The following is a 95,182-nucleotide window of genomic DNA, read 5'->3' as shown; positions in this document are numbered from 1 at the left end:
CCAGTGGCATTGCCGGGTAGCTAAGTTCGGGACTGATAAACGCTGAAAGCATCTAAGCGTGAAGCAGGCCTCAAGATAAATTCTCACTGAGACTTAGAGTCTCCTGAAGGGCCGTCCGAGACGAGGACGTAGATAGGCAGGGTGTGTAAGTGCTGTGAGGCATTGAGCTAACCTGTACTAATGACCCGAGAGGCTTAACCATACAACGCCTAAGTGGGGTTGTGCTTTAAAGATTAAGAGCGCTTGTTGCTTGTGGGATTGAGATAAGAGAATTTAGTTTTTTCTGGGAAGTTAGAGCACCAGTTTATGCCTGGTAGCCATAGCGTTGTGGAACCACCTGAACCCATGCCGAACTCAGACGTGAAACGCAACTGCGCCGATGATAGTGTGGGGTTTCCCCATGTGAGAGTAGGTCACTGCCAGGCACCCATTAAGAGCCCTGTCCATCTGGACGGGGCTTTTTTTATGGCTGTCATTTATCGCCATCCCCGAGTATCCCAAATCATCCCATGCCGTCTGTCCCGGATTACGCTCCGCTGCATCCGGGCTACGGATGCGGGTATGGCATGCTATCGTGACAATAATCCCGGATTGCGTATCGCAGGAGCCGGGGAAGAGGCTGTATTCATTGGGCTACATCATCATTGGAATTTTACGAAGCTCTCTGTAGCCCGGATGCAGCAACGCGCAATCCGGGGATAGGCTGGGAAAATCCCCACATCGTTAAACCCCATTGTGAGCAAATTTTAAAATTGTAATAACATGGCCTCATCCACTGGATCAATTTGTTGGGGTTTTAGAAATTGATGGGCGTAATCGAGATAGATGTGTTGAGTAACAAAATGCTGAAATAGGTCTCGATCCAGCGCATTGGAGCGGACCATTTTTGCCATAATAGACAGCGCTTCACTTAATGATTTGTTGGTATGATAAGGGCGATCTGAAGCGGTCAGCGCTTCGAAGATATCGGCTAGTGCTATAATCCGCTCAGGAACGGTCAGCTGAGATGCGTTAAGTTTTCTAGGGTAGCCACTTCCATTTAATTTCTCATGATGATTTCCTGCTAAATCAGGGATGCGCTGCATGCTTTGTGGTAATGGCAAGGAGCTAAGCATTCGGATGGTTTGGACAATATGATTATTGATGATAAAGCGATCCTCTCTAGTTAAAGTGCCATATCTGATGGATAAATTATAAAGCTCGCCCAAATTATAATTATATTGAGGAAGTTCCATATCAAACCCCCACCGATTTTTAGGATCGTTTTTTCTAACGGGTGGTTCTGATGCAGGCCAAGGGATCAAGTGTTCGATCCGATCCGATATTAGAAATTCTGATGCGGGCAGTGTCGGCTCCGGAGTAGAGAGTCGTTTGAGCTCGGTAGGTGAAAGCCCTAATCGGCGATCAAAATGACGCTCCCAAGTTTGTTTGGCGATATGATGAAGTTGCTTGATTTGCTCCGGATTGCTCTTTTCTGCACTTAGGTTGAGTTGTGCGACCAGCGCAAATTGTCGTTGAAGTTGTTGATGTCTTTTTTTTAGTTGTGTTGTGAGTTGTGTTTTTCGGGCGGGGTTTTTACTGAGCTGCTGCCAGTACTTGATCTCTTCATCACGCCAGAGAATTTCAAATCGGGCTCTGATTTCATGAATGCGATTATAAATGGTTTCTAATTTAGTAGCTTTGTCGATGATGTGCTCCGGCATGATAATTTTGCCACAGTCATGCAACCAGGCTGCAATCATGAACTCTTGCCGTTCCGGTTGAGAGAGTTTGAAATCAGCATATTTCCCGGCGTGATCCATTTCTATCGCATTGAGGATCATTTCAGAGAGAATTGGAACTCGTCGGCAGTGGCCTCCAGTATAAGGTGATTTAGTATCAATGGCATCGGCTAGCAGTTGCATGATGGCATTGATTAATTGTGCCTGGCTCTCGATCTGTTGCTGTGTTTCAATGGCCAGAGCGGCTGAACCTGACGTCATGGCTACGAATTTTTTAAATATGTGTCCTCGGTTTAAATTCGTATCTTTCATCTGTAGTACGAAGACTCCTAATAGTTGCTGTTGTCGACCCAGCAGTGGCGTGATAAATAATTGTTGCTGAATGTCTGTAAAAAATGTGGATAGATACCGGGGAATATCATCTGGAACTACAGCATTGAGAGGAATCTCTTTAGGGACAGGAAGTTGGGTTTGTTGCGTTAGTAATAGCACATTTCGCTGAGCCTCATATCGATAGACTAATCCTTCTTGGGCGTGGGTAATTTGGGTTAAATGGTAACTGACCCGCGTTAACATTTGTTGAGGCTTGTTTTCACTGGCCAGTATTTGTGAAATCGATTGGAAATGTAGTATCGATGAGGCCATTTTGTTGATTAGTGACGCTAGTTGCTGGAATTCCTTGATAGAAGATTTACTAGATAGATGGTGATTAAAATCGAAGGCACTCATTTGCATGATTTTTTGGTTCAGCTGCTCCAGCGGCGCTGCGATACGATGACCGAATTGCCAACCGATGAGGATTAGAATGAGTGTTAAAAATATGGAAGTCACCAATTGAGTTTTTAACCCCGCAAGTGCTGAAGCCATGATTTGGTATTCGGGAATGGCAATGAGTAAATTCCAGTGGTGAAAATAGAGCGGGGTACTGGTCATCTTCAGTCCATACCAGTTTTGCTGTTGGGTTTGATAGATATTAAATTGCTTGGTCTGATCATTTTCGGCAATTTGTACCAGTTCGGGTCGATTAAGTTGGGCTAATTGGATGAGGCTATTTGTTGGAGTGTGTTGTAAATGGAGGGCTGTTATATCACTACTACCAATCAATTGATGTGTTTGGTTGACTAGTGCTAATTCTGTTTCCGGACTGGGACGTAGTTGGGCAAGCATTCTGGACACATCGGCTAGTGAGGCATCGGTGCCTAAGATAGCGCCACTAGGAGCCTTTAAAGCAAAACTAATTCCTATTTCTTGAGTCGTAAAAAAGCGATAGGGAGGGGTAATGATAAATCCCTGACTTTTTTCGGCTAACTGAAACCAGTTCCGCGTGCGAGGGTCAAACCGATAGTGGGGTTGTAAAATGGCTTTTGATGGGGATTTATTTGGATCATAATCCTGCCAACTAGCGTGAGTAATTGTGCCATCGGGGGCCCGCGTAATGATTTGAAGTTGGTATGGAGCCGTATGTGTAGCGGATTGAGGATGATGGCGTAATAGTAAAAAATCGCCATTGGGATAGCCAATATAGACCGCACTCGTGATTGGATTCAGCGCTAGTAGCGTAGAGAGTACCGGGAGTCTGGAGTAGCGTTGGGAAGGCTGGGTGATTGAAAAAATCGGATCGGAAATGAGCAGCTGCATGGAATTCATGAGCATTTGATTATCCTGATCGATTTTGGTGGTGATTCTTTGAGCTAACTGTCGAGACTGGTCCTGAGTTTGTTGGATAGAAGTGGCCCGACGACTAAGGTAAGATTGAGTGATCAATATGGTGGCGATGATAAGCATCGAGCTTGAAATGATCAGACTGATGAGTATCTGTAATCGGATTGAGCGGTGTTTAAACATAGTTAGCATCCCGGCCAGAAAGAAAAAACACATGGTTAAGAATAGAAATATATGAGTAAGTTAAACAAGTGACAGATTTTTATATCTGAGCTCTTGATGTTTGCTCTTTTATCTTTGGTAATTTACATCAGTCATATGAGAATGATATGGACGATTATATTGAACAGATTCGAGCTGCGCAGCTACCGACCGCTTATTCTGGTGAACTTCCTGATGAAGACCAGATTATTCGTATTGAAGAGCAGGTCTTAATGCCATTGCCCGATGATCTGCGAGCCTTTTTATTAACGGTGAGTGATGTGATCTGCGGTTCTTTAACGCCGGTAACGGCCGCTGATCCCAATGAAATTACCTACCTTCCTGAAATGGCTGCTGTGGCTTGGGATCAAGGACTTCCTCGTTTTTTACTCCCTATTTGTGAGTACGCGGATGGTTATTATTATATTGATCCAGATGGCGGAGTGGGGTGTTGGTTACATGGGAATGAAGAAGAAGGTGAGGTGCAATGGCCTAGCATTTGGGATTGGGCTGTTGATATCTGGTTAATGAGCTAGATGGGGTATGGATGTGAGTGACGATAGGATGAATACGTAATAAATGATCTATTTTAATAAAGGTTGATTATGCATACTAAGCGCTTGTTTGGGTTGTTATTTGTGGTGTTAGCGCTCTTAACGTTGTCCGGTCATGCGGATGCCCGTAAATTTGGAGGAGGCCGTTCTTGGGGCCGTAGTTATCATACCAATGTCCATCCTTCATACTCTTCCGGATATGGGCATTCATCAACTTCCGGAAGTCGGTTGGGGTTCGGTCATGGCCTGTTTGGCGGACTGTTAGCCGGTGGATTGCTTGGAAGTTTGTTTGGGCATGGGGGATATGGCTATGGGGGAGGCGGTTTTGGATTCGGAAATTTAATTTTAGTGGCCGTGATAGGCTGGATCGCCTGGCGATTATTTAAGAGCCGCTCTTCATCCGGGGGACAAAATTTTTCTCGAAGAGGTTTTTTTGAGCAAGATGAATCCCGATCTCCTTCAGGATATGACGATGTTCCCTTTGATTTACCGGCAGGCTTTGATACACATGCTTTTTTAGAAGAAGCCAAGCGGCATTATCATGCACTGCAAACAGCGTGGAATCATAATGATTTTGCCATGATTCGGACTTATTTGGCTCCAGAGTTATATCAGCAAATTGTAGCGGAACGTGAATCATTAGGGCCGCAACCGCAAACGGATCAAATCCTGTATGTTGAAGCGAGTCTTGCCAGAGCTGCACAATTGCCGGGTCAGCAACAAATAAGTGTTCACTTTACCGGAAAGTATCGGACCGATGAGGCTCGGGAAGCTCAGATTGATGAGATTTGGCATTTGCGTCGGGAAAATGGTCGGGATTGGGTCATTGAAGGGATCGAAGAGAACAGTGAACAATAAGACGTTGGATCCTATTGCAGCATGGGCTGGATGCTATTTCTTGTATCGAATGATCCATCGTGAGCTTGGATGGTAATGGTCCCGGCTGACGATTATCGCCGCTGCTTTTATCTGGTGATTGCGAATATCCCTTCGGGACAGGTAGCCACTTATGGTCAGGTGGCCGAGATGGCCGGCTTTCCCCGGATGGCCAGAGCGGTGGGGCGAGCACTTAAAGAACTTCCTTCGGAGAGTAAATTGCCTTGGTTTCGTGTCGTAAATGCGAAAGGAGAGCTTTCGTTTCCCAGAGGGAGTGATCCTTATCAACGCCAGCGAACATTGCTTGAAACGGAAGGCATAGAATTTATTGGGGAACGGATCCCTCTACGTGAATACCGATGGAATGGCTCATAACCCTATTCCATCGAGGCTTTTGGATGAATGCTTCGGAATAACCGATGTTTATCTCAGAAACGTCCGAATTGTAGTTTGCTGATTCCCATCTAGACTGAGAGGGTTAATTGAGTCAGATTGGAATGATTATGACACTTAAACGTGTAACAACGCTTTTGATTGTAGCGATCGCGGTGATGACGCTGTCATTGGATGCGAGCGCCCGTAAATTTGGCGGGGGTAAGTCTTGGGGAAAAAGTTATAAAACGGCCCCTCAACAATCCCTTGCGCAGCGTCCTACAACCAATACTCCGCAAGGTTCTGCGGCGGCTAACAGTGTGCGTCGTCCTGGGATTATGGGGGGATTGTTGGGTGGATTATTAGCCGGCGGTTTATTTGCCTGGTTACTGGGTAGTGGCGCATTTAGTGGCCTGCAGTTTATGGATATCGCAATCATGGCGGTGATTGCGTTTATACTGTTCCGGATTTTCCGGTCGATGATGCAGGCGAAAGCTGTGAATCAAGAAGCGACCAGTCACGGGCAGTCGGCTTGGCAGTCACGCCAACAAGTTTCTGAGCCTGTGGCTTCTTCGGGAACTGATATCCCGAAAAGTGCTCACGATGATGTGCCGTATGATTTGCCGGCCGGTTTCGATGTCAGCCAATTTTTGGAAGGGGCTCGAGGTCATTACAATATTATTCAGACGGCTTGGAACCAGAATGATCTGGCGACGATTCGGGAATACCTTGCTCCTGAGTTGTACCAGCAAATGGTGGAAGAGCGGCACCGATATGGTGATGCGCCACTGAATAACCACGTTCTGTATGTGGATGCGAGTTTAGTGCGGGCCTCCCGTCAGGGGGATGCTCAGCAGATCAGTGTGCAGTTTATCGGGAAATATCGGGACGAAACGGATCAGGAATCGGCTATCAATGAGATTTGGCATTTACGTCGTGATAGCTTGAATTCGGATTGGTTGATTGAGGGGATTGAAGAGCATAGTGAAGTCTGATGAACGGTCATTATCGTGGTCTCTTTATTTAATAAGGACGCGTTCGAGCCAGTTGTATACGGGGATTACCACTGATGTACAACGACGGTTTAACGAGCATCAGCAGGGCGGTCGCAAGGCCGCCAAATTTTTAAAAGGTAAAACTCCGCTCACTTTAGTTTATAGTTGTCAGATCGGTTCTCGATCCGAAGCCTTACGTTGGGAATATCAGGTAAAACAATGGCCTAAATCTCGCAAAGAGGCTTTGGTGGTGGCTCAACTTCCCCTCCAGCAATTTTAGAAACCAGACTCGTCCTTGATGCTGGATCGCTCTATACTTACATCAATGTTTGTTAATAAATGAGTGGCTAGGATGCTAAAGCACTGGGAAGAGTTGTTTAAGAATTTCGTATTATCTCAGGTGGCGGGGGATCCTGCGCATGATATTTTGCATCTGCAGCGCGTGGTTGCCACCGCAAAGCAATTAGCCAGTCAGGCTAATGCCTGTTTGGATGTGATTATTCCTGCCGCCTGGTTACATGATTGTGTTGTGATGCGAAAGTCTGAATCTTTGCGATCACAGGCGTCCCGGCTATCAGCTCAGCGAGCTCGTGCGCAGCTGATTCTCTGGAAATATCCCAATCAATATATTGATGGCATTTGTCATGCCATTGAAGCGCATAGTTTTGCTGCCGGAATCGTGCCGACAACTCTGGAAGCTCAGATTATTCAGGATGCGGATCGTTTAGATGCGTTGGGCGCGATTGGTATTGCTCGCTGCTTTTCGATTGGGGGCGCATTACATCATCCTATCTATATGGAAAACGATCCGTTTTGTAAACATCGACCATGTGATGACAAACAGGCTACCTTGGATCATTTTTATCAAAAATTACTGTGTTTACCATCGCTGATGTGTAGTGATGTCGGGCGACAGGAAGCGATGCGACGCGTTCAGTTTATGCAGTTGTTTTTAGATGAACTGCAAGTTGAACTTTATGCTGATGAAGGCGCATTATCTGCCACAGTGGCTGATTTTTTAGAACGAACTGAACATCATTAATGATGTCCATTAAAGTGGGATAAGAGTGCGCTTCAATGTCTATTAGATTGTCATTAGCCTTATTTGAGGGCTGAGTTCGAGAAATATCGATATGTGGTTACAAAAAACAATTCGTCTTCAGGCCCGTCATCGGGGATTTCATTTAATTACCCATGAAATATTGCAGCAGTTTCCGGAATTAGCCTCGGTGCAAACCGGGCTTTTGCATATTTTCATTCAACACACATCGGCGGCTTTAACGATCAACGAAAATGCAGATCCGACGGTTCGAGAAGATTTTGAGCAGTTTTTTAATCATGCCGTTCCTGAAAATGAAGTGTATTATCAGCACACTTTTGAAGGCAGTGACGATATGCCAAGTCACCTGAAAAGTAGCCTGCTGGGAAGTAGTGTGATGGTTCCCGTCACCCATGGCCGGTTAAATTTAGGCACCTGGCAGGGAATTTATCTATGCGAAGCCCGTAATCATGGCGGGAATCGACATATTGTATTGACTTTACAGGGCGAATAAGTCGCGGTTGACCTGTTAAAATAGATAGAATCGGCTAACTTATTGATAATATGTGAATCAGGTAGAATAGGTATTGTGAAAAATGCGCAGTATTTTTACTATGTATTCTATTATTAATCACAAATGGTTTTCCGTTTCTTTATTTGTGAGTAAAGGGCTTCACTATGAATAAACCGCGCGTTTTATTAACAGAGGATTCACCATCGCTAGCGGCGATGTATCGCGCGTACTTAAAAGATGAACAGATCGTTCTGGATCAAGCTATCTCCGGCGGTGATACGTTTGCTTATTTGGAAGAGCAATTACCAGACGTTATTTTGCTGGACCTGATGTTGCCTGATATGGATGGTATGGATATTTTGCGCCATATTTATGAAAAAGGGCTTGATTGCTCTGTGATTATTATCACGGCACATGGCTCGGTTGATAAAGCCGTGGATGCGATGCGTTATGGGGCCAGTGATTTTCTTTCTAAACCGTTCGATGCCAAACGATTACGGGTCACGTTAGCCAATACGCTTAAAATGCGACGATTGAATCAGCTGGTGACCCATAAGGGCGGTGATCCGAAACGCGAAAATTATTTTGATTTTATTGGCCAGAGTGCGCCAATGCAACGTGTGTATCGGATCATTGAAAGTGCGGCGAATAGTAAAGCAACGATTTTTATTACCGGGGAAAGTGGTACGGGAAAAGAGTTGTGTGCTTCGGCGGTTCATCAGGCCAGTGGGCGTAAAGATGCTCCGTTTATTGCAATTAACTGTGCGGCTATTCCTAAAGAGTTAATGGAAAGTGAGATTTTTGGTCACATTAAAGGCGCGTTTACTGGCGCGGTTGCGGACCGCAAAGGCGCAGCCAGACAGGCGGATGGAGGAACACTGTTTCTGGATGAAGTCTGTGAAATGGATTTGGAATTGCAAAGTAAGTTGCTTCGGTTTATCCAAACCGGCTCGTTTCAACCTGTGGGAAGTAGCCAGACGGAACGGGTGGATGTCCGGTTCATTTGTGCGACCAATCGTGATCCGTTAGAAGAAGTGCGTCAGGGGCGTTTTCGGGAAGATTTATACTATCGGTTGCATGTGATCCCTATTATGCTCCCTCCATTGCGTGATCGCAGTGATGATGTCATTCTTATTGCCGACTATCTGTTAGAACGAATTAGCGCTGAAGAGCAGCGCAGTTTTAAAGGATTTGATGCGAGTGCCCGACAGGTCTTACTCGAATACGATTGGCCGGGAAATGTCCGACAACTGGAGAATGTCATTCGTAATACCGTGGTGTTAAATAATGACGAATGGATTAAGGCTAATATGTTGCCAGCACCTCTTTCGGATCAAACATATTCACCGTTGTTGGAACATGAATCGACGGTTCAGCCGTTGTCCCATGTTCGGAATATCGTGATTGAACCGTTATGGAAACAGGAAAAAAGAGCGATTGAGCAGGCGATAGAATATTGTGATGGGAATATTCCTAAAGCGGCGAATTTACTCGAAGTCAGCCCATCCACGTTGTATCGTAAGTTGCAAAACTGGGATCATTAGTACTAGGTGTGAATTTTGCTTATAAAAGTACTAATTCATGCTTAGCCGAGTAGCCATATGAATCCAATATTATGTGAAAAAACATTGCAGCAATTAGCTGAAGATATCGGGAGCGATATTTTACCGGAGTTGTTTGCGGTGTTTATTGAAGAAAATGAACCTAAATTAGAACGATTACCCCAGTTAAATGTCAGGCAGGATCTGGCCGAATTGCAGAGTCTATTTCATACTTTAAAAAGTAGTGCTGCAAGTTATGGCGGACTCCGTCTAGCGGCATTCGCAACGGACCTTGATTTTGCTTGTAAAAATGAAGATTACTTAAAAATAGAACAAATGCTGCCAGAATTTACACAGATTTATGTGCAAACATTGCAAGTGATGAGGCAGCGTTACTAACCGACAGAATGAAAATATGAAGATTGCGACAGCCTATTCGGTTTCACCGTCCACTCCTATTGCCTGTGAACAGGTTATCGAACAGTTGTTACAGCAATCTGAAACCCTCCCTCAATTGATCGTTTGTTACTATTCTGCAAATCATCAATATTTGCAAATTGCAAAAAATTTGCAAATTGCATTTAATTCCAGCTCAATAATCGGTTGTAGCAGTTGCCAGGGGATTATGACGGCCAGTGGTTTTCATAGTCAATCCGGGTATGGCTTGGGTTTGTGGGCACTTTGGGATGAAGTTGGAAATTATGGCACGGCTCTTGAATCCTTCTCTGATACATCGGATGAAAGCATTGTTGCCGCCACGCAAAAAGCGTTAATTACGGCACTGGATAATGCACAACGTCCCGGTGAACTTCCGGATTTAATCTGGCTTCATGCCTCCCCAGGCTATGAAGAGCGGATGATCGAAGCGATTGAGAATTTGGTTGGAAAACAGGTTCCGATTGCGGGAGGAAGCGCCGCAGATCAAAAGATTCAGGGTCATTGGAGCTTGTTTGCTCAAGCTGCAGTGGCCACACAGGGTGTAGCAGTGGCGGCACTATTTCCAGGGGGGGAGATCGGTTATTCGTTTCATAGTGGTTATGTTGCGAACCGAGCCCTGGGGGTAGTGACCGCCAGCCATGGCCGCACCGTTTATGAGATTGACCATCATCCCGCTGCAGATATCTATCGCAAAGCCATTGGATTGGTTGCCACAAGTCATCCCCGACATATCTCGATTCTAAAGCATAGTTCATTTTGTCCTCTGGGTTTATTGTCTGGGAAAGTCGATCAATTACCTTTTTTTAAATTGGCTCATCCGAGCGCGTTAACGGCTGATGGGGGGATTGAGTTATTTTCTGAAATTAAAGTGGGTGACACGCTATATTTGATGAAAGGTTCTAAAGAGAGCCTGATCCATCGCGGCGGGCGTGTAACCGAACTGAGTTTGACTGAACCGTTTTCATGTGAACAGCCTATTGGTGCACTCGTGATTTACTGTGCCGGATGCATGTTAGCGATTCAACGTGATATCAATGAGGTGGTTCATAGTATCCGGCAATCTCTCGGGGATGAACTTCCGTTTTTAGGCGCATTTACTTTTGGTGAACAGGGGCATTTTATTACCGGTGAAAATGGACATGGTAATTTAATGAGTTCAGCGATTGTCTTTTATCAGAGAATGTCGCAATGAAGGAAGCATCACTGTTTTCTCAGGAACAACTCAGGGAATCTGTCGAGTCGCTTACCCAAAAAAACTATCGTGAACGGCGTCGCCGGATTAACACGGAGTTGATCCTGGAAGGAAATCATAAATTATCTCTGGCTTCGACTCCGGAAGATGTTTATCGAATTTTTTTGAAGCTATTAGGTCAGTTTTTTGATTATCAGCATGTGCTGGTCCTCACTCGATTGAAGGGAAAATCGAGATGGGAACTGGTGTATGGGGATTCGTATCAGAAAGTTGTGCTTTGGCAGGATGGTGCATTAACGCCGCGGCTGCTTAAAGGCAATGTCAGTGTTATTTTTGATTCCAGTAAAATTTCTGAATTTTCCCCACTCCCCGAAGACTATCGAAAGCAGCATTATTCCAGTGTAATTGCCTGTGGTTTAAGTTGTGAAATGAGTGAGTGGTTGTTGTTACTCGGTCATTGCGAAGAAGGCCATTTTGGTCAGGATCATCGACATCTATGTTTACGCTTGCTTCCTCTATTGCGACAACGCTTGCTGAATCTGGAATATCAGGATCAGTTAAAAATGATGGTCGCCCAACGAACCGATGAACTTCGCCATAGTGAACAGCGGTTTATGAGCTTTGCTCAAACTGCCTCGGACTGGTTTTGGGAAACCGACGTCAATTATCGGTTTACTTTTATTTCTTCTGGATTAGGGGAACGGGGAAAACCGGTTTATGGAAATTTGATCGGACGTTCGCTGCTGACTTTAAATGCCCGCTCATCATCGGGAATGAGTTTACAATCACTTCTGGCTGAGCAATGTTCACTCCGGAATATTTTATTTACGCTGGAAGAATCAGAACCCCCGGTCTTTTGGGGGGCCTTGAGTGGTGAGCCTTTTTATGATGCTCAGGAGCAATTCGCGGGTTATCGGGGCAGTGTTCGGGATATGACTCAGGAACGAGCGGATCGCCGAGCGCTTCGTAAAGCGAAAGAAGAAGCAGAACGAGCCAATCATGCTAAGTCTGATTTTCTGGCGATGATGAGTCATGAGATCCGTACGCCAATGAATGCTATTGTGGGAATGGTCGAATTGCTCAAAGAAGAAATTTTAAATGATACGGCGCAAGAGTTATTAACCAATGCCGCAAGAGCTTCGGGACTATTACTGAATATTATTAATGACGTGCTGGATATTTCCAAGTTGGAAGCGGGCGTGTTGCAACTGGAAAAACAGCGTTTCTGTGTCCGGGATATTGTGGAACAGGTCTTAGGTCAGTTACAGGAAAGTGCCCGAGTCAAAGGATTAAATTTAACTTCTGAGCTGGATGATTGTTGTGGGGATTTTGTTTTAGGTGATGCGTATCGGTTGGCACAAATATTACTTAATTTGGTCAGTAATGGGATTAAGTTTACTCAGTCGGGGAGTGTTTCGGTGACTGTTCGGGGACAGGTTCAGGACAATGTGAGCCACCTGATTTTCACGATCCAAGATACCGGAATAGGGATCCATCCCGATGATTTTCACCGATTGTTTGAACCGTTTCATCAACTGAGTCAGAGTCATGCGCGATTGTATGGTGGAACTGGACTAGGGCTGTCGATTGTGAAAAAACTAGTCGATGCTATGTCTGGAGAATTGCATGTACAAAGTCAGCCTGATCAGGGAGCACTGTTTACGGTTTGCTTGCAGTTTCCCATCGTTGCGCCCGATATTTCAGCCCCTGAAACTCTGTTAGAACATCCGGAAATTGAGCCATTAGAAATCTTGGTGGTTGAAGACAGTCCATCGAATCAGCTGGTGATTCGGTTAATGCTAGAAAAATTAGGTCACCGAGTTGTGATTGCTGAAGATGGCGATCAGGCCTTACGTTGTGAACGACTCTCGCAGTTTGATTTGATCTTAATGGACTTGCAAATGCCCGGTATTGACGGATTCCAAACGATGTATCGGATGCGTGATCAGGGAATTCGGTGCCCGATTGTTGCACTCACCGCAAATATTCAGGAACGGGAGCGTTGTACCCAAGCGGGCATGGACGATTTTTTAAGTAAACCCCTCACCCGAGAAGCGTTACTTGCACTCTTTAAGCGGATTATGCAACATAAGCAGGATCACAGCGCATAAGAGGCTTTGCGTTTGGATAAGCATGCATTTACGCGATGCGAGTTGAATCATCCTTAGCCCTATCATCACTCTAAAATATATTGAAAATAAAGAGGTCTAATTTGAAGACGATCGCAGATATTGCAATGGCTGCCGGTGTTTCTAAATCGACAGTTTCCCGGGTTTTAAATAATCGTCCGGGCGTCAATCCGATTGCGCGTCAAAAAATTCAGGCGATCATCGATGAAAGCCATTTTACGGCTAATATTTCGGCTAAAAATCTGAAGGCCCGGCATAGTGATACCGTTGGGATCATGGTGCCACTTATGACCTCGAAATCGGTGGCTAGTTTTATTCATGGTATGACGACCGAGTTGGAATCACAGCGGATCCAAATCTTATTGATGAATACCGGAATGGATACCGATAAAGCGATCAACTCCGTAAAAATGCTCAATTCTAAAGGGGTCGATGGCATGATTGCGTTGGTCGCCGGATATAATCAGCCTTTGATCAATACCTTCCGTGAGTCGGAATGCCCCGTGGTTGCCGTAGGACAAGATCTCTCGTTATTTAATGTCCCCAGCGTTTTTTATGACGATTACCGATGTGGCTACATGGCTGGCCAGCAGCTAGTTGAATGTGGTTGTAAGCAACTCTTGTTTGTCGGCATCTCACCGATGGATGTGGCTCTGGGACGACAACGGCGCCGGGGATTTGAAGATGCTATCAGCATTGCCGGAGTTGATTGTCGTTATATTGAGAACTGTGATTTGTTTGTTGAGTCCGGGCGGGAGAAGACTGCTGAGATTTTAGCTCAGGGATATTGTCCAGATGGTGTGTTTGGCGTGACGGATCGAATTGCCGCAGGAGCTAGTCAGGCCTTACGTCAGGCGGGTATTATTCCCGGAGAAGATGTGGCGCTTATCGGAGTTGGTGATGATGAACTCTGTTCGGTATTAACTCCGCCGTTGGCCACCGTACATTATGATCATGAGCAGGTTGGGCAACAGGCTGCTCAGGTATTAATGGATCTGGTGCGATCTAAAGACGGTGAAACACCCACTTCATATGCTTATATTCATCAGGGGCATTTTACCTGGCGTGAATCCTGTCAGTTAAAAAATACCATGCCCAGCGTATAAGCCGGGCACTGATTTAGAGTGAATGGAATGATTAGGCGAGCGCTTTAGTATTTTTGGGGGTGAGCACGAAAGAAGCTAAAAACCCGATGACGAATGCAACTGCAAAGCCGATGATGTAATGGAGCATGGATTCGGTACGAACAATCGCAAGACCTGGAATACCGGTTAGACCGACCGCAGTCATCCCAACTTTCATCCAGACGACATAAGCCCCACCGATAGCCCCACCAATTAAACCTCCGAGGAAAGGACGAACATAACGAAGGTTTACCCCGAAAATAGCGGGTTCTGTAATGCCGAGAATAGCCGAGATTGCAGAAGGTAACGCCAATGCCGTAACTTTTTTATCCCGCTTTTTGAAGATTACGGCAAAGCAAGCACCGCCCTGAGCGACGTTGGCCATTGACCAGATGGGCAGCAGGAAGTTCACCGCAATTTTAGGATCTCCCAATAGTCCCAGCTCAATGGCATGGAAGCTGTGATGAACGCCGGTAATCACAATCAGAGAATAAGTTCCGCCGAAAATTAGGCCGGCGAGTGGTCCTGCATGCTGGTAGAGGAATAATAATGCTGTTGAGATCCCATCCCCCAACAGTCGACCCAGAGGACCGATTGCAACCACCGAGAAGAAGCCGGTAACGGCTAGAATAATAAATGGGCTTAAGATGATATCCAGAGTATTTGGGACAATGCGGTGGACTATTTTTTCCACTTTACACATGAACCAGACCGCAATTAACATCGGGAAAACTGTTCCCTGATAACCCACCAGACCAATATCGAAACCAAGAAAATGAGTCGATGGAAAACCGTGGCCAATTGTCCAGGCATTGACGAGATCCGGATGGGTTAAAATTCCCCCTAAGGTGGCACCTAAGATAGGATTACCACCAAAGATTTTGGCACCGACAAAACCGATGAGAATCGGCAAAATAATAAATGCTGAGCTGGAGACCATATCCAGAATGATGTACCACAAATTGTCGGTTGCGATCATCTGATTGGATTTTAAAAATCCCAAAAGACCCATACACAGACCACTGGCCACAATTGCCGGGATAATGGGAACAAAAATGTTGGAAAGAGTGCGAGCTAAAGCCTGAAGTGGATTTTTATTAGCACCCGCACTGGCTACATCCGCAGTGGATGCCTCTTTAATATTCGCAGCTTTAATAAATTCAGCAAAGACCCGGTTTACAATGCCGGAACCAATAATAATTTGATATTGACCACTATTGGTAAAAACCCCTTTGACCAGATCCAGCGCTTCGATCGCGGCGGTCTGAGCTTTATCGGTATCATTAAGAACGAGTCGCAGACGGGTGGCACAGTGCGCCGCACTGGCTATATTTTCGGGGCCTCCGACGAGAGTGAGAATTTGCTGAGCTGTTTTTTGTTCTGACATCGTATACTCCTCTCACCGCAGCTTATGAGTTGCAGTGATTTGGTGATTATCATCTATCATCCGATTGTTAACATTTTCAATCGTTATTCGCGTTGGAAAGTGAATAACGACTGGAAACGGTTCCGGTTTTAGAGGCCGTTTTTATCATTATGAGGTAAAAACAGCCATTTTTTTAAGTTGTAAAATATATTTTTATTGAATGAATAGCCAAAAATGTGAGCTAGTTCAAATTTAAAAGGCTGTTAAACATGAAACCGTTTTCTATTAGAACCAAGTTTCCATCTGCACGCCCATGTTGACTTCACCACCCGATTTAAAGCCGGTGGCTCCTAGCGCATCTGTACTGGAGTAGTTTTCAAGCTGTTGACTCCAATTCATGTACGTTGCAAAGAAGCGGATTTCGGGACGATCAAAGAAGCCGGCAAAATTATCCGCACGAAACGTTGGGGCAAAGGTTAGCTTATAAAAGCTGCCTTTGACGGCGTTATGGCTATCGAGTCCTTTGGGATCGATGTCCATGTATTGATAGGTTGTTTCATATTGCAGAGAGAAATTTTCAGTTAACTGTTGGTTAAAGCGAATGTTCAATGTGGCCCAGTCATACTGATCATCTTTCATGTAGCGATCATGGCTGTGCTGCAGCATCAAGGCCGGGACCATATTCCAGATTGAATTCAGTTTAACCGTTCCATACGTTGCCAGGCGGTAGGTATTAGCCCGGCCGGTGAGATTGCCGTCTGAACCGATGTTTTTCACTTCAGCACCGAGACCATGACCGTAGAGTAATGCCGCTTTAAAGCTCCCTTCGGTCAGTCCATAGAAACTTTTCCCGTGGTAGGCTAAAGCCGCGTGAAATCCGGTATTGGTTGCATGAGTGGTCGAGTCTCCGGTGTTTTCTCGTTTATTATTGTCTTTACCGCGCATGGCATTGAGCATCAACTGCCAGGGGCCATAGTAGTTATTGGCGGTCACAATGTAGTTTTGCATGGTGTTGTTATCGAGATCATCGAAGTTTCTGCCGAAGATGGAGAAACTTGAATGGCCTTGCTCTGACCAGCGCACGTTGTAGATCCCGCCCCCGGTCCCCGCCAGGAAGATGACATCCGAATCGATCCAGTGGATATCAAAGTTATTGCGGTCAAAACGTTTCCCGGCCCACAAAATACTGTCTTTAAACGCGCCGGTGAAACTGGGAAGTTGGGATAGTTCGACAAAAGCTTGCCGGACGTTAAGATCACTGCTGTCGGCTGTCCAGTCATTGTAACTGGCCTGTCCATCTGCCATCATAACCTTAAAGCGGGTATGTGCACCGTTTTTGAGCTGTTGATGTTTCTCTAAATTCAATTCCAGATAAGTATCTTTTTCATTTCCTAAACGGCCGACGTGACCTCCTGTCGAGCCGGCTGGCGTAAGGTTGACCCCGCCTTGAGTTGCAGCCGCACTGTCATTCATAAGGACGCCAGAGCGGGCATAAACGTGAAATTGGAAACCGTTGTCAGCTTCGGCTTTTTGTTGAGCAACGAGTTGAGCTTGTGCTTGTTTTTGCTGTTGTTGTTCTTGCTTTGCCTGTGCGAGTTGTTGTTCTAATTTTTGTAGGCGGGCCTCAATAGCCTGAATTTCGCCATCATTGATGGCGGCATGAGCGGCGGCTGGCAGTAACAAAGAGGTCGCTAAAAAGGTACAAATAGGTTTACGCATGATCTCTATCCTTATGGGAACAAAGCGGTTGAACCCATCAATTTTTCCAAATTGATGTGAAATCGGTTCCTGTATATTTCTGTAGAATATGATTTTATACAATTCGGTTCGATTATTTTTGTGAGTTAAGAACTGCTAAAATAGCCATATAAGCTATTTTTTGTGATTTAAATCACTTGATTTTGTTTTTGAGTTGGAACCGATTTCTGTGTGATGTTATTTTGAGAACATTGTTGATATGGTTAGCTCGCTTAGTTTGCGAAATTGAATGAAGGACAGAGTCATGATGCAAGACGTCCCAAATCAGAGTCATCCGTCTGATTTCCCGGCATCGATGTGGACCCCGGTTTACCACATTGCCCCCTCGTTTGGACTATTAAATGATCCGAATGGTTTTTGTTTTTATCGGGGCCAGTATTGGTTGTTTTTTCAGTGGAATCCGAGTGGGTGTACCCATAAAAATAAACATTGGGGGTTGCTGACTAGTCCTGATTTGTGCCAGTGGCAGCAACAAATGTTCCGTTTAGCGCCTGAGCATTGGTATGACAAAGATGGATGTTATTCAGGCACCGCGCTGGTGGAAGGTGACAATCTGTCGTTATTTTATACCGGAAATGTGCGTGATGGTGAACAGCGTGAGAGTTATCAGTGTCAGGTGAGTTGGCAAAGTGATGACCAACTGCTGCATTATGGCCCGTTGTGGCATCAGCAGTTGGCCGGTTTTACCGGGCATGTACGGGATCCGAAGGTTTTTGACTGGAATGGTCAGCGTTATATGTGGCTGGCGGCACAGAGCGAAACGCTGCAAGGGGGCGTTTGTGTACTCAGACAGCAGGGGAACAGTTGGAGCCGTGTCGGACATTTTTCCCGACCCATCGACTGGGCTGACCATCAGTTGGGATATATGTGGGAATGTCCTGATCGACTCGTGATTGGTGAGCAAACAATTTTGGTTTGTTGTGTGCAAGGGATCCATGTCCCCTGGCCATACTACCAAAATCAAAACTTAAGTGGCTATTTCGCAGTGACTGTTGCGGCCGATACGGGCGCGATTGAATTTAAAAGTGATTATCAATTACTCGATTATGGCTTTGATTTTTATGCACCACAAACGTGTGTTGATCCGGATGGGCAGACGATCCTGATCGGCTGGATGGGGCTTCCCGATACTCCATTACCCCCTACGGCTATTCATCATGGTTGGAGTCAACAATTGACAATTCCACGTATTTGTCAGTGGCAAAATGGTCAATTGTATCAACGTCCAATCCCTTCGTTACTGGCTCAGGCAAAAAATGAGCAGTGTTATCAATGTGAAACACAACCGCAGTTTGCGTGTCCGGCTAGTTCTGTCTTGAGTTGGCAAGGGACTGCTGAAAAAGGTGCATTGACCTTTGGTGAAGGTGAGCCGCAATGGGAGATGAGTTGGGATGAACAGGGGCTGATCACCATTAATCGACATCAGCTTGCGGGCCCGGGGAGTGAATCCATTCGCTGTTATCAGAGCTTTCGAAAAACCATTCATAGTTGGCAGCTGTTCTTTGATCACTCATCGTTTGAGTTATTCGTCAATGGAGGCGAAGCGGTCTTGAGTGGACGGATGTATCCTGATTCGCACTGGCCGGTTGGGAATATTCAAAGTACCGGACAGTTGACCGTTCAGTCCTTAGGTCAATTCGTGCAGATGCTTAATAAGGAGGATTTCGGTGAGTAATGTTCAGGTATGGTGTTTAGGTGATGTCGTGGTGGATTTATTGCCGGATGGTCCACAGTTGTTTCGTCAATGTCCAGGTGGCGCACCGGCGAATGTAGCCGTTGCATTAGCCCGGCTCGGCGTGCGTTGTGGATTTATTGGTTGCCGAGGCCGAGATCCTTTTGGCCGTTTTATGGCCAATACTCTACATCAGGAAGCCGTTGATGTGCGCTATTTGCATGAAGATCCTGAACATTTGACATCGACTGTGTTGGTTGATCTGGATGATGCGGGGGAACGTTCTTTTACCTTTTTGGTTCAGCCCAGTGCGGATCAGTTTTTGCGTGTTGAGCAGTTGCCCATTTTTGAAGCCGATCAATGGTTACAGTTAAGTTCTATTGCGCTGGCCGGAGACGTCACGCGTGTGGCTGCGATTGAGGCCATGCAACGCATCAAGGTTGCCGGTGGGCGAGTCTTTTTTGATGTTAATATTCGCGAGTCATTATGGGCTGATACCTCGTTGATGATCCAGCAAATCTGGACAGCTTTAAGGATCAGTGATGTGATTAAAGTGAGTGAAGAAGAAGCGATGTGTCTCACTGGGGCTTCAGATTTACCGTCCGCGTTGGCACAACTAGTTGATAAAACTGGGGCGCTGGTTGTGGTTACGATGGGCGAAAAAGGGGCTCTGGTTAAAGATCCACAGCATCAGCAGTTGATTCCGGTCAATCGTGTTGCTCAGGTTGTTGATAGTACGGGAGCGGGCGATGGTTTCGTCGGTGGAATGTTAAGTACTTTGTTGACCGGCGATGATTGGAAGACGATTATCTCTGCAGTTGAGCGAGGTAATCAGGTCGGATCTTATGTGGTGACCCAAAAAGGCGCTATGAGTGCCTTACCATCCGCAGCACAGTTAAAGTTCTGATGCGTTGTTAGTCGTGGTGAACCTTTTGTGACTATTTGAGCCGCGATCACATCTCTCCAAAAATGGCGCGCTGCTTATGCAGAGTGCCATAATCTTCGCATAATCGTTAGTCTATCCATCCTTTTTTGATTGATTTTTCATCATTCAATGATATTAAAAAATAATATGATTTAGTTATCTAATTAAATAATGGGGAGCTATATATCCATTGCTGTTTTTAAATTTAAGCATAGCTGCATAGAGTACAAATCTAATAAATTTTTATGATTTAAAATCAATCGATTATATCGATAAATCCATTCTTAATGATCAATCCACATGCAATTGACTATATTTAAATCATAGTGATTAAAAACTAATCTAGTTGTATTAATTACATATCAAATATTTTCACTATTAAATTAATGAACTTTAAATATTTTAACTATAAATATTTAATTTTTTATTTTTGAAAATATAAAAATTACGCCGTGAAAATATAATAATTTTTACGTTTAAATTCATTATATTATGTATTATCAGAGTTTGTTTAGTTTAACTTAAGGCTTGAAAAGGCCTTAAATAATGGTTAGTGTACTAAATATATATTTCGTATAAGCACTTTTATTGTGTGCGATTTTGTCGCATCGAGTAGGATTTATGACCGTAAAACTAGAAGTAAAAAATCTGTTTAAAATTTTTGGTGATGACCCTGATCGAGCTTTTTCTCTCATTGAGCAAGGTAAAAGTAAGGATGAGATTTTTAATGAAACAGGATTAACCGTTGGTGTTAAAGATGCCTCATTATCGATTAACGAAGGCGAAATCTTTGTCATCATGGGGTTGTCAGGGTCTGGAAAATCGACCTTGGTTCGGCTTTTGAATCGGTTGATCCCTCCGACCCGAGGCCATGTTTTTTTAAATAATCAAGATATTTCCGCCATCAGTGATAAAGAGCTGCGTGAAGTACGACGCAAAAGCATCAGTATGGTTTTTCAGTCGTTTGCACTGATGCCACATATGAACATTATTGATAATACGGCATTTGGCTTAGAACTGGCTGGTGTGGATGTTGGATCTCGGCATGCCGTCGCCCGTAAAGCACTGGCTCGAGTGGGTCTGGAACCCTATTGCGAATCTTACCCGGATGAATTATCCGGAGGGATGAAACAGCGTGTGGGATTAGCGCGGGCGTTGGCGAACGACCCGGAGATCCTGTTGATGGATGAGGCATTTTCAGCACTGGACCCTCTAATTCGAACCGAGATGCAAGATGAACTGATCCGCTTACAAAATGATGATCAGCGAACCATTGTGTTCATTTCTCATGATCTAGACGAAGCGATGCGTATTGGTGATCGAATTGCCATTATGCAAGGGGGCGAAGTGGTTCAGGTGGGCACTCCGGATGATATTCTACATAACCCGGCGAATGATTATGTGAAGTCATTCTTTAAAGGGGTGGATGTGACCCATGTCTTTAGTGCAAAAGATATCGCCCGCTCGAACGTGCCAACGGTTATTCGTAAAAGTGCAGCAGAAGGTGCCAGAGCTGCGCTACAGCTCATTGATGATAGCGATTGGGATTTTGGTATTGTTCTCGATCGGCGGCGACAGTATCTGGGAATGGTGACTTTAGACTCATTGCAAACTGCGAACCGGCAGCGAGAGAGTTTGGTTTCAGCCATTGATGATGATATTAAAATCTTACATCCCGAAACAGCGCTGAGTGAATTGATTAGCGATGTGGCCAGTGTTCCTTATGCAGTCCCGGTTGTGGATGATGATGGCCGTTACCTCGGTGTTATTACGAAATCCCGCCTATTAAAAGCTTTAGATAAAGAGATTGATCATACCCATGAGTAATGCAACGCAAGATCCTTGGGGAGCTGCCCCAGCGAATACCAACGCTGATTGGCTGAATGCTCCGGTTCAACATGCGCCATCGTTCGACTGGCTGCATCCTTTTCAACATAAACTGATCCCGTTTGCCCATTGGGTAGAGCAGGCGCTCAATTGGCTGGTGGCTAATTTTCGGCCGGCGTTTCAAACGATTAGTTTACCGATTGACTACATCCTGACGTTATTTCAGGCATTGTTACAGTCGCTTCCAGCCCCTTTTATGATTGTCATTTTGTTTTTAATCGCCTGGCAATTAGCCGGACTACGGTTAGGGATTGCGACGGCAATTTCATTGATCGTGATCGGCGCGATTGGTGCCTGGAGTCAGGCAATGGTGACGCTAGCTTTAGTTTTAACCGCAGTATTGTTTTGTGTGGTGATTGGATTGCCGATGGGGATCTGGCTGGCGCGTAATGAACGAGCCGGGAAGATTATTCGTCCAATGCTGGATGCGATGCAGACCACACCCGCTTTCGTGTATTTGGTCCCGATCGTGATGCTTTTCGGGATTGGGAATGTGCCCGGGGTTGTCGTGACGATTATTTTTGCATTGCCTCCGGTGATTCGGTTGACCATTTTGGGGATCCGGCAGGTTCCGGAAGAGCTGATTGAGGCGGGTAATTCATTCGGTGCCAGTCCCAGACAGTTACTTTATAAAGTGCAATTGCCCTTGGCGATGCCAACCATTATGGCCGGGGTGAATCAAACGCTGATGCTATCCCTTTCAATGGTGGTGATTGCCTCAATGATTGCTGTGGGGGGCTTAGGCCAGATGGTTCTGCGTGGCATTGGCCGTTTAGATATGGGGCTGGCTGCAACCGGAGGTTTAGGCATTGTGATCATGGCGATTCTGCTGGACCGGTTAACTCAGACCATGGGGCAAGATCGTCGTTTGAAACAGGGCGGCCAGTGGTATCAAAATGGTCCTGTGGGTCTAATCTATAAGTTATTTCACAAATCGTAATTCTTTTTAGGCACCGACCTCGGTGCTCCTTCCCAACCCTTCATGCAAAGGAGAGATGACATGAAACCATTGAGTAAGCTGATTTCTTTCACGGTACTTGGACTTGCGTTAACCACCACGGTTCAGGCTGCCGATCTACCTGGGAAGGGGGTAATTGTCAGACCGGTACAAAGCACGGTTGCTGAAGAGATGTTTCAGACCGTGATCGTTGATAAAGCATTGCAGCGTCTGGGATATCAAATTGAGCCGATTAAGCAGGTGGACTATAACGTCGCTTACACTGCGGTTGCGAATGGAGATGCCACATTTATGGCTGTGAATTGGGATCCCTTGCATGCGACAAAATATAAGCGGGCGGGAGGCGATAAAGCCTTTTATCGGCGGGGGTATTACATTACCGGTGCAGCACAAGGATATATGATCGATAAAAAAACGGCAGAGAAATACCATATCACCAATATTGCTCAGCTGAAGGATCCGAAACTAGCGAAGTTGTTTGATTCCAATGGGGATGGTAAAGCTGATTTGACCGGTTGTAACCCTGGGTGGGGGTGTGAAACCGTGACCAATTATCAAATAAAGAAATTTGGCCTATCCGATATTGTTGAGCTAAACGAGGGAAATTACTCAGCGATTATCGCCGATACCATCTCCCGTTACCGTAATGGCAAACCCGTTCTGTATTACACCTGGACACCGTACTGGGTGAGTGGCGTCTTGGTTCCCGGCAAAGATGCTATTTGGTTGGAAGTGCCGTTTTCTGCGATTCCAAATGATCCTAAAGCGGATACGGCGCTGCCCAATGGTAAGAATTATGGATTTCGGATGAACAGTATGCGCATTGTGGCTAATAAAGCTTGGGCCGCTAAAAATCCAGCTGCCGCTAAATTATTTGCCATCATAAAATTGAGTGTGAATGATGTGAGTGCTGAGAATCTGATGATGCGTAAAGGTCAGAGCAGTGAAGAAGATATCCAACGTCATGCTGAGGGTTGGATTAACGCCCATCAGGCATTGTTTGATCATTGGATTGATGAAGCAGCCAAAGCGGCGACACATTAAAGAATTCGGGGCGAGGTTCGCTGGGTGACAAAGGGCGGTGGCCCCGATGGTCACCCCTATTTACTGGAGGAAGCGCGGTTTTCATGGTCTGTTTTTTTGAGAGCCGGAGGGATCTGAGGCAACCGGGATAAACTTTTCGTTAAATAATCGATAAATACTTTGAGTTTTGCCGGTAAATAACGATTAGGTGGGTAAAGTAACCAGGCTCCGCCAGTATAGCTGGTGACAAAACGCCAGTCTGGGAGCACCTGTATTAATTCGCCCCGACGAATGGCCTGATGTACTGAAAAATAAGGCAGACTAGCAATGCCAATCCCTTGGATGGCTGCATCAAGCCGCACTTGGGTATGATTGGCTGCATAGCGGCCGGATATTTCAACGGTGATGTTTTGGGTGCCTTGATGAAAGGTCCATTGTCGATCTTTGGGTTGTTCCCCTAAAAAGATGCAACTGTGCTCACGGAGCTGGCGTGGATGTGTGAGCGGTGCAAATTGTTCAAGATATTGAGGGCTGGCACAGATCACGTGCTCGATATCGATAAGTTTACGTCCCACCATATCCTGAGGGGGGTGATTCGTGATGCGGATCACCAAATCAACCCGATCATCAATTAAATCGATGTAGCGATCTTCAAGGAGCATTTGGACATCGATATCCGGATATTGGCGGAGAAATTCGGGCATAAACGGATGGACCAATAGATGTCCAATGGCTTTGGGGATGCTGATCCTCAGTTCGCCTTGGGGTTTGGGATTAATTCGTTCACTGACATCGAGTACAGCTTCTGCGGCCCCGCGCATATCTCGACAGCGTTGATAGACCGCTTGCCCAGCCTCATTCAAGCGTAGTTTTCGCGTCGTACGCTCCAATAGCCGACAAGCCAGTTGTTCTTCAAGTCGGGATACACTGCGGCTGACCGAAGATGGGGAGACTCCCAGATCTTTCGCTGCCGCCGAAAAACTACCGGTTTCAACAACGCTGACAAATACGGCCATTTCATAGAGTAAGCCGATACTCTTATTTGTGTCTGGCATACGGCGATGAGGATTGTAAAAAGAGAATTATCGCATTTTCAGGCGCTTTGATCATCCGTAGATGTTCGTATTATCAGCGCCACGCAAAAATTTTAGCGTTGATGCTATCCCAAACAGTGTTGTTTTCTTTATTCTTAATAAAAACAACGAATTATTCACGAAGAACAAAAAGATATATTATTAGGATACTAAATATAGTGTACTAAATGATGATGAGCTAAAATAGAACGTAATGACTTTTGACTAAGCGAAAGTATCGTTTAATTAAGCCTGTTTTTAGGCAGTGATACAAAATGCTCAATCATTAATACCCAATAGAATTTAGGGAATAATACTTATTTATGAATTAGTTATCTAATTAAAATAAGCTCAAGGGTTCAATGGGGTGTAACAGGCACTGAGCATGCCGTAGTTTAGCCATTTTTTGACTCGATGCCGAGTGGTTTTAGGTAGGATGACAATGGAAAGACATGAAGAAGTTCTGGTCGCGATTCGTCAGATAATCCGGGCGATTGATTTACATTCAAGTCGTTTAAGTAAAGAAGTTGGGCTAACTGGGCCACAATTGGTCCTGATGCGTGAAATTAGAGATTCCGCAGAAGAGACAATCCGCCAGATGGCCAAAAATACCAATATGAGTCAGGCGACGGCCACGACGATTTTAGATCGGTTGGAGAACCGTGGATTGGTGGTTCGTCTTCGTAGCCAATTGGATAAGCGTAAAGTGCATGCCCATTTAACAGATGCTGGGCGGGAACTGTTGAGTAAAGCGCCATTGCCGTTACAGGATAGTTTTGTATCTCGATTTCAGAATTTGGAAGATTGGGAACAATTGTTGTTGCTCTCTAGCGTCCAGCGCATTTCAGCCATGATGAATGCTGAACATTTGGATGCTTCTCCTATTTTAGTGGCTGGGAATGTGACAGATGTTGAGCAGGTTTACCACGAATAGATGAAAAACCTTCGCGTGTGTGAGAAATATCTCACGCAGTTGTCAGAAAATCAGGCTTAATTTTGTGAACTTGAAATAATAAATATATATCTATCATGTAGTTATATTATCCCGGTAAAAAATCCGGGATTTTTTTTGTCCAAAGACCGATCTCCAGAGAACCATTTTGGTTATTATGAATCTCGAAAGGACGCAATGCTCTGTGACGGATTACACAGAGGCCAAGAAGGCTTAAGGAACCCCTTAGGATAAGGGAAAGGACCCCTCCAGGAAGGAGAGAGCAGCGATTACGGATAAGTCGCTATGCCATGAAGGCTAAAGGAACACGCAACGGAGTTGTGAAGAGGAATTAAACAAGGATTGGTTGATAAAGGTCATTAAGGATTGCATGGAGCAATACAGGTTCACGGATTATGAACTATGTGACTATCGGGGTGGCACTATTTTAGTGCCACCCCAAATTTTTTGTGCTTTCGTAGCGCACTTTCTCGGTAGCTGACATTGCTATTCTCCTGAAACGTCCTGAGCGTTGTGCGATATTTCCCCTATATTTAATCAGTGTTTTTAGTGTAAAAATGCACTTCCCATTAAATTTTTTCTTTAAAAACAATAGATTATTTAGAAATCATTATTTATTGCCCCAATATTTTTGAATTTTCCGCCGTGTTTTTAAAAACCAGCTACCTATAATAAATCGTGTAGGGACAAACAAGCCGATAGGATATTGGCTCGCCAGGTAAGGCTTAGGATTTCGATCGGAGTATCGCAGGGACACCTCCCGGGAAGGAGTAGGATGGCTGTGGAGTCAGTCATTAAGCAATGGAAAGGTAGGACAGGTCAGGATTGACAAGAGGAACGAGCAGGGATTTCTCGATAGGTCAAGGATTGTGCAGGGAGCATCAGGCTCAAGGGGTGAGCATTGTGACTATCGGGGCAGCCGCTTGGCTGCCCTTCCATTTTGTACCATTAGGATTGAATGTCGATTTTAAGATCAGTATGGGGATTCTGATCTGTTTTAACTTTAGTTCCCTCACACATCAGTTTTGTAACTTTTTGATAAATAGCCATATTGTTGATGAGTTCGAAACGGGTGATTGCGTTACGTTTTAAGGCCGCCCTATCTTGCATAGAGCGGCTTTTTTTTAATCTTTGAAAGTCATTAACTATTGGTACAAAAGTTGCTGATAACCCATAAATGGTTTAGCGATGGAGATAATCCAATGACACAGGAAAAACTTAATTACTTTCAAATGATTAAAGGTATGGAAGCAGAAGTGGAACAGGGATTACTGGAAGTGATGTTGCCAGATGATTTACCTCAATTGGGCATTTATGGTGCAAATCGGATTGCTAAACGGCGCGGTTCCCGGGATTGCACGTATTCAATGGCTCCTAAACAATAATCGTGAAAGGATGATGATCATTGCCCCAGGCTTATAATAATGGGGACGTTTTTTTACTTTTTTATCAAAACCGACCATTCTTAAAAGAGCGTATTTAGGAATCGGGAGTTACCGCATTCCTACTTTAAAGGATGGTCAAAATGGTTTTGAGCGCATTGCCCGGGCAAAGTTATCCCCTAGGCTCTCGCGTCGAAAGTACCGGGGTTAATTTTAGCCTTTATAGCAAATCGGCAACGGCTGTGACGCTATTACTTTTTGATGCGATTGACAGTGAAACACCCTATCAGCGGATTGAGTTCGATCCGATCCGGAACAAAACCGATAATTATTGGCATGTCTTTGTCAAAGGCCTGAAAGCCGGTGCATTATATGGGTTTCAGGTGCAAGGACCGTTTCAACCCGAGCGTGGGATGCGTTTTGATGCATCGAAAGTGCTGGTTGACCCTTATGCCAAAGAGCTGCGGCTGCCGAGTAATTATAGTCGGGATGCCTATCGGGAATATGGTAAGAATACCGAGTCCTGCGCGGTTAAATCGGTTGCCCTAGAGCTACGGCCCTTTAACTGGGAGGGAACCAAACCGATCCATCGCTCACTTGCCGATACCGTGATCTATGAAATGCATGTCGGCGGCTTTACTAAAGATGAACAATCGGGGGTGAGTGCCGAAAAAAGAGGGACTTACGCCGGAGTTATTGAAAAAATCCCGTATCTGAAATCACTGGGGATCACTGCGGTTGAGCTGCTCCCCGTGGCGCATTTTGATCCAGCCGATGCCGCGAGTGGCAAGCAAAATTATTGGGGATACTGCCCGATTAACTTTTTTTCTCCCCATACCGCATATAGCTCTAATTCCCATTTAGGGGGACCTTCCACCGAGTTCCGGGAGATGGTTCTGGCGCTGCATAAAGCTAAAATCGAAGTGATCTTGGATGTGGTTTTTAACCATACCACTGAAGGCAATGAATTCGGTCCAACCCTCAGCCTGAAGGGGCTACAGAATGATGCCTACTATATTTTAGAGCGCTCTGATCAGCAGTATTACAGCAACTACAGTGGCTGCGGAAATACCTGCAATACCAATAATTCGATTATGCGGCGGATGATCCGAGATGCCCTGAAGTATTGGGTGACGGAGATGCATGTTGATGGATTCCGGTTTGATTTAGCCTCGGTGTTATCTCGCAATTCGTTAGGTGAAGTCTTAAGCGATCCCCCCCTTTTGTGGTCGATTGATTCCGAGCCCGTTTTGGCGGGCACTAAAATTATTGCCGAAGCATGGGATGCCGGAGGATTATATCAGGTCGGGAAATTTGTCGGCGATCGTTGGAATGAATGGAACGGCTTATTTCGGGATGATGTCCGGGCTTTTCTTCGGGGAGATAATGGTCGGGTTCATGGTTTTATCAATCGATTATTGGGAAGCCCCGATCTGTATTATGACGATCATCGAACTCCACAGCGATCAATCAATTTTATCACGGCCCATGATGGTTTTACCCTGAACGATCTGGTGAGTTATAACAGCAAAAATAATCTCGCAAATGGCGAAGATAATCGGGACGGTGACAATCACAATTTATCTTATAACTTTGGTTATGAGGGAGAAGACGGGCTGACTGATCCGGTCATCTTACAGCTGCGCCAGCGACAGATGAAAAATTTCTTTACAATTTTACTGCTGTCGCTGGGAACTCCGATGATCTCGATGGGAGATGAAGTCGGCCGTACCCAACGGGGCAATAATAACGGATACTGTCAGGATAATGCGCTGAGTTGGTTTGACTGGAAACGGGCCGAACAGTATCAGGATCTGGCGCGTTTTGTCCGAAAACTAATTGAGCTTCGGTTTAAAGATCCGGCATTGGAACACCGGATCCACGACACGTTGAGTCATATTCTCGATGATGGACGGATCCAGAAACATGGGGTTCATGTCGATCAGCCGGATTATGCCGATGATTCACATTCCATCGCGTTGAGTTACGCCCTGCCGTATCGCAACGAACATCTTTATTTGGCGGTGAATGCGTATTGGCAACCGTTAACATTTGAGTTGCCGACGATTGATCGACAGCAATGGCGGCTAGTTTTGAATACGGCAGCGCCTTCTCCGGATGATATTTGTGATATGGGTGAGGCCAAACCATATCATCAAGCCTCGATATTACTGGAGCCGCATTCGATTGTGGTGCTGGTGGCGAGGGACTGCTGAGCATAATCACGCACAGTGGAGTGATTAAAAATTTAAAACAGGTCTATCTGAGCGCTGGTGATGGAATGAAAATCCAGATTGATTTCCGGCAGAATCGCATCGGCGACCGGCTGTAGCTGTTTTTCAACATAGTGTTGATAATCGATAGGAGCACTTTGACATTCAACGGCCTGTGGTCCCGACAGTGTGATGAGATAGCGGATCCATCCCTGATGTTGATAACGGAGTGATTTGCCCTGTTGTTGGTTTTGTTGGTCGGCTTCTCGAGCGGCTCGAACCTGCGGTGGAATATTTTTTTGATAGGCGGCTAGAGGACGCCGGAGCCGTTTTCGGTAAATTAAATCCTGATCTCGCTGTCCTGAAAGTGTTTCAGCGACAAATTTTCGGATCATGGGGGTTGGGTCCTGATGCGTAAAGATGAGCTGATATAACTGGGTTTGAAATTGTTTGGCCAGCTCGGTCCAGTCGCTCCGGACGGTTTCTAGCCCTTTAAAAATCAACTCGCCATCGGCTTTTAGCCCGGCGTAACGTTTTTTACTCCCGGCCTGAGAGCCCCGAATAGTCGGCATATGAAAACGCTGATAATGGGTTTCAAACTCTAGTTCTAACGCGCAGTCCAGATCGAATTTTTGGCGGATGCTGGCTTGCCAGCGCTGATTGATCTGTTGCTCAAGCTGTTGTCCGATCCGAGCCGCCTGATCGGCATCATAACCCGGACCGAGTAAAACAAATGTCGAATCGGTATCCCCATAGATCACGTCATAGCCCGCTTCATGGATCCAGGCAGCCGTTTGTTGCATGATTTCATGGCCACGCATGGTAATAGAACTGGCCAGCCGCGGATCATAAAAGCGGCATCCGCCAGAACCTAAGACACCATAAAAACTGTTCATCAGAATCTTAATCGCCTGGGAGCGGGCCTTATCTTGTTGTTGTTTGGCTTTATCCCGTTGTTGCCACAGCGCGTCAATAATCGCCGGGAGATAATGTTGGGTTCTGGAAAAACGGGCCCCTAAGAAACCGTCAATACTGTGTTCTGGGTGTTTTAAACCTTCGATGAGCCCCATCGGATCGATCTTGAAGGTTCGGATAATCGAGGGATACAGGCTTTTAAAATCAAGGACCAGCACGTTTTCATAAAGGCCCGGCTTTGAATCCATCACATAGCCCCCGGGGCTGGCTAATCCCTCCTCTTCGCTAAGATTAGGGGCGATGTAGCCGGCCCGATGTAATTTGGGAAGATACATGTTGGTAAAGGCTGCGACACTGCCTCCGGGACGGTCTAAATCGAGTCCGGTGAGTTGGCTACGCAGACACAGATATTCAATGAGATGGGTTTTGGCAAAGATAGCTTCGACTAATCGGCAATCTTGCAGGTTATACGCGGCTAACTGGGGCTTATCTTGATGAAATTGACGTTCGATTTCATCCATCCGGTGATCCGGATCGTCGCTGAGCTTGCCTTCTCCCAGCAGCTGTTGTGCCACGGATTCCAAACTGAAACTATCAAACTGGTAGGTGGCGGTTTTGAGCCCTTGAATGCCGTCGATCACCACGCGACCCGGAATATCAAAAAAGCCTTGCCGGTATTCACTGGCCGGTTGCCAGCGGGCGAGTTTTCCGGCTCGACCCAGACGCAACGGGATCTGGTGGTGCTGGGCCCGGCGGGCCAATAGTTGGCAATCGAATTGGATCACGTTCCAACCGATGAGCAGATCAGGATCACGGTCCTGAATTTCACGGATGAATCGTTGCAGGAGCGTCACTTCATCCGCAACCCATTCGATATAAGAAGGCGGTGGGTCCGCCGGTTGGCTACCGATCATCAATACTTTTTCGTAGTCGGATCCGCTCAGACCAATACAATACAAATGCCCGTGTCGTGAACATTCCAGATCGACCGACAGCGTGGTGAGAGGCGGAATGGCCGCTTCACAGCCTCGCAGTTTGACCTGACGGTATTGGGTGTAACCTTTGTTGGCAACGGCTTGCCCATAGAATTCCACCATTCCATAAGCGAAACGCTCCATGAGGTAACGTTCATGATGACGCAAATCGCTCTCAAAATGGAGCAGATGGTGATCGGTCAGTTGCTTGCGTGCTTCGTAAAAAGTGTGCAGATTTTTAAAATAAAGGGGGATCACCGTTTGCTGATTAAAGGTCATAAAGGATAACGGTTTGGTCGTGAAGCTATCGGGGGGTAATACTTGGGTGACGGTTTGCAGCTGATCAGATACGACGAACAGCAACGGTTGTTGATCCTCGATGAGCAGATTAACACAACCCTGCTCAGTGGCGAGCCATAAGTCAATGACCGGTTGGCCCTGTCGGTCATAGCTGCTGCGGTTTAGTAAAAAGCCGGTAGTGATGGCCGCCCCCTAATCAGGTGTTTTGCTAAATACTTTTAACGATAATAGCTGACTGGCCGGAATCGGTTTTCCGTGTAGCCATCCTTGCTGAAAGACAATACCCATTCTATTTAATTTTTCTGATTGTTCAAAGGTCTCAACGCCTTCGGCAACCATCTGGATATGCAAACGATGTCCGAGATGGATAATACTTTCCAGCACCGGGGTATTTACGGCGTCAGTGCCGATAGAGGCGACAAACATCTGGTCAATTTTGAGTAGATCCACCGGAAATTTTTGCAGATAACTCAGACTGGAGAATCCAGTTCCAAAATCATCAATTGCGATTTTGATCCGATCCTCGCGCAGCTGTTCCAGTACATCTAGGAATAATGGTTGATCACTGACTAATTCTTGTTCCGTTAATTCGATGATGACGGAACCGATCTGCTGTTGTAACTGATGGATCCCTTGAATGACTAGTGGATTCATCAATTGGTGGGCCAGCACATTAATATTAACCTTTAGCGCCGGATTGATCTGCTTGATGGGAGCCAGCTGTTCCGGGAGCTGTTTTAATTGTTGGAGTAAAAACTGATCACAGAGTCGGTAACGGATCAGATTGGCTAAAAAATGTTGGGGGGTGAGTAACCCTTGACGCGGATGTTGCCAGCGCACCAGAACCTCAACGCCTTCCACTTGTTGGGTGTGGGTGTTAAATACTGGCTGAAAATAATTGACGAGCTGATGATTATTTAAGGCGTGCTTTAAGGTCCAGCGGGAGTCTTCGAGAGTTTTACGGAGTTGCAGTATGGTCAGCGTAGCGGAAATAAAAATGGCAAAAGCCATCATGTACCACAGCGGTTCAAAATTAACCGGTAAAATAGAATGCTTCAGATCGTAGCTGGCATATAAGGCAATATGCGGTAAGTCTTTAAATGGGGCTCTGAAATAATAGAGATGATGACCTTCGACCTGTCGCTCATGCTGTTCCCGTTTTTGAATCGGGGTATAAATCGGGCGCATTTTTTTGGCGGCCGCCGATTCCGGAAAATTCGATTGCAACATCGTGTTGAGTGTGTCGCTATGGATGATTTCGACATGAATATTTTGATCCATCTGGGAAAAAATGTTGCTGAGATGATGGATCGGTAGCCAGCCATATAAGGCATAGTGATTGGGTAATCCCCAACCGAGAATAAATGAAGGTCGCTCAAGATAGTTCAGTGCAATCGGGCCGATAAGGCGCATTTTATTTTCGGTGAGTTGTAACTGCTTCACATGATGAACGGCTTTGGGAGCCCCCCAACTGGTGCATAAGACCGTTCCCTGTGGGCTGATTAATCCGAACAAAGCAATATGAGAATTATCGAACTGTAGCTGTCTTAAGGTATAGATATCTTGCGGATCGCATTGAGGTGAAATGGCCGGACTTTTTTCAACATGCTCAATAGTGGTATGGATTTGATGATTTAAGGTTTCATAAAGCCGTTCAACCTGTTCGTTAAAACTGGTCTGCTGAATTTGTTCGTTATAAATATGTTGAGTTAGAAATAGAATGACTAAAAAGATGAACGCCAGCACTATACCAGCCAGCCAGGGGAATAATTTCCATCGAAGAGTCTGTAAATAATGCACTATCGCGTCCTTTAGGATCCTACTTCTTTAAGGATATTCGAAACTCTTGTATTCAACCGAAAAAAGAGGGCCAAATGCGGCCCTCTTTGCAGTTATTGAGCTGATCCGATAAAACAACAAATCAACGCCATTTTTTAAAGGTGTTGATCAGACCGTTGGTTGAACTGTCATGACTGGAAACAGTGGCATCATCTTTGAGTTCTGGAAGAATGTTGTTGGCCAATTGTTTTCCTAATTCAACACCCCATTGGTCAAATGTGAAAATGTTCCAGATGATCCCCTGAACAAAGATTTTATGTTCATACAGAGCAATGAGGGAACCTAAAGACCGTGGTGTGATTTTTTGTAACAGAATCGAGTTGGTTGGGTGGTTACCCAAGAAAACTTTAAATGGAACCAAGTGTTCGATTTCATCGGCGGCTTTGCCTTGAGCTGCAAATTCAGCACGAACGGCATCGGCATCTTTACCAAAAGCTAAAGCTTCTGTTTGAGCAAAGAAGTTTGAGAGCAGTTTCTGATGATGATCGCCCAGTGGGTTATGAGTCTGTGCTGGGGCAATAAAGTCCGCAGGAATCAGTTTAGTGCCCTGATGGATCAACTGGTAGAACGCATGCTGACCATTAGTGCCGGCTTCACCCCAAATGATAGGACCGGTCTGATAATCAACTGGATTCCCGTTACGGTCTACATATTTCCCGTTGGATTCCATATCGCCTTGCTGGAAGTATGCAGGGAAACGATGCATGTATTGATCGTAAGGGAGAATCGCTACAGTTTCGCTGCCGTAGAAGTTGTTGTACCAGATCCCGATAAGACCCATCAATACTGGCAGGTTTTTATGAAGTGGTGTGGTCGTGAAATGCTGATCCATTTCATAAGCACCTTCCAACAGTTCTTCAAAATTGTCGAAGCCAATAGACAGGGCAATAGAAAGACCGATAGCAGACCAAGATGAATAACGGCCGCCGACCCAGTCCCAGAATTCAAACATGTTAGCGGTATCAATCCCAAATTCTGACACGGCTTTGGTATTGGTTGAAAGTGCCGCAAAGTGTTTGGCTACTTGAGATTCATCTTTAGCAGAGGCTAAGAACCAATCCCGAGCACTATGGGCATTGGTCATGGTTTCTTGAGTGGTAAAGGTTTTAGAAGCGATCAGGAATAAAGTGGTTTCAGGATCGACTTTTTTCAGGGTTTCGGCAATGTGAGTACCATCGACATTCGAAACAAAATAACTATCAATTTGTTCTTTTTTATAGAATTTCAGCGCTTCGGTAATCATGACCGGGCCTAAATCTGAGCCCCCGATACCGATGTTTACAATGCTGTTAATGGTTTTGCCAGTATAGCCTTTCCATTCTCCGCTATGGATTTTAGCGCAGAAGGCTTTCATTTTAGCCAGTACGGCGTTGACTTCAGGCATCACATCCTGACCGTCTACTGTGATCGGGGTGTTGCTACGATTACGCAGCGCAGTGTGAAGCACGGCACGATCTTCAGTACGGTTAATTTTTTCACCGCCAAACATCGCTTTAATAGCACTGGAAAGTTTACATTCTTCAGCCAGTTTGAAGAGTTTTTCGAGAGTTTCTTCAGTGATCAAGTTTTTAGAATAATCGAGAAGGATCTGATCGTTAAAAGAAGCCGTAAACTTGTCAAAGCGTTGAGAATCGTTGGCAAAAAGCTCTTTAAGATTGGTTTGCTGCATCTGAGCAAAATGGGCTTGTAGTTCTTTCCACGCAGAAGTCGTGGTTGGATTTATGTTTTCTAGCATAATCAATAGTCCAGATATGTTTTTAATAGGTTGACCAACAGACGATGAAGCCTATCTGTAGCCTAAAAATGGTTCTACTTTAACGATTACCACTTATTAGGCAAGGAACTAGATCAAAGCAGTAGTGTATCACGCACCATTTTACGATAGTTTGAAAAGAAGGCATACCTATCGTTAGAATTGTGGTATTTCGTATTATTTTTAACCGCTACTAAAGCGCTCATGATAGAATATCGCGCTTTATTTTTCATCTGTTAACTTTGGCTGAGGGCATTGCGTGTCACAGGAACGTCTTCAAATACGTCAGGAATTTGCCCGATACATTTTGCATAGCGGTGCCGCCGGAATGTGGGTGGGTTTCGTCTATGGCATTATTTGGATTGGGCTGGTGTGGCAACATGTCCCTAATTTGTGGTTGGGGTTATGGGTGGTTGGTTTTGCCGTGGTGGTCAGCTGTAGCGCGGTTTTTATTAAATTGCAGATCCGGTATCACGGCTGGGGAACCCCGGCCCATATTGAAAAGATGATGTTTGTCTTAATGGGATTCGGTGGTTTTTACCACTGTTTGTCATTGCTGCTGTTCTTTCCGTTGCTCCCTGCCGTCAATCAGCAACTTTGTCAGGTCTTGTTGATGGCGCTGATCCCGGTGATGATTTTGCCGTTGCAGGCACATCGGGCCAGTTTTAACAGTTTCTGGATCCCGACCTTAATTGTTCTGGCCTATCTCATCGACTATCAAAATGTGATGCAAATAGGTTTGCTGATGGCGCAAGTGCTGACCTGGGGCGTCATTAATTATATCCAACGCCGTTCCTATCATATTTTGTACGACGTCTTTACCCGGATGGTAGAAAATCAGGCCTTAGTCAGTGATTTGCGACAGGCGAATCGTATGATGCGCCATCGCAGTGAGACCGATGCCCTGACGGGGTTATATAACCGTTCTATGTTTGATCGTAAATTGGATAAATGGTGGCGACAGTCTTCCCGAAGTGGTAAACCGATCAGTCTGCTGATGATCGATGTCGATTATTTTAAAGCCTATAATGATCACTATGGGCATATTCAGGGCGATCAGTGCCTGATTCATATTGCCGATGTGCTAGAACAGTCTATCTTGCGAGAAGATGATTGTGCATTTCGTTACGGGGGCGAAGAATTTGTCGTGTTGCTCCCGAATGCGACGGAGCAAAGTGGTGATAAGGTTGCCGCACGGATCCAAAACCGGTTACTCAATGAGACGCTGGTTCATGAATGTTCGGATGTTTCTTCATGGGTCACCGTCAGTATTGGGATTGCAACCGGGGTGGGCGATCCGCAGCGCTCCGCGTTATTGTTGATGCAACAAGCCGATGAAGCACTCTATCAGGCCAAACGGGCAGGTCGAAATCAACGGCAACGATTTGTGGATGAAAGTTAAAGTGTCTTTTCCTTACATTTTATGGTAGATCATTCAGGGGCGTTGGTTTTGTTGTACTCTCATGAGTAGAGCCCTCACAAAAAATAAATAAAGGAGCGAGATCATGCAATGTCATCGTATTGAAGAATTAATCGAATTACTGACTCCGGTTTGGTTAGAAAATCAGGAGCTGAACCTGACTGAGATGTTGGCGAAGCTGGCGAAAGAATCTGGCTTTCAAGGCGATTTAACCGAGCTCAGTGATGACTCATTGATCTATCAGTTAAAAATGATCCAGACCGGTGAAGGCAAAGCGATTCCAGGATTGGCTAAAGATTATGAAGAAGATTTTAAAACCGCCATTCTAAAAGCCCGCGGATTACTTTAAGAGTCACGCCTGTTTAGCGGTTAATGTATGGAGCAAATTAAAACGAAGACAAATCAAATTAGAGTGAAGACAAACATACCAGTAAAAATTTAGCTAATTGCGCTAACCAGCTAATAATTAATAAGGAAATTTGTCTTCGTTTTAAAATGGTCGCCACTTTGTTAGATGTATTTCAGCTCCATACAGTTTGAATTACATGAACCATTTAAATCTAGATACTTGGATTTACATCCAATTCAACCATACGCTGTGTACTATGAGTCAACGCAGTTTCAAATGCCGCATCTGAAGCAAATAGCTTGTAGAACTCCATGTCTTCTTTACGACGGCGGAGCATGACTTCCTTGAGTATTCTTTTATACACCAACTCTCGGTTTACCGGGTCTGGGTTATTTTTGTATTTCGATTCAAAATCCGGGTGTTGACGGACACTCTCGGCAATCTTGATAAATTTGATACGTTGTTCTTCTGGCGTGGAGCTCCACCCTTGGAACCAGCGCTCGTTAAAGGTACGAATAATATCATCAAGTGGGTCCGTTTCAGTATCACCACCATGAGCACTTCTAGGGTTAGGGTTCTGCGGGTCAACGGGGGGTTCATCAGCATTCAAATTAATTGACTGATTTAGCTTAACTCGTTGTAACCCATATGAGCTCAGGTCAACCGATTCCAAAAGCTTATCAAAAGCATCTGCATCTGGATCATCTACTTTCAGCTTAGGAATCAAAAATTTAAGGAACCAGAATAGCTTTTCCCATTCCACAATTTCATACGGCATAATTGACGCCATCTGACCGTAAATTTTTACAAACTGTTTAGCTTTAATCTTGAAATCAACCTGTTCTTCAGGCTCTAGACTAAGCTCATCATCGAATCGAGCTACTGCGGTATCAATGATGGGGCTTAACGTTTGTGCATCTTCGTTACTAAAATAGCGAGTGACGAAATCTTCAACTTCATACCATTCATATACGCCAACATCATCTAGGTCATCTTTCAACTCATGCAGGACATTGATATCAGTCGCTTGAGAGAGAGATGTAGCGGTATAGAAAGGATCAAATGCAGCTTGAATATCTTCTACTGCGTTAAAGAAATCCAAAACAAACAAATCTTCGGTTTTCTTACCCAACTTAGGGGCACTACGGTTGAGTCGGGATAATGCTTGAACACACAAAACACCTGCTAGCTTTTTATCCACATACATGGCACAGAGCTTAGGTTGGTCAAAACCAGTAAGATACTTATTGGCCACAACAAGTAAGCGGTACTCATCCTGATTGATATGTTTAGGAATAGGGTCGTCGGGTTGCTTACGCTTATAATTGACATCGAAATAATCTTTGGTATCTGTATCGGGAAAACCGTTTAAGTCAGCCTCAGTGTACTCAATACCGTCAACTTCTTTCGTACCAGAGAACGCAATCAGAACCTTAAATGGATTTCCTAATTCTTCAAGAATACGGCGAATAGCTCTGTAATAACGTATAGCAGTCTCGATGTTCTGAGTAACAACCATACCTTTACCTTTGCCTTTTAACTTCTTAGCGTTAACGACAGAAGGTATAAAATGTTCCAGCATTATTTCAGCTTTCGTATCGATCGTTTGTTGACTACGTTCAACAAAAGCCCTTAGTTTCTTCTGAGCTTTCTTGGTATCAAATTCAGGATTTTCAGCTATCGACTTTTCAATCTCGTAATAGCTTCTATAAGTCGTATAGTTGGCTAGCACATCCAGAATGAAACCTTCTTCAATCGCCTGCTTCATCGAATAAAGGTGGAATGGTTTAAACGTACCATCCGATTGCTGCTGACCAAACTTCTCCAAAGTCGTGTTTTTAGGCGTTGCAGTAAAAGCAAGATACGAGGCATTGCCACACATTTTGCGTGATTTCATCGCCTGAAGAATTTTATCTTGTGCATATTCTTCAGCTTCGACATATTGTTTACCCATTGCCCGGTTCATATTGTCATGCGCAGAACCTGACTGGGAGCTATGTGCTTCATCGATGATCACCGCGAAACGTTTATCACTGAGATCTTCAATCCCATCGATAATAAATGGGAATTTTTGAATCGTGGTGATAATAATTTTTTTACCACCCTCCAAGGCGCGTTTAAGCTCGGAAGAGGTAAGAGCCGGAGCGATAATGTTTTTAACCTCGGAAAACTCTTTAATGTTATCTCTCAGTTGTTTATCAAGTAAACGACGGTCTGTTACAACGATAACAGAGTCAAACAGAGGTTGTTCCATTCCCTTACCACCGGAAACGTCGTTAGTTTCAGGATACGTTTCTATCAGTTGATACGCAGCCCAGGTGATGGAGTTTGATTTACCAGACCCTGCAGAATGCTGAATCAAGTATGTATGACCTACACCATGAATGGATGCATGAGCAATCAATTTACGTACAACATCAAGCTGATGGTAACGCGGGAAGAATAAGGTACGTTTCGCTAATGGGGTTTTACTACCGCCATCAAGACGCACAAAGTGTTGAATAATGTTAGCGATACTATTTTTGGTGAAGACTTCTTCCCATAGATATGCCGTGCGATGACCGTTAGGGTTTGGCGGATTCCCTTTACCATGGTTATAACCTTTATTGAAAGGCAGGAAGAAAGTATTTTTCCCAGCTAATTTTGTGGTCATATACACTTCATCAGTATCGGCTGCCATATGGACCAGACAACGACCAAAAGTCAGAAGTGGCTGAGTGGTATCTCTGTCTTCACGATACTGTTTTTGACCATGGTAACGTGCGGTTTGTCCGGTCCACGCATTTTTCAACTCAAGCGTGATAATTGGAATACCGTTGACAAACAGCACCATATCTATTTCTTGCAGTGGATTGGCTAATGAGTAACGAAGCTGACGTGTACAACTGAAAATATTAGCTGCAAAATTTTGTTTTACCTTGTCACTGCTGCTCGCTAACGGTGCCGGATACATGAGGTTTAAATGGGCATCATCAACTTTCAGTCCCTTTTTAAGCAGATGCAACACCCCATGCTTTTTGATCAAACGGTCATAACGCTCTAGAATCTTACGTTGCCAGTCACTCGGATTGTTCTTTTTCAGTTTAGCCAGTTCTTGTTCCTGAGAGTCTTCAAGAAACTGCCAAAAGAAACGATCATCCAATGCGTACTGCATATTGAAATCAGAAGGAAACCCAGATAGATAACCGCAATGTTGTATACCATAAGGCGTGACAGGAGCTTCAGAAATACCGACCTTTTGCTCTTCAAGGCAATGGCCAGTAAGTGCTTTTTCAATACTAGCCTCTAACGCCTGCTCGTTAGTATTACTGACCATCGGTTACTACTCCTTGTGTGTAATGTTTTTCCAACAATGCCAACATGTTCTGTTGATGTTTTTCTATTTCGTTGGCAGACCATTGGTTATCTGATTGCGTGTATGTTTCAAAAATATCTTTCAGCTTCAACGCGTCATAACGTGGCTTAGAATCGAAATCCGCTTTTTTCTTTGCTACCTTTGGTTGCTGTAGGAAGAGTTTTCTCCCGGGCTTAGAAGCACTAAATTACCAAACGCATTTAATGAGCTCTTTTGAAACACTTCTAAAGCCTGTTCCCAATACTCTCGCCTCACCGAGTGACGATTTTTCAAAACCACTTCTGTGTTTTTTTCTTCCGCTTCTTTGGCATTAATGCCAATCATGAGTTCTTTTGCTTCTGGGGTAGGAATGATTTGGTCGATATTGATAAGAAGCTGATCGTCTAGAGCATAAGGAGTGACTTTAAAGCACTGGATACTCAGACCTTGACCAAGTAACCATAACGCTGTGCTGGTGACCTCTTTACGGAAATTGGCGGCCACTAACATCAAACGCTGACTATTACCCAAGTTGAGTTTGATTTCATCTAAATCAGGCGCATCTAAGAATTCACTGATGCGCTGCACTGCGTTTTGTGGTTGGTTTAATAAATCACGTTCGCCTTGCAGCGGTTCATAGCGGTCCAAATACTGCTGGTAAATATCAACAATCTGTCCCTTAGTAAGGCTGGCACAGTATGAAGCATACTTAAGTGCCTGCCACACTACATCACGACCGGAATCATCGAGTTTGTTCTCGATAATGACTAGGTTGCCATCTTTATCCAGAGCCAATAAGTCAAGGCGTTCACGGGTATCATCAAAGCCATCGAACTCTTTTTGAATAATCAGGAGTTCTTCCCCTAGCTCATCCGGCTGATGGGCTAACCACTCCTGAAGATGTTTGCGTTCAGAGAAGCCCAGCTCACTGAACTTCTTAGTTTTTACCGGACTGATTCGATTAGTTTGATGATTGACCGTAAACATAACGCCTCCTTTAGTCTTCTACCATTTCAGGCGTTATTTTGATTTTTCCGGTGACAGAGCTGTTTACAAGAGAGGATTTGTATTCTTTAAATTTATCTATCTGTAAATTTAAAGAATATATTGCTTTATTTAACTCCAGTGAAGCTTTGTATATATATAACACAATTTCTTCTTGTAACTCATTATTCGGGACTAAGGCATGCATTGAAAGTAATCGTGTTTCGGAAATAGTTGGTATAGTACTACCAATCACTCTTTTCTTAATTTCATCTTGATACATACAAGATGAAATTAAGAAATACAAATAATCTGCATTAATAGAAACATCCTTCAAAACTAACAATTGTGGATTAATCGTTGCGGGTTCAGGCAAATCACAAACCAAGCCCGTTTTACCAAAACTAGATCCCGTTTTAACAATTAATATATCTCCATTCTTTATTTGGATCTCCGGGGATTCATTATACTTATCCCAACTTAAATAAGAGCATTTGCTGTAATTCATTTCTCCCTCTGTCAAGTTTGATGGACTGAGAGTAACGGCCCCTTCACCTTGCCCAACTAAGTCAGATGTACTATAGCCTCGAAAACCAATTCTTCCGTATGCACGACAAAGCCTCTTAAGAGGAATGACTTCCCAATCATCAGGAATATTCCCAATCCAATCGACACAAGAGTCCTTCAAAGGTACAGTTGGATCAAGCCCTTGCGTCACCGCCTGCTGAATAATGATTTGCTTACGCTCTTTTAACAAACTAATTTGCTTTTCTTTTATGGCAATGGCTTCATCAATTTGGGATGTTTTTTTATCAAGGAATTTAGCTATAAGTTCCTGTTGCTTTTCATCAGGTAAGATAAACGGGATATCTTTCATTCTAGTTTTGGACAAATCCCATTGACCGACACGTACGCCATCAGAAGCACTTCCAAAATAAGATACGTAAAGTTTACTTCGGATTGCCCAATTGAAAAATTCAGGATTCATCGCCTTGGCAAAATCAAATATGAAATATGCAGGACTAACAATACCTGTATATTTTGATACTCCATATGACCCTTGCCATGCTTTCATTTTATTCATTCCAAACTGACCTTTCTTGAGCAACTTGTATCCACTCAAATCATCCGGAATATAATTATGATTTGACTCTTGATCCTCAATATCACGTTCAATAACACCAAGTTCCCTTGTAATTGATAACAAAGGAAGTTCTGGATAATTTTTTACCGATACAGGCGTCAAGCACGATCCTAATCTTGATATTGCCCAATCAGCAGGGATCTTACCTATCCAAGCATATCCGGAATCTTTATAAGTTTCATATTTAGGCATTGCGATTATACTTTCCATATTCGCCTCCTTACTCCTGAACCTTATTGACGCTGCTAACGTGTTCTGTTGATACACCAAGGATTTGTGCAATCAAACCTTCTGCCTTTTGTTCAAGTCTAATGATATCTGAGGCTACATCACTGAGTTCCCGTAATGGCTTATGACGATAAAAGTATTTATTAAAACTGATCTCGTAGCCAATCTTCACGGAATCTAAATTAATCCATGCTTCATCGACATGTGGTTTCACTTCATCAAGGAAATATTGATAGATACTATTCTTAATAGGCACAGATTCACTATCACGAAGATCGGAGCTGCTTTCGTAAGTCGTAAATTCATGTTTTTTGCCGGTTGGGTGATAACCAAAATCAGGTAAATCTGCTTCTTTACACTCATAACGATCAAGCAAATCTTGCAGTTTTTCATCATTCAGTTTTACAACTTTCTTGACCACTTTAGCGGCATTTTCGTCATACCAACTTACGGCATTTAAAATAGCATTTTTTTCTGAAGCAGAAAGCTTCACTTTGCTCGCTTTAAGCTCTTGCTCAACCTGCAATTTGAACACGTTGTAATCATCGAACTCATCGCTACCAATTGCGTTCATCAGCTGTTCTGACGTTTCAACCAGTGCTTTAAGCGACAGCCAGAATTTAACATCCAGTAGTTTAGTCTGTGCTTTTTTATTAAGGTTAATGTCGTTATCTTCACACCAAGCAGCTATCTCTTTTTTCATCGATTTTAGGAAACTGTGTTTCTGGTCATCGCCGTAACCTTTGGTGACATACACTTTGTCACCATATTCAGAATACAGATACTCCATTACCTCAGAAAGTTGCTTATCAAAACGCAATGTATCAACCGCTTCTTGAGTAAACTTCGCTTTGCGACGGTCGGGGCGCTCGATCGTGACTTTGTAATAACCAAAATCATCATTATCGAATACTTGGCTAGCAATACCGATAGGATCGTTATTTTCATCTAGCTGACGTTCAACCACAGCACCAGTCAGATAAGTTTGAGTGATTTCATCGATCTGTTCCGGTGAAAATTCACAGTTTTTGTTACCCAAATTTTTACGTAGTTTTCGGTAAAGTAAGCTGGCATCAATCAACTGAACTTTACCTTTACGACTATCAGGTTTGTTATTACTTAATAACCAGATATAGGTAGTAATACCGGTGTTGTAGAACAGGTTGTTTGGTAATTGCACAATCGCGTATAGCATATCGTTTTCGATGATATAACGACGGATATTACTTTCACCACTGCCTGCATCACCGGTAAACAAGCTTGAGCCATTATGAACGGAAGCAATCCGAGAACCGATCTGAGTTTCTGTTGACGATGGCTCTTTCATCTTATTGACCATCTCCATCAAAAACAGTAATTGGCCGTCACTAGAACGTGGCGTTGCATCCTGCTCTTCTTCATTACCCCAAAAGTCTTTCAGTTTGACTTTAAAGCGTGGGTCAATCACATCCTTACTATCTTTGATGTAGATGTACTTCTGCTCAGACGCCCAGCTCTTACCATAAGGTGGGTTAGACAGCATAAAATCGAACTTCATCCCCGAGAACTCATCCGTTGAAAGCGTTGAGCCCACTTTAATGTGTTCCGGGTTGTTGTTTTTGATCATCATGTCTGACTTACAAATAGCATAAGTCTCATCGTTGATTTCTTTACCATACAGGTAGATATCACGATTCGCCCCAAGGCTTGGGTACTTCTCTTCAATAAACTTCTGCGACTCAGTCAACATACCGCCGCTACCACAGGCTGGGTCATAAACTGTCATCACTCCAGGAAGTTTGTCTTTGATTGGATCGAATACCAGGTGAGTCATTAGCTCAATTACTTCACGTGGGGTAAAGTGCTCCCCGGCTTCTTCGTTGTTCTCTTCATTAAACTTGCGGATAAGCTCTTCGAACACATACCCCATGCCTAAGTTGCTTAACGCCAGTAACTTGTAACCGTCAGGATCAGTCGCTTCATTGGGCGTTAAGTTAATCTTAGGCGAGATAAATTTCTCGACCACATCCAATAGCACATCTTTCGATGCCATATGTTTGATCTGATCTTTAAGCTTAAAACAATCAATAATCTCTTTAACGTTCTCGCTAAAACCAAGCAAATATTCTTCGAAGTTTGCCAGCAGGATTTGCTGGTTGTTCGTTGCTGCGTTATATAAGCTTCTTAACGTCCATTTCGACGTGTTGTAAAACACATAACCTGACGCATCACGCAATGGGTCACCATCCAGCTCCACCGCATTCATCTCTTCTTTTTGAAAGCGAACTTCTTCCAATACGGCATCTTTGCTAGGTTCAAGCAGCGTATCTAAACGTCTTAACACCACCATAGGCAAAATGACATCGCGGTATTTACCCCGAACATAAACGTCACGCAGACAATCGTCGGCGATATTCCAGATAAATGAGACAAGTTTATTATGTACGCTGTGGTCCATCTGTTTATCCTAATTCTGTTGAGCGTATGGCTCGAAATTCTTCTTGTGATGAGTTCGTTATGCCTTTGGGGCAATAATCGAGCTCTGCAATATCTTTTAACTGGCTGGCATTACGCAGCCACAATAAATGTTCTCGTCCTGTGAGGCTGTGATCTTCCGTACAATCCACATTCCAGTAACGAAGATAATAACCAGCAAGGGGAAGTCTTAACTTAATGCTGCGATGCCAATCCGGTGAGGATTCCATAGAGAAATCCAGAGCAATAGCCTGATGGGATGATTGCAATGGATGGGGAACTAACTCAAGTTCAACCGACTGATTCCAACTTGCTCTGGCCCGCCATTTTCACACAATAGTTTGAATAGATCTGCGCATATTTTTGGGGGGCGTAGTCCTATAAAGAGTTCATCGTCGAAGTCTTTGCCAGTGTATTCACTTTTGGCGAGATCATCTGCCGTAAGTGGTAATCCCGTTTTTATATCCTTCACGCCCGCTTTTGATAAGTAAGTCCGCGCCCAGCCGACCCGGTTATCCAGTACGGTTTGGCGGCCACTAGGCAGCGTTTCACTGCGTTCATCATCAGAAAGCTGATATGTATCAGCTAGTTGATTGATCACATCCCGAAGCTTTACTTCTGCGGATCCTTGCGCTTTGGCGGCCAGTGCGATTTCAAGAAAAGGCCGCATAAACTGCTGATAGTTAGGTATCACTGAATATCCTTTCCATTATGGCTTCTCCATCCTCAGAATAAAATACCCCTGAATGGAGGGCCTCTTTATGGTTTTTCGGGGATGGGCCATCTGATTTTGCCCATAATCGTCACATAAATTCGGCGTTAAAACGAGCCGGAACATCCGCAACAAGCGGTGTCTTTTCACAGTTTTGGGCGTGGCTCGCGGCGTAAAGTTTCTGAGTCTGACCGTCTAAATGATATAAAACACTAAAAATACGCTATGAAGCAAACACTATATACAGAGAAAGCTGTGATTAATTGTACCATGTCGAAAATTTAAGTTTTCTTCATATGCATTTGGGCTAAGTCTTGATAAGAACGGCTGATAAGTGGCCCAGCCCATCACCAGATATTTCTCGATCTGAAATATCTGCGTCCGTTGGGGCACAATGCTAAGATAGCTCTATCATTCATTTTGCCCTGATGCCGTATGTCCGACTTTAATTTTTCAAACCTTTATCCTGAACGGTTGTTGGATGCACTGGAAAGTGTGCATTTGTACGCGGATAGTGGTCTGCTGGCTTTAAATAGTTATGAAAATCGGGTTTATCAGTTTCACGCTGATGATGGAAATCGTTATGTGGTGAAATTTTACCGTCCGCAGCGCTGGAGTGATGCTCAGATTTTAGAAGAGCATCAGTTCTGTTTTGAATTGATTGAAGCGGAACTGCCGGTGGTGGCTCCTTTAAAATTTGAGGGTGAAAGTCTGCTGGCGTTTGACGATCTGCGGTTTGCGGTGTTCCCCAGCGCCGGAGGGCGGAATTTTGAGGTGGATAATCTCGATCAGTTGGCGCAACTGGGGCAGTATATGGGGCGGATCCATCAGCTCGCTGCGGGTAAAAAATTTCAGTATCGTCCTGAAATCACCCTTCATGACTATGTTGATTTGCCTTTAACGGAGTTACAGCAGTGGTTACCTGAATCTCTGCAAACGCCTTTTTTTACCATCGCGCAACAGGTTGCCGAGCAGGTTCGGCAGCAGTATCGGCCGCAACAGTCGATCCGGCTGCATGGTGATTGTCATCCCGGCAATATTTTATGGCGTGATGGGCCGATTTTGGTCGATCTGGATGATGCGCGTTCTGGCCCGGTGGTCCAAGATCTCTGGATGTTATTAAATGGCGATCAAAATGAGCAGCGGTTGCAACTCGAAACATTGTTGGAAGGGTATGAAGATTTTTGTCATTTCCCCACCGAACAGCTGCGGTTGATTGAGCCATTGCGGGCGATGCGAATGATCCATTATATGGGATGGTTGGCGAAACGTTGGGAGGATAGCGCGTTTCAGCGGGCGTTCCCGTGGTTTAATAGTCAGCAATATTGGGAAAACCAAATATTGTCACTCAAAGAGCAGCTAGCGGCTTTGCAAGAACCGCCGTTGTCTTTGATCCCTTATTAGCGTTTGAGATGGATCCGTTCGAGGCGCGGGGATGAGGAAATGTCTCGATGGCAAGTTCAAATCGGCCTGCGTCTCATCGGGTGTGGTTTTGATACCCAGTAAACAAGCTGAACGGATTGATCTCATTCGCTGAACCCCGTAATCTAACAACGCCTTTTTAGACAGGAATAGTGCCGTGATGAAAAAATTGCTCATATGTTTATTTGCATTATGTTTGATCCCTTTAGCCCATGCGGCGACAGGTTTTAAAGAGGGAGTGAATTATACGGTTGTGCGCCAGCAGGCGACCGAACACCCTCAGGTGATGGAATTCTTTTCCTATTATTGCCCTCATTGTTTTGCGTTTGAGCCCATTATTGCCGAATTGAAAAAAGATCTTCCTAAAAACGTGGAGTTTCAGCGTAATCACGTTGCCTTTTTAGGGGGCGCTATGGGGGAAGAAATGGTTCGGGCGTATGCGGTTGCTGAGATCCTGGAAGTCACCGATAAAATCACTCCGGCTATTTTCAAAGCGATTCATATACAGCGTAAACCGATTGAAAGCCGGGATGATATTCGGCAAATTTTTGTCGATAATGGGGTTTCCGGGGCTGATTTTGATAGCGCCGTAGATAGTTTTGCCGTGAATGGGCTGGTGGCTCAGATGGATAAAAACACCCGTGATTTTCGGATCCAAGGGGTTCCAACTGTGATTGTAAATGGTAAGTATGAGGTGAATCCGGGGTCGGTTAAATCAGCCGATGAATATATTAATCTGGTGAAATATCTGGTGACTCAAAAAGATTAATCGCGTTTCTTAATGGAATGAGTCAATGCCGCCGCTGGGCGGCATTGATCGTTTAGGCGGATGTGAAATGGCTGCTCATGCCATGATTGGCAAATAATTTTTCCAATACGCGTTGTTCTTTGTCGTTGATGGTTTGGAACTGCAAGTGGTAGTGGTGGCGGTTTTTTTCGCCTTTGGAATCACCGACTAAATCACAAAGGAAACTGAGTTCGCTTTGGGTTTGGCCTTCGGCATAATAAAGTTTTACATGAATCGGCTGATTTTTTTGCAGCGGAAGTTTTTCGGTGGTCAGGATTTTCATGCCTCCTAAACTGAGATCTTCTGTTAAGCCTTCGTGTTTTATGCTCCCTTGTTGCAGCAAGTAGTGAATGCCGGTTTTTAGGCGAGGATAATGGCGTTTATCTAAGGTTTGTTTTTCGGCTTTACGCAGAATAACGCCTAAATCAAACTGTTCTAGCGTCTGGTTGATGCCTTGGGATATCTCAGCTAACTGTTCCGCGATAATCGCTGAAGCCTGAGATTTTTGACGGCTTTCATCCAAGGTTTCATAGAGTTCAGTTTGGCGATGTTTCAGTTCACTTAACTGTTCGTGCTGGACTTGTGCCTGAGTGCTGATTTGCTGCTGAGCATCGGCAACATTTAAGATCAGCTGGCGGACGGCATCGATACTTTCTTCGGTTTGATGGGATTTATCCCGGCTGGAAACAACTTTTTCAGCCACACTTTGCATACTTTGTACGGCATTATTCACGCCGTCTGTGAGTTCTCCAATTAATTTACTGATCTCATCGGTGGATGAACCGGTTCGGGCCGCCAGAGTCCGGACTTCATCGGCGACCACGGCAAAGCCTCGTCCCTGATCACCGGCTCGGGCCGCTTCGATCGCGGCATTTAAAGCCAGCAAGTTGGTTTGTTCTGAAATAGTCCGGATGGCATCGACGATGCCATACACACTTTCAGCGGTACTGCTCAAAGTTTGAATGACACTGGAGGCGCGTTCTGTTTCCACCGTCGTTTCATGCATCATGGCAATGTTCTGGGCAACCATCTCACTGGCTAGTGTTGATTGTTCGGTACATTGCTGCACTATTGCCGAGGTATTGTTCGCAATGTCATCAAACTGCTGGGAGACATGACTGAGTTCATCGGAACTGTCGATCATCATCCGGAATTGTTCTTGCTCATCGGCATTGGCGGTACTGATTTCAGAAGATAACCCCGAAACTTGATCGGCGGATAGATGCACCTGATAGGATGAGGTCTGCATGTCTGCCAGTGTGGTATGCAGGGTTTGACGCAACTTCTCAATATATTGCGCGAGCGTTCCGGTTTCACTGGTGTTGAGCAAATTATTGATATCTTGATCCGGCTGTAATTTACCATTGCTAAAGCGGCGGCTGATAGCGATTAATCGACTCATTGGCTGCGTAATACTGCGAATGATCCAGATTGCCAGTATCAGCTCAATCAGCAATGCAATGACCGTAATGACTTCAGTCTGCTCGAGCAAAGTATCGAGGCTCCCGTGCGAATAACTGGTATAGATCACCACGGCTTTATTCATGGCTAGCATGGATTGATGGTTGAGTTGTAGGAACCGGTCCACGGCTGCTTCAAAACCATCGGTTCCAACGGCTTTATGCATCTCGGCTGCGGCATCCAATTGTTGCTGCCAGAGCGTCTCGACATTTTTAAGTTGGTCGGTAAATGGCGCATAGTCCGTTTTGGGCAGCTTGATGGCTTGGGTCATCGTCAGATCGAGATAGGTGGTTCCCCCCTGCTGTAAAGCTTGTAATGACAGCTTATAGAGCGGTTCCGTTTGCGCCATAGTCAATGCTTGTTGAGTTTGCTGATGCGGGCTCCCCAGTGCTTGGTAGAGTTGCTCGGTTGCAAATTTTTTGGTCAACATTCGCTGTCGGCCCGCGATATTGATGACTTCCGCATTGAGATTGTTTTGCTTCAGTGAAATCCACACCGCTGCCACCACAATGATCATGGCGAGCCCGAGCAAGACGGCCAATAAGATCATCTTGGCTCGGATACTAAGAACTTTTTTGACTTCCATTGACACCTCCAACCAGTACTCTTAAATGAGTATAGAGGAGGCTTTATTTTTTGGCTGGCTAATTTCGATTGCGAATAACGCGTAAAACTTCCGGCATGGCTTTTATTTTACGCATGATCCCGGCCAGATGAATTCGACTCTGAGTGGTGATCATCAGATCGATGGTATAAACCCGGCCTTCTTTTTCTTCGGTAACAATATTATGGATATTGGCCCCGGTGGAGGCAACCACATTGGTTAAACTGGCGAGAACCCCTTGATGATTGACAACATCGATGCGCAGCTCGGTTTTATAGTCGGCTAATTTGTCGGCGTCATCCGCCCAACGCAGCGTCATGTAACGATCAGGTTCTTTTTGATACCCATAAATATTCCGGCAGGATTCCAAATGCACGACGAGTCCTTTGCCCGGACTAATATGGCCCACGATAGGGTCTCCAGGGATGGGGCGACAGCAGTTGGCATAAGTAATCATCACGCCATCGGCCCCGCGAATCGGCATAGAGGCTCGTCTTCCCGGCATAATGGTTTCATCTTCACCCAGCAAGCGCCGGGCAATGACCAGACTCATGACGTTACCCAGTCCAATCTCCGCAAGTAACGCATCTAAATCGGCACATTTTGTTTCGGTGAGAACCCGATTGAGATCGTCTTCTTTGATATCGTTTAAGCTATGGCCGCCCAAGGCATGATTGAGCAATCGTTTTCCTAAGGCGACCGAATCCTGGACTTCCTGCGTTTTTAGGAATTGACGGATTTTACCGCGAGCCTTGCCGGTGACGACAAAGTTGAGCCAGGCTGCATTCGGACGAGCGCCGGGGGCGGTGATAATTTCAACGGTTTGACCGTTCGATAAGGCGCGGCTGAGTGGGTAAGGTTGACGATTGACCCGAGCGCCGACACAGGAGTGACCGATATCGGTATGTACGGCGTAGGCAAAATCGACCGGGGTAGCGCCGGCGGGAATTTCCAAGATTTTCCCTCGCGGGGTAAAAACGTAAATTTCATCCGGAAACAGGTCTGTTTTGACGTTTTCAATAAACTCGAACGAGTTGCCCGCACTTTGTTGTAATTCGATAAGGCTCTGCATCCAGCGTTGAGCCCGAACTTGAGCCGTGCTACCGCTGGGTTCGTGAGTTTTATAGGACCAGTGTGCGGCCACCCCTTTATCTGCCATCTGATCCATCTGTTCGGTACGGATCTGAACTTCGACCGGAGCCCCCTGAGGGCCGACCAGTGTTGTATGTAGCGATTGATAACCGTTGGCTTTGGGGATTGCCACATAATCTTTGAAGCGGCCGGGGCGGGGTTTGAACAAGGTATGCATTTGTCCTAAAACCCGATAGCAGGTATCAATATCGTCAACGATCACTCGAAATGCATAGAGATCCATGACTTCATGAAACTGCAGCTCTTTTTTGACCATTTTCTGATAGATGCTATACAGATGTTTTTCCCGTCCGGTCACTCGAGCTTTGATCCCCGCATCATGCAGACGCCCGGAGATCTCATCCATAATATTATTAATGAGTTCTTTGCGATTGCCTCGCGCATTTTTTACTGCTTTTTGCAGTACCCGACGACGCATCGGATGCAAGGCTTCAAATCCCAGTTCTTCTAATTCATTCTTGATACTGTGGATCCCGAGCCGGTTGGCGATGGGTGCATAAATTTCGAGGGTTTCTCGGGCGATCCGGCGGCGTTTATCGGGGCGAAGCGCTCCCAGAGTGCGCATATTGTGGGTGCGGTCTGTGAGTTTAATGAGGATGACGCGAATATCTTGTACCATCGCCATCATCATTTTGCGGAAGTTTTCCGCCTGTGCTTCTTTTTTATCCCGGAATTTGAGTTTATCGAGTTTACTAACCCCTTCGACCAGATCGGCAATATTTTTTCCGAACTGTTCCGCCAGTGTTTCATAACTGACCGGGGTATCTTCAATCACGTCATGGAGCAGTGCAGCGGCGAGAGTTTCGTGATCCATCTGCATTTCGGCCAAGATCCGTGATACGGCCAGCGGATGCGTGATATACGGTTCTCCGCTTGAGCGAAATTGCCCTTCATGGGCATCTCGGGCCACAATATACGCCCGTGTGAGCAGTTCAATCTGCTCCTCATCCAGATACTGGCTGGCTACCTCTTTGAGGCTCTCGAACAAATACAATCTGCCACCCCTTGGCGCACCGATCAGAAATTAATCGCAATTAGACTTAAAATAATTATGAAAGGTTTGTGGCGCCGAGTAAACCCGGCGCGGATCTTATTCAGGGGTCGTTGCTCTTTTGTGATTAAAATTTGATCACCGAAGGTCAACAACCCTTAGCGTGAAGGGATTTCTGTAATTAGTTATGCTTGTCAGCAATTGCCGCAACAGCCGCTAATTCAGCCGCTTCGCGTTCTTGGCGTTCCTGACGATCTTGCGCATCCATTACTTCGCTATTGATTAAACCTTCTTCTATTTCACGCAGAGCAATCACGGTTGGTTTATCGTTGTCTTCTGGAACCAGAGGTTCCTTGCCGTTTAACGAGATTTGCCGTGCGCGGCGAGCCGCCATTAGGATCAGATCGAAACGGTTACCTACCTGTTTGACTGCATCTTCGACTGTAACGCGTGCCATGTGTAACTCCGTTGTTCAAAAATAACGCGCAATTCTAAAGGATCTAAGCGTCGTTTGCCAGCAGATCTGTGAGAATCGATTGGTATTTTATAACCTGATTCTGCTGCTGCAACCGATGGCTGAGTAAAATTGCATGTAATTGATTCACTGCTTCATCAAACTCATTGTTGACGATAATATAATCATACTCGTTATAGTGACTGATTTCACTGCGTGCTTGCGCCATTCTGGAGGCAATGACGCTATCACTATCCTGACCGCGCATTCTGAGCCGGTTTTCCAGTTCTTGCTGGCTGGGGGGAAGAATGAAGATCGAACACGCGTCAGGCATTTGTTCCCGAACCTGACGGGCGCCTTGCCAGTCAATATCTAAAAAAACATCGACGCCTTGCTCCAGTAACTGTTCAATGGCCAGTCTCGAGGTGCCGTAATAGTTGCCGAAGACTTGTGCATATTCAAAAAATGCATCCTGACGGATCAGCGATTCGAATTCACTAATAGAGACAAAGTGATAATGGATGCCGTTTTCTTCGCCGGGGCGAACCGCCCGCGTGGTATGGGAAACGGAAACCTGAATGGGGAAATTTTTATTTCGGTTGATGAGCGCACTGATCATCGAAGACTTACCAGCGCCGCTTGGAGCCGAAACAATATAAAGAGTGCCTTTTGCTACCATGATTAAAACAGTTAGGGTTAACAGTAAAGACACTTAAGGGTAACGATTTTAGAAAAAAATTGAAAGTAAAAGCGAATATGAATATTCATTTTCTTGATCCATGATGAAAAGAAAGTATCAAAAAATGGCCATCGAGTTGATCCGGGATATGATTCGACTCAGAATAGAAATGTAATCAGGCTGTTACTGATCGCCTATTTATCAAGGAGCTGGAAGATGAAACTTCATATCTATGAGCATTGTCCATTTTGTATTAAAGCGCAGATGATTTTTGGCCTGAAGGGGCTGCCTGTGACTTTTCATGTATTGCTCAATGATGATGTGACAACCCCAACGGAAATGGTGGGTAAAAAGATGGTTCCCATTCTTGAAAAAGATGATGGGAAATATATGCCTGAGAGCATGGATATCGTACATTTTATCGATTCACTGGATGGACAACCTTGGATTACACAGCGGCAGAATAAGTTGTTAAATCAATGGTTTTCTGATGTGGCTGAAGTTGTTCACAAGTTGGTGATCCCCCGCAATCCGCAGATTGCGTTTCAGGAGTTTGCGACTCAAGCGGCTCGTGATTATTTCACGGTGGCTAAAACGCAGATGATTGGTGATTTCAGCGAACATCTGGAGCGGAGTAAAAGTTATTTGGCGGTATTGAATCCGGCTCTGCGGCAATTAGAACCGTGGATTGAAAGCGAACGGGCCGTCAATGGTGAGTTATCTATCGATGATTTTCAGTTGTTTTCTATGTTAAGGACGCTATCTGTCGTTAAAGGTGTGGAATATCCGGCTAAAGTGGAAGCCTATCGGCAACGGATGGCGGAATTAACGGAATTACCCTTATGGGATGAAAAAGCCCTATAAAAAGTAATGAATAGCTAAAACCGATTGTTTTGATATAAATAATCGGTTTTTTTTATCATTATGGCTTTGTTATGCTTATTTCGTGAGCAAGATAGAATATACCGAAACCCTTGAAGGAGAAGCACATGAATCGCATTGGATTAGATGAAAAAGCAGCTCAACAATTGGTCGAAGGTCTTGATAAATTATTGGCAAATTATCAGGTTCTTTATCAGAACGTTCGTGGTTATCACTGGAATATCCAGGGAGATAAATTCTTCGAACTGCATGCAAAATTTGAAGAAACCTATACGGATTTGCTGACTAAAATTGACGAAATTGCAGAACGTATTTTAACCCTTGGGGGCACACCCTCTCATAGTTACAGCAGTTATCTGGGCTCTAGTGCCATTAAAGAGCACACTGGTGTTCACGAAGGTAAAGCTTGCGTGAGTGGTTTGTTGGATGGGTATCAAGCCTTGTTGCAGATGCAGCGGGAACTGTTGACCAAAGCCGCCGGAGCCGGGGATGAAGGTACGGTGAGTCAGTTGAGCGATTACATCGGTTTTCAGGAAAAAGAAGTCTGGATGTTGTCGGCCTATATCGCCTAATGAAGATTGGCTTTGCAAAGAAAACCGGGAAATTCCCGGTTTTTTTAACGGCGGATGAGCCACTGGGGTTGCTGGGATTGCGGATGAGACAGCATACAGGCATCCAGTTGATAAACTTGTTCGATCAGAGGGTGCTCGGCAACCGCTGCGACATCCCCCAAATAACGGCATCGCCCTTGTTGCAGTAAGAGCAGTTGATCGCCATAGAGCGCCGCCAGATTCAGATCATGTAGGACACATAAAATTGCGAGTCCCTGGCGCTTTAATTGATCCAGTTTGCGCAATAGTTGCTGTTGATGGTGCAGATCCAGCGCCGTTAACGGCTCATCCAAAAACAGATAATGTCCGTGCAGATCGTCGGCCGCGAGTAATTGAACCAGTACCCGGGCAATCTGAACCCGTTGTTGTTCGCCTCCGGATAATCGATTGTAAGGTTGTTTGAGCATGGGCGTGAGTGCCAGCCACTCGGCTTGTTCGGCAATCAGCGGATACAGTTTGCGTCCCTGTTTCCAGGGGGCAAGGCCCAGCTCGATCACCTCATTCACGCACAACGGCGAATCGCTGGGTTGCTGCTGGGTTAAAACGGCGCGATGCTGAGCCAGCTCGGTTAGTGACCACTGCTCGATAGGTTTTTGATGGAGCCAAATTTGCCCGGCGCTGGGCGGATAGTAACCCGACAGGGTATGGAGCAGGGTGGATTTCCCGGCCCCATTTGGGCCAATCAACATCAGCCATTGGCCCGGAGAGAGCGTGAGCGATAACGGTTCGACAATGGTGCGTCCCCGACGTTGGATCTCAAGCGCATCAGTACTTAACATGAACGTTCCTTAAATGAACGGTGCAGTAGCCATAAGAAGAATCCCCCACCGAATAGACTGGTGATGAGCCCGACCGGAATTTCCGCCGGAGCCACCAGCGTGCGAGCCAGCGTATCGGTGGCGCTGAGCCAGGCGGCTCCCAATAGCAAAGAAGCCGGGAGCAAGCGGCGGTGATCGCCTCCGACTAACAGCCGAATAAAATGTGGGATCATCAGCCCGACAAATCCAATCAACCCGGTAAAGGCTACGCAGATCCCGACGCATAAAGCCGTGATGAAAATCAGTCGCTTTTTGAGTTGTTCCACGGTGATGCCCAGATAATGGGCTTCCTGTTCGCCAAGTAGCAGCAAGTTGAGGACGTGACTGATCCGACACAGATAGAGCAAGCAGGGCAAAAGTAGCGAGGCCATGATCGCAACATGGCTCCAGCGAGCCCCCCCCAGATTGCCCATGGCCCAAAAGGAGAGGGCGCGCAGCTGCTGATCATTGCTGACATACGTGAGCAGACCGGTGGCCGCACCGGCTAGCGCATTGATGGCAAGCCCTGCGAGGAGTAGATGCAGAACACTGACCTGCTGGGATTTTTTGGCTAGATGGAAAATCAGCCCGCAACTGCCCAACGCTCCCACAAAAGCTACGATGGTCTGTAAATAGCTTCCGAGCCAACCGACGGCGAGCGTGGGCAGCAACACAATGTATAAACCCACAGCAAGGGATGCTCCGGAGGCAATCCCCAGTAGCCCCGGATCGGCCATCGGGTTACGCAAGAGGGCTTGCATCACCACCCCGGTAGCGGCCAGCGATGCCCCGACCAGCATGGCCATCAGCAGTCGGGGCAAGCGGATCATCCATAACACTTGGCGATCCGTTTCTGCAAGTGTCCCGGGCTGCCAGTGAATCGCATAAGCCCCATAATGCAGGCCCGCCGCGAGACTGATGACCAACAACAGCCCCAATAAACGATAACTTTGGCGAGTGCTCATTCAATCCTCTACGGTTTCGGTAACTGCTGTTGGATCTGCGCCACCGCTTGGGGTGTTCTCGGACCCAATGCTAAGGCTAGCAGCGCATCGAGTTGGATCAGATGCTGATGCTTCCCAGCCTGTGTGAGCGCCATCGCCGGTAACTGCCACAGTTTGTCACTGCCCCCGTGGCGGGCGCTGCCTTGGGTGGTCACCACAATGGCATCGGGCTTGGCGGCGATCAGTGCCTCCGGAGTGAGGGGTTTAAAGCCGGAGATGTCGCCCGCCGCATTGACGGCTCCGGCGAGTTTAAACAACTCGTCTGGGGCGGTTTGCTGACCGGCAATCATCGGTGAGCCGCCCATTTGCAAGATGAACAGCAATCGAGGGGGGGGGCCGGTGACTGGTTTAATCGCTGCCAACTGCTGTTCGATTTGAGTGATCAGCGCTTCTCCCGCAGGGATGCGGTTGAGGGCTTTCGCTATTTGACGGATCTCGGTATTGATTTCGGCAGGCGTATGAGCCGAATGAATGCGTACTATCTTTATCTGATTGGCTTTGAGCTGTTCAATCACATTTTTCGGTCCGGCTTCATCGGCCAGCAGTAGGAGGTTGGGGTGCTGACTCAGCACCCCTTCCACGGACAATGATCGTTGATAGCCAACCTGCGGCAATTGCGTGGCTGCGGTCGGATAAATACTACTGGTATCGGTTGCGACTAGCTCATTACCGGCTCCCAGAGCGTAGACGATTTCAGTCACCATTCCGCCGATACTGACCAATCGCTGGGCGGCACTGGTGGCACTCGCCCAGCCACAGAGTGCCATGACCAGCAGGGCTGTGGGCAGCTGTTTCATAGCACCTCCTGCGAGGCCATCTGCCAGAGGGATCCCACCAACTGCGTCCAGACTGGGAGTTCTTTTTGACCGGGCTTGCGTTTACCAAAGAAAGTAGCAATCGTGTCACCCTGTCGGTTAAAGCATTCAACAGAATGAATAAAACCATCTTCAGTCGGGCGTTTAATCGCCCAGCAGGAGGCGATTTCGGTGACATTGAGATGCAAATTGAATTCGGGATCGAGGATGTTCAGCCAGGGACCGACCACTTTGACATTTTCCGGTTCCCCAGTATGGATCTGAATGCAGCCTCGGTTTCCGACAAAGATAATCAGTGGGCAGTGCTGATCGCGACTTTGCTCCAGCAGCGTTTGCAGTGCTGTATTGGGCAGGGCGACGGCCCAAGCTGAGCCAATTTGTTCGAGTGCGTGAGTCCGACTGATCTGGTAGCGTTTGAGCATGCCGTGATATTCATGGATCTCGTTGAGCTCGCTCCAATCTTTGGCAAATTGAGCCGCATCGAAATTTTCGGGCAGAGTCTCGGCTACTTTGGGTTCCTGTGGGTGGATCGTTAGTTCGACATCATCGCTGGCTTTAAACTGCTCGATAAACTGCTGCCAGGCTTCACCATCCGTTTTCTCGGTACGATAAATTTTATGCACGGCTTCGCCGAATTCATCGAAGAACTGCAAGCTCTCGCGGCCGTTTTCAATCAGCCAGAAGCCACTTTGCCAGTGACGCATAAAGAGTCGTAAGTCGATTTGTGGCCCCAACACCACGCCCACTTGAGGGGAGTCAAAATGAGCCGCATGATAGCGGCCATGCCGTTCATGAACAGCTTGTTCATTCCGGGTCAACGCCATGACGTTGCCCAGTGATGGGAACGCTGCAAACATGGCAGCAAATTCGTCATTCAAGCGTTGGGATTCTTTACCTTGGCGAATCGCAACCAGCTCTGCTTCACTGATTTTAAGTTGAGCGGCCAATTGCCGAGCACGCCATTTGGGTTGCTCCTGACGCAGCTGCTGATAGGCCTGATATAGCACTGCGGTTGATTGCGAGGTCTGAGACATTTGGATTCTCCATAATTTAGAATGAATAGGTGGCATTGACCGCAAAGTGACGTCCACTTTGGCTCAGGCGATCGAGATTCGTGACCGTAGTACTGGACGCATGGGCCAGATCGCTCCAGATCCAATATTTTCTGTCGGTCAAGTTGAACAGGCCGGCTCGCAGCGTCAGGTCATCGATGGGTTTATAAAAAGCGGTGAGATCAAAGACGGTGGCTCCGCCGGTTTCCAGCCATTGATTGCTGTTGGTTAAATCGGAGCGATCTTTACCACTGCGCCAAGTCACATGGAAAGTGCTGCCCCAGTCTTGGGTGGCGGCTTGATAGCTTAGCGCGCTATGAATAGTTAATGGTGAAATTGTATTCAGGGGTTCGGCATCGCCAACATTCCGTCCTTTGGCATAGGCCAGCGCTCCGTTTAAGTTAAAGCCATTGAGCGTGGAGGTTAGAGCGCTCAAATCCAGAGCCCCTTTGAATTCAATCCCTTTGATGACCACTTTATTTAAGTTTTCACTCGTGAACTGTCCCAGAGTGTAACGAGCCGTTGGTCCTTGTGAGACCTGGGTTTCAATAAAGTCCCGGTAGCGGTTGTAATAAGCGGTGATCTCTGCGGAAGCCATCTGGTTATGGAAGCGGAATCCGCCTTCTAAGAAGGTGCTATGTTCGGGTTTTAAGTCGGGGTTCGGCGTGATGGCATAAGAGCCAAATGGCGTATCGTTGCCGAAGAAATAGTACATTTCATCTATTTTAGGAGCCCGGAAGCCTGCTCCATATTTACCAAATACCGAGACGGTTGAGAGCAGCTGATATTCGCTGCCGAGTTGAGCCGTAAAGGCATGGTTTTTATTATCATCCCAGCTTCCTAATCGAGTATCGGTATCGGTGTTGTAACGATAGTGATCGTAACGAATCGCCGGCATGACTTTGAGGGCATCCGTCAGTTGCCAACTGTCTTGTAAATATAGAGCCATCACTTGCCCGTGGGCCTTGGGTGTCATTCGGGTGGGGGTGCTGGATGAATCATCGTTGAGGTTATCAAAACGTTGGTACTGGTAGTTCACACCATAACGGAGCCGATGATCCCAGAGCTGTTTGATGATATCGCCACCGAATTGATAGTTATTCTGATCATAGAATCGATCCACATAGCGGTTGCTGCTGGCGGTCACTCGATGCGTGCCGTTGGTCGTCTGTGTGTTCTGAACATCAAATTGCCAGTGTAATTGGTCTGCAAACCAGCTGCGAAGAGCCAGATCCTGATGCACACCGAAGCGGGTTCGGGTGGTATGGTCATTGGCTTGCTGGCGTTCAGTGGTCGAGCTTTGTGATTTTAGGCTGGTTTCACTGCGCAGATTATAATGCTCGAATACAAATCCCAACTGGTTGGATGCATTAAAGCGGTAATTCAGTTTGGCTAAAATGTTATCGGAGCTGTGATCTCCCGGATCGGCTTTACCTCGGGAGGTTCCCAGAATATCTGAGGTGCCTTGGGTTTCGGTTTCATGGCCATCCCGGCGGGTATAGATCAACAATCCTTCCCAGGCTCCGAGACGTTGTGCATAGGTCAGGGTTTCGCTGTATTCATCGTTATTACTTTGAAACCCGGTTTTAATGGCACGGTAATGATCGTCTCCGGTGGGTTTTAAAAAGTCATCGGGGGATTTAGTTCGAAAACCGACGGCCCCGGCTAGTGCGCCACTCCCGGCCATGACATCGCCACCTTTAGTAATATCGATACTGGCGATGGATTCGATATCCAGTGCATCTCGGCCACTTTGAATATAGGTCCCACTGGGGTTGTAGCCATCGGCCATGGTAACCCCGTCAATACTCTGATAGACCCGATCCCCATCCAGCCCTCGAATATTGATGCTTTGTACGCCAAATCGGCCGGAAGAAGCCACGTCGACTCCCGGTTCGAATTCCAGCGCCTGAGATAATGAACCGCTCAGTTGTTGTTCCATTTGCTCCTGACCAATCGAAGTCGTGGAACTATCGGCTGCCGGGGTATTTTGTTGGCCTCTCACCACCACGGAATTGAGGACCGTTGTTGTTTGGTCTGAGGCGTCATCATCAGCCCATGCAGAAGATATCCCTAATATGGATAAACAAATGGGCGATAGCCAGACATATGCGCTTCTCATTATGGTATTTTTCCCTAAATATATGGTGGATAAAGCTGGTTAAAATGTATAGGGAATAAATCTTATAGATCATGATAATGAGAATCAATATCAAATGATAATTATTATCAAATAAAGTTTGAGGTATCAGTTGTGTGGGGTTATGGCGCGGTAAACCCTGTATTTCAGTAAGGATATGCGGGCTTTGGGGCTTATCAACCGTCGGTTATCCGAGTATCAGCTCAATGCGGCAATGTGTTTAATCTGTGTTGCATGTGAAAGCCCACGGCGATGAACGATCACCCCCTTCTATTCATGGGATGAATGGGCTGCGATTTCATGCTGAATAATGCGCTGTTCACTTTCGGTGAGTGTCGCTCGCACTTTAGGCAGACTCTGCGGATAGTTCTGCTGAATAAAAGCGATCATCTGCTCGCGCACATAACAGCGCAAATCCCAAGCTGTGGGGGAGTTTTTAGCCGTCATCAACAGCCGGATGGTCATGATCTTATCGGTGCTATCCGTGACTTGTAGCACCTGCGTTTGTCGATCCCATAGCTCGGTGGCATCGAGTATTTTTTCAAAGTGTTCTCGCAGCGGTTGCAGGGGCATCGAATAGTCGAGATACAAAAATACCGAGCCTAAAATCTGGGCGCTGTTGCGCGTCCAATTCTGGAAGGCATTTTCGGTAAAGTAAGTAATCGGCAGTACCAATCGGCGCAGGTCCCAAATTCGCACCACGACATAGGTGAGGTTGATCTCTTCAATCCAGCCCCATTCGTTTTCAACCACGACTGCATCATCGATTTTAATGGGTTGGGTGAAGGCAATCTGAATGCCGGCAAACAGATTGGCGAGGGATTTTTGCAGTGCAATCCCAATAATAATCCCGGCTACACCGGCCCCGGTAAGAATCGTCGCCCCAAATTTCCGCACGCTGGCAAAGTTAATTAAAATCAGGGCGGCGGCCAGTAAGATGATGATGACAATCGCAATTTTTTTGACATAGATGATCTGAGTTCGGGCTTTTCGGGCCTTGAGATTATCGGCTTGCGAAATGTCATAGCGAATAAACAACAGATCCTGAACCACCGAGGCTAGCCGGAGTAAAATAGAGGCCATCGAGACGATGATCAGAACATCAGTCCATTGGCGAATACTGCGGATCAACGCATCAGTTAGCTCCAGATAACCCACCCCGATATGAATAAACACCAGTGGAATGAACAGAAAAAAAGAACCTTTCAGATGATTTTCCAGAGCTTTGAAGAGAGCCTTATCGCGGCGCTGGTAATAGCGTATTCCAAATAACAGTAAAAAGCGCGCCATGACCCCGATGATGATCGCCAGCAACACGATGACGGCGGCCGGAAACCACGGTGAAAGTTGTAACAGGGATTCGATGTTTTGATTCATACCGACCTCTGTAGGTTGAATGGATTTGATTCGGCGCTATTTTGAATCTGATATTGGATGCCAGCTCTTATTTAGCTTAGTGGAAGGTCACGCACAAAGAAATAACCCGATTGTTTTTTAAACGATTTATAATCGATTCCAGTTCAAGCCGCAGGTGGCTATGTCAGTAGAAAATCGGCGATGCGTATCGCTCCTAAACCATCGATCATGGCCTGAGAGCGTTGCCGATAACCTTCACGTTGCCATTCCAGTTGCTCCAGTGCCGAAGCGAGCATGGCCGGGTTGGCCAGTTGTGCTAACGTCAGTTGCTGCGCGAGTTGATAGCGGGCGATCACCGATTCGTTGAAGACCTGATTATCGACAATGGCGACGGCCAGTGTCGGAATGCCGATGCAGCAGCGCTCCCAGGTCATGCCACCGGCCGCACCGATGGTGAAATCATAGGCGGCCAGTTGGCTGGGCATCTCTGACTCATGGCGTTTCAGAGTCACCTTTAAGCGAGTTTTCGCACAAAATTGCTGTAGTTTTTCCCAATCGGGATTGGCGGCTCCGGCGATCAGCAGCCAATCAATCGTCATCGCTTGCGGCAATTGATCTAAGCTTTGTAGCGTGCGTAAGGTGGCGTGGACCGGATCGGCTCCGCCGAAGCAAACTAAGCCGCGGGCAAAAGGGCGACTCATGTTTTGGCGATGATGTCGGTAGTGCTCGCCGATCAGAGCATAATCTGGCCCCAGTAGCAGTTGGCAGTCGGCATTGATCCACGGCTGGTAATCATCGGGCGTGCGCAGGGGCCCTTGATCGAGCAGTGCGTCGGCATCGTGAGTGCGATCGGCTAAATCATCGATCACCAAGACTTTAGCGTAGCGGCGTACCTGCGATTCCCACGTTTGATCGATCTGATAGTGATCGACGATCACCCAGTCGGCCTGCCCGTCGATCACTGTTTGAACGTCGGCCAGCAGCGCATCGGCGGACAGATACTGATGCCCGGACTGAGCGATCAGCGCTTGCAGGGGCGCACTTAATTGATAGCAGTAAAAACTGCACCGCACGTGTTGATGTGTGTGCGCTGCGCGTATTGTGAGCGCGTTAGCAAGGGTGAGCATCCGCATCAGATGGCCGGTGCCGATGGCGGTACTGGCATCTAAGCGAAACAAAATTTTAAGCATCGGCATGTAGCGCCTGATACAGCAGCTCGGCGAGTCGCCAGTCTTCGGGGGTATCGATATCCACCACTCGGTAACGGGGCAAGATCAACGCTTGCCCGCTGCCGCTAAAGGTGCCGATGCCATTAAGCCAGGCGTCGCGTCGCCCCCAGTAAAATTGCCCGGCATCTTGATAGGCGGGCTCAAGATCTTGGCTGCGCTGGCCGATAGATTCAGGGTAGAACGGCGTGACAAAACCCTCGGCGTTGCGGCGCAGGGCACGCTGGATCGGAAACGGAAATTCGGCGGCGGAAAACACATAATCAGCCTGACTGTCTTGCAACTGCTGCAAGCCTTTGGCTAATGTCGGGCCATCCAGCAGCGGCGTTGTGGCATAGATACAACAATAAAAATCGGCACTGAGCTGACATTCGTCACGAAGTCGCGTAATGGTGTTTACGGTGACGGGGGTGGTTCCGATAAAATCGTCGGCTAGTTCCGGCGATCTTAAAAACGGAACTTCAGCGCCAAGTGCTTTGGCTTGCGCGGCGATCTCCGGGTCATCGGTGGAGACGACAATATGTTGAAAGCAGTGGCTGTCGAGGGCCGCTTGAATGGCATAAGCGAGCATCGGTCGGCCGCAAAATGATTTTAGATTTTTTCGCGGAATGCGTTTACTACCACCGCGAGCAGGGATGATTGCAATCGCCATGAGTGTTCCAATTGCTTGTCTGGTAAAGGATTCTGTATAAGGTTAAGGTATTATGATGAAGATCACTAGCCTGAATTTTAAAGTGTAGAGATAAACCATTTCATGAGATTAAAACACTTAACGCTGCCTGAGGATGCACGATGAATGAACTTGCTGCGCTACGCATCGACGCTTATGGCGTGGTCCTGCGCTTAGTCACTCCGGCCGATCTGCCCGCGTTGCGGCGTTGGCGGAATAGTGATGCTGTTCGTTTGCAGATGTTGGATCAACATCGCATTACTCCGGCCGAGCAACGCCGTTGGTATCAGCAGATAAGCCAGGATCATTCCGCCCGGCACTGGTGCGTGGAAGTGCGAGGGACTCGCTGTGGATATGCCAATTTAAAAGGCGGGGTGAGAACCGCGTCTTTAACCGGGCAAGCGCAGGCCGATAGCGGCCTGTACTTAGGCGATACCCCGGTGCGTCACGGCTTACTGGCGGTCGCCGTGGCCTTATGCCAGTTGGACGCCGCCTTTGAACAGCTCCATATTGACCGGATCAAAACCCAAGTGAAAGCCGGTAACCAGTCGGCTTTGCGACTGAATCAGATGCTGGGATATCAGCGCCAAGATACCGATACTCCTTTTTTGACTTGTACCCTGACGGCGGCGGATTACCGCCGGGCTCGTGTACCCTTAATGAGATTTTTCCGACATGCCTGAATCTATTTCTTTAGCGCAAGTATTTGCCCAAGCCTTAGCCGTAAATCCTGATCAAATCAATGATTCATTGCAATATCAGGGGATCCCGCAGTGGGATTCCGTCGCGCACATGCAACTGATAGCGGCGCTTGAAGATAGTTACGATGTGATGCTCGATACCGATGATATTATCGAGATGAGTTCAGTCGCCAAAGCCCGTGAAATCCTGCAAAAATATGGCGTGAATGTTTAATGCCGGGATTATTCGCAGGACGTAAGGTCCTGATTACTGGCGCTTCGCGGGGGATTGGTGCAGCGACAGCTCGCTGCTTTGCCAGTGAGCAAGCCGAACTTTTTATTCATGGTCGGGATCAAATCGCACTGGAAACGCTGGCAGAGACATTACATCGTGATTATACGGCTACATGTCATATACTCAATTTTGATATCAGTGATAGTCAGGCGGTCGCCCGTGGGTTTCGGGAGCTGTTTAGCGTGACGAAAACACTGGATGTTCTGATTAATAATGCGGGGATGCGATCAGATGCATTGCTGGCGATGGTCACACCGCAATCGCTGGAGCAAAGTTTTGCCACCAATAGTTTCGGGGCTTTCTATTGTTGTCAGTATGCGGCGCGAATGATGCGCCGCGCCGGTGGAGGAGCCATTGTCAATATTGCATCGGTAATGGCGCTGGGAGGATTTCCCGGTCAGAGTGTGTATGCCGCCAGCAAAGCAGCCATGCTGGGGATGACCCGCGCGTTGGCAAAAGAGCTGGCACCGGATCAGATCCGGGTGAATGCGATTGCCCCGGGTTTTATTGAAACTGATTTAGTGGCTGATCTAAGCGCAGAGCAGCGACAAAAACATCTGGCCCATATTGCACTCGGGCATCCTGGCGCCAGTGAGGATGTCGCGCGTAGTGCTTTGTTTTTGAGTTCTTCTTGGGCCAATTATATTACTGGCGAATGCCTCAGGGTCGATGGAGGAATGAGTTTGTGAATTTATTAGAACAAATGGCACGTCATCAGGGGGAAGCCCTCTGGTATAAAGGTGAGTCGATCCGTTATCCGGCATTGCTCAAACAAGCGCAATTGTTGGCAAAACGCTGGGGCGCACAGCGGCAACTGATTGCACTGCGGGCGCTGCATCGTCCTGATACTGTGGTGATTTATTTAGCGGCGCTGATCGGTCGTCATCCATTGATTTTATTGAATCCCAAAATGGATGAAGCCAGCCAACAGCAGATTATTGAACGCTATATTCCCAACCGGATTTATCTGTCCGGACTTTCCGGCAGTATTCATAATCATCAGCGCCAGCTGACGCTCAATGAAGATCTGGCACTGATGCTCACCACCTCCGGCTCTACCGGCGGGGTCAAGCTGGTGCAACTGAGCCTTAAAAACCTGTCGGCGAATGCAGCCTCGATTGCCGATTATTTAAAAATGGACAGCCATTCCCGGGTGATCAGTGCCTTGCCGCTGGGCTATTCCTATGGTTTGTCACTGCTCAACAGTCATTTATGGTGCGGTGGCTCGATGGTGCTGACCGAGCCCGATCCCTTAAGCCGCGAATTCTGGCAACTGCTGCGTGAGCAGCGAGTGACTCAGCTGGCGGGCGTGCCTTATAGCTATCAGATTTATGAACAGTTACGGATTCGTCGCAGTGACTGGCCGGATCTGGAAGTGCTTACCCAGGCCGGAGGGCGGCTTGAACCCCGGCTGGCTGAACAGTTTGCTAACTGGGCGAGCTTGCAAGGCAAATCTTTTTATGTGATGTATGGACAAACCGAAGCCACGGCCCGGATCTCCTATCTGCCGACGGTACAGGTGCTGGCTAAACCCAGTAGCATCGGGGTGGCGATTCCCGGTGGCGAGCTGATGATTGTGGGGGATCAGGGCCAGCCGGTAACCAAAGCGGGGGTTGAAGGCGAGATCGTCTATCGCGGTGATAATGTGATGATCGGTTATGCCGAGCAGGTCACTGACTTAGCGCCTCGAGCGCCGCTGGAGCAGCTTTACACTGGGGATATAGGCTATCACGATCATGACGGCTTTTTTTATGTGACTGGGCGTTTGAAACGAATGATCAAGCTTTCAGGTGTGCGTACGGCATTGGATGCGTTAGAGGCGACTTTACGGGCGCAATCGCTGCAGGCGACCTGCTGTGGTAAAGATGAAATGCTATGTGTTGCGCTGCCTGATCTGGCGCAGCGGGAACAAACCGAGCAGTACCTGCGAGAGACCATGCATCTACATCCGAGCCGCTATCAATTGGCGATCCTTAAAAATATTCCGATGACGGCCAACGGCAAGGTGGATTATCCAACCCTGCAACAACAGATTGCAGGTGAGCATGTCAGCGCCTTTTGAGATGCTGCTTGAAGCGCCGGTGTATGGGTTGTCGCAGTCGCAAAAAATGCCGCTGTTGCTGGCCCGACTGCGAGAGTTGAGCTTACATCACCGCGAACACTGTGGCAGTTACCGGCAAATTAGCGACGCTGCGCAGGCCTGCGAGCAGGCGCAGCATTATGCCGAGCTGTTACCGCTGGCCGTGCGTTTATTTAAACAACGGCCACTTTCCAGTATCACCCAAGAGCAGCTGTTTAAAACACTGAGCTCTTCAGGGACCAGCGGTGCCCGCTCACAAATCTTTCTTGATCGCGCGGCGGCGGCACTGCAAAGTAAAGTGCTGGTGAAAATCATGCAACATTGGCTGGGCAAAAAACGGTTGCCGATGTTGCTGGTGGAACAACCGGCATTGATTGCCAATCGGCAGGGATTTTCAGCTCGCGGGGCCGGGGCGCTGGGACTGTCGTTTTTAGGGCGCGATCACTGTTACGCATTGGATGAACAAATGCAGCCTAATTGGCCTGCTATCGATGCTTTTTGTGAGCGCTTTGCCGGTGAGCCGGTGTTTATTTTTGGTTTTACCTTTATGCTCTGGCAGTGCCTGTTGCAGCCACTGGCCGAGCGGGGAATACTGCTTCCTCTTAAACACGCCCAGATTTTTCACAGCGGCGGCTGGAAAAAACTGCAGCATCTGGCGGTGTCGCCCGCACAGTTTAACCAATGCTGCGAACAGCACTTGGGCAGTGCACAAGTACATAACTTTTATGGGATGGCGGAGCAGACCGGCACTATTTTCGTCAGTTGCGAGCATGGCCATCTGCATGCGCCGATGCTGGCTGATATTCTGATTCGGGATCCGCGCACCGGTCAGCCGCTGGGTATCGGCGAGGCGGGATTGATCCAAGTTTTCTCCGGGTTACCGGAAAGCTACCCCGGGCACAGCCTGCTGACCGAAGATCTCGGCATTTGGCTGGGCGAAGATGATTGTCCGTGTGGCCGTCGTGGCCGCTATTTTACCGTGTTGGGGCGGGAAACCACAGCCGAGGTGCGAGGATGCAGCGATACCTTCAGTTAGAGATCGATGAGGATGCCATTGAACGGGTTTGTCCGGCGCAGCCACTCTCGGAAATGGTCATTACGCCGCTGCGCTGTTTTGATCCGCTGATCCTCAACTTTATCGAAGCATTCTGTGAACGGATCGGCCACCTGCCGGATGCCCCCAATGCCAAGGCTCTGGCCTTTTTTTTACGGGCTCGGGCCTTGCAAAGCGCCATTGCTGAGCGAGAACAGCAAGGGCCACGATCACCGCTTGGATTAAGCTTCCATCTGGTTCCTTCCAATGTACCGATGAGCGCGTTTTATTCCGCGCTGGCCTCGCTGTTACAGGGCAATCCGACCCTTGTGCGGCTTTCCTCTACATTGCTCCCTGAGCAGGAAGCGGTGTTAGCAGTTTTAGCCCAGCTATTGAGTGAACCGCGTTGGCAGGCCATAAGCGAGCGAGTGCGATTTATCCGTTATCCGCACAGCGATACCATCACTCGCGCGATCAGTGCGCAGGCGGCGAGTCGAGTGATCTGGGGCGGGGATGCCAGCATTGCGCAGATCCGACAGTATCCGCTTAGTGCCGGAGCCCGAGAGCTGAGCTTTGCCAATCGCCAGTCACTGGCGCTGCTGGATGAACAATCGATTCGGCAATTGCCGGGGCGTTCGTTGGAGCTGCAATTATCGCAGTTGGCGACCGACATCAGTTTATTTGATCAGCAGTCGTGCTCATCACCAGCTTTGCTGGTCTGGGTTGGTAGCGATGACTCGCTGCGGGAGCGCGTCTTTCGCCAGTTGGCTGAGGCTTATCCCGATGAGCACAAGCAGCACAGCGCCCAGCAAGCACATTTGCAGCTGGCGGCTGCGGACGGTAGGATCGATCACTATCAGTGGATCGATGCGCTTGGGTGGGGTCATTTAAGAGCAAGCGCTGATGAACTCATCGTCCCTGAGCATCGCGGTGGTACCTTATATTGGTTGCAAACCCCCGACTTAAACTGGTTAGCGCAACCGGCCAACTTTCAGACCTGCGTCGCCGTCGGCATCAGCCGTGAGCTGCTGCGGGAAAAACTGCTGGAACACCCTGAGTTTCGACTGGACCGCATCGTCGCCCCCGGACAGGCCCTCGCCTTTGACTGGCACTGGGATGGCTGGGACCTGCTCAGTGCCTTATCGCGGTCGCAGGGATGAGAGTGAATTGCTGCGGATAGATTTCTTTCATCAAGCTAGAACCAACATCTTTTACTCTATCAGCGCTTTCCCTGCCTCTTTCATCACTTGCCGATTTTGCAGATAGGCGATGGTGCGGTTGCGGACTTGGCTGACTTCCAGATAATTCCAGCTGCCACCAATCACGCTGCCGAGCAGTGGAATGGTTTTTGAGAAGATCCCATTTTTGGTGATTTTTTTCAGAAAATGTTTGAGTACCAATCCTTTAAATGCCTTAAGTCCTTCTTTGGTGAGTGTTTTGCGTACGATGAGTGATGACACTTCTTTTTGGGTGTTCACGCCTAACGTTTTCAGAAATTGTCCATCGTCACTTAAGCCTAATGTCGGGATGAGCAACTCCCATTGGGCCTGTTCGCTGTCAAAAAATGCCGGATCATAAATGGCGGCTGCGGTGGCGACGGCGATGAGTTCAGTTTTAAGTGTGAGGGCTACATCGGTTGTGGCGGCGGGTAGGGCGGCCCACGGGTTGGAGGGCAGGCCCGTAGCGGCACCGGAGGCGGTGGCTTTCCAGCGTGCTTTACTGAAGATCTGCTCGACTAGTTGTTTTTCACTTAAGGCCAGTGATTGGGATTGCAGCCAGGCGGCTTCGGTCTGGATCGCGGGTACGTTTAAATCCGTGACCCAGTTTAGCGCTTTAAGTAGGGCTTTATTCTCTGTCAGTGGCGACATATTCACACCTTGATGGCTGGATGAGCTGGGTCGTACCAGCTGCTTTTTATTAAAATATGATAAATGATAACATTCATAGTTTATGAAACCAGAGGGTTGGTGCGGTGACGCAAGGGATCGTGATTATAAATGCTGCCGATGTTTTCGGGGCGGCCCGGATCTTGAATAGATCTTCGTTGATATTATTTTGACGCGTGGTGAAAGGATACGCTCATGAAACTTTCAGTCATTGTTCCGGCTTATAACCTTGAACAGTATATTGGCCCTTGTCTGGAAAGCCTGCTGACGCAGCAGTGTGACTTTGATTTTGAAGTTCTGGTTTGTAACGATGCTTCAAGTGATACTACGGCCGCAGTGCTGGCATCGCTCCAGCAACGCTGGCCGCAATTGCAGGTAATCACAAATCCGCAGAATTTAGGGCTGGTGGCGACCATGGGGCGGCTGCTCGATGCAGCTACCGGGCGGTATATTGCCTATCTGGATGGCGATGATCTGGCGTTACCCGGCAAATTACAGGCGCAGGTGGATTATCTGGAGACGCATCCGGGATGTGCGATTGCCTATCACGAAGCGGAGATGTTCGATTCAGATAGCGGCCAGTTGCTAAAACTGTATAGCCGTGATTATTACAATGCCCGCTATATTCCGCTGCAAGCCGGGATGGAGCATCTGATCCGCTACGGTACTTTTTTGCAGGCCAGCAGCATTATGTTTCGTCGCCACGTACATCTGATCCGGGCTCTGGAACATGGCTGTGCGATTATTTGCGATTATCCGTGGCATATTATGAATGCCGGATTTATCGGGGGCAGCATTGATCGGATCGACGGCATTTATGGCCGTTACCGCGTGCATGGCAACAGCTTTGGCGCGCAGACCTCGCGGGATGTGCGGCGGCGATTGCAGGTGACGCAGGAGCTGGAGCAGGCTTGCCGGTTAGGCGCACAGTTCGGTCTGTCGGATGAGGTGATCGATGCCGGTATCGCGCATGTGCGTTTTTCGGCCGCGCTGTACTTTTTACGCCAAGGGGAAGATTCGTTATTTAGCGATATGATCCAGGCTTCGGCTAATCACGACCACTTTTTTGATGATCGGCACCGACAAGCACTGGCCTGGTGTCACCAGCCGCAACAGGTGCGGCAGATGCTGGGATGGCTTGCTTCATGATTATGCCGGTGCAAGCGGTGCCACTCTCGCAACTGGCGCTACGCCCTTATGTGGTTGTCGGTTGCGGCGGATTTACCCGGCAGTTGTTGCAATTGCTGGGGAAGCGAGGGCTGCCATTGCCGCAGGCAATTGTGAACCCGAATCCGTCGGCCCCGGCCGCCTTTGAGTCGATCCCAGTCTGGGGATTAGAGCATTCGTTGCCGGAGTCGTGGGTCGTGGTGCCCGGTTCGGATGTATTTCAGCCGCAATTATTAGAGCGGATCCGCACCTCGGCCTTGGCTCAGGCTCCCGTCTGGGATGTCAGTGATGCGGTGCAGGCGTTTACTCAGCAGCAACCGGAAGTGTGGCTACCCAGAGAACCTACGAGCTCCCGCTATCTGGTGCTGAGCTGTGTCGGACATAGTGTGCCTTTAGGATGCTGGCTGAACAATTTTAAGTGCTGGTTGAAGCGTCGGCAGATCGAGTTAGTGGTTCGTCATCCGCTGGATCCAGCCTCGGATACGTTTTGGCGTCAGGCCTGCGGTATTCTCGCCTGGAATGGCAGCAGTTCCTTATTTACCCCACTGAAAACCCAGCTGCAGCGGCTGAACGTGCCGTTAACCTATGCTGAATGCGGATTTTTCCCGCAGCTGAGCCATTTTTATTTTGATCGTCAGGGCGTTAATCTGGCCTCGCAGCTGCGCAGCGATGATTTAAGCTGGTTGAATGAGTCGCATCATCAGCTGTATTTGCAGCGGCGACGGGCCTTGTTTGGTGAACTGGAGATCGATGATCAGGGCTATCTATTCGTGCCGCTGCAAATCGAGTCTGACAGTAATATTCAACTATACTCAACCTTTAAACAGGGGATGCAGGAATATATCGATTGGGTGGCCGAGCAGGAACCTAAGCGACCGATTCTGTTTAAACCCCATCCTAAAGATCCTCAGCCCCATCGTTACAAAATGCCGACGCATGGCCAGCTGGTATTTGAGGATACCTTAGATTTAATCGCTCATAGTCACCGTGTTCGGGGGATTACCTCGTCGGTTTTATTTGAGGCGGCCTTACTGGGGAAACCGGTTCGCTGCGATGGTCAAAGCTTGTTGAATCACCCCGAGGCAACTCCGGTTCAGGTGGTGACGGCACTGATTGCTCGTCAGTTTCACCGAGATGAAACGGAGTTTGACGGCGAGCGATTGACCCGGTTTACACATTTTAATTTGGATTAGGGAGACGTTTGCATGGCCCGGTTGACCTTGCGTTATGATCAGGACTCAATGGTGCAGCTGATTCAGGATGATGGCTCGGAGCCTTCGCGCTGTCTACCTTGGCAGTTGGATCAGTTGAATCAGTCGTTTGCAGCGATATCCAGTGATTTGCATTTGCAGTATTTAAGCAGCATGGAAGCGGATAGCTGCCTGCATTCAATTTTTTCCTGCCTGACCATCGAGGGGCAACTGCGGGTGACGGTGCCGGACCTGGACTACTGGTGTCGTCAGTGGCTGGATGCACAGTGGGATGAAAGCTCACTGCGGGATCAGGGATCACCGGCTCAGCAGGCTTACACCCATATTTTTGGTCCTCAGCAACATAACAATCCGATGTTGGATGATTATCAGCCTCAGCATCGGGCTCGTTATCTTTCTGGTTACAATCGGCGGCGACTGCGATTTTTGCTGGAGCGGGTTGGTTTTGTCGATGTGAACATTGAGCTGGTCGCGGGTCTGCTGATCGCAACCGCGCGAAAATCGATGCAGCCGGGAGAACGACAGATCGCGACCTCGCGGGCCAATATTCGGGTGGATCATCTGGTGCGCTATCAGTTCGCGGCCGAACAGCTGCAGCTGGTCCGGCCTCACTCGATTCTCGATCTGGCCTGTGGCATTGGTTATGGTTCGCAGTATTTAGCCGAACAGTTGTCCGGGCAAGTGCTGGGGATTGATATCGATGCTGGCGCGATTGATTATGCCCAGCGTTATTATCATCATCCCCGACTTATTTTTCGCTGCTGTGATGCCCGGGTTTTGGAGCGGGAGCCGGCGTCGACGGATGCAATTGTCTGTTTTGAAACGCTGGAGCATATCGATTTTGCCGCCGAATTGTTGGCGAATTTTTACCGCTGGCTCAAAGTAGGGGGGTATCTGATTGCATCAACGCCCAATCAGGATTGTTTACCATTTGATCCGCAACGGTTTCCGTTTCATCGGCAGCATTATCAGGTCAGCCAGATGCGGGCATTATTGGAGCAGGCCGGTTTTAGCATTCAGAAAGTGATGTTTCAGCCCGATCAGCATAGTGAACAACTGACGGATGAGCCCGGAGAATTTACGGTGATGGTGGCGCAAAAAATACAATAACCAAGGAATTCCTATGAAAGCGGTGTATGTTGGTTGTGGCGAGGATCGCCGGGCAGGATTTATTCATTGTGATATCCGGGCACTACCCGGTGTGGATATCGTGTGCCGGGCTTGGGAGCTCTCAGAATCGATGCATGATGCGGATATGATCTACTCCCGACATATGCTGGAGCATTTGACGTGTATGGAGGCCGACGCCGCCTTGGCGGACTGGCTGCAGGCGCTTCGCCCCGGTGGTCAGATTGAGATCTGGGTTCCTAATATGGATTTTCATATCCAGCAGTGGCAAAACGCGGTATGGGATGATGAAAATCTGGCGCGTCCGGATTCGGATGCACGACATGCACTGGCCGGATTCTGGGGATGGCAGCGGCAGTGTCGACCCCATCGGGATGATTATGAGACCAGTTATTGGGATGTGCATAAATCTGGATACAATGTGCCAAGGCTAACGTTTTTGTTATCCCGACAGGGCTATCAGAATATTCGGTTGCAGGTCATCGAAAAAATGCATCTGCAGGCCAAGGCTTGTGCGCCTCTTTAAGTGAGCCTGGCAGTTCGCTCAACTTCTTCTCCCATCTCTGCCATCGATGAATAGGCTTGCAGCCTGATTCGGCAATCCCCCCGGTTTTTTGGAAACGTACCCAAAGTTATAATTCGGTTTTCTTTTGATGACATAAAAGATAAGTTAACCATCACTACGGGAGACGACAGACGGGTATAGACCCGCGAACAGGGTCGCCCTTTTCTCTTGGGACCGTTCGCTCGATTTAGGATGACGCCGTGCATTTTCAGGACCAGACATTCAACCAATCCATCGTAGCTCTGAGCCATCATTACCAACACGGTTTTGAAGAACCGTTGCACCAGCACCGGGTCTCGCAATTACTGCACATCACCAGTGGGGTGCTGCGGGTTTATATTGAGCAGCAATGTTGGGTCATTCCTCCTCATCGTGGCTTATGGATCCCGACCGGGATTCCTCACCGGCTGTTGGCCGTCGGTTCTGTGGATGTCAAAACCTTGTTTTTTGACCCATTGGCCCGGGCGGATTTACCTGATGTCTGCGGTATTTTTCAGGTTTCGTCGTTGTTACGAGAATTAATTATCAGCGCCACAGACATTGAGCCACCCATCTTACCCGGTACGCGAGATGAACGGTTATTGGAGCTGGTTCTCGATGAATTACGCACGATTCATCTGGTCGATTTTAATGTTCCGTTGCCGTATTCGAGCGATCTGGCGCAATTCTGCCAGCGAGTGCAAGACCGCATTGAACATCCCTGGTCTGTGTCTGACGCGGCGGCTTTGTTGCAGGTTTCCGAACGCACCGTATCACGTAAATTTCATCATGAAACCGGGTTGGGTTTTGGGGAGTGGTTGCGCCGTAGCCGTCTGCTAAAAAGCATGGAGCTACTGGCGCAGGGATACAGCGTTATCCAGACGGCGCTGGCGGTGGGGTATGACAGTCCATCAGCCTTTACGGCGATGTTCAAACGCCGTATTGGTTTAGCGCCGACTGAATATATTCCCTAGATCCGCTCCAAGTGCGTTCGCTACGGCGTTGAGGGTCGCTTGTAACGAAGCCCGGCTGGTATCTGCATGAATTGACACCCCAAAGAAATGCTGGCCGCGAGCTGTTTCAACTTCAACATAAGCGACGGCTTTGCTCTCTGTGGCCTGACCCAGCGTATGTTCCGAATAGGTTCGGATGTTCATATGCAGCGCAAGAGCTGATCTCAGTGCGTTCATTAATGCACTCAGCAAACCGTTGCCCTGTCCTTGAGCCTGATATTGTTCTGCTGCGATGGTAAAACAGACATCCAGTTGTTGGCCTTTTTCGTGTGCTGAACTTTCATAGCTTTGCAACGCTATTTGGGGATGTTCCGTGATGCCATATTCTCGCCGAAACAGGCTCCACAATTCGGCCAGAGCGACTTCTTTCCCGGATTGGTCGGTATGCGCTTTGACTTTTTGACTAAAATCGATCTGTAACGCGCGGGGTAAACTGAGTCCGTGATTCTGTTCGAGTAACCAAGCCGCACCACTTTTACCGGACTGATTGTTCACCCGAATCACTTCTTCATAACTGCAGCCGACATCTTTTGGATCAAGCGGCAAATAAGGAATATCCCAGAACTCTTGTTGAGATTGGTGAGCAAAGCCTTTTTTAATCGCATCCTGATGAGAACCGGAGAACGCTGTAAACACCAGTTCACCGGCATAGGGATGACGCGGATGGACCGGCAACTGATTACAGTGTTCCGCAATTTTGACGGTTTGCCTGATATCTGAAAAATCCAGATTCGGGGTGACCCCTTGGGTATAAAGATTGAGTGCTAATGTGACCAAATCGACGTTCCCGGTACGTTCACCATTACCGAACAGGCAGCCTTCCACGCGATCAGCGCCAGCCAGTAACGCCAGTTCCGCAGAAGCGACACCGGTGCCGCGATCATTGTGAGGGTGCACACTAATCGTCGTATGCGCTAAATCGTCCATCTGTTGACAGAATTGCTCTATCTGATCGGCAAACACATTGGGTGTATTGACTTCAACCGTGGTGGGCAGATTGAAGATCAGGGGGCTTTGCTCAGTGGGTTGCCACACCGACTTCACCTCCCGACATAATTCAACCACGAAATCGAGTTCGGTAAAGCAGAAGGTTTCGGGGGAGTATTGCAGACACCACTGCGTTGCGGGTTGCTGCTCGGTTAATGTTTTCACCTGACGCACGGCGGCCACGGCCATTTCGATAATTTCCGATTTTGATTTATGAAAGACGATCTCACGAAAGCGCGGAGCCGTTGCATTATAAATATGCACAATCGCTTTCTTCGCCCCCTGCAGTGACGCGACGGTTTTATCGATCAATTCAGCACGCGACTGGGTGATCACTTGTAACCAGACATCCTCCGGCACTCGCTGTTCTTCAATCAACTGACGAATAAACTGATATTCGGTGTCTGATGCTGATGGAAAAGCGACCTCAATTTCTTTAAATCCGCATTGCACCAGATGCTCAAAATAAGCGAGCTTTCGCTGATGGTCCATGGGGGCGGCCAAAGCCTGATTCCCATCGCGTAGATCGGTTGAACACCAGCGTGGCGCTTGGGTTAATCGGTTATCAGGCCAACGGCGATCCGGATTGGCAATGATATCCGCCGGTTTATATTTGGTTTCGGGATGGGCGATCATGTCACACCTTGTTGTTTGAGTTTGATCCAGTGTAAAACCCACTCGGGTGGTGGATCTTCTTCGCCTTGGACAATCCCTATCGCGAAACAGACAACGCAGGTGTTTAAGAGGCTAAAACAGCCGGAACACTGGCTCGAAGTGTTCCGGCGGGCTGCGAGTCATGATTGGGGTATTGCGGCGCCATCGCCTGAATGGCTGGATCACCTTTGACGACGGCATCGGCCGATGTTGCAACAATGGCCAGATAGCAACTTAGAATGAAGGGGGGCAAGCCGCAGGCGAGTGCGGCGTTAAACATGATAGAGCATCTACGCTTCATCAATATTCATTAATACCGCGTTTTTATCGATACCGAGTCGTTTCATGCGCGATAACAATGTGGTGCGTTTCAGTCCTAATTTTTGCGCAGCGCCTCTGGGTCCGGCGACAATACCGTTGGTTTCTTGTAGCACCTGCACAATGCGCTGATACTCATCGGCTGAATCATGATGAGGTTTGAGATCTAAAATAGGTTCCTGAGCCGGGATAAAGGTGTGTCCACCGAGTTCGGGAGGTAACTGTAGTACGCCATCCCGAGAAAGTAATACAGCTCGTTCGATGACGTTTTGTAACTCCCGAACGTTCCCGGGCCACGGCATCGTTTGTAGCGATTGGATCACCGAGGCTGGAATACTATCGATAGAACGCCCCAGTTGCTGGCAGGCTCGGAATACGAAAAATTTGACCAGACTCGGGATATCTTCCACGCGCTCGCGTAGTGGCGGCAAGCGGATCGGGAAGACATTCAGCCGGTAAAACAGATCGCTACGGAACTCTTTATCCTCAACCATTTGCTTCAGATCGCGGTTGGTGGCGGCGATGAGCCGGACATCGACTTTAATGAGTTTGCTGCCCCCGACCCGCTCAAATTCCTGTTCCTGAAGTACACGCAATAATTTGGGCTGTAATTCCAGCGGCATGTCGCCGACTTCATCCAGAAACAAACTGCTTTTATGGGCTAGTTCAAAGCGGCCTTCTCGATCTTTGGAGGCACCGGTAAAAGCGCCTTTTTCATGGCCGAACAGATCACTTTCGAGGAGCCCGGCGGGCATAGCCGCACAGTTCATTTTGATCATTTGCTTGTTAGAGCGAGGACTCAAACGGTGAATGGCGCGGGCGAACAGTTCTTTCCCGGTGCCGGTTTCGCCCAGTAACAGGACGCTACAGTTGGTATTGGCGACGATTTCGATCTGCTGGAGCACATCGGTAATCGATGCGCTGCGACCGATAATTTCATCAAACTGGCTATGACTGAGCGTTTGTACCTGCTGGCTGAGATAACGGTTCTCATGCATCAGGTTATCTTTGAGCCGGTTTATTTCATGATACGCCCGGGCATTATCGACCGCGATAGCGGTACGTTCGGCAATCTGTTCCAGAAGGTGCTGGTGGCCGCTGCTAAAACTGTCATTTTCAGCCTGAGCTAGTTTCAGAACGCCCCGGACTTTCCCGGCAAAGGTGAGGGGGAGCAGATGAATCGTGTGCGTTTCCTGAGGCCACTGGCCAAAAATGAGCGCTTCTCCTTTGGCCATCGGATCATGGGCTGCTAGTTCGATCTGTTCGCATTTTCCGCTTTGAAGCACCCGACTGCAGAGACTTTGGCGGGCCAGAATGTGCTGATGGGTGATTTTATTGGATGTTCCTTTGGCAAAGTTACGATGATACAGATTCAGGTAATCGTCGTTTTTATCAGGGAGCACGATACTGACGGCGCTAATGCTGAAATAACGGTGGATCTCCTGAGCGATTCGATCGATCACATCTTCTAAATCCAGCTGGGCCAGTACCGCATTGGTGACATTGACCAGCACATGAAAATCATCGCGCTCTTCACAGAGTTGGTCCTGCTCATACCGCAGTGCGGTTCGGGCTTGCAAATGTTCCAGTGCGATCCCGAGTGATTCACAGATGAGTTCCAGATAGGCGGTTTCATCCGCTGAGAAAGGCGCGTTATCGTGACGCAGCACTTCACAAATACCCAACAGTCGCTGGTGGTTGAGAATGGGTAACCCGATATAGTGAGAAAAAGGGGCACTCAGCCGTTCCGATAATTGCTGATAACGGCGTTTAAAATCACTTTGGGTCAGTGTCAGCGGACTCTGGGTGGTTTGAATCAGGCGGAACGGACCATTTTCGAGCAGTTCCTGATTTTTTTCAATGCGACACGTTTCGTCGTCACTCTGGCGATAACAGCATAATTCCCCATTAGGACGATGCAGAACCAGTAAGATCCGATAGGGCATCTCCAGCGTCTGAGCGTGTTGATTTAAGCAGGCTAAGACACCTTCAATACTTGGCTGATCGAGCAGTTGATGGGTGAGCGTCAGGCAGCTGCGTTGCTCACTGAGATGCTGAAATCGGTTTGGCATAATAATCTCTTAGCTGAATGATTAACAAAACATCAGACGATCGAACCTGTTTTTAGGGGCTGTTGATCTCGGCTGATTTTAGATTTTCAAATTTTAATCAAGCACGAGTCAATATATCCCGGTGGCTGCGCAACACATCCATGTGTCCGTGAGGCCACGAATTATTTTAAATTGTAAGGATAATAAATTTTATTGACTTGCGACTGGATCAACAAATACGAGGTAATTGTTCAAAATGTGGCAAGGTGAGTTCTCGCTCGATCCCGTATTCACCGGTTAATGTGACGCCGGTACGTTCTGTCACCTGGCCAATGATGGCAGCCTGTTGTCCCAGAGGCGTTCCATGCAGCGCGTTAAGGACCACTTCACTACTTTGGGCGGAGGTGACGATGATGAGTTTGCCTTCGTTGGCTAAATTCAGCGGATCCAAGCCCAATAATTCACACATGCCCCGAACGGGTTCTGAAAGTGGGAGCTGGTGTTCAAACAGCTGCATGCCATAGCCGCTGGCATGCGCATACTCATGCATTACTGCATTGACGCCGCCTCGGGTGGCATCGCGCAGACAGCGGATCCCTTCGATGTTGAGCAGTGGTTCGACCAGTGGCCAAAGTACGGCGCAATCGCTTTGCAGATCGGATTCTAATCCCAGTTGTTCCCGGGCATTGAGAATGGCTGCACCATGATCGCCGAGGGTTCCGGTGACGATGATCTGATCGCCGATTTGGATGTGATGCATCCCCCAGTCGCTGCGAGCGTCAATCGTGGCTACACCCGCAGTATTGATAAAGATTTTATCAGCACTGCCGCGACCGACCACTTTGGTATCGCCGGTGACGATCTGGATCCCGGCGGCATTGGCCGTGTCGGCCATGCTCTGGATGATCCGCTCCAACGTGTCGAAAGGTAGTCCTTCTTCCAGAATCAGACTACAGGTCAGAAACCGGGGCTTAGCTCCCCCGACGGCCAAATCATTGGCGGTGCCGCAAATCGCTAACTTCCCGATGTTTCCCCCTGGAAATTCAATGGGGTCGATCACAAAACTATCGGTGGTCATGGCTAAGGTGTGACCCGCGGCGGTGAATTGTGCTAACGGGATCCGGGCCTGATCTTCGGCTTGAGCCAAATAGGCATTATTAAAATAACGCACCATTAGTTGCTGGATGAGATCCTGCATAGCCTGCCCGCCGCTGCCGTGAGCCAGAGTAATGATTTTAGAAGCCATTTAAATTCCTTAGAGTCAGCTGATCTTAGACCCGACGATATTGATAACAGGCGGCACAAGCCCCTTCAGATGAAACCATTAACGCTCCGACGGGAGCTTGAGGCGTACATTCACGGCCAAATAATGGACAATGTTGCGGTTTGCAACGGCCGATTAAAACATCACTGCAGCGGGCCTGCGGGCGTTCCTGCGGGTGATAATTATGAGGCTTAAAATGGCGTTCGGCATCAAATTCGGCGAAAGCCTCGCTAAACTGCATCCCGGAGTAGGCGATTTCGCCCAGCCCCCGCCATTCGCTGCGCTCACGCAGTGTGAAGACTTCCTGAATCACGGCCTGCGCCTGCGGATTTCCAGCATCGCGCACGACCCGGGCATATTGGTTTTCAACTTTAGCTTGCCCTTGTTTGATCTGGCGGACAATCATCAGGACGCTTTGCAGCATATCGACCGGTTCGAAACCGCTGACGACCAACGGCCGGTGGTATTGTTGGCAGAGGGCTTCATAAGGTTGGGTGCCGATTACCATGCTGACATGGCCCGGTCCGAGCAGAGCATCAATTTGGTTATCCGGGGCTCGTAGCAGCTCATCTAACGTGGGTACGACAACGATATGCTGGCAGAAGCCATAGAGATTGGAAAGTTGCATCGCTTTGGCGCGAATAAACAGCATGGCACTGGCGGGCATGGTGGTTTCGAAGCCTAATGCAAAAAAGACGACTTTACGATCCGGGTTTTCTTGAGCAATCTTCAGGGCATCCAATGGGGAGTAGATCATACGGATGTCGGCTCCTTCCCGGCGGGCATCCAGAAACGAACCGTGCGAACCGGGAACTCGCATCGCATCACCAAAGGTTAAGAAAATAACTTCGGGATGCTTGGCGATCTCGATACAGCTGTCGATACGGCCGGTCGGGAGTACACAGACTGGACAACCCGGCCCGTGAATGAAATCGATGCTTTCCGGCAGCAGTTTATCCAGACCAAACCGGAAAATGGCATGGGTGTGTCCGCCGCAGACCTCCATGATCTGCAGTGGTTTTTGCGCGGTAAATTGGCTACCCGCCATGTCGTGGTGGATGGCGCTAATCAGTTCCTGAACCGGTTGTTGTTGGCGAAATTCATCAACAAACTTCACGGGAACCTCCCCCGGCTTGCAAAAATGCGACGACATCGGGTTCGACTTCGCCCATTTCGGTGAGCGCTTGTAGGGTTCGAGCGGCTTCGTCGGCGTCAATTAAACTCATGGCAAAACCGACATGCACCAGAACCCACTGGCCGATGCGGGGCTGCCCTTGTTCATCGAGTGCACCGACAAGGCTTAAGTCGATCTCACGGGTAACGCCCCCGATCTGGGCTTTGGCCAGTTGGTTGCTTGGATCGTCAATGGCGATAATTTGAGCCGGAGTTCCTATGCACATAATTGAGCTTCCAGCCAGGTGAGCCATTCATCCATCCCGGCCCCAGTGGTGGCACTAACCGGAATAATGGTCAGTTCCGGATTCACCTGATGGGCGTATTGCATGCAGCGCGCCAGATCAAAATCGACGTATTCGAGCAAGTCGATTTTATTGATCAGCAGTAGTGAGGCGGCAGCAAACATATGCGGATATTTCAGCGGTTTGTCTTCCCCTTCGGTGACCGACAAAACGGCTACTTTATGTTTTTCACCTAGATCAAAACTAGCCGGGCAGACCAGATTACCGACGTTTTCAATAAACAAGTAGCTGTGTTCGGGCGTTTCCAGCTGATGCAGGGCATCGTGAACCATCTGCGCATCCAGATGGCAGCCTTTGCCGGTATTGATTTGAATCGCCTGTGCTCCGGTTTTATCGATACGGTTGGCATCGTTTTGCGTCTGCTGATCACCTTCAATGACCGCGCAGGGATGCAAGGGTAAAAATCGTTTCAGTGTTTCGCAAAGCAGGGTGGTTTTACCCGAACCTGGGCTAGATACAAAATTGAGTACAGCCAGATCAAGCGCTGCAAAATGTTCTCGGTTATGCGCGGCAATATGATTGTTTTTGGCCAGCACGTCTTCTTCAATGGAGATGCTGCGTTTTACCGGCTGAGCGGGTTGCGTGGTGAGTCTCTCCGGCTGGTCATGAATATTGCCTTCCACATGATAGTGAATATGGTGATGCACATCGCCCTGATGGTAATAATGATGATGAACGATAATTGTGGAGGCCGCTTGTTCGTCGTGGTGATGATTGTGCGAATGAGCGTGCTCATGTTCATGTTCGGCATGAGGATGCTGGTGATCATGAGTGTGGTCATGATCATGATTCGATTCATGAGTGGGGGTGATAGTGACATCGCCTTCGCTGCAACCACAAGTACTACACATAGTTATTCCTTAAGACATTTCGTCTGATTTAAATCACTTCAATCCGCTGGATGGTGAGTCCGTCGTCGGCATCGATCTTGAGATCGTGGCTGCCACAGTTGGGGCAGACTTTGACTTTACTGGATAGTAGCTGGATTGACTGATGGCAGTGATGGCAAAAGCATTCCGCAGACTGAACTTCCAGATGTAGTTTACACCCTTCAGCGATGGTTTCGCGGCAGACCAGTTCAAAACAAAACTCCATGGCTGAAGGTTCAACGCAGGAAAATGCGCCGACCCGGACCCAGACGTCCGTAACCTGCCGTGCACCATTGGCTTCGGCGGTTGCTGCAATGGTTTCAAGTGTTCTCTGACATAAGGTAATTTCGTGCATGCTAAATGCCATGATAAAGGTGCTGAGTGGATCCATAGCAAAAGCAATGCCAGCGGTTGGCATTGCTTTAAAAAGAATAAAGCGACTGTCGACGGACGGGGTTAAAAGATGTTCTTAAAATGAATTTTTAAACATATAACATATTGATTTTAAACTATAAAAATAAATTTTGTGACGTTGGTGCGAAAAATGCTCTTAAATGGCTGCTTGGCCGATTCGAACTCGTATTGGCCCTTCAAACGATGAAAGGGTGCACGTTGTTTACAGGCGTTTTTTCTGAACGATTGTCCTGTAGAAACGGCGTAATCCCCCGCGATTAGGGAAATCATCTTACATTATTTACGGTTGGTTCGAGGTGTCGACAAAAGTGTCTACGCTAGGCGATTTCGTCAAAAGTGACGAACCGGAATTTTAAGATGAGGATGTGCTTAGAGAGAGAGTATGAACCGTTTTGTCATTGCCGATCCCAGCTTATGCATCGGCTGCAACACTTGCATGGCGGCGTGTTCGCAAACGCATCAACAGCAGGGCTTACAAAGTGAGCCCCGACTGGTTGTGATGCGCAGTGCGAACGAATCAGCGCCGCAAATGTGCCATCAGTGTGAAGATGCACCGTGTGCCACGGTCTGTCCGGTCGGTGCCATCAGTCACAAGGATGGAGCAATTGTGCTGAATGAAAGCCTGTGTGTGAGCTGTAAGTTATGTGCCATTGCTTGTCCTTTTGGCGCGATCACCATGAGTGGTTCTAAACCACTTGATGCGCCTGCTGATGTGAATACCCGGTTAGCTCCCCGGGCTCCGAGAGCACCACGGCCAGTGAGCCCGTTGTTGGACTGGGTGGCTGGCGTGCGTGCGGTTGCCGTGAAATGTGACTTGTGTAGTTTCCGTGAAGAAGGTCCGGCTTGTATTGAGACCTGTCCGACTGGCGCCATTATTGAAGTGAGCGACGAAGCGATCACACAGTCGAATCAACGTAAACGTCGTCAGTCGGCATTACCGATGCCTGATGACTGGCATCCTTTTGGTGAGCCTTTGCATCGAAGCGATTCGACCGGTGTCTCTCTTTCTAAATCGCCTCGCCCTTCGAAACGGGAGCAAGATCTATGATGACTCCACTATCATGGTTAGAGTGGTCGCTTACATTATATATGGTTGGAGCACTCCTTAGCCTTTGTTTCGCGCGTCGTGAAACTATCGCGATTCAGCTCAGTGGCTGGTTATCCGCCATCGGTGGATGTTTCGGTCTGGTTGCGGCTGTACAAGTGCTGGCTCACAATACCGCTCTGACCGCAACGTTTGCCGGGCCTTTTTCTGATTTCGCGCATTTAACGATTCGTCTGGATATGCTGGCGGCCTTTATGGTGCTGGTGATTTCACTGTTGGTCGTCGTCAGCTCGATTTATTCGCTTTCTTATCTTCAGGAATATCGGGGGAAAGGCGCTTGGGCGATGGGATTCTTTATGAATCTGTTTATCGCGTCGATGATTGCTCTGGTCGTGGTCGATAATGCGTTCTACTTTATCGTGCTGTTTGAAGCGATGTCGTTGACCTCTTACTTCTTGGTCATTTCCGAACAGAATAAAGAAGCGGTGAATGCCGGGCTGTTGTATTTCTTTATTGCCCATGCTGGTTCCGTGCTGATTATGATCGCTTTCTTCCTGTTGTATCGCCATAGTACCAGCCTTGATTTTGCCGATTTTCGCAATGCTCAGCTGTCTACGCCACAGGCTTCTGCAGTGTTCTTGCTGGCTTTTTTTGGCTTCGGGGCCAAAGCGGGGATGTTGCCATTACATGGCTGGCTTCCTCGTGCTCACCCGGCGGCGCCTTCTCATGCATCGGCTCTGATGTCTGGGGTGATGGTGAAGATTGGGGTCTTCGGGATCATTAAAGTCGGTATCGATTTGTTAGGTGCTAGTGAAGTTTGGTGGGGAGTTGTGGTGTTGGCCTTTGGTGCCGTTTCATCGGTACTGGGGGTGCTGTATGCGCTGGCTGAACACGATATCAAACGGCTGCTGGCTTATCACACCGTTGAAAATATCGGCATTATTTTAATGGGTGTCGGTGTCGGGATGATCGGTATCGCGACGCACCATCCGCTGCTGGCAGCGCTGGGGCTGCTGGGCGGATTGTACCATTTGATCAACCATGCCGTGTTTAAAGGGTTGTTGTTCTTAGGGGCTGGTTCGGTGATTTACCGGCTGGGCACTAAAGATATGGAAAAAATGGGTGGATTGGCCAAATTAATGCCTCGAACTGCGCTGGCTTTCCTGATTGGATGTATGGCAATTTCGGCCCTGCCACCGCTGAACGGTTTTGTCAGCGAATGGTTCACTTACCAATCCTTATTTACGTTAAGTCATGACGGTAATTTCTTCCTGCAAATCGCCGGCCCTATCGGAATTGTGATGTTGGCGATTACCGGTGCGCTGGCCGCAATGTGTTTTGTGAAAGTCTATGGCGTGAGTTTTTGCGGCGCACCGCGCAGCGAAGCCGCTGCGAATGCCCGTGAAGTCCCGGCTTCGATGACTATCGCGATGGGGCTGCTGGCTATCTGCTGCGTGATCTTAGGTTTAGGGGCCAGTTGGATTGCACCCGTGATGAATCAAATCGCAGCCTCGTTAACCCATACGGTGGCTCCGGTGGTCAGTCAGAGTGCCGAAGTCTTCCCCGGATCCATGGCGCAGACTCGTTTAAACACACCACTGATTTTCATCTTATTGTTGGCACTGCCTATTTTGCCATTGCTCGTGTATGGCGCCCTGAAATCAAATCGGCTGCGTTTTCAACGTAAAACAGAACCTTGGGCTTGTGGCTATGGATATGAAGCTCCGATGGCTATGTCGGCCGGGAGCTTTACTCAGCCGCTGCGGGTGATGTTCAAACCGTTGTATCAGATGCGTCAGACGTTGGATCCAGCCCCGGTACTTCAGCGTTGTCTGAACTGGTCAACCCGAGGCGCGGCGGCGGTCGAGCCGGTGTGGGATGAATACATTGTGTTGCCGATTGTTCGGGCGGTGGTGCGTTTTAGTCGCATGGTGCAATGGATCCAGTTCGGTGATTTCCGAGCATATTGCCTGTATGTCGTGGCCGCGTTGGTCATTCTACTGGCTGCCACAATGGCATAAGGAATCTCAATTATGACTCAAACATCCTTATTGACTCTTGGTGCTTGTGCGCTGATCCAAGCGATTTTGCTGATGGCTTTGTCGCCGTTATACAGCGGAATTTCCCGGGTGATGCGCGCCAAAATGCACTCCCGTCAGGGACCGGGCATTCTTCAGGAATACCGGGATCTGTGGAAATTATTTCATCGTCAGGAACTGGCCCCTGAAAGCAGTGGCGGGATTTTCCGCATCATGCCTTGGGTTTTGATGGGCACCATGCTGGTGGTGGCAATGACACTACCGATGTTCACCGACGTCTCTCCGTTTGGTGCCGGGGGCGACATTATCACGCTGATTTATCTGTTTGCGGTCTATCGCTTCTTCTTTTCGCTAGCTGGGCTCGATTCAGGCAGTACCTTTGCCGGCATCGGTGCCAGCCGCGAGCTGACGTTGGGCGTGTTGGTTGAGCCGACCTTGATCTTATCGTTGCTGGTGGTGGCGCTGATTGCCGACTCGACCAATATCGGCAATATCAGCTCGACTTTAGCATCGGGCCATTGGGCTAAACCGGTGGCGACCGGGCTGGCTTTGATCGCCTGCGCTTTCGTGATCTTTATCGAGATGGGCAAACTTCCGTTTGATGTCGCTGAAGCTGAACAAGAACTTCAGGAAGGTCCGTTGACCGAATACTCCGGTGCGGGGTTGGCCATGGTGAAATGGGGGATCAGCTTAAAACAGGTGGTCGTCGTTTCGTTGTTCCTGTCGGTGTTTATTCCGGTAGGCAAAGCGGCCAGCTTTTCTCTGGGCGCACTCTTGATTGGGTTCGTGGCGCTACTGGTCAAATTGCTGGTGGTGTTTGTTTTGGCGGCGCTGGTTGAAAACAGTTTCGCTCGGGGACGGTTTTTATTAACCGGGCGCACCACTTGGCTGGGCTTTGGCGTTGCTGCGCTGGCGTTCGTTTTCTATTTGACTGGTTTATAAGGAGTCAGCCTCCATTATGGAAACTATTGCTCTTGCGACCTTATTGCTGCCGTTTTTAGGCGCACTATTGATCGCATGTTTTCCTCAACGCTGGGCGAAGGGATTGAGCGTTTTATTCGCTCTGCTGGCCACGTTGGGCATGGCCTCTCTGGCCTATTCTTATTATGAAAGTGGGAAGACGGATGTCGTCTTTACCATTTATCAGCTAGGCCATACCCAGATTTTTGGCTTCATCATGGATCGGGTCAGCTTGTTGATTGGCTTTGCCGTGGTTTCATTAGGGCTGTTGGTGAGCCTTTATTCTTGTGGCTATATGGGGCTGGGGAATAAAGAACATCCTCAGTTAGGGGATAATCGTTACTATGCTTTCTTGCTGATCTTTATCGGGGCGATGGCCGGGTTAACCTTGTCGTCGACGATTCTGGGGCAGCTCTTATTCTTCGAGATCACCGGGGCTTGTTCATGGGGCTTAATCGGTTATTACCAGAGTGAAAAATCACTGCGTAGTGCACTGAAAGCCTTGCTGGTGACCCATGTGGCTTCGGTCGGTTTGTATTTTGCGGCGGCATGGTTGTTTGCGAAAACCGGCACGTTTGAACTCAGTGCTTTAGCGCAGCTCGATTCGACCAGCAAAGTGATTGTGTTCTGCGGGATCTTATTTGCTGCTTGGGGTAAATCCGCACAGTTGCCCCTGCATATGTGGCTGCCGGATGCGATGGAAGCGCCGACTCCGGTGAGTGCTTATTTGCACGCAGCATCGATGGTGAAAGTTGGGGTGTATATCTTTGCCCGCGCCATTATGTCGGCCGGGGATGTGCCGCACTCGATCGGGGTGCTGGGGATTGTCATGGCGATGATTACCCTGATCTATGGCTTCATGATGTATCTGCCTCAAAAAGATATGAAACGGTTGTTGGCCTATTCAACCATTACCCAGCTGTCTTATATCTTTCTGGCATTGTCGCTGTCGATTTTCGGATCGCATATGGCGTTTGATGCCGGGATTGCTTACATCTTCAACCATGCGTACGCGAAAAGCTTGTTCTTCTTAGTCGCCGGTGCGTTGAGCTTTAGCTGCGGTACCCGAATGTTGCCGAAGTTGCGGGGGATGATGCGTCATCTACCGTTGTTGGGGGTGGGGTTCTGTGTCGCGGCACTGGCGATTTCCGGGGTGCCTCCATTTAATGGCTTCTTCAGTAAATTCCCGTTATTTGCCGCTGGTTTTGCGCTGTCTCGGGAACATATGTGGATGACACCGCTGATGGTGATTGTGCTGATCGAGTCGGTTGCGACCTTCGCTTGGTTCCTGTACTGGTTCGGCCGCACCGTTCCGGGTGAACCTTCGGCCGAGATCGCTGGCGCAAGCAAGGTGCCTGCTTCGATGAATATCGTGGTAGTGATTTTGATTGTGATGTCACTCTGTTCGAGCGTGATTGCTTCGCTCTGGCTGAAATAGGGAAAGAACATGACTGGATCTCTTCTTGTTAATAATTTGGCAGGCTTGCTGATTATCACCTCGATGTTGGTGGTCATCGTCAGGAAGCCGGTGACCGCGACGCTGCTATATGCGTTGCAGTCTTTGGTACTGGTGTTGACCTTTGTGGCTCTGGGTCATCACTTCGGCTCTCATGAGCTATACAGCTGGGCGATCAGTGCGTTCATCACTAAAGTGGTTCTGGTGCCGCTTATTTTGGGATTTGCGTTTCGCAAGCTCTCCGATCCGGCGGCAGATCGCGGTGTGATCGGCAGTGCTTCACTGGTCTTGATTGCGGTCATCATCGTACTGGTGAGCTATTTTGCGGTGAAACCGGTGCAACTGCCACTGATCGGCGATCTGCAACCGGTACTGGCGGTCTCGATGGGGCATTTCTTCATCGGCCTGTTATGTATCGTCAGCCAGCGCAATATCCTCAAACAGGTATTTGGTTACTGCCTGATGGAAAACGGCTCACATCTGACGTTAGCGCTGTTGGCACATAATGCGCCGGAGCTGGTTGAAATCGGTATTGCGACCGATTCGATCTTCGCCGTCATCATCATGTCGGTGTTGGCGCGCAGCATCTATCGTCAGTTGGGCACCTTGGATGTTCGTCAACTTCTCTCTTTGAAAGGGTAATCAACATGGCAACTTTGAATTTATTTATTCTGCTGTTGGCTACCCCATTGGTAGCCGCCATTCTGGCGTTTCTGGTTCGGTTTATGGGAACGGGAAAAAGCCGGGTGGCAACGCTGATCCATATCATTGGTATGGTGGTACTGGCGATTGCCAGTTGGCAAATCATCGCTCGGATGTCGAGTCAGGGTGAGTTATTAGCCGCGCATCAGTGGTTGCATTTGGATAGTCTGGCTGCGCTATTTTTAGCCATTCTGGCCATTGTCGGTGTTTTGACCGGAGTGCACTCTATCGGTTATATGCGTCATGAATTGGCGCATGGGGAAATCAGTGATTCCCGAGTCTGTAATTACTACGGGTTTTTCCATCTGTTTTTATTCACCATGTTGCTGGTGATCACCACGAATAACCTGATCCTGATGTGGGCCGCAATTGAAGCTACCACCTTAAGTTCAGCTTTTCTGGTGGGCATTTATGGCAAACGCTCTTCGCTGGAAGCGGCCTGGAAGTACATCATCATTTGTACCGTCGGAGTTGCCTTTGGTCTGTACGGCACGATTCTGGTGTATTCGAATGCCGCCAGTGTGATGAGCGATCCGAGCCAGGCTATTTTCTGGACCGAAGTTATGCATCACACTAACTTGCTGGATGGCACGTTGATGCACTTGGCTTTCATCTTCATTTTAATTGGCTTTGGGACCAAAACCGGTCTGTTTCCGATGCATGCCTGGTTACCAGATGCGCATAGTGAAGCGGCCAGCCCGACCAGTGCGCTGCTCTCTGCGGTGCTGCTGAACTGTGCCTTACTGGTGATCATCCGTTATAGCACGTTGATTAGTGGTGCCATTGGACCGCAGTTCCCGCATCTGCTGCTGATGATCTTTGGGTTGTTATCCGTTGGGGTCGCGGCATTCTTAATTTTAGTGCAGCGCGATATGAAACGGCTGCTGGCTTATTCCAGTATGGAAAACATGGGTCTGATTGCATTTGCTCTGGGTCTGGGTGGCCCGATTGGGGTCTTTGCGGCGATGTTGCATACCCTCAACCATTCACTGGCCAAAACCTTATTGTTCTGTGGCTCCGGGAACGTGCTGTTGAAATTCGGCAGCCGCGATATGACTGTGGTCAAAGGCATTTTGCGGGTGACGCCGTTTACCGGGGCTCTGCTGGCCGGTGGTGCGCTGGCGTTGGGTGGGGTTCCTCCATTTAACGTGTTCTTAAGTGAAATGATGACCGTGACTGCGGGGATCCACAGTGGCCACTGGATTTTAATCTTAATTTTGTTGGCCTTCTTAACCGTGGTTCTGGCTGGATTGGTGCGGATGATCGTACTGTCGGTGCTGGGAAAAGCGCCCGAAAATGTGGCTCGTGGCGAGCTGGGCTGGTTAACCACGGTGCCGATGGCGGTTTTATTGGTGATGATGGTGATCATGGGCACGCATATTCCGGGTTCGGTGGGCCGTTTGTTAGTCGGTGCCAGTGAGGTTGTGACTCAATCTGATGGTCTGGCCCTGCAACAGCCATTATCGATGCAATCATGGCTCCCTACGGCTCAAGTGACCGTTCCGGCGACCACCCAATCTGTATCTTTATCTGTAACTTCTTCTCATCAGGAGCATTATCGTGACTAATCCATCTGCCGTGACTCATTCAGACCAGCGGGGCGCTTGTTATGTCGCTGCTGTCCACGACCAGTTTCCAGCCGCGATTCTGGAACAGGAATGGCAAACCGATGATCAATTGACGATGACGGTCAAACTAAATTCGCTCCCTGATGTGGTGGAATATCTTTACTACCAGCAAGGTGGATGGCTCTCAGTTTTATTCGGTAATGACGAGCGCAAACTGAACGGCCACTATGCGATTTACTATGTGTTATCGATGGAAAAAGGTGAAAAATGTTGGGTGGTTGTTCGCGCACTGGTGAATCCGACCGTTCCTGAATTTCCATCGGTGACCCCGAAAGTCCCGGCTGCGGTTTGGGGCGAACGGGAACTGTACGACATGTATGGATTGCGGGCGATTGGTCTGCCAGATGAACGGCGTTTGGTACTGCCGGATGACTGGCCGGACGATCTGTTTCCGCTGCGCAAAGACAGCATGGATTATCGGCAGCGTCCGGCACCGACCACGGATCGAGAAACCTATTCGTTTGATAATGAACTCGGTAATGAGAGTAATCGGGTGGTGCCGATTGGCCCACTGCATGTGACTTCGGATGAACCGGGACATTTCCGCTTGTTTGTCGATGGTGAGCAGATTGTCGATGCGGATTATCGACTGTTTTATGTGCATCGTGGCATGGAAAAACTGGCTGAAACCCGGATGGGTTATAACGAAGTGACCTTCCTTTCAGATCGGGTGTGCGGCATTTGTGGGTTCGCCCACAGTACCGCGTATACCACGTCAGTTGAGAATGCGCTGGGGATTAAAGTTCCGGCTCGGGCGCAGATGATTCGGGCCATTTTGCTGGAAGTGGAACGCTTGCACAGTCACCTGTTGAACTTAGGGTTATCTTGCCACTTTACCGGATTTGATTCCGGCTTCATGCAATTTTTCCGGGTCCGTGAAAAATCGATGAAAATGGCTGAAATCTTAACTGGTGCTCGTAAAACCTATGGGCTGAACCTGATTGGTGGGATCCGTCGCGATATGCTCAAAGATGACATGATCGCTACCCGCAAACTGGCGCAGGAGATGCGTCAAGAAGTTCAGGATCTGGTGGATGTCCTGTTGAGTACGCCCAATATTGAACAGCGTACCGTCGGGGTTGGTCGCCTTGATCCTCAAGTCGCTCGTGATTTTAGTAACGTTGGACCGATGGTTCGGGCCAGCGGTCATGCTCGTGATGCGCGTTTCGACCATGAATTTGTCGGTTATGGTCTGCTGCCGATGGAAATCCATAGTGAAATGAACTGTGATGTGTTGTCACGGGTAAAAGTGCGGATCAACGAAGTCTTTACCTCGCTGAATATGATTGATTACGGGTTGGATAACCTGCCGGGTGGACCGTTGGCCGTGGAAGGATTCACCTATCAGCCCCATAAATTTGCGCTGGGCTTTACCGAAGCACCGCGAGGGGATGATGTGCACTGGAGTATGACCGGTGATAACCAGAAACTGTATCGCTGGCGTTGCCGGGCAGCCACTTATGCCAACTGGCCGACACTGCGTTACATGCTGCGAGGAAACACCGTATCTGATGCGCCATTGATCATCGGGAGTCTGGATCCTTGTTACTCATGCACCGACCGTGTCACCTTTATTGATGTGAACAAACGTAAGAGTACCACTGTGTCTTATAAAGAAGTGGAACGTTACGGTATCGAACGCACCAACTCACCACTGAAGTAGTCTCAAGGAGCCTCTTGTTATGTTGAAATTTTTGAAAAAGGCCGTCAAAACCGGGGTGGTGACCGGCCAGGATCCGTTGGTGCCACCGAATCTGGATAAAAATTTTCGAGGGAAACCCGAACATCATCCGGAGCAGTGTATTGGTTGCGCGGCTTGTATTAATGCCTGCCCGGCCAATGCGCTGACGGTTACGACCAATCTTAAAACCGGGATGCAGCAATGGTCGCTGTTTTTAGGACAGTGTATTTTTTGTGGCCGCTGTGAAGAAGTGTGCCCAACGGCGGCGATTAAGTTAACGCCACAGGTGCAGCTGGCCGCCTTTAGTAAAGAGGATCTTTACCAGCGTTCTGATTTTCCAATCCAGAATTGCGTGGTGTGCGGCAAACCATTTGCCGTGCAAAAAGAGCTGCAATATGCCCAGTCGCTGCTGATGCAGGCCGGACAATATCAGGATGAAGTCGCTTTACAGCAACAGTTATGTACCTGCCCTTCATGTAAACGTGAGCAGAATATTACCCAGTCTCAGCGTATTCAGTTAAGCCGTCAGTTACGGGAGCAACAATCATGAGTGAAACATTGATCGGCCCACGCGATGCAAATGGTCAACCCGTACCGATTAGCATCGATGAGTCTGTAGCGAAAATGAAGCAGACGCTGCTCAATAAAATCGGTCGTTCGGCTTATGTTTACCGTGTGGATTGCGGAGGCTGTAACGGTTGTGAAATTGAAATTTTTGCCAGTATTACCCCGATTTTTGATGCGGAACGCTTTGGCGTCAAAGTGGTTCCATCGCCTCGTCATGCCGATATTTTACTGTACACCGGCGCCGTGACCCGGGCGATGCGAGTTCCGGCGATTCGCTCTTACGAATCAGCACCGGATCCTAAAATTGTGGTCTCCTATGGCGCTTGCGGGAATAGCGGCGGAATTTTCCACGATCTGTATTGCGTTTGGGGCGGTACCGATAAAATTGTGCCGGTTGATGTTTATATTCCGGGTTGTCCTCCAACCCCTGAAGCAACCCTTTATGGGTTTGCAATGGCATTAGGGTTGTTGGAACAGAAAATTCAACGCCGTGACCCATCCGCCCAAGATCAGCAACCGGCGCGGCTGCGTCATCCGCTGGTTGCGCCTCAGTTGCGAGTTGCCATTGAACGTAAAGCCCGGGAACTGGCGGGTTATCGCTATGGCTATCAGATTGCCGATCAGTACCTGAAATTGTTGGTTGAACCCAACTCGAAACAGGCCGTTGATCGCTACTTGGTGGAACAGAATGATCCGAGGTTGGCTGAAATTATCGGCCAGTTGGAACAGCTAACTGCGCAGAAACGAGCATGAGTGAAACGGTTACCTTCTTTATCTTAAGTCGCAAATTTGTCGATGAGAAAGACGCCAAACCAGAAGCACAGCAACTGGTGTATTACGGTTTGGCGATCGGTCACCATCTGGGCGTCGTCGATTGCTTTGAGCCGGTGATGAGTTGTCCTCTGGAGGAATATTTGCAGTGGATTGCGCTGATCGAGGCCCCCGAAGCCCGGCGTAAGCTGGAAGGGATCCCCAAATATGGCGAAATCGTGATTGATCGCTCCCATGTGGTGATGTTGGCGCAGGCTCTCGCCCAGTTGCCGGAATCGATGCCGTCCCAGTGGAAGCTGTGGCGACATGAACTGATGAAAATGTTGAATACGATCCAGGAAGAACCTGCGATCCATCTAGTTGTGAGGCGATTACATGACAGCTAACAAGGTCTTGCTGTGTGTCGGTAATTCGATGATGGGAGATGATGGGGTCGGCCCATTGTTAGCCGAGTTATGCAACCAGTCTCCCGTGGAATCGTGGTTGGTGCTGGATGGGGGCAGTGCTCCGGAAACCGAAACCATCCGGATCCGAGAGTTACAACCCTCGCAGTTGGTGATTGTCGATGCCACCGAAATGGGGCTAAACCCGGGCGAAATTCGCCGCGTCGATCCCGATCTGATCGGGGAGATGATGATGATGAGCACCCATTCGATGCCACTTAATTTTTTGATCGATGATCTCAAAGATGCGGTGGGTGAGATTGTGTTGGTTGGGGTGCAGCCGGACATTGTCGGTTTTTGTTATCCGATGACCGAAGCGGTGAAACAGGCGGCTGAGACTTTGCATCAACGGTTCCAACAGGGGAAACGAGTCGATGAATTTGAGCTGCTGCAACCGGTCGAGTTTCCTGAATAAAGCGTCGACACTTTTGACGAAATGACATGAAAGTGACATCAGAAAAAGCTCTGATCGTCACTTTTATTATATAACTTGATGAAAAACAAGGTAAAAAATGTTGGCTTAATTTATGTATGGGAATCTTAAATAAAAAAAAGCAGCTCTCATTCGCTTAAGACAATATCGGAGTGTTTCATGAATCGTTTTATTTTGGCTGATGCTAACAAATGTATCGGCTGTAGAACTTGTGAGGTGGCTTGTGCCGTAGCTCACCGCACGGATGGAGATGTTACGTCTCTATCCGCCGAAAATTTCACCCCTCGGATCCATGTGATTAAAGGTGAA

82 protein-coding genes, 2 rRNA genes and 2 pseudogenes (1 of these 86 cut by a window edge) are annotated in these 95,182 nt (G+C 47.8%); 52 read left to right on the top strand and 34 right to left on the bottom strand.

Translation table 11 applies throughout. The annotated features are described in order from the left end of the window. The 3 genes from ABUE20_RS09100 to ABUE20_RS09090 all read left to right on the top strand — a co-directional run. A 23S ribosomal RNA gene (locus ABUE20_RS09100) occupies window positions 1-202 on the top strand; the annotation flags it as partial. Between the two features lie 107 nt (window positions 203-309). Continuing rightward, window positions 310-425: ribosomal RNA gene (gene rrf / locus ABUE20_RS09095) — 5S ribosomal RNA — on the top strand. 40 nt (window positions 426-465) lie between these two features. Further along, window positions 466-702, top strand: coding sequence for a hypothetical protein (locus ABUE20_RS09090; protein ID WP_408619578.1), 237 nt, complete (start codon window positions 466-468; stop codon window positions 700-702). Window positions 703-746: 44 nt separating this feature from the next. On the opposite strand, the gene ABUE20_RS09085 is transcribed toward ABUE20_RS09090, so the two are convergent. Then, window positions 747-3,566: an HD domain-containing phosphohydrolase gene (locus ABUE20_RS09085; protein WP_408619577.1), complete on the bottom strand. Its 2,820-nt coding sequence runs from the start codon at window positions 3,564-3,566 to the stop codon at window positions 747-749. 146 nt (window positions 3,567-3,712) lie between these two features. On the opposite strand from ABUE20_RS09085, the gene ABUE20_RS09080 reads away from it, so the two are divergent. From ABUE20_RS09080 to ABUE20_RS09025, 12 genes are all read left to right on the top strand, one after another. Further along, entirely contained in the window at window positions 3,713-4,120 is a 408-nt protein-coding gene (locus ABUE20_RS09080) for an SMI1/KNR4 family protein (RefSeq protein ID WP_408619576.1), read from the top strand. 69 nt (window positions 4,121-4,189) lie between these two features. After that, a complete protein-coding gene (locus ABUE20_RS09075; RefSeq protein WP_408619575.1) occupies window positions 4,190-4,996 on the top strand; it encodes a Tim44 domain-containing protein in 807 nt (268 codons plus the stop codon). Between the two features lie 69 nt (window positions 4,997-5,065). Next, the gene (locus ABUE20_RS09070; protein ID WP_408619574.1) at window positions 5,066-5,389 is read left to right on the top strand and encodes an MGMT family protein; all 324 of its coding nucleotides are present in this window, start codon (window positions 5,066-5,068) and stop codon (window positions 5,387-5,389) included. 128 nt (window positions 5,390-5,517) lie between these two features. Continuing rightward, the gene (locus tag ABUE20_RS09065; RefSeq protein WP_408619573.1) at window positions 5,518-6,381 is read left to right on the top strand and encodes a Tim44 domain-containing protein; all 864 of its coding nucleotides are present in this window, start codon (window positions 5,518-5,520) and stop codon (window positions 6,379-6,381) included. After that, window positions 6,371-6,661: a GIY-YIG nuclease family protein gene (locus ABUE20_RS09060; protein ID WP_408619572.1), complete on the top strand. Its 291-nt coding sequence runs from the start codon at window positions 6,371-6,373 to the stop codon at window positions 6,659-6,661. The genes ABUE20_RS09065 and ABUE20_RS09060 overlap by 11 nt, the downstream gene beginning before the upstream one ends. 72 nt (window positions 6,662-6,733) lie before the next feature. After that, complete coding sequence (locus ABUE20_RS09055; RefSeq protein WP_408619571.1) at window positions 6,734-7,423, top strand: HD domain-containing protein; 690 nt, start codon at window positions 6,734-6,736, stop codon at window positions 7,421-7,423. A 91-nt stretch (window positions 7,424-7,514) separates the two neighbouring features. After that, window positions 7,515-7,934, top strand: a complete 420-nt coding sequence (locus tag ABUE20_RS09050; protein WP_408619570.1) for a secondary thiamine-phosphate synthase enzyme YjbQ — start codon at window positions 7,515-7,517, stop codon at window positions 7,932-7,934. A gap of 164 nt (window positions 7,935-8,098) precedes the next feature. Then, the gene (locus tag ABUE20_RS09045) at window positions 8,099-9,478 is read left to right on the top strand and encodes a sigma-54-dependent transcriptional regulator (RefSeq protein WP_408619569.1); all 1,380 of its coding nucleotides are present in this window, start codon (window positions 8,099-8,101) and stop codon (window positions 9,476-9,478) included. 57 nt (window positions 9,479-9,535) lie between these two features. Further along, complete coding sequence (locus tag ABUE20_RS09040) at window positions 9,536-9,874, top strand: Hpt domain-containing protein (RefSeq protein ID WP_408619568.1); 339 nt, start codon at window positions 9,536-9,538, stop codon at window positions 9,872-9,874. Between the two features lie 16 nt (window positions 9,875-9,890). Then, window positions 9,891-11,105, top strand: coding sequence for an FIST signal transduction protein (locus tag ABUE20_RS09035; protein ID WP_408619567.1), 1,215 nt, complete (start codon window positions 9,891-9,893; stop codon window positions 11,103-11,105). Beyond that, entirely contained in the window at window positions 11,102-13,216 is a 2,115-nt protein-coding gene (locus ABUE20_RS09030) for an ATP-binding protein (RefSeq protein ID WP_408619566.1), read from the top strand. The genes ABUE20_RS09035 and ABUE20_RS09030 overlap by 4 nt, the downstream gene beginning before the upstream one ends. A gap of 101 nt (window positions 13,217-13,317) precedes the next feature. Beyond that, on the top strand, window positions 13,318-14,340 hold the full coding sequence (locus tag ABUE20_RS09025) for a LacI family DNA-binding transcriptional regulator (protein WP_408619565.1): 1,023 nt from the start codon (window positions 13,318-13,320) through the stop codon (window positions 14,338-14,340). 31 nt (window positions 14,341-14,371) lie between these two features. Here ABUE20_RS09025 and ABUE20_RS09020 read toward each other — a convergent pair whose 3' ends face one another. Beyond that, window positions 14,372-15,745 carry a sucrose-specific PTS transporter subunit IIBC gene (locus tag ABUE20_RS09020; RefSeq protein WP_408619564.1) on the bottom strand — a complete coding sequence of 458 codons (1,374 nt, stop codon included), beginning with the start codon at window positions 15,743-15,745 and terminating at the stop codon, window positions 14,372-14,374. Window positions 15,746-16,009: 264 nt separating this feature from the next. Beyond that, complete coding sequence (locus ABUE20_RS09015) at window positions 16,010-17,443, bottom strand: carbohydrate porin (protein ID WP_408619563.1); 1,434 nt, start codon at window positions 17,441-17,443, stop codon at window positions 16,010-16,012. A 283-nt stretch (window positions 17,444-17,726) separates the two neighbouring features. On the opposite strand from ABUE20_RS09015, the gene ABUE20_RS09010 reads away from it, so the two are divergent. The 5 genes from ABUE20_RS09010 (at window position 17,727) to proX (ending at window position 23,968) form a co-directional block, all read left to right on the top strand. Then, window positions 17,727-19,157: a glycoside hydrolase family 32 protein gene (locus ABUE20_RS09010; protein WP_408619562.1), complete on the top strand. Its 1,431-nt coding sequence runs from the start codon at window positions 17,727-17,729 to the stop codon at window positions 19,155-19,157. Beyond that, window positions 19,150-20,061, top strand: a complete 912-nt coding sequence (locus ABUE20_RS09005) for a PfkB family carbohydrate kinase (RefSeq protein ID WP_408619561.1) — start codon at window positions 19,150-19,152, stop codon at window positions 20,059-20,061. The genes ABUE20_RS09010 and ABUE20_RS09005 overlap by 8 nt, the downstream gene beginning before the upstream one ends. 639 nt (window positions 20,062-20,700) lie before the next feature. Continuing rightward, complete coding sequence (gene proV, locus ABUE20_RS09000; RefSeq protein WP_408619560.1) at window positions 20,701-21,906, top strand: glycine betaine/L-proline ABC transporter ATP-binding protein ProV; 1,206 nt, start codon at window positions 20,701-20,703, stop codon at window positions 21,904-21,906. Continuing rightward, window positions 21,899-22,906, top strand: a complete 1,008-nt coding sequence (gene proW, locus ABUE20_RS08995; RefSeq protein ID WP_408619559.1) for a glycine betaine/L-proline ABC transporter permease ProW — start codon at window positions 21,899-21,901, stop codon at window positions 22,904-22,906. Before proV ends, proW begins: the two co-directional genes overlap by 8 nt. 60 nt (window positions 22,907-22,966) lie before the next feature. Next, entirely contained in the window at window positions 22,967-23,968 is a 1,002-nt protein-coding gene (proX, locus tag ABUE20_RS08990; protein ID WP_408619558.1) for a glycine betaine/L-proline ABC transporter substrate-binding protein ProX, read from the top strand. A 56-nt stretch (window positions 23,969-24,024) separates the two neighbouring features. On the opposite strand, the gene ABUE20_RS08985 is transcribed toward proX, so the two are convergent. Further along, a complete protein-coding gene (locus ABUE20_RS08985; RefSeq protein ID WP_408619557.1) occupies window positions 24,025-25,002 on the bottom strand; it encodes a LysR family transcriptional regulator in 978 nt (325 codons plus the stop codon). Window positions 25,003-25,462: 460 nt separating this feature from the next. On the opposite strand from ABUE20_RS08985, the gene ABUE20_RS08980 reads away from it, so the two are divergent. From ABUE20_RS08980 to glgX, 3 genes are all read left to right on the top strand, one after another. Beyond that, a complete protein-coding gene (locus ABUE20_RS08980) occupies window positions 25,463-25,954 on the top strand; it encodes a MarR family winged helix-turn-helix transcriptional regulator (protein ID WP_408619556.1) in 492 nt (163 codons plus the stop codon). A 1,220-nt stretch (window positions 25,955-27,174) separates the two neighbouring features. Next, window positions 27,175-27,357: a hypothetical protein gene (locus tag ABUE20_RS08975; RefSeq protein ID WP_408619555.1), complete on the top strand. Its 183-nt coding sequence runs from the start codon at window positions 27,175-27,177 to the stop codon at window positions 27,355-27,357. Window positions 27,358-27,497: 140 nt separating this feature from the next. After that, the gene (glgX, locus tag ABUE20_RS08970; RefSeq protein ID WP_408619554.1) at window positions 27,498-29,570 is read left to right on the top strand and encodes a glycogen debranching protein GlgX; all 2,073 of its coding nucleotides are present in this window, start codon (window positions 27,498-27,500) and stop codon (window positions 29,568-29,570) included. 32 nt (window positions 29,571-29,602) lie between these two features. Here the strand turns inward: glgX and ABUE20_RS08965 are convergent, their stop codons facing one another. From ABUE20_RS08965 to pgi, 3 genes are all read right to left on the bottom strand, one after another. Continuing rightward, entirely contained in the window at window positions 29,603-31,939 is a 2,337-nt protein-coding gene (locus ABUE20_RS08965) for a DNA polymerase II (RefSeq protein ID WP_408619589.1), read from the bottom strand. A gap of 9 nt (window positions 31,940-31,948) precedes the next feature. Then, window positions 31,949-33,556, bottom strand: coding sequence for an EAL domain-containing protein (locus tag ABUE20_RS08960; protein WP_408619553.1), 1,608 nt, complete (start codon window positions 33,554-33,556; stop codon window positions 31,949-31,951). A 121-nt stretch (window positions 33,557-33,677) separates the two neighbouring features. Continuing rightward, complete coding sequence (gene pgi / locus ABUE20_RS08955; protein ID WP_408619552.1) at window positions 33,678-35,330, bottom strand: glucose-6-phosphate isomerase; 1,653 nt, start codon at window positions 35,328-35,330, stop codon at window positions 33,678-33,680. A gap of 277 nt (window positions 35,331-35,607) precedes the next feature. On the opposite strand from pgi, the gene ABUE20_RS08950 reads away from it, so the two are divergent. Together ABUE20_RS08950 and ABUE20_RS08945 are read left to right on the top strand one after the other, a co-directional pair. Continuing rightward, window positions 35,608-36,750, top strand: coding sequence for a GGDEF domain-containing protein (locus ABUE20_RS08950; protein WP_408619551.1), 1,143 nt, complete (start codon window positions 35,608-35,610; stop codon window positions 36,748-36,750). A 103-nt stretch (window positions 36,751-36,853) separates the two neighbouring features. Then, complete coding sequence (locus ABUE20_RS08945; protein WP_408619550.1) at window positions 36,854-37,117, top strand: YihD family protein; 264 nt, start codon at window positions 36,854-36,856, stop codon at window positions 37,115-37,117. 211 nt (window positions 37,118-37,328) lie between these two features. On the opposite strand, the gene ABUE20_RS08940 is transcribed toward ABUE20_RS08945, so the two are convergent. The 6 genes and pseudogenes from ABUE20_RS08940 to ABUE20_RS08915 form a co-directional block, all read right to left on the bottom strand. Then, the gene (locus ABUE20_RS08940) at window positions 37,329-40,433 is read right to left on the bottom strand and encodes a type I restriction endonuclease subunit R (RefSeq protein ID WP_408619549.1); all 3,105 of its coding nucleotides are present in this window, start codon (window positions 40,431-40,433) and stop codon (window positions 37,329-37,331) included. A gap of 222 nt (window positions 40,434-40,655) precedes the next feature. After that, window positions 40,656-41,438 (bottom strand): annotated as a pseudogene (locus ABUE20_RS08935) (DUF4268 domain-containing protein); the annotation flags it as partial. A gap of 10 nt (window positions 41,439-41,448) precedes the next feature. Beyond that, the gene (locus ABUE20_RS08930; protein WP_408619548.1) at window positions 41,449-42,789 is read right to left on the bottom strand and encodes a restriction endonuclease subunit S; all 1,341 of its coding nucleotides are present in this window, start codon (window positions 42,787-42,789) and stop codon (window positions 41,449-41,451) included. Window positions 42,790-42,799: 10 nt separating this feature from the next. Next, a complete protein-coding gene (locus ABUE20_RS08925) occupies window positions 42,800-45,244 on the bottom strand; it encodes a type I restriction-modification system subunit M (RefSeq protein ID WP_408619547.1) in 2,445 nt (814 codons plus the stop codon). 4 nt (window positions 45,245-45,248) lie between these two features. Next, the gene (locus ABUE20_RS08920) at window positions 45,249-45,530 is read right to left on the bottom strand and encodes a BrxR family transcriptional regulator (protein WP_498038923.1); all 282 of its coding nucleotides are present in this window, start codon (window positions 45,528-45,530) and stop codon (window positions 45,249-45,251) included. Between the two features lie 191 nt (window positions 45,531-45,721). After that, window positions 45,722-45,955, bottom strand: a pseudogene (locus ABUE20_RS08915) (winged helix-turn-helix domain-containing protein); the annotation flags it as partial. 453 nt (window positions 45,956-46,408) lie between these two features. Between ABUE20_RS08915 and ABUE20_RS08910 the strand changes: the two are divergent. Both ABUE20_RS08910 and ABUE20_RS08905 read left to right on the top strand, forming a co-directional pair. Continuing rightward, window positions 46,409-47,377 (top strand): serine/threonine protein kinase, encoded by a 969-nt coding sequence (locus ABUE20_RS08910; protein ID WP_408619545.1) that lies wholly within the window; start codon window positions 46,409-46,411, stop codon window positions 47,375-47,377. Window positions 47,378-47,555: 178 nt separating this feature from the next. Next, window positions 47,556-48,164, top strand: coding sequence for a thiol:disulfide interchange protein DsbA/DsbL (locus ABUE20_RS08905; protein WP_408619544.1), 609 nt, complete (start codon window positions 47,556-47,558; stop codon window positions 48,162-48,164). A gap of 52 nt (window positions 48,165-48,216) precedes the next feature. On the opposite strand, the gene ABUE20_RS08900 is transcribed toward ABUE20_RS08905, so the two are convergent. The 4 genes from ABUE20_RS08900 to gmk all read right to left on the bottom strand — a co-directional run bounded on the left by ABUE20_RS08900 (window position 48,217) and on the right by gmk (window position 53,523). Continuing rightward, window positions 48,217-50,229 carry a methyl-accepting chemotaxis protein gene (locus tag ABUE20_RS08900; RefSeq protein WP_408619543.1) on the bottom strand — a complete coding sequence of 671 codons (2,013 nt, stop codon included), beginning with the start codon at window positions 50,227-50,229 and terminating at the stop codon, window positions 48,217-48,219. A gap of 58 nt (window positions 50,230-50,287) precedes the next feature. Further along, window positions 50,288-52,393, bottom strand: a complete 2,106-nt coding sequence (spoT, locus tag ABUE20_RS08895) for a bifunctional GTP diphosphokinase/guanosine-3',5'-bis pyrophosphate 3'-pyrophosphohydrolase (protein WP_408619542.1) — start codon at window positions 52,391-52,393, stop codon at window positions 50,288-50,290. A gap of 178 nt (window positions 52,394-52,571) precedes the next feature. Further along, window positions 52,572-52,847: a DNA-directed RNA polymerase subunit omega gene (gene rpoZ / locus ABUE20_RS08890; RefSeq protein WP_408619541.1), complete on the bottom strand. Its 276-nt coding sequence runs from the start codon at window positions 52,845-52,847 to the stop codon at window positions 52,572-52,574. 43 nt (window positions 52,848-52,890) lie between these two features. Next, window positions 52,891-53,523: a guanylate kinase gene (gene gmk / locus ABUE20_RS08885; RefSeq protein ID WP_408619540.1), complete on the bottom strand. Its 633-nt coding sequence runs from the start codon at window positions 53,521-53,523 to the stop codon at window positions 52,891-52,893. A gap of 216 nt (window positions 53,524-53,739) precedes the next feature. Between gmk and grxB the strand changes: the two genes are divergently transcribed. Together grxB and ABUE20_RS08875 are read left to right on the top strand one after the other, a co-directional pair. Further along, window positions 53,740-54,387, top strand: coding sequence for a glutaredoxin 2 (gene grxB, locus ABUE20_RS08880; protein ID WP_408619539.1), 648 nt, complete (start codon window positions 53,740-53,742; stop codon window positions 54,385-54,387). Between the two features lie 125 nt (window positions 54,388-54,512). Then, the gene (locus tag ABUE20_RS08875) at window positions 54,513-54,977 is read left to right on the top strand and encodes a Dps family protein (protein WP_408619538.1); all 465 of its coding nucleotides are present in this window, start codon (window positions 54,513-54,515) and stop codon (window positions 54,975-54,977) included. A gap of 44 nt (window positions 54,978-55,021) precedes the next feature. Here the strand turns inward: ABUE20_RS08875 and ABUE20_RS08870 are convergent, their stop codons facing one another. The 8 genes from ABUE20_RS08870 to pseF form a co-directional block, all read right to left on the bottom strand. Continuing rightward, entirely contained in the window at window positions 55,022-55,795 is a 774-nt protein-coding gene (locus ABUE20_RS08870; protein WP_408619537.1) for a heme ABC transporter ATP-binding protein, read from the bottom strand. Then, window positions 55,789-56,778, bottom strand: a complete 990-nt coding sequence (locus tag ABUE20_RS08865; protein ID WP_408619536.1) for a FecCD family ABC transporter permease — start codon at window positions 56,776-56,778, stop codon at window positions 55,789-55,791. The genes ABUE20_RS08870 and ABUE20_RS08865 overlap by 7 nt, the downstream gene beginning before the upstream one ends. An 8-nt stretch (window positions 56,779-56,786) precedes the next feature. Continuing rightward, window positions 56,787-57,614 (bottom strand): heme/hemin ABC transporter substrate-binding protein, encoded by an 828-nt coding sequence (locus ABUE20_RS08860; RefSeq protein ID WP_408619535.1) that lies wholly within the window; start codon window positions 57,612-57,614, stop codon window positions 56,787-56,789. Further along, on the bottom strand, window positions 57,611-58,666 hold the full coding sequence (locus ABUE20_RS08855; protein WP_408619534.1) for a hemin-degrading factor: 1,056 nt from the start codon (window positions 58,664-58,666) through the stop codon (window positions 57,611-57,613). Before ABUE20_RS08855 ends, ABUE20_RS08860 begins: the two co-directional genes overlap by 4 nt. A 16-nt stretch (window positions 58,667-58,682) precedes the next feature. Further along, window positions 58,683-60,806, bottom strand: a complete 2,124-nt coding sequence (locus ABUE20_RS08850) for a TonB-dependent hemoglobin/transferrin/lactoferrin family receptor (RefSeq protein ID WP_408619533.1) — start codon at window positions 60,804-60,806, stop codon at window positions 58,683-58,685. A gap of 288 nt (window positions 60,807-61,094) precedes the next feature. Next, window positions 61,095-62,201: a mechanosensitive ion channel family protein gene (locus ABUE20_RS08845; protein WP_408619532.1), complete on the bottom strand. Its 1,107-nt coding sequence runs from the start codon at window positions 62,199-62,201 to the stop codon at window positions 61,095-61,097. Between the two features lie 158 nt (window positions 62,202-62,359). Beyond that, a complete protein-coding gene (pseG, locus tag ABUE20_RS08840; protein WP_408619588.1) occupies window positions 62,360-63,370 on the bottom strand; it encodes a UDP-2,4-diacetamido-2,4,6-trideoxy-beta-L-altropyranose hydrolase in 1,011 nt (336 codons plus the stop codon). Then, window positions 63,363-64,058, bottom strand: coding sequence for a pseudaminic acid cytidylyltransferase (gene pseF / locus ABUE20_RS08835; protein ID WP_408619531.1), 696 nt, complete (start codon window positions 64,056-64,058; stop codon window positions 63,363-63,365). The genes pseG and pseF overlap by 8 nt, the downstream gene beginning before the upstream one ends. A 140-nt stretch (window positions 64,059-64,198) precedes the next feature. On the opposite strand from pseF, the gene ABUE20_RS08830 reads away from it, so the two are divergent. From ABUE20_RS08830 to ABUE20_RS08805, 6 genes are read left to right on the top strand one after another with little or no spacing between them, the layout of a single operon-like run. Further along, window positions 64,199-64,759: a GNAT family N-acetyltransferase gene (locus ABUE20_RS08830; RefSeq protein ID WP_408619530.1), complete on the top strand. Its 561-nt coding sequence runs from the start codon at window positions 64,199-64,201 to the stop codon at window positions 64,757-64,759. Continuing rightward, window positions 64,752-64,991 (top strand): acyl carrier protein, encoded by a 240-nt coding sequence (locus tag ABUE20_RS08825; protein ID WP_408619529.1) that lies wholly within the window; start codon window positions 64,752-64,754, stop codon window positions 64,989-64,991. The genes ABUE20_RS08830 and ABUE20_RS08825 overlap by 8 nt, the downstream gene beginning before the upstream one ends. Next, window positions 64,991-65,740 carry an SDR family NAD(P)-dependent oxidoreductase gene (locus ABUE20_RS08820; protein ID WP_408619528.1) on the top strand — a complete coding sequence of 250 codons (750 nt, stop codon included), beginning with the start codon at window positions 64,991-64,993 and terminating at the stop codon, window positions 65,738-65,740. The genes ABUE20_RS08825 and ABUE20_RS08820 overlap by 1 nt, the downstream gene beginning before the upstream one ends. Then, entirely contained in the window at window positions 65,737-67,113 is a 1,377-nt protein-coding gene (locus ABUE20_RS08815) for an AMP-binding protein (RefSeq protein ID WP_408619527.1), read from the top strand. The genes ABUE20_RS08820 and ABUE20_RS08815 overlap by 4 nt, the downstream gene beginning before the upstream one ends. Further along, window positions 67,097-68,167: a LuxE/PaaK family acyltransferase gene (locus tag ABUE20_RS08810; RefSeq protein WP_408619526.1), complete on the top strand. Its 1,071-nt coding sequence runs from the start codon at window positions 67,097-67,099 to the stop codon at window positions 68,165-68,167. The genes ABUE20_RS08815 and ABUE20_RS08810 overlap by 17 nt, the downstream gene beginning before the upstream one ends. After that, window positions 68,146-69,324, top strand: coding sequence for an acyl-CoA reductase (locus ABUE20_RS08805; protein ID WP_408619525.1), 1,179 nt, complete (start codon window positions 68,146-68,148; stop codon window positions 69,322-69,324). The genes ABUE20_RS08810 and ABUE20_RS08805 overlap by 22 nt, the downstream gene beginning before the upstream one ends. Window positions 69,325-69,375: 51 nt before the next feature. On the opposite strand, the gene ABUE20_RS08800 is transcribed toward ABUE20_RS08805, so the two are convergent. Further along, the gene (locus ABUE20_RS08800; RefSeq protein WP_408619524.1) at window positions 69,376-70,032 is read right to left on the bottom strand and encodes a hypothetical protein; all 657 of its coding nucleotides are present in this window, start codon (window positions 70,030-70,032) and stop codon (window positions 69,376-69,378) included. Window positions 70,033-70,245: 213 nt separating this feature from the next. Between ABUE20_RS08800 and ABUE20_RS08795 the strand changes: the two genes are divergently transcribed. The 5 genes from ABUE20_RS08795 (at window position 70,246) to ABUE20_RS08775 (ending at window position 75,074) form a co-directional block, all read left to right on the top strand. Continuing rightward, the gene (locus tag ABUE20_RS08795) at window positions 70,246-71,199 is read left to right on the top strand and encodes a glycosyltransferase family 2 protein (RefSeq protein WP_408619523.1); all 954 of its coding nucleotides are present in this window, start codon (window positions 70,246-70,248) and stop codon (window positions 71,197-71,199) included. Next, a complete protein-coding gene (locus ABUE20_RS08790; RefSeq protein ID WP_408619521.1) occupies window positions 71,148-72,410 on the top strand; it encodes a capsular polysaccharide export protein, LipB/KpsS family in 1,263 nt (420 codons plus the stop codon). The genes ABUE20_RS08795 and ABUE20_RS08790 overlap by 52 nt, the downstream gene beginning before the upstream one ends. A gap of 12 nt (window positions 72,411-72,422) precedes the next feature. Next, complete coding sequence (locus ABUE20_RS08785; protein WP_408619519.1) at window positions 72,423-73,538, top strand: class I SAM-dependent methyltransferase; 1,116 nt, start codon at window positions 72,423-72,425, stop codon at window positions 73,536-73,538. A gap of 13 nt (window positions 73,539-73,551) precedes the next feature. Beyond that, a complete protein-coding gene (locus tag ABUE20_RS08780) occupies window positions 73,552-74,082 on the top strand; it encodes a class I SAM-dependent methyltransferase (RefSeq protein WP_408619518.1) in 531 nt (176 codons plus the stop codon). 239 nt (window positions 74,083-74,321) lie between these two features. Beyond that, window positions 74,322-75,074 carry an AraC family transcriptional regulator gene (locus ABUE20_RS08775; protein ID WP_408619516.1) on the top strand — a complete coding sequence of 251 codons (753 nt, stop codon included), beginning with the start codon at window positions 74,322-74,324 and terminating at the stop codon, window positions 75,072-75,074. Here the strand turns inward: ABUE20_RS08775 and leuA are convergent. The 8 genes from leuA to hypA all read right to left on the bottom strand — a co-directional run bounded on the left by leuA (window position 75,048) and on the right by hypA (window position 83,089). Next, a complete protein-coding gene (leuA, locus tag ABUE20_RS08770; protein WP_408619514.1) occupies window positions 75,048-76,736 on the bottom strand; it encodes a 2-isopropylmalate synthase in 1,689 nt (562 codons plus the stop codon). The genes ABUE20_RS08775 and leuA overlap by 27 nt on opposite strands. Before the next feature lie 103 nt (window positions 76,737-76,839). Next, entirely contained in the window at window positions 76,840-77,034 is a 195-nt protein-coding gene (locus ABUE20_RS08765; RefSeq protein WP_408619513.1) for a hypothetical protein, read from the bottom strand. 10 nt (window positions 77,035-77,044) lie between these two features. Next, window positions 77,045-79,144 (bottom strand): sigma 54-interacting transcriptional regulator, encoded by a 2,100-nt coding sequence (locus ABUE20_RS08760; protein WP_408619512.1) that lies wholly within the window; start codon window positions 79,142-79,144, stop codon window positions 77,045-77,047. Between the two features lie 208 nt (window positions 79,145-79,352). After that, entirely contained in the window at window positions 79,353-80,369 is a 1,017-nt protein-coding gene (gene hypE / locus ABUE20_RS08755; protein ID WP_408619511.1) for a hydrogenase expression/formation protein HypE, read from the bottom strand. 25 nt (window positions 80,370-80,394) lie between these two features. After that, window positions 80,395-81,504 (bottom strand): hydrogenase formation protein HypD, encoded by a 1,110-nt coding sequence (gene hypD / locus ABUE20_RS08750; protein ID WP_408619510.1) that lies wholly within the window; start codon window positions 81,502-81,504, stop codon window positions 80,395-80,397. Further along, complete coding sequence (gene hypC, locus ABUE20_RS08745) at window positions 81,491-81,787, bottom strand: HypC/HybG/HupF family hydrogenase formation chaperone (RefSeq protein ID WP_408619509.1); 297 nt, start codon at window positions 81,785-81,787, stop codon at window positions 81,491-81,493. Before hypC ends, hypD begins: the two co-directional genes overlap by 14 nt. Then, window positions 81,778-82,716, bottom strand: coding sequence for a hydrogenase nickel incorporation protein HypB (gene hypB, locus ABUE20_RS08740; protein ID WP_408619508.1), 939 nt, complete (start codon window positions 82,714-82,716; stop codon window positions 81,778-81,780). The genes hypC and hypB overlap by 10 nt, the downstream gene beginning before the upstream one ends. A 28-nt stretch (window positions 82,717-82,744) precedes the next feature. Beyond that, window positions 82,745-83,089, bottom strand: a complete 345-nt coding sequence (gene hypA, locus ABUE20_RS08735) for a hydrogenase maturation nickel metallochaperone HypA (RefSeq protein ID WP_408619507.1) — start codon at window positions 83,087-83,089, stop codon at window positions 82,745-82,747. A gap of 441 nt (window positions 83,090-83,530) precedes the next feature. Here hypA and ABUE20_RS08730 point away from each other — a divergent pair, with 441 nt between their 5' ends. The 12 genes from ABUE20_RS08730 to hydN all read left to right on the top strand — a co-directional run. Further along, window positions 83,531-84,196, top strand: coding sequence for a 4Fe-4S dicluster domain-containing protein (locus ABUE20_RS08730; protein ID WP_408619506.1), 666 nt, complete (start codon window positions 83,531-83,533; stop codon window positions 84,194-84,196). Then, window positions 84,193-86,214: a hydrogenase 4 subunit B gene (hyfB, locus tag ABUE20_RS08725; protein ID WP_408619505.1), complete on the top strand. Its 2,022-nt coding sequence runs from the start codon at window positions 84,193-84,195 to the stop codon at window positions 86,212-86,214. The genes ABUE20_RS08730 and hyfB overlap by 4 nt, the downstream gene beginning before the upstream one ends. 12 nt (window positions 86,215-86,226) lie before the next feature. Next, window positions 86,227-87,174: a respiratory chain complex I subunit 1 family protein gene (locus ABUE20_RS08720; protein ID WP_408619504.1), complete on the top strand. Its 948-nt coding sequence runs from the start codon at window positions 86,227-86,229 to the stop codon at window positions 87,172-87,174. A gap of 16 nt (window positions 87,175-87,190) precedes the next feature. Beyond that, complete coding sequence (locus ABUE20_RS08715; RefSeq protein ID WP_408619503.1) at window positions 87,191-88,630, top strand: hydrogenase 4 subunit D; 1,440 nt, start codon at window positions 87,191-87,193, stop codon at window positions 88,628-88,630. 9 nt (window positions 88,631-88,639) lie between these two features. Further along, window positions 88,640-89,290, top strand: a complete 651-nt coding sequence (hyfE, locus tag ABUE20_RS08710; RefSeq protein ID WP_408619502.1) for a hydrogenase 4 membrane subunit — start codon at window positions 88,640-88,642, stop codon at window positions 89,288-89,290. A gap of 5 nt (window positions 89,291-89,295) precedes the next feature. Beyond that, window positions 89,296-90,918 carry a hydrogenase 4 subunit F gene (locus ABUE20_RS08705; protein ID WP_408619501.1) on the top strand — a complete coding sequence of 541 codons (1,623 nt, stop codon included), beginning with the start codon at window positions 89,296-89,298 and terminating at the stop codon, window positions 90,916-90,918. 10 nt (window positions 90,919-90,928) lie between these two features. Continuing rightward, entirely contained in the window at window positions 90,929-92,641 is a 1,713-nt protein-coding gene (locus ABUE20_RS08700; protein WP_408619587.1) for a hydrogenase large subunit, read from the top strand. 19 nt (window positions 92,642-92,660) lie between these two features. Continuing rightward, a complete protein-coding gene (locus ABUE20_RS08695; protein ID WP_408619500.1) occupies window positions 92,661-93,209 on the top strand; it encodes a formate hydrogenlyase complex iron-sulfur subunit in 549 nt (182 codons plus the stop codon). Further along, window positions 93,206-93,979: an NADH-quinone oxidoreductase subunit B family protein gene (locus tag ABUE20_RS08690; protein ID WP_408619499.1), complete on the top strand. Its 774-nt coding sequence runs from the start codon at window positions 93,206-93,208 to the stop codon at window positions 93,977-93,979. Before ABUE20_RS08695 ends, ABUE20_RS08690 begins: the two co-directional genes overlap by 4 nt. Further along, a complete protein-coding gene (locus ABUE20_RS08685) occupies window positions 93,976-94,383 on the top strand; it encodes a formate hydrogenlyase maturation HycH family protein (protein ID WP_408619498.1) in 408 nt (135 codons plus the stop codon). Before ABUE20_RS08690 ends, ABUE20_RS08685 begins: the two co-directional genes overlap by 4 nt. Next, complete coding sequence (gene hycI, locus ABUE20_RS08680; protein ID WP_408619497.1) at window positions 94,373-94,855, top strand: hydrogenase maturation peptidase HycI; 483 nt, start codon at window positions 94,373-94,375, stop codon at window positions 94,853-94,855. Before ABUE20_RS08685 ends, hycI begins: the two co-directional genes overlap by 11 nt. A gap of 177 nt (window positions 94,856-95,032) precedes the next feature. Continuing rightward, window positions 95,033-95,182, top strand: the start of a protein-coding gene (gene hydN, locus ABUE20_RS08675) for an electron transport protein HydN (protein WP_408619496.1). It continues 393 nt past the right edge of the window; 150 of the gene's 543 nt are visible here — the first part of the coding sequence; the start codon lies at window positions 95,033-95,035; its stop codon lies off the right edge, out of view.

Origin of the sequence: Celerinatantimonas marina (assembly GCF_046054165.1) — a bacterium.
Classification (GTDB): domain Bacteria; phylum Pseudomonadota; class Gammaproteobacteria; order Enterobacterales; family Celerinatantimonadaceae; genus Celerinatantimonas.
This window is presented reverse-complemented; position numbering and strand designations above follow the sequence as displayed.

Coding starts and splice junctions, on each gene's coding strand:
- ABUE20_RS09090 (WP_408619578.1), top strand. CDS start 466: ATGGCTGTCATTTATCGCCATCCCCGAGTATCCCAAATCATCCCATGC.
- ABUE20_RS09085 (WP_408619577.1), bottom strand. CDS start 3,566: ATGTTTAAACACCGCTCAATCCGATTACAGATACTCATCAGTCTGATC.
- ABUE20_RS09080 (WP_408619576.1), top strand. CDS start 3,713: ATGGACGATTATATTGAACAGATTCGAGCTGCGCAGCTACCGACCGCT.
- ABUE20_RS09075 (WP_408619575.1), top strand. CDS start 4,190: ATGCATACTAAGCGCTTGTTTGGGTTGTTATTTGTGGTGTTAGCGCTC.
- ABUE20_RS09070 (WP_408619574.1), top strand. CDS start 5,066: ATGGTAATGGTCCCGGCTGACGATTATCGCCGCTGCTTTTATCTGGTG.
- ABUE20_RS09065 (WP_408619573.1), top strand. CDS start 5,518: ATGACACTTAAACGTGTAACAACGCTTTTGATTGTAGCGATCGCGGTG.
- ABUE20_RS09055 (WP_408619571.1), top strand. CDS start 6,734: ATGCTAAAGCACTGGGAAGAGTTGTTTAAGAATTTCGTATTATCTCAG.
- ABUE20_RS09050 (WP_408619570.1), top strand. CDS start 7,515: ATGTGGTTACAAAAAACAATTCGTCTTCAGGCCCGTCATCGGGGATTT.
- ABUE20_RS09045 (WP_408619569.1), top strand. CDS start 8,099: ATGAATAAACCGCGCGTTTTATTAACAGAGGATTCACCATCGCTAGCG.
- ABUE20_RS09040 (WP_408619568.1), top strand. CDS start 9,536: ATGAATCCAATATTATGTGAAAAAACATTGCAGCAATTAGCTGAAGAT.
- ABUE20_RS09035 (WP_408619567.1), top strand. CDS start 9,891: ATGAAGATTGCGACAGCCTATTCGGTTTCACCGTCCACTCCTATTGCC.
- ABUE20_RS09030 (WP_408619566.1), top strand. CDS start 11,102: ATGAAGGAAGCATCACTGTTTTCTCAGGAACAACTCAGGGAATCTGTC.
- ABUE20_RS09020 (WP_408619564.1), bottom strand. CDS start 15,745: ATGTCAGAACAAAAAACAGCTCAGCAAATTCTCACTCTCGTCGGAGGC.
- ABUE20_RS09015 (WP_408619563.1), bottom strand. CDS start 17,443: ATGCGTAAACCTATTTGTACCTTTTTAGCGACCTCTTTGTTACTGCCA.
- ABUE20_RS09010 (WP_408619562.1), top strand. CDS start 17,727: ATGATGCAAGACGTCCCAAATCAGAGTCATCCGTCTGATTTCCCGGCA.
- proV (WP_408619560.1), top strand. CDS start 20,701: ATGACCGTAAAACTAGAAGTAAAAAATCTGTTTAAAATTTTTGGTGAT.
- proW (WP_408619559.1), top strand. CDS start 21,899: ATGAGTAATGCAACGCAAGATCCTTGGGGAGCTGCCCCAGCGAATACC.
- proX (WP_408619558.1), top strand. CDS start 22,967: ATGAAACCATTGAGTAAGCTGATTTCTTTCACGGTACTTGGACTTGCG.
- ABUE20_RS08985 (WP_408619557.1), bottom strand. CDS start 25,002: ATGCCAGACACAAATAAGAGTATCGGCTTACTCTATGAAATGGCCGTA.
- ABUE20_RS08980 (WP_408619556.1), top strand. CDS start 25,463: ATGGAAAGACATGAAGAAGTTCTGGTCGCGATTCGTCAGATAATCCGG.
- ABUE20_RS08975 (WP_408619555.1), top strand. CDS start 27,175: ATGACACAGGAAAAACTTAATTACTTTCAAATGATTAAAGGTATGGAA.
- glgX (WP_408619554.1), top strand. CDS start 27,498: ATGGTTTTGAGCGCATTGCCCGGGCAAAGTTATCCCCTAGGCTCTCGC.
- pgi (WP_408619552.1), bottom strand. CDS start 35,330: ATGCTAGAAAACATAAATCCAACCACGACTTCTGCGTGGAAAGAACTA.
- ABUE20_RS08945 (WP_408619550.1), top strand. CDS start 36,854: ATGCAATGTCATCGTATTGAAGAATTAATCGAATTACTGACTCCGGTT.
- ABUE20_RS08940 (WP_408619549.1), bottom strand. CDS start 40,433: ATGGTCAGTAATACTAACGAGCAGGCGTTAGAGGCTAGTATTGAAAAA.
- ABUE20_RS08930 (WP_408619548.1), bottom strand. CDS start 42,789: ATGGAAAGTATAATCGCAATGCCTAAATATGAAACTTATAAAGATTCC.
- ABUE20_RS08925 (WP_408619547.1), bottom strand. CDS start 45,244: ATGGACCACAGCGTACATAATAAACTTGTCTCATTTATCTGGAATATC.
- ABUE20_RS08910 (WP_408619545.1), top strand. CDS start 46,409: ATGTCCGACTTTAATTTTTCAAACCTTTATCCTGAACGGTTGTTGGAT.
- ABUE20_RS08905 (WP_408619544.1), top strand. CDS start 47,556: ATGAAAAAATTGCTCATATGTTTATTTGCATTATGTTTGATCCCTTTA.
- ABUE20_RS08900 (WP_408619543.1), bottom strand. CDS start 50,229: ATGGAAGTCAAAAAAGTTCTTAGTATCCGAGCCAAGATGATCTTATTG.
- rpoZ (WP_408619541.1), bottom strand. CDS start 52,847: ATGGCACGCGTTACAGTCGAAGATGCAGTCAAACAGGTAGGTAACCGT.
- gmk (WP_408619540.1), bottom strand. CDS start 53,523: ATGGTAGCAAAAGGCACTCTTTATATTGTTTCGGCTCCAAGCGGCGCT.
- grxB (WP_408619539.1), top strand. CDS start 53,740: ATGAAACTTCATATCTATGAGCATTGTCCATTTTGTATTAAAGCGCAG.
- ABUE20_RS08875 (WP_408619538.1), top strand. CDS start 54,513: ATGAATCGCATTGGATTAGATGAAAAAGCAGCTCAACAATTGGTCGAA.
- ABUE20_RS08870 (WP_408619537.1), bottom strand. CDS start 55,795: ATGTTAAGTACTGATGCGCTTGAGATCCAACGTCGGGGACGCACCATT.
- ABUE20_RS08865 (WP_408619536.1), bottom strand. CDS start 56,778: ATGAGCACTCGCCAAAGTTATCGTTTATTGGGGCTGTTGTTGGTCATC.
- ABUE20_RS08860 (WP_408619535.1), bottom strand. CDS start 57,614: ATGAAACAGCTGCCCACAGCCCTGCTGGTCATGGCACTCTGTGGCTGG.
- ABUE20_RS08855 (WP_408619534.1), bottom strand. CDS start 58,666: ATGTCTCAGACCTCGCAATCAACCGCAGTGCTATATCAGGCCTATCAG.
- ABUE20_RS08850 (WP_408619533.1), bottom strand. CDS start 60,806: ATGAGAAGCGCATATGTCTGGCTATCGCCCATTTGTTTATCCATATTA.
- ABUE20_RS08845 (WP_408619532.1), bottom strand. CDS start 62,201: ATGAATCAAAACATCGAATCCCTGTTACAACTTTCACCGTGGTTTCCG.
- pseG (WP_408619588.1), bottom strand. CDS start 63,370: ATGCTTAAAATTTTGTTTCGCTTAGATGCCAGTACCGCCATCGGCACC.
- pseF (WP_408619531.1), bottom strand. CDS start 64,058: ATGGCGATTGCAATCATCCCTGCTCGCGGTGGTAGTAAACGCATTCCG.
- ABUE20_RS08830 (WP_408619530.1), top strand. CDS start 64,199: ATGAATGAACTTGCTGCGCTACGCATCGACGCTTATGGCGTGGTCCTG.
- ABUE20_RS08825 (WP_408619529.1), top strand. CDS start 64,752: ATGCCTGAATCTATTTCTTTAGCGCAAGTATTTGCCCAAGCCTTAGCC.
- ABUE20_RS08820 (WP_408619528.1), top strand. CDS start 64,991: ATGCCGGGATTATTCGCAGGACGTAAGGTCCTGATTACTGGCGCTTCG.
- ABUE20_RS08810 (WP_408619526.1), top strand. CDS start 67,097: ATGTCAGCGCCTTTTGAGATGCTGCTTGAAGCGCCGGTGTATGGGTTG.
- ABUE20_RS08805 (WP_408619525.1), top strand. CDS start 68,146: ATGCAGCGATACCTTCAGTTAGAGATCGATGAGGATGCCATTGAACGG.
- ABUE20_RS08800 (WP_408619524.1), bottom strand. CDS start 70,032: ATGTCGCCACTGACAGAGAATAAAGCCCTACTTAAAGCGCTAAACTGG.
- ABUE20_RS08795 (WP_408619523.1), top strand. CDS start 70,246: ATGAAACTTTCAGTCATTGTTCCGGCTTATAACCTTGAACAGTATATT.
- ABUE20_RS08785 (WP_408619519.1), top strand. CDS start 72,423: ATGGCCCGGTTGACCTTGCGTTATGATCAGGACTCAATGGTGCAGCTG.
- ABUE20_RS08780 (WP_408619518.1), top strand. CDS start 73,552: ATGAAAGCGGTGTATGTTGGTTGTGGCGAGGATCGCCGGGCAGGATTT.
- leuA (WP_408619514.1), bottom strand. CDS start 76,736: ATGATCGCCCATCCCGAAACCAAATATAAACCGGCGGATATCATTGCC.
- ABUE20_RS08765 (WP_408619513.1), bottom strand. CDS start 77,034: ATGTTTAACGCCGCACTCGCCTGCGGCTTGCCCCCCTTCATTCTAAGT.
- ABUE20_RS08760 (WP_408619512.1), bottom strand. CDS start 79,144: ATGCCAAACCGATTTCAGCATCTCAGTGAGCAACGCAGCTGCCTGACG.
- hypE (WP_408619511.1), bottom strand. CDS start 80,369: ATGGCTTCTAAAATCATTACTCTGGCTCACGGCAGCGGCGGGCAGGCT.
- hypC (WP_408619509.1), bottom strand. CDS start 81,787: ATGTGCATAGGAACTCCGGCTCAAATTATCGCCATTGACGATCCAAGC.
- hypB (WP_408619508.1), bottom strand. CDS start 82,716: ATGTGTAGTACTTGTGGTTGCAGCGAAGGCGATGTCACTATCACCCCC.
- hypA (WP_408619507.1), bottom strand. CDS start 83,089: ATGCACGAAATTACCTTATGTCAGAGAACACTTGAAACCATTGCAGCA.
- ABUE20_RS08730 (WP_408619506.1), top strand. CDS start 83,531: ATGAACCGTTTTGTCATTGCCGATCCCAGCTTATGCATCGGCTGCAAC.
- hyfB (WP_408619505.1), top strand. CDS start 84,193: ATGATGACTCCACTATCATGGTTAGAGTGGTCGCTTACATTATATATG.
- ABUE20_RS08720 (WP_408619504.1), top strand. CDS start 86,227: ATGACTCAAACATCCTTATTGACTCTTGGTGCTTGTGCGCTGATCCAA.
- ABUE20_RS08715 (WP_408619503.1), top strand. CDS start 87,191: ATGGAAACTATTGCTCTTGCGACCTTATTGCTGCCGTTTTTAGGCGCA.
- hyfE (WP_408619502.1), top strand. CDS start 88,640: ATGACTGGATCTCTTCTTGTTAATAATTTGGCAGGCTTGCTGATTATC.
- ABUE20_RS08705 (WP_408619501.1), top strand. CDS start 89,296: ATGGCAACTTTGAATTTATTTATTCTGCTGTTGGCTACCCCATTGGTA.
- ABUE20_RS08695 (WP_408619500.1), top strand. CDS start 92,661: ATGTTGAAATTTTTGAAAAAGGCCGTCAAAACCGGGGTGGTGACCGGC.
- ABUE20_RS08690 (WP_408619499.1), top strand. CDS start 93,206: ATGAGTGAAACATTGATCGGCCCACGCGATGCAAATGGTCAACCCGTA.
- ABUE20_RS08685 (WP_408619498.1), top strand. CDS start 93,976: ATGAGTGAAACGGTTACCTTCTTTATCTTAAGTCGCAAATTTGTCGAT.
- hycI (WP_408619497.1), top strand. CDS start 94,373: ATGACAGCTAACAAGGTCTTGCTGTGTGTCGGTAATTCGATGATGGGA.